The following is a 115,343-nucleotide window of genomic DNA, read 5'->3' as shown; positions in this document are numbered from 1 at the left end:
AAGACTTAGATGTGTCGTTATTTGAACAAATCGCTCATCATACACAAACCGTTGAAAAACCATCTATTGATGATCAAACAGCGAATCGGATATTAGATCGATTGCTGCAGGCAGACAAACCGCTCTTATATGTAGGGGGAGGCATTTTACTAGCCGATGCAGCAGAAGAGTTAAAGGCATTTTCTGACCATTTGAGCATCCCTGTTGCCCATTCTTTGATGGGGAAAGGGGCGATGCCGGATGATCATCCAATGACCCTTGGCATGACAGGGTTTTGGGGGACGAAATTTATCAATGATCAGTGTAAAGCAGCGGACTATATATTGGCTTTAGGCACCCGTTTTGCTGAAGCAGATGCGAGTTCGTGGGAATCGGAGTATACGTTCAATTTCCAATCAACCAAGCTCATTCATATTGACATTGATCCGAATGAAATTGGCCGAAATTATCCTGTGGAAATTGGAGCGGTAGCAGATCTCAAGCAGGCGTTGACTGTACTTAATCGTGTGGCGAAAGAAAGACTGCCAGAAGGTCTGGATCGCCCTGAATTGAAAAAGGACATTGCGGCATATCGTGAGGAATTTCAGAAGAGCAATTTGACGAATATTCAAGACGAGTCTTTCCCAATGAAACCACAGCGTATTTTGCAGGAAGTGCGAGAAGTATTGCCGCCGGATGCTTTCATTACAACCGATGTTGGCTGGAATAAAAATGGGGTCGGACAGCAATTTCCTGTATACACGCCAGGCACTATTTTAACCCCAGGTGGTTTTGCGACGATGGGATTTGGCGCTCCCGCTGCACTTGGAGCAAAGATTGCCCAGCCTGACCGTGTCGTTGTATCACTTGTTGGGGACGGCGGATTCGGTCAAAATCCATCTGTTCTCGCAACAGCCATGGAAGAAAACATTCCTGTCGTGTGGATTGTGATGAACAATAGTGCGTTTGGGACGATCGCCGGCTTGCAAATGGCACACTATGAAACGACATACGGCACTGTTTTTAGAAAAGATGGAGAAAGCTATTCGCCTGATTTTGCAGCCATTGCGAGAGGTTATGGGATGAAGGGGATCAAAATTACAGCGGCTTCTGAATTCAAAGAAGCTTTGGCTGAAGCGATTGCTTCTCAGGAACCATGTGTCATTGATGTAGCGATGAAAAATGATCCAGTGCCTACTGATGGACATTGGAACATTAATGATATTTATTCACCAAATACAAAACGTTCACATGTCAGTGTGAACTAAACATGACTAGGGAGGAATAAACAATGAAAATTAAAGTATTAAATCCATTTCAAGACGGTCATCCATTATGGTTAGGTTTAGATCATCCAGAAGAGAAAATGATTCGGAAAGTGTTTCAAACGATCACACCAGATACCGTAGGGTCAGAGCATATGATGGCAGGACTCACTATTTTTGAGCCGGGCGAAGCAAGCTCGGTACACAATCACCCGGGTTCAGAGGAATTTGATTATGTGATTAAAGGGTCCGGCGAAGTCATTTGCGATGGAGAAAGACAATCATTTAAGCAAAATGACTTTATGTTTATTCCTGATGGTGTCCCGCATCAGCATGTAAACACAGGGGACGAACCTTTATGGCTGATTTGGCTCTATACACCGCAAGGGCAGCTTCCGAAGGACTAAAAAACCTTGCACGAGAGAAAGAAGAAAAGGGGCTAAAATAGAAAGCATTTTAGCCCTTTATCAATTGAACGAAAGGGAGTCAAGCAATGAATAAGAATACACCGCTTGAAGGAATCAAAATATTAGATGTTTCTACGATGATTGCTGCACCATACGGCGCGGTGCTTCTAGGGGATTTCGGTGCAGAGGTCATTAAAGTCGAGATTCCTGGAAAAGGGGATACACTGCGGCATGTTGGTCCTTTTGCAGATGGTGAACCTTTGAGGTGGTCAGGGCTTTCAAGGAATAAGAAATCTCTTACACTCGATTTGCACAAAGAAGAAGCAAAAGACATTTTTAAAAAGCTGGCAGCGCAGGTTGATGTGATCATTGAAAATTTTCGTCCAGGAACACTTGAAAAATGGGACGTTGGGTACGATGTATTAAAAGAAATCAACCCTCGTTTAATTATGATTCGTGTTTCGGGTTATGGGCAAACCGGTCCATTTAAGGACAAGGCGGGGTTTGGTACACCTGCGACGGCGTTTAGCGGCTTTACATATATTCAAGGGTTTCCAGATCGGCATCCAGTCAGCCCGTCCTTTTCCCTTACGGATTATATCGCAGGAATCTATGTGGCGTTTGCCACTGTGACAGCGATGTATTACCGTGACACTCATTCAGAAGGAACTGGGCAAATGGTGGATTTGGCTCTCTATGAATCTGTGTTCCGCATGTTAGAGTTTTTGGTTGCTGAATATGACAAGCTAGGGAAGGTGCGTGAGCGTTCACCAGGGTTAAGCGGTCATTCAAGCCCTGCCGGCACCTATGAGACAAAGGATGGGCATTATTTGGTTCTTGTGACGAGTACAGATTCGACCTTTAATCGATTGGCAGAGGCGATGAATCGCTTAGATTTACTAGAGAACGAGAAATTCTCTGTGAATGCAGCTAGGCTGAAGCATAACGATGAAATGGATGCGATCGTCTCGCAGTGGATTGCGTCCAGAACAAGAGATGACGTCCTAGACATTCTAGATACACATGGTGTGCCTGTGAGTCCGATTCTAAGCATTCGGGATATCTTTGAGCATCCGCAATTTAAAGCACGAGAAAATATTGTCGAGGTGCATCATCCGCGTCTTGGAAAAGTGAAGGTGCCTGGGATCATTCCGAAGTTTGAAAAAACCCCCGGCCGTATTCGCCATATTGCGCCTGATTTAGGTGAACATAATTATGACATTTTAACGAAAATGCTTGGCTTCACAGAAGAAGAGTGTAAACAGTTAGAAGAAAAAGGGGTCATTTAAGACACTCAACCGATCCGCACGCTGCGGAAACAAAGGAGGATGGTTATGAAAGTGCATTCAGAACTGAAGGGGAACGACTTGCGGCCTGCTTATGTGAAACCAACAAAAGCTCGTTTCGGCATCTTGATTCTGTTGTTTTTTATTACCGCTATTAACTATATTGATCGAGCCAGTGTATCCATTGTTGCACCTGCGATTCAGTCTTCATTGCAATTAAACCCTGCCTTATTAGGCCTCATCTTTTCAGCATTTAGCTGGACCTATACAGCCATGCAGATCCCTGGCGGCTTTATTCTTGATAAGTTTGGATCAAAGGTAACGTATGGAATATCACTTGTGACTTGGTCTATTTTCACCGGTTTACAGGCGTTTGCGAACAGCTTTGCCTTCTTATTTGGCTGCCGTTTGTTTATCGGAATTACAGAATCTCCCGCATTTCCTGCGAATAATCGCATTGTGACCACATGGTTTCCAAGGCGGGAACGCGCATTTGCAACAGGGGTTTATACCGCTGGAGAGTATGTGGGGCTTGCATTTGCGACACCTCTTCTTTTTTGGATCATGACAACTTTCGATTGGAGAACCGTCTTTATCACTGCTGGTGCGCTCGGTATTATATTTGCTTTCTTTTGGTACAAGTTTTATCACGAACCGAAAGAGCATCCGAAGATCAATGAAGATGAGTTAGAATTGATCCGTCAAGGCGAAGGACTGACTGTGGCATCACAGGAGAAATTGAAATGGGCAGACTTTGCCGCACTTTTAAAATATCGTAAATTGATTGGACTCTATATTGGTCAATTTTCTGTTGCGTCTACCCTCTTTTTCTTTTTAACATGGTTTCCGACCTATTTAGCAGAGGCGAAAAATATGGCCTTTCTCAAAGTGGGTTTTGCGGCATCCCTGCCATACATTGCTGCATTCTTTGGGGTGCTGTTTGGAGGCTATGTGTCTGACTGGCTGCTTAAAAAGGGTGTATCGGTCAATGTAGCAAGAAAGCTGCCGGTTGTGGTCGGTCTGCTTCTGACAAGTACCATTGTTTTAGCGAATTTTACAACGAATATCCCGCTTGTGCTGACTATTTTATCCATCGCGTCCTTTGCGCAAGGACTGTCTAATATCTCCTGGACCATGCTGTCTGAGGTGGCACCAAGAGAAATGGTCGGGCTGGCTGGCGGCGTATTCAACTTTTTTGCTAACTTATCCGGCATCATCACCCCGCTGATCATCGGATTCATTGTATCGGCGACAGGCTCTTACAACGGCGGTATTTTATTCGTCAGCCTAGTGGCATTAGGCGGAGCGTTGTCGTATATCTTTATTGTAGGTAAGATTGAACGGATTCAATTAAAATAATAGAGAGTAAGAAAAAGAGAACTCATTGGGTTCTCTTTCAGCGTGTAGACAAACCCTCGCATTCAGTGTCAGTCCTGTGTGCCGGTGCTCACGAATGTCAAAATCGCTCCGCGTCGGTACTCGTCCTTCCTAGGGCTGAAAAGGTTTTCTATCACACTGAAAAAAAGACAAAGGGCTAAAATCAAGTTCATTTTAGCCCTTTGTCAACAATCTTGAAAGAGAACTCATTGGGTTCTCTTTTTCTATGAATAAAAGATGACGGTGATGATCGTTGCACATGCGATCCCCATGCTGATATAAAAACCAGCAAACCAGATATTCCATCGAGTGATTCGGTAAGGATTGACCTTCATCAAATCTGCTAATAGGGAGACAGATACATTATATGGGCTAAACATGACCGTTGAGGTTCCAGCGATAATGAACATGATGGCGATGGGAAGGGCAGGCAGTTCATGAATGACAGGTGCCATCAAGCTCACTAAGAGAGCAAGCGAAACGAGCGGGTGAAAACCGCAAAGAGCGGTGATGAGAAAATACAGCCCGATGACCCCATAAACCCAAATGGCATGATCTGATATACTGACGATAAATGCTTGAATCGGCTGCAGGCTGTTTGTGACAAGTAGCATATCGACAAAGAAGCCCGCGCTTAAAAATAGACACATATAATTGGAGAGCTGACGGGTTCGTTCTTTCCAATGGGGAATAGAGACAGCTACATATTGTTTTCGTTTTTTGATGATAGACGAGAATAATAGAGCGAAAGGAATAATCGTCAGCACAACAGCGAACAGATAACCTTTTCCAATCCAGGCGTCAACAAGCGAAACGACTGTCATAAAATTGAGCAGCATGAAAGCAAGCTGAAGGGTTTTTCTCTTGATGCGATGAGGGTTGGAGTGAACTTCTGCCGGCTGGATGATATGCGGCAATCGTTTGCTTTGACGAGAAAACAGCAACCAATCCGTCAACAGCACAAGCACCATTAAACAAAACGTAACGGGTGCAATCTGATAATATTTCAATTTGGTTGCATCAATGGTGACACTCACCAGTACTTCGACAGGACTCCAGCTAAGACATAGCGCATATGACCTTAAAAGATTGCGCGTATAAAGGTGCTGTTTGACTTGTTCCTGAAGGGCGTTCAGCGATGGTTTCAAGGATGTATATAATAAGGGAATCGTTGCGATATTTAAAAACATACCAAGAACATGAGTGACAAATGAACTCTTGCGATAAAGCTGATTTGTGCTCGTTGTATGTAAGGTAAGCAGTTTATTTAATTGAGTATCGAAATGTCCAACGTGTATGAGAGAATGAATAAATGGCAGCATGAAAAATAAAGAAAGCAAGCCTAACATGGAATGAAAATGAAGAAAAAGCGTATGCAAAGGCTGTTCTGACCAGAAAAATAACACCAATCCAATCAAGAGAAACATAGCACCCGTTTTCAAATAAAGCCCACTTGCCTTCTTAAAGGAAATGGTGAGCGAAGCAGTCGCCAGCAGACCAACCAAATAGGAGAGAATGGGAGCAGGGAATAGTTGATGAACGATGTATAAGCTAATAAGAAGTGTGAAAAGTAGCAGGTAGATCATGATATCTCCTCCATCAAAACATCTATTGGTTTTATTCCGTACAGTGGAATTTGTTTTCTTTTAATGGAACATTTAAAATGGATTATAGCAAAATTGGTCAATCATGTCGATAAGAAATCAAAGGGGAAAAGGAGAAAGTGAACATGGCTGATAAGAAGTCAAAAGAAGAATCAGGATTGCGTACCGTTCAGCGCGCTTTGGATATTCTTTCTTGCTTTAGCGAAGAACGTCAAGAGTTGACGCTAACGGACATTTCAAAAGAGATGAACTTAGCAATGTCTACCACAACGAGACTGCTCAAGGCACTTGAAATGAATCATTTTGTGGAAAAGAACCAAGAGACAATGAAGTACCGGCTCGGTCAAAGACTTTATCTTCTCGGTTATATTGCTGGGAAGTCCATCAAATTGAGGGAACTGGCAAAACCGCTCATGTACACACTTCGTGATGAAACAAAGGAAACCGTCAACCTGTATGTGCTCGATCACAAAAGCAGGGTATGTATTGAACAAGCCGAAGGGCTGCAATCGATTCGGCATCTTGTGAAAATCGGTGAGAAGTTGCCGTTATACGCTGGTGCTGGTGGAAAGGTGCTGCTTGCTTTCCAAACCGAAGAGTTTCAACAGCAAGTTTTCGCATCTGAGGCTGATCACATGACGATGGAGGAATGGCAAAAAGAATGTCGTCATATTCTTGAAACGCATACCGCTTGCAGTATTGATGAACGGGAAGTCGGATCGGCGGCAGTGGCGGCACCGATCTTTAACATTCATGGGGAAGTGCAGGCATGTTTATCCATATCTGGACCGACCCAACGATTTACTGAAGATGTCATCCCTCAGCTGCAGCAAAAAGTGAAAGAGCATGCCGAGAAGCTCTCCGAACAGCTCGGTTACGTCGTCAAACACAATTTTTAAGAATGCCTATCTTTTCTCAGTCCATTTATCATATAATAGAAACATTATGTAGCATTCCTTGTCGTAAGGAGGACGTGTCACGAACATGAAAAACAATAGAGAGATTCCTGTGAGACAGCGAAATATTGTCCTCATTGGCTTTATGGGCGTTGGGAAAACAACCATTGGGCAGCTGGTTGCCAAAAAGTTATATAGAGATTTTATTGATGTTGATCAGGAGATTGAGAAAAAGTACAACATGACGATTCCAGAAATGTTTCAGCAAAAAGGAGAAGCGTTCTTCAGACAGGCTGAAAAGGACTATATCGTCGATTTATGTGAACATACTCAGCTAAAGATCGTGTCTCTTGGAGGCGGTGCGTTTAAACAGGAAGAAATCAAACGATCTTGCTTAAAGCATTGTACGGTTCTTTTCCTTGACCTATCTTGGGAGAATTGGAAACAACGGCTGGATATTTTAATTGAAAACCGTCCTGTTCTTCATAACCGCACGCTTGACGAGATGAAAGAGCTGTTTGAAGAGCGCCGGGAAATTTATTCCCTTCATAACTCAAGAGTGGAAACAGATCATCTAGAAGCTGAAGAAGTCGCCAATTATATTGTCGACACACTCAAGCTCGGCTGGGATCTATATTCGAAATAAAAAAGTCTATCCTAAGGGGTAGACTTTTTCTATTAGATCTAGAGTAGTCAAAGAAATGACAGTATAAGTTGGATGATGGATGAAAAAAAGAAGAAAAGATGTTTTTTTCTTCGTCATTATATCAAAATGCATGCATCCTTTATGTGGTGTGTCTAGCCATTTGAAAAAAGTGGTGATTAGACTACAACTAAGTCAAGATGATGAGGTTTTTGATTGATGCGGGAAACGACATATATCTCTCATTTTCTTTTTTTGAAAAAATAAAATAGTATCTAAATTCCAATAATAGTTTTTTGAATTATTATAATTTTTAAAAATCTGGTTGACACCTTCGGTTATATCATTCTATGATTATTAACGTAAACGCTTACCGTAAACGTTTACTATAACGGATGGGGAGGAATTTGTTGATGAAAAATAAAGAAAAATGGAGCGGTGTATTCCCGGCAGTCTTAATTCCTTTTAAAGATGACTATTCAATTGATGAACCTGCTTTTCGTAAGCTTGTTCGCTGGGTGGCGGGGCACGAAGGGATTAATGGGATCGTTGTCAATGGACATACTGGCGAGATTATGACTTTGCTGCCACATGAACGAGCTGAAGCTGTGCGTATTGCAGCCGACGAATTAAAGGGAGAAATTCCTGTCATTTCTGGGGTTTCTGCTGAAGGGACAATTGAAGCGATCCAGCATGCAAAAGCAGTGGAGGAAGCTGGTGGAGAAGGTATTCTTCTTATGCCGCCACATTCATGGCTGAGATTCGGTATGCAGCCTGAGTCACCTGTCCAATTCTTTAAAGATGTTGCAGAAGCAATTGACATTTCAATCATCGTTCATCAGTATCCAACATGGACAAAAACCTCTTATACAACCAGTCAATTATTAGAAATGTCGGAGATTCCAAACGTTGTCTCATTTAAAATCGGTCAAAGAGACATGGCGCAATATGAAGTCGATGTGCGCGCACTGAAAAAGCATGCACCAGATGTATCGTTGCTCACATGTCACGATGAATATTTATTGCCAACATTAGTTCAAGGAATTGATGGGGCGCTTGTAGGTTTCGGCTGTTTTGTACCAGATTTGATTGCTGAGCTTGTGAAATGTGTGGAAGAACAAGACCTTGTAGCGGCTAATAAAGTGTACGATAGAATCTTTGAATTAAAGCATGCTGTGTATAAAATGGATGAACCTTCCTCTACCTCTCATCTGCGAATGAAGGAAGCGATGTTCCAGCGAGGTTTGATCAGCAGTTCGCTTGCGAGGAAGCCAGTATTACCTTTAACTCAAAAGGAAAAAGAAGAGATTCGTCAGGGCCTTCAAAGTGTTGGTTTACTTAAGGAAAACGTTAGTAAATAACAGACCATTGATTTCATGATGAAGGTGAGTCGGGTTATAATAGAGTATAAAACAACAGACTCCCGGAGGTATGAAATGTGTCAGTAAGTATTAAAGATGTCGCATTGAAAGCTGGAGTATCTATCGCCTCTGTTTCCCGAGTATTAAGTGGCAAACCAGGAGTAGGTGCTCAAACGGCTGAAAGAATTAAACAAGTGATTGATGAATTAGGCTATCGTCCTAATTTAGGAGCTAGAGGGCTCGTTAAAAGAAAGACTGGCAATATTGCTGTCGTGGTTCCTCGTGGTTCATATATTTTGAATAATCCATTTTTTTCGACGATTTTAGATGGGATAGCGAAGGAATTAGATGAGACTGAATTCAATATGTTGATGTCATTTACATCTGTACAGCAGCAGCGATTACTTGAAACGCAGGCTGTAGATGGTGCCATTTTATTTTCTCCAAGAAATGAAGAATTGAGTATGGATTGGTTAAAAAGTTTAGCTATTCCCATTATCGTTGTCGGAAGTTACTTAGAGGATTCTCCATTTCCATGTGTCAGGCCTGATGATGAGGAAGGTGTGTGTCAATCTGTCACGGCCTTATTTGATAAAGGTCATCGAACCATTGGACTGGTCAATGGTCCAATGAGTTCGATGCATAGTGTGAGGTATTACAAGGGGTATGAGCGTACACTGAAAAATTTAGGATTAACAATGAACAAAGAGCTTGTGTTTGAGTTAGATGAATTTGATGGGGGAAAAGTAGTAGAAGTGGTTTCTCAATTTCTCCAAGGAAACCAGCACATGACTGGAGTTGTTTGCTCTTCAGATTTTTTGGCGATAGGGGTCATGAAAGCGGCAGATATCGCAAATGTGTTAATACCTCATGATTTGTCTGTCGTTGGTGCTGATGATGTGCCCATTGCAAGTTTTCTAACCCCTTCTTTATCTTCTGTTCATGTTGATTTAGTTGGAATGGGAAGAAAAGCGGTTTCTTTACTAACGCAGTTAGTAGAAGGAGAACAGTTAGAGAAGATGGAACATATCTTCCCGATGTACTATGTAGATCGTGGCACCACGGGAACGCCAAAAAAGAAATGATAGATGCTGAAAACTCATATGATCGCTTTAGAATGTCTCTTCATTTAAAATGTAAGCGATTTCTTTTGTGCTCATCAGCATGTACTTTTGCATCATTTCCTCTATTAAGGAGGAGATATCATGACGTTAGAACTCAGCGGAAATTCAAATTCTCATGATGAGCAAGTTGTTGATAGAGCTTCGCAACTATTGACTAGGATGGAAAGTGTACCTTTTTCGAGATGGCATTTAAAACCTCGTATCATTATGGGATCTGCTACCTTTTTTGATGCTTTTGATGCACTATCTTTAGCGTTTGTTCTCCCAGTTCTCATCGGCATGTGGAATTTATCACCTGCTCAAATTGGTCTTCTTATTGGGTCTGGTTATATCGGACAAGCGATTGGTGCTATTTTCTTTGGATGGTTAGCAGAAAGACGTGGCCGTGTATTTAGTGCAAAGTGGACTGTATTTCTCATGTCTATTATGAGTATCGCATGTGTATTTTCAGGTAACTTTATGGCCCTTTTTATTTTTCGTTTTATACAGGGGATTGGAGTAGGAGGAGAAGTGCCAGTAGCGGCCTCATATATCAATGAGTTGTCCCGGGCCCAAGGGAGAGGGAGATTTTTTATGCTCTATGAGATGATTTTTCCATTAGGATTAATGATCTCAGCTCAAATTGGTGCATTTGTTGTACCTAGCTTTGGGTGGAAATGGATGTTCTTGATTGGTGGAATTGGCGGTTTAATCGTCTTTGTCTTCTTTTTCATGTTACGCGAGTCTCCAAGATGGCTTATTTCAAAAGGCAGGTTAGATGAAGCCGAAGGAATCATTGAAGAGATTGAAGCTAGTACAGACAAACGAATGCCTGTTGCAAAGCAAGTGTCCAGCAGCACTGAAAAAGGCGACTGGAAAGAGCTCTTTTCTACTTTTTATCGTAAAAGAACATTGATCGTATGGGGACTATGGTTTTCTGCCTACTTTGTATCGAATGGATTAAATAACTGGTTACCGAGTCTTTATAATACGGTTTATAATTTGCCAGTTGGAGATTCATTAAGGGCAGCCTCTCTCACAAATATTTTACAGACCATAGGGGTATTCGCTTGTGCATTTTTAATCGATAAAGTAGGACGGAAGCGTTGGGCAACCATTGCATTTATCGTAACAGGTGCTTTATTAACGGCTTTATGGATCAGCGGAGCAAATTCTCCAGAAAGCGTTATTTATTTAGGGTCCGCTGCCTACGGAATGATGGGGACAATTACAGTTCTTCTCTATTTATATACACCTGAAATCTATCCAACCCGTATGAGGGTAATTGGTACGGCATTTGCTACAGCGTGGCTTAGGCTGGCCTCAGCGATTGCTCCTATTATGATAGGTTTTATTTTAGAGGTGAGCGGTGTTTCAACTATTTTTATTCTTTTTGCAAGTGTGACTGTAGTGGGAGCAATTCTTGCTTTTAAAATGATCGAAACGAGAGAGAAAGTATTAGAGGATATTGCACCGTAAGTGATGCATGCAGTGAAGAACTTATTCTAAAGAGGGTAGGTTCTTTTTTTATTCAGAGGATTTACGTACACTTTTGAAAAAGCCTAACCTACCTCAGTTCAATTATCTTATAATAGAAACATTATCAGCACTCCTTGTCACGAACATGAAAAGTATATCTATCAGATAGTGGAAATGTATATTCATAATATAAAAGTCTACCGGCTAGGGTAGACTTTTTCGATCAGTTTAATGTTTGATCCCTTGAAGCAGTGTGGCTTTTAGGCAAAAGGATGTTGGCTGACGATGTTCGTCGAATTGCAGTTGAAACAGCTGTTTCGTTTCATCGTCTGCAGCATGAAGGTGGGCAACGATTTCCTTTTGAACATTCTCTGGTGTACGTCCTCGTATGATCCAGTCCTGATAATCAATATGCAGATCCCAGTAACGGATTTCTTCTTTCGTCAGATGGTTGTCAGCGAAAAGCTCTTTCCATTCTGATAACGAGCTTTCTCGCACATGGGAGGGATCTCTCAGTCTATTTAAATGATTAATAAAGTCATCCTGTGCTTGGTTTTCAGGTGCATAATGATCGACAAGTAGAAATTTGCCGCCTTTCTTTAAGCCTCGGCTGATTTCAGACATGGCTGCCGGGAGATGTGGGAAGTGATGAGCAGCAAATCGGCATGTGACCAGATCAAATGATGCATCAGAAAAGGGCAATGCGTCTGCGGATGCCTGCTCAAACGTAATGTGGTTCAGCTGGCGCTCATCCGCAAGTGCTGTAGCAACCTCGATCATTTTGTGTGTGACATCAATCCCGATTCCTTTAGAGATGACGTCTGAAAAGGAAAAAACGGTATGACCTGCCGCGCAGCCGATATCAAGTAGATGCTCATCGCCCTTTGCCTTCGCCGCCGTTTTCATCCATTCAAGTTCTTTTCCAGCTGCAAAGATAGGTGAATCTCGGTAGTTCTCTGCATTTTGTGAGAATTGTTTCTCGGCTTTTGAATATGGATTCATTCCTTTACCCCCTTTTTGTTGTTTCTTTATCGTAGGGTTCTTCCCGTGATTTGTCTAAGACATAAAAGATATGATATGAATAGTTAAAACCTATGAGGTGAGAGAAGTGGATATACGAATGATGGAATATGTCATGGAAGTGTACCGGCAGCAAAGCTTTACAAAAGCAGCGGAAAAACTTCACATTGCACAGCCCTCGTTAAGTCAGCAAATTAAAAAACTTGAGGAGGAATTAGATACTCCTCTGTTTATTCGGAAGTATGGACAAGTCACTCCTACACCTCAAGGAAACCGATTGATCAAAAGAGCAGAAACCATTTTGAAGGAACGAGATGATTTGTTGCGTGAGATGGGGGAAGCTGCTTATGAGGTGGGGAAAGAACTGTTGATCGGTGCGCCAGCTGTCACAGGGGGATATGTCCTGCCAAGTTTATTAAAAACCTATTGTCAAACGTATCCGCACGTTCACGTTCATTTGATAGAAGAATCGCCTCGTGAGCTAGAAAGACGTTTACTCGCTGGGAAACTGGATCTGGCGATTCTTTCTCTGCCTGTCGAGCATGAATCATTGAAAACAAAACAAATGCTGACAGAGCCGCTTCTCCTCGCCATTCCGCAAACGGCTCAACCGTGGTTGACGGATGAACTCAATGAAATCATCAATCAAGCGGATCAAGAAGGGTCTATCCCGTTTCATCTTCTGGAAGATGCCCCGTTTATTATGCTGAAAGAGGGATATGGCTTTCGGCAAGTGGTCACGGAACTGTGCCGTCATCATGGCTTTCGGCCGAGGATTGCATTTGAAACAAGTCATATTCAAACAGCTCAGGCATTGGTTGAAAATGAGCTAGGTGTGACGGTGGTGCCGAAAATGGTGGCACAAGAGGAAAGGAAAGCAGTCACTTATTTACACATTGATTCATGCCCAACCCGCACACTTGTGTTTGCATATGTGGAAGAAAGATATTTAACGAAAGCCGCGCAAGCCTTCATGGACCTTCAACAGAATCAAGGAAAAGCTTAAACAAACGTTTAATTAAACGTAAAAAGCAGGGGAGTCCCCTGCTTTCTAATATAAATCCAGCCGCTGATCTGTCATGACGGGGATTTGTTGTCTCACTTCATCTACGAGCTGAAGATCAATGTTTGCATAATAAATGTCTTCTTCATCATTTGTCTCAAGTAGAATGCGTCCGAGCGGGTCAATCACCATGGAGTGACCAGGGAATTCAGTGTCTCTGCTTGTGCCCGTCCGGTTCACCGCAATCACAAATGACTGATTCTCAATGGCTCTTGCGATGAGCAGACTGCGCCAATGGTCCACTCTTGCTGACGGCCATTGAGCGGTATTAACAAGCACCTTCGCCCCTTTGTTCACGAGCGTCCTAGAAAGCTGAGGGAAGCGGAGGTCATAGCAGATCATGGTGCCAATCTTGACATCTTCATCATAGTTAAATAAACCAAGCTGATGACCGGCGGTTAAATAGTTGTGTTCATCCATTAAGCGGAATAAATGAATTTTATCATAATCTAACAAAAGCTCACCTTGACGGTTAAAGACATACATTGTATTGGTGATGTTTTCATCTTCTGTCCTCTTATTTAAAACACTGCCTGCGATGAGATACACTTGGTGCTTGCGGGCAAAGGAAGAGAAGAGTTGTTTTGTTCGCTCGCCATCTGCATCGGCAAGCTCATCCGCTTGTTCCAGCGCATAGCCGGTATTCCACATTTCAGGTAGAATAATCAAATCAGGCTGTTGGCGGATGGCTTCTTCTAAACATTCTTCTGCTTTCTGAAAGTTTACATCAGGTTCTCCTATTTGTACGTCCATTTGAATCAGGGCGATGTTCATGTCGGTCTGCCTCCTTTATTCGTTTCATGCAATGAATGGTTCGGGTGATATTGCCTGAAGCATCTAGTCTTCAAGCCAGTTTCTTTATCATAAAGCTTTCCGCCATCTTTGCCAATAGAAATGTCAGAAGGTTTTGTTAAATGACTTTCTAAGTCGAGAAATCAATGATATGATACATATAACTAACAAAACAAAGGGGAATAGTAGGGTATGCAATTGTTCGATTTACCACTAGAAGATCTAAAAGAATATAAACCCAAAAAAACAGCACGTCCTGATTTTGCTCACTTTTGGAAATCATCTCTGGAAGAACTGAATCAAGTGAAGGCCAAACCAACGTTAGACCCTTTTGATTATCCAGTGAAAGGGGTCAACGTATACCGCCTGACGTATCAGAGCTTTGGGCAATCGCGTATTGAAGGCTGGTATGCCGTACCTGATCAAACAGGTCCGCATCCTGCTCTTGTTCGATTTCATGGCTATAACGGAAGCTATGACGGTGGTATTCATGATATTGTCAATTGGGCGCTGCATGGCTATGCGACGTTTGGAATGCTTGTCCGTGGTCAAGGTGGCAGTGAAGACACATCAGTGACGCCAGGCGGGCATGCATTAGGGTGGATGACAAAAGGCATTTTGTCGAAGGATACGTACTATTATCGAGGTGTTTATCTAGATGCTGTTCGTGCACTCGAAGTCATTCAGTCTTTCCCCGAAGTAGATGAACACCGTATCGGCGTGATCGGTGGAAGTCAGGGGGGTGCGTTAGCGATTGCGGCCGCAGCCCTTTCAGATATTCCAAAAGTCGTTGTGGCAGACTATCCTTACTTATCAAATTTTGAGCGTGCGGTTGATGTAGCCTTGGAGCAGCCTTATTTAGAAATCAATTCATACTTTCGAAGAAACAGTGATCCGAAAGTGGAGGAAAAGGCATTTGAGACATTAAGCTATTTTGATTTAATCAATTTAGCCGGCTGGGTGAAACAGCCAACATTGATGGCGATCGGTCTGATTGATCAAGTGACACCGCCATCCACCGTGTTTGCGGCATACAATCATTTAGAAACAGATAAAGAGCTGAAAGTGTACCGATATTTTGGGCACGAGTTTATTCCTGCTTTTCAAACAGAGAAGCTGTCCTTTTTACAAAAGCATTTGCTTCTATCAACATAAGAGCATGACAAAGAGCTAAAATGACATTCATTTTAGCTCTTTGTCTTTTTCAGCTATTGGAGCGATCAGCTTAATAACTGGTGTTCTGTCTTGTTTTTTCATCAGGTACTAATGCTGTAACGATCAGGGCAAGGGCTGTGATGATGTGAAGGATGAATCCGAGAATCGGAATCCATGCCAGGCAGGATGTGACAATTCCAATGATACTTCCGATCATTGGTCCCTGGTCTCGCTTCGATAAGACGAGTGTGATAATATGCAGAATAAGCATGACCATGAGCGGTGAATAGCCATTGCTGATAACGAATAGACCTCCGATCACAGGGATAGCAAGGCAAGCTTCAAAAATCCCAGTGATCCATTTCATAATGCGAGATATAGACATCAGATCCAACTCCTTTTTCATATATGTCTTATTCGTATTTTCCCAAAAGGTGAAGAAGTCATGCAGAATTCTATAGAAAGAGTTGATGGACACTTGAGAGAAAGAATTAAGGAAGAGCTGAAAATCATCGAAGAAACGTATGACATCAAGATTTGTCTCGCCGTTGAATCGGGCAGCAGGGCATGGGGATTTCCTTCAACTGACAGTGATTATGATGTTCGCTTTTTATACGTTCCCCGGAAAGAATGGTATTGGGCGATGGAAGAGCATCGTGATGTCATTGAACGGCCGATTGATGACATGCTTGATATCAGCGGCTGGGAGCTGCGAAAGGCGCTGCGTTTATTCAATAAATCGAATCCGTCCATTATGGAATGGCTGTCTTCTGATATCATTTATGCTGAATCCTTCTCTCTAGCCAAGCAGCTGAGAGAATTAAAGGATCGAGCGTTTTATCCCGCAGCATTGATGTATCATTACCTCAATATGGCGAAACGGAATGAGAGCCGGCATTTACGAGGAGAGCAGGTGCGAATCAAGAAGTATTTCTATGTGCTTCGTCCGCTGCTTGCCTGCCAGTGGATTGAACGTTACCGGACGGTTCCACCCATGGACTTTCATGAATTACTCAAGGAGCTAGTGGAGGAAGGCCCGCTGTTAGCAGAAATTCACGAACTGCTCAAACGTAAAATGGACGGAGAAGAAATGGATTTAGAGGACCGCCTTGTACATGTCCATCCATTTATCGACAAAGAGCTGGCTCGTTTTGATGAATTGGTGAAAAGCTACAATCAGCCGAAGGACAATCTCACTGAAGAATTAAATAAGCTTTTGCAGTCTACCCTTGATGAGGTGTGGGCGTAGGAGGGGAGAGTCAGCCGGATAGCGGCAGACTCTTTTTTTATCTCTTATTGTGATAAAACCACAAAAAAAGTCAGAATTTTTGTCATCTTCAAATATTGTAGCGGACAGCTCATGAGCCTTACAATAAAGACATAGCTTACAAAGAGTGGGAGGTGCCCTTTATGGAGTCGGTCACAAGAAATTTCTTCTTGTTTTTGTCAAAGAGCAGTCTCTTGAACCATATTGCTCGTAATTGGGGAAGTGCTGTTGCATCAAAGAAAATCATCGGTGGGAAGGATTTTGAGAGCGCTATCCCTGTCATCAAACGATTAAACGATCAAGGTATGGCCGTAACGGTTGATCACCTCGGTGAGTTTGTCACAAAGGCAGAGATTGCAAATGAGCGGACGAATGAGTGTATTCAAACCATTCAGCGAATTGCAGAGGCGGGACTCAATTCCCACGTCTCACTTAAAATGACATCGCTTGGCTTAGATATTGACGATGACCTTGTGTATCGCAATATGAAAAGCATTTTAGATACGGCAGAGAAACACCGTATTATGGTGACAATTGATATGGAGGATGAACAGCGCTGTCAAAAAACGCTGGACATTTTTAAAGAAATGAAATCTCAATATGAGTATGTCAGTACGGTTTTGCAGGCGTATTTGTACAGAACAGAACAAGATCTTGATGACCTAAATGAGTTGCAGCCATTTTTAAGACTTGTAAAGGGTGCCTATAAGGAATCCGCCGAAGTGGCGTATCCAAGCAAAAAAGACGTCGATCAGAATTACAAGAAGCTGATCGAAAAGCAGTTACTCTCAGGGAATTATACAGCCATTGCGACACATGACGATCAAATGATCGAATTTACGAAACATATTGTGAAAAAACACAATATACAGACAGATCAGTTCGAATTTCAAATGCTGTATGGCATGAGATCAGAAACGCAGCAAGCACTCGTGAAGGAAGGCTATCAAATGAGGGTCTACACCCCGTATGGACGAGAGTGGTATGGCTACTACATGAGACGTCTTGCAGAACGACCGGCAAACATTGCATTTGCTTTAAAAGGGATGACGAGAAAATAATTTGAAACGGGAGCGTGACAAAGATGACAACACCTTACAAGCATGAACCATTCACGGATTTTAGCCAGGAAGAAAATCGCCAAGCGTTTGAACAAGCATTAGCCAAAGTAACAGAATCACTTGGGCAAACCTATCCGCTTGTGATTAATGGAGAAAGAATCGAAACAACAGACAAGATTGTCTCGATCAATCCAGCGAAGAAGGAAGAAGTCGTGGGTACAGTATCAAAAGCTGGGAAAGAAGAGGCAGAGCAAGCGATTCAAGCTGCGGCAAAAGCGTTTGAAACATGGCGCTACACGTCTCCAGAAGAAAGAGCCGGCGTTTTATTCCGCGCTGCGGCAAGCATTCGCCGTAAAAAGCATGAGTATTCAGCCCTTCTCGTAAAAGAAGCAGGGAAGCCTTGGAATGAAGCGGATGCAGATACAGCAGAAGCCATTGACTTCCTAGAGTATTATGCCCGTCAAATGCTAGAGCTTGCGAAAGGCAAACCGGTGAACAGCCGCGAAGGGGAACGCAATCAATATGTGTACACACCAACTGGCGTGACGCTTGTCATTCCACCATGGAACTTCTTGTTTGCGATCATGGCAGGAACAACCGTTGCACCAATCGTCACAGGGAATACAGTTGTTTTAAAACCAGCAAGTGCGACGCCTGTCATTGCAGCCCGCTTTGTAGAAGAACTGGAGCAAGCAGGTCTTCCGAAAGGTGTTGTCAACTTCGTGCCAGGTAGCGGAGCAGAAGTAGGAGATTACTTAGTAGATCATCCGAAAACAAGCCTTATTACATTCACTGGATCAAGAGAAGTGGGCACACGTATTTTTGAACGTGCGGCAAAAGTACAGCCAGGACAACAGCATTTAAAGCGTGTCATTGCTGAAATGGGCGGTAAGGATACAGTCGTTGTAGATGAGGATGCAGATGTTGAATTAGCGGCTAACGCCATTTTCACATCAGCCTTCGGTTTTTCAGGTCAGAAATGTTCGGCTGGATCTCGTGCTGTCGTCCACGAGAAGCTGTATGACCAAGTCGTTGAGCGAGTGAAGGAAATCACAGAAACGAAAACAACAGCGAATCCGTTATCAGCTGATGTGTACATGGGACCTGTCATTGATCAAGCTTCCTTTGACAAGATCACGGAATATATCGAAATTGGCAAGCAAGAAGGCCGTCTAGTCACTGGCGGAACAAGTGATGATTCAGAAGGGTACTTCATTCATCCAACCGTGTTTGCAGATCTAGAGCCAACATCTCGTTTAATGCAAGAAGAAATCTTTGGACCTGTCCTAGCTTTCTCAAAAGTCTCAAGCTTTGATGAGGCGCTTGAAGTAGCCAACAACACAGAATATGGGCTAACCGGTGCGGTCATTACAAATAATCGTGATCACATCAACCGTGCGAAGCAGGAGTTCCATGTCGGGAACCTTTACTTTAACCGTAACTGTACGGGAGCGATTGTGGGTTACCACCCATTTGGCGGCTTTAAAATGTCAGGAACTGATTCAAAAGCAGGCGGTCCAGATTACCTTGCTCTGCACATGCAGGCCAAAACGATCAGCGAAATGTTTTAATATGGAAAAGCATGAACTCGTGCAGGCGAGTTCATGCTTTTTTTACCTGTCTACGACTTGTTTCTATACAAATCTGACTGGAAAGAAGTATGATAAATGTATCACTTATTCAGGGAGCAATCGGGATGGAAGAGATATTAGAAAAGCTTCATACATTTTTTGATGTCGATAAATTAATTGCATTTATTAGTGGTTATTTAAAAAAACCAGTCATTTTAGAAAGTACTGAATGTCAGCTGCTTGCTTATAATTCTTACAGCATCCAGCAGTTCGACCCAGTCAATCAGCAAACCATTTTCTCAAAGGAATGTCCGGGAGCTGTGGTGGATTGGTTAAAAAAAACAGGGGTCATTGAGCAGCTATATACAGATTCAAATCCTTTTTATGTGAATGGTCATGAGGAGCTCGGGTTTAATCGTCGGGTGGCTGTGAGCGCCAAGCACAAACAAGAGGTTGTCGGCTTTATTTGGGTGCAGGACATTGAGGATTCTCTCTCTCAAGAGGAGCTGCAATTTTTACACGAGGCATCGTTTCAGGTTGGAAAAGTTATTTATAAAAATAAGAAACAGTTGGAGAAAAAGGAAGGCAAGATTGAAGAGTTCTTCAAAAAGGTCATGGATGATCATTTTTATACAGAAGAAGAGCTGAAATGGGAAGCTGAGAATTTAAGCATTCCACTGCCAGCTGTCTTTACTGTGATGGTTGTTCATGCCGCCGATAACAAAAGTGAGACGGCAGAAGATGTGAAGGATGTGATTAGAACCTATTTACAGCTAGAAGACAAGGTCAATCACGTCTACTCTGTGCAAGCAGACATCGTCGTGATATTAGGCAGTTTGTCAGATCGCCACTCACCAAAAGCGACCGCTGCGGATGTCGTCGCCCATCTTCAATCGAAAACGCATACACACCCATCTCCTTTATATATTGGGATGGGAAGAGAATATCGAGATGTCATGAAAATGAGCACAAGTCGATTTGAAGCGATAGAAGTCGTGAAAGCAGTGAAGATTGTCGGCGGACAGGAATTGATTCCATACGATTACGAGCATTTGGGGGTCTTCCGGTTCTTAGACTCGATTTACAGTCACCAAAAAAAGAAAAACGACTTTAATCCAGATTTGTTGCGCCTAAAGGAAAAAGACCGTGACAGCCAAACATCATTTTTAAAAACCTTAGAGGTCTACTTATTGAATAATTGCAAGCTAAAACCAGCTGCAGAGCAGTTGTTTATTCATCAAAATACACTAAACTATCGAATGAAACAAATTTTTGAAATGACGTCTATTGATTTAAGTCATTTTAGCCAGCGATGTGAGTTATTTATTGAATTGATGCTGATGAAAAAAGATCAATAGGCGTGGACTCCGCAGGTGCAAAGGATGACCTGCGGATTTTTATGCGAGATCATAAAATGGCATACAATTGCCTTATTTCGTTGTATGATAGATAAAGATTTTATGAGGAAAGTGAAAGGAGGGCCACCTTTGGGATCAGTCACCTTGGCCATTTTGATTTTCATCATGACCCTCGTCCTTGTCATTTGGCAGCCAGGACGTTTAACCATTGGATGGTCAGCGTGCGGGGGAGCGATTCTTGCTCTTGCTTTTGGGGTCGTTCATTTGGGCGATGTATGGGAAGTTACCCAAATTGTCTGGAACGCCACCTTTGCATTTATTGGAATTATCATCATTTCATTGATTTTAGATGAAATTGGTTTTTTTGAATGGGCGGCACTTCATATGGCAAAAGCCGCAAGAGGGAACGGGGTCCGCATGTTTATTTATTTAACATTGCTCGGCGCTGTGGTAGCAGCTTTTTTTGCCAATGATGGAGCGGCACTTATCTTAACCCCGATCGTTTTATCTGTGGTCAGAGCGCTGAAGCTGGATGAGCGTATGATCCTGCCATTTGTCATGGCAAGCGGCTTTATTGCAGATACGACGTCTCTGCCATTTGTCATTAGTAACTTGGTCAATATCGTATCAGCCGATTATTTTCATATTGGCTTTCTTGAATATACAGCAAACATGTTCGTCCCAAACCTTGTATCGCTTGGCGCTAGTATGCTTGTGCTGTATGTGTTTTATCGGAAACTCATCCCGAAAACGTACGATGTTTCGCAGGCGAAGGAACCAGCTTCGGCCATTCGTGATCTGCGCATGTTCCGGTTATCTTGGTATGTGTTAGGATGCTTGCTTGTTGGATATTTTGCTGGGGAATTGGCAGGCATTCCGGTGTCAATCATTGTAGGCGGCATTGCCATTGCTTTCTTATGGCTGGCGAAACGGAGTCCACAAGTGGCGACAAAACGAGTCGTCAAAGAAGCACCTTGGTCGATTGTGTTTTTCTCTATCGGCATGTATGTCGTGGTGTATGGGCTGAAAAATGTCGGCCTGACAGAAATTTTAGCGGCGTGGATTGAACAGGGGGCGTCACACGGTTTACTTGCGGGAACGATGTTTATGGGGGTCCTGGCAGCAGTGCTATCTTCTGTCATGAACAATCTCCCAACCGTTTTAATTGATGCGATTGCCATCGGTCACACAGATACAGCAGGTGTGATGAGAGATGCACTGATTTATGCCAACGTCATCGGCTCAAACCTTGGCCCGAAAATGACCCCAATCGGTTCATTGGCGACATTGCTGTGGCTTCATGTCTTGAAGAAAAAAGGTGTGCATATTTCTTGGGGGGCATACATGAAAGCTGGAATCATTCTAACCATACCGACTCTGATCATCACGTTATTGGGGTTGTATGTGTGGTTATGGCTGATACATTAAAAAGCAGATCCCATGGATCTCAGCGCATAGACAAACCCTCGCATTCTTTGTCAGTCCTGCGTGCTGGTGCTCACGAATGTCAAATTCGCTCCGTGCCAGTACTCGTCCTTCCTAGACTGCAAAGGTTTTCTATCACGCTGAAAAGAAAACAAAGGGCTAAAATCAAGTTCATTTTAGCCCTTTGTTAACAATCTGAGCAGATCCCATGGATCTGTTTTTTGTTGTTATAGATATTTTGCATAGCGTTTTTCCAAAAAGTCTTGGAGCAATGAGACCACACTGCATATGCCCCAGTAAATCAAGGCAACCAATATATACATGGTCATATAATCGAATTCTCTTCCGCCCACAATTTTTGCTTGCTGGAAGAGTTCGGGCACAGTAATCATTGCCGCTAGTGAGGAAGCTTTGATTAAATCAAGCATGACGTTGGTCAGGGGCGGTAGTGCAATGCGCACGGATTGAGGCAAAATGACTCCGCGCATCGTTTGCCAATAGCTGAGACCAAGTGATTTGGCGGCTTCCACTTGACCACTTGGAACAGAGGAGAGGGCCGCCCGGTTAATTTCGGCAATGTATGCAGCACTATTGAAGCTGAATCCAATAATAGCAGCAGTGACAGCTGTAAATTCAATGCCGATGTAAGGGAATCCGAAATAAAGGATAAACAAAATGACCAGAATGGGAACCCCTCGCATGAATGAAATATACAGCCGTGCAGGCAGCCGAAGGAACCATGTATTTGCCATTCTAGCAAGGGCAATAAAAAAGCCAAGAATCGTACCAAAAAACATGCTCACAAAAGAAATGAGCAGCGTCAGCCAGATGCCTTTCATCACAAACGGAAATGACGCTTTTGCCAGTGCAGGATTAAAGATATATTCTAAATGAATATCTCCCACGGCTGCGGCTCCTTATTTAGAAATGTCGACATCTTCGACATCAACATCAATTTTCTTTGAGACGTCAGCATGATTAAAGAATTTCTCCGAAATCTTTTTCATGGTTCCGTCTTTTTTCATCTCTTTTAATACACGATTTAATTCTTTTTGAAGCTCTGTATTGTCTTTTTTCATCACAAACCCTTGTTCATTCGGCATGTATTTTAAGTCTGGATGGATCGTAATATTTAGCTTAGGGAATGCAGCAAGCGCCAGTGTTTGCAAGTAGTAGTCATTTAAAATGACATCTGTACGGCCGTTTGCAACATCCTTTAAATATTGCTCGTTTGTGGCATTATCATAGATGACTTCTTTTGCACCATACTTACGGGCAACATCCATATAAATGGTCGTTGCAGCACCTGCTGCTTTCTTTCCTTTTAAATCCTTTAGCGTTTTAATACCTGACAGATCATCTTTTCTGACGATAGCGGTTCCATATGAGTATTTATAAGGTGTTGAAAAGGCGAACTTATCTTTCCTGTCATCTGTGATGTCGATATCGTTTGCAGCGGCATCCACCTGACCTGAATTAATGGCACTGAGCATACCGTCATAACCCATTTCTTTAAATTCTACTTTTACGTCAAGGCGCTTAAATGCTTCTTTGACGACTTCCACTTCATAGCCAGTCAATTGATCCTTGCCGTTCGATGTATCATGGTAAGACGTAGGATACAAGGTGCCTGAAGTAGCGACAACGATTTTCCCTTTCTTTTGAATCTGATCCCACTTTGATTCTCCAGACTGAGATGAGCCTGATTGATTGCAAGCAGACATGACAAGCATGAGAGCAGACACAACAAGCAGCACCCATATAGGTTTTCTATGATAAAAACGACTCATTTAAGAATCCTCCTCTATTTTTTATACAAAACAAAACATAGCACGCTTTTTCAGTTAGGACAACGTTTTCAGATGAAAAGCGAAAAAGTAAGAATATTATGTGCAATTTGATGGGGTGAATAATGTATAAAAAAGGAAAGAGTGCGCAAATTAAAATCGAATAAAGGAGGGAACGACAGAGATGAAAAAAACAAGTGGTTTGATCATACTAACGATGGTGCTATTATTTGGTTTTCAGGTGAATACGGCTCATGGAGAAACACCCCAAATGGAAAAGCGCCCCGTCACGCATCAAGTAAAATTAACGACAGAGCAACAAAAACAAATTGAAGTACTTGAACAGCAAATTTTGTCTAAACGAAAAGAAGTGATCGAAAAATACGTTCAGTATGGTGTGTTAACGAAGGAACAAGGCACGCACATCACAAAACGAATGGATGAACATTACAATCACTTAAAAAATAACGGGTTTGTTCCATTACTAAAAAAACCACAGCACCATCGACCATAAGTTTAAGAAAACCGGCAGCAAGGGGCCGGTTTTTATTGTTTATGTGTTAAAAAGTCAGCGTCTCACCATCTTGAGGGACAAAAATGGCCTGATCTGCATGATTCTCTTGAATGTAAGATGTTAATGCTGCTCTTGTTAATAAACAATGATTCACGGCTTCAAGGTGACAGGCGATGATTTGAGCTTGTGGTTGAGAATGGTGAATGTCTACAATCTCTTCCTTTGTCATCGTAATGGGGTCTCCCTCTAAAAATTGGGCAGCCCCACTATTGACCACAATAATATCTGGCTGGCATGTATTCACAACCTCTTTCGGCTCATCACACCAAATGGTATCTCCTGCAATATAAAGAGTAGGCTCATCAGGATGAGAGAAAACAAAACCGCTCACTTGTCCCATCCGTTTAGCGGTTTCTCCTGTCCCGTGCTGCCCGCCAGTTCGTTTGATATGAACACCGCAAACATCCATTTCATCTTCAATGCATGTGACATGCTGAAATCCAGCTTCTTTTACTTCCATGCGATCTTTCTCTGATTGAGTATAGATCGGCAAAGTTTGAGCTAATCTCTTTTTTGCCTCGTCGTCAAAGTGATCTACATGTAAATGAGTGAGCAGGACAGCATCCGGCTGTAATATCTTGTCCAAATCAATGTTTGCAGGCAGCTCAACAATTGGATTGTTTACATGTTGATTGGCAGTATGCGGGAACGGTGGATAGGTTCCTTTTGCTGCTAAAAAGGGATCGATTAAAAATGTTGACGGACCATATTGAAGGTATAAAGTAGCATTACGAATGAGTGTTATTTTCATTAGAAGGCCTCCTTTTTTTCTCATTAAGTTTACAGTATATTAAAAGAGCCTCATGTGACAGAGGATCATGCAAGTCTTTCAGCGGATCGACTTGATTTTTGAAAGAGGTGAGCCAATGCTAGACAAAACAGATATGGATATATTAAAAGAACTCTCAAAGAATAGCCGATTGACGATGAAAGCACTTGGTGAAAAAGTCCATTTAACCGGTCAAGCTGCTAAAAATAGAGTTTTAAAGCTTGAAGAAGAGGGGATTATTGAAGCCTATACCATTTCAATTAACTGGCGGACACAGCAGAACATCCAAACATTTTTGCAGCTCTTTACCCGAAGTTATGATCATGAACCGCTTTTATCGTTTCTCCATCAAAAGGAAGAAATCAAAAACCTGTTTAAAATAAGTGGAGAGGGCTGTTATATGGCTGAAGGACATTTCTCCAGTCATGATGAGCTTGATCAATTTTTAACGGAGCTAACAAAGCATGCAAATTATAAATTGTCTATCGCTGTGAAACGTCTCACTCATCAAGAATAGATGAGGCGCAGGAGGAAATAACCGATGAAAAGATTAATTGAACATCAGGCTGAACCAATCACAAAGGAAAGAATCAAAGCGGATTTGGTTCAACTTGGTGTACGGAAGGGCATGATCTTATGTGTCCACTCATCCTTGTCATCTATTGGCTGGGTGAATGGAGGAGCTATAGCCGTTATACAAGCTATGATGGATATTTTAACAGATGAAGGAACACTGATTATGCCGGCACAAACATTAGAGCTGTCTGATCCTGCTGATTGGATCAATCCGCCTGTTCCTTATTCTTGGTGGAAACCGATCAAAGACACGATGCCTGCATTTGATCCAGCTTACACAGCTCCAACAGCAATGGGAAAGGTAGCGGAGACCTTTTGGAAATACCCAGGCGTAGAAAGAAGCAATCATCCTCATTTCTCATTCACCGCCTGGGGGAAAAGGAAACATGAAGTGTTGAACCACCATGCGCTTCCTTATGGTTTAGGAGAAAATTCACCTCTTGGACGTATGTACGATCTTGATGCAAAAGTGCTGCTAATTGGCACGTCATTCGAAAGTGTGACAGCTTTTCACTTAGCTGAATATCGAATCCCACAGCAAGACCTCATGACACGAGGGGCCCCCATTTTAGAGAATGGTTGGAGGGTGTGGAAAGAGTATCAAGATATCATCACAAGAGAAGAACTATTTGAACAGATTGGTCGTGACTTTTTACAATCAGAATGTAGTTATAGCCACAGTCAAATCGGGCTAGCCAATTCGTATTTATTGCCGATGAGAGAATCAGTCGATTTTGCAGAAAAATGGCTTGAGCAGTACGACCAGGCGTGATCTAAGCAGTCTGAAAATCAAAATAATAGAGATCTTGATCAGGGTGCTCAGATATATAGCAGGTGAGCTGATAGTCTCCTTTTGGAATGGAGAAAGACAGTACCTGTGCCATGACGCTTGTTAGATAAACATGATCACTTGAATGAGTAAATGGCACTGTGATGACTCTATCAACGGATGATGGAGGCTCATGGCTGTTTAATGTCACGATAATAGAAGCCTTTCCGTTATTGATGCCTTCAAAAGAAATACCTCGATCCCCAGTTGCGAATCCTTGAAGAATATCGTCATCTGTCCAATCAATCACAGGTGGCGTCGTGCTTCCAGTGTATACGGTGATTTGGTGATAGGAGATAGATAGGGGATACATTTGATTTAAATCATTCATATAGATTAACTCCTTTATTCATAAAATTTGTCCAGCTGGCGATCATGTTGAAAAGTGAATGTTTGAAAGTATGATAATTGAAGAGAATGTTAGGCAGCAAGACGATTGTCGCCGTCTTGCGCTACTGTTTGAGGGATCTAGATGTGAAATTGCGAAACCATTTCTTTTAGGTCTCCTGCTAAATGGGCAAGAGCCTCTGATGAAGCTGTTACTTCTTCCATTGCTGCAAATTGTTCTTCTGTTAAACCTGCTACTTGTTGTGAATGTTCACTCGTCAGTTTAACGCCTTCTGTGATAGAGGCAAAGGTCTGCTTCGCATCATTTGTATAAGCTGCGATTTTTTGGGATGCATCTGATAAATGTTGAATGCCATCTGCCATTTCCTTCATTGACTGCTGAATGTCAATAAATGAATCCTCTGTATGAGAAATAAGAACAGCCCCTTGAGCCGCTTCCTCTCGTACTCGTTTAATGGCACTCGTCGAATGATTCATCTCTTTTTGTATTTCGGAAATGAGATGTGAAATCATGTTGGATGATGTTTGCGATTCTTCTGCGAGTTTCCTCACTTCGTCTGCCACAACGGCAAAACCTTTTCCATGTTCACCTGCGCGTGCTGCCTCAATGGCCGCATTAAGAGCAAGTAGATTAGTTTGGTTAGCGATATCTGTAATCACTTTGGAAATTTGATCAATCTCGGCTGAACGTGTTTCTAGCGCTTGAATTGCTGTACCGTTCTCTTCAATTGATTTTGCAATAGATGTCATTTGTGAATTGACTTCACCGATATTTTGTACACCTTTTTGGGCCATTTCTTGTGCGGATTGGCTTCTTGTTGCCATTTGTCCCGCATTTTCAGTGATGTTTACTAGCTCGTTAGATACTTGTCTCATCGTGTGCTCACTAGCTGTCATTTGGGCTGATTGCTGTTCAGACGATTGAGCGACTTCTTGAATGGTATGGGTAATTTTTTCTGATGCTGCACTCGTTTCTTCTGCGCTAGCTGACAGCTCCTCAGAAGAGGTGGCTACTAATTCAGATGTTTTGATCACATTTAAAATGGTTTGATTTAATTTCTCACGCATCTTATTAAAGTGACCTGCCAGCTCAGAAAGTTCATCGCCTGTGTGATCTGTCACGTTGATGGTTAAATTTCCTTCGCCTGCACTCTTAATAGCAGATGCCATATGTTTGAGACGTGTCTGAATCCGCTTTGTGAAAATAGAAATAATGATAACAGAAACAATTAAACTTAACAGTAGAACCGTGACAAATTGAATAAAGAAAGACTGAAGCATTTGTGAAATCATGCTTTGATTTGCACCGGTATAGAAAATACCAATCGTTTCCCCTGTATCATTTTTGATGGGCATATAAGCCGTTTGGTAGTCTTTCCCGGCAACATTGGCTGTTCCGTAATAATTCTCGTCTTTATCCAAAACAGCGGCCTTTACTTCAGGTGAGACTTCGGTTCCTACAGCTCGTTTCCCGTTTAACATGACATTTGTGGCAACACGGGTATTTCCTTGGAAAATCGTGATTGTATCACCAGTATATTCGGCTAATTGATCAACCAATGTGTCATGGTTATTGATTTGAGTATTTCCTTTGTAAAGCTTGCCATCTTTTATCTGCCACGAGCCAGCAACCTTTTCAGTTAGGTAAGCGTATCCTAGCTTTAGATCGCCTTTTGCTTTTTCGGTGGCCATTTGCTTAATGTTCTCTGTCATTTCGCGGTTCACTACATAACCAACCACTGCTGAAAATACGATGAGGACACTTAAAAAGATCAGCATTATTTTGGCGCCAAGCCTCAGTTTTCCTTTTTTCTTCATGCTTTTTACTCCTTTAGGTATAAGGTAGGGTATCCCTCCTTAAAGATTATCGGCATGAAAAAAATGTTTGATATACGTGAATGCACTTACACAGAAATTTTTGTTATGAAAAAAGGAAAGTTAGTGCTACTCGATAATAAATTGGATTCTTGTGCCATCAGGATCATCTGATAATTGATGACTTACCCAAGAGCCTGCCCCCCTATTATCCGAAGGACGTACATATTTGACAGAAGCCCCTGCTCCACCTTCTTTACACATTGCCATTGGCCATTCATCACGATCATAACCACGCTTTGTTGGAATGCCATGAAGTGATTTGTCTCTTTGCTCATCACTATTTTTTCGATCAATGGTGCAAATGGAAGAATGACCTTCGTCAATAGCTTCTTCTATGTGCTTCGCGGTTTCTGGATATCGATCTGATGGAAAGTGAATGGTTTTGTCATAAGAAGAGTTTGTCGTCTCTTGTTTATGTTGCCCTAGTTGGACATAGCCTGTCGCTATACCAATGACAATCAATAAAAGCAAGAGAATGGTTTTAAGAAGTTTCATAGATGCTAGCTCTCTTTCTCTTTAGCGTATTTTGTAAACAGAAGTATAGCAGAATTACTTACCAATTTCTCCTCGTTTTGAAAAAACGTCTTTTAAAGTTCGAAAAACGTTTTTTACCTGTTTATGCTCTTTTCCTCGTTGTACAAACTCATAAAAATTTAATTTTGCTGCTCAAAAAACATATATGCTGATGCAAAATGGCTTTATGATTGGTTTTTAGGCTAATTTCAAGATTTTAACACACAGAAATTTCAAAAAAATAAAATTGACTAGACCGATATGCTTTAATAATATGGAGTCAAATATCAAAAAATGTCGTAATTTATCAAAATATGATTCCAATTACATTGCAGGAGGGAAGTACAAATGGCGGATGTCTCTTATCGGCTCGGAATAGACATAGGTGGAACATTTACTGATTTATCGCTGATGAATGAAGCGACAGGGGAGCTGACTGAACTCAAGACACCTACAGTGACAGATGACCCAGCTCAAGGAATTATCAATGGGCTGAAACTTCTAAAAGAAAGAGGTGTCGATTTATCCAAAATACAATATCTCGTACACGGGATGACAATCGGTCTTAATACATTATTGCAGAGAAAGGGAGCAGATTTAGCCCTTTTTGTAACGGAAGGTTTTCAAGACATTTTGTCATTACAGCGTTTACGTCTACCCATTCCTTATGACTTCAATTCTCAATTGCCAGAACCATTGATACCACGAAAACATGTATATCCAATCTCTGAAAGGCTCATACACGATGGTTCGATCAAAAAACCTCTCCAACTGCAGCAATTAGATGATGCTGTCCAGCAGGTCATCTCTAAAAAACTAGCAGGCATTGTCATTTCTTTTTTACATAGCTATCAGAATCCAGTTCATGAATTACAGGCAAAAGCCTATATTCATCATCATTACCCACAGTTAGAAGTCCTGACGTCTTCTGAGTTATGGCCCCAAATGAGGGAATATGAGCGGACAGTGATGTCTGTTGTCAATTTGTACATTCAACCAAAGGTGAAACAATATTTACAAACGTTGAAAAACCGTTTGAAAGAAGAAGGTGTACCAATTTCTCCATACATTACCCAATCAAATGGTGGTTTAATGGATGCAGAAAGTGCAGCCACTTCACCCGTTAAAACACTTTTTTCTGGCCCGGCAGCTGGTGTAATTGGTGCGGCAAGAATTGCAACATCTGCAAATGAACCCAATTTAATTACGTTTGATGTTGGTGGCACAAGTGCAGATATCTCGATCATTCAAAATGGGCAGCCTACAATGGCTCAATCGAATCAGCTTTCAGGATTTCCGATCATTCTTCCATCTGTTGCAATGTATTCGATAGGGGCTGGCGGAGGTTCTGTCGCATGGCTTGATCAAGGCGGGCTTCTTAAAGCAGGACCGGAATCAGTTGGCTCGCAGCCTGGACCGGCTTCGTATGGAAAGGGAAAAAAAGCTGCTTTAACCGATGCATTTCTCATATGCGGTTACCTCAATCAAGATCGGTTTGCCGGAGGACATTTACAATTGAAGCGGTCTGCAGCGGAAATAGCCTTTCAGCCAATTGCTGATCAACTTCATAAAACGGTCGAACAGGCGGCTGACCAGTTGATTCAAGTGGCTGTTGCCAATATGTACACAGAACTAAGCAATGTCATGGAGCAGCAAGGGTTTGATCCTAGAGATTTTAGTTTGCTAGCATTTGGCGGGGCAGGGCCTGTTGTCGCGAATTTCCTTGCGAGAGAAATTCATGCGAAAAATGTGGTCGTCCCTCCAAGTCCAGGGACATTATGTGCGCTAGGTGCACTTACAGCCGATTTTATCCATGATGCTGTGTTGTCTAAGAAAATCTGCTTACAAGACTATACGCTTGACGAATTAAAACAAGATTATGAAATGCTTTCTCGCAAAGCAACGGGTTGGTTCAGCCAGCAAAACATTCAACATATCAAACAAACGTCCATTTTGTTATTAGCAGATGCCCGCTATCAAGGACAGGCATTTGAGATTGAATTGCCATTATCGGTGGATTGGCTAAAGCAGGAACAAGACGTCTATCATCTGATTGAAGCTTTCCACAGCCTACATGAGCGTCAATATGGCCATAGAGATGATCAGGCGAACATTGAATTTACTCATTTGCGAGTTCGGGTTATAGGTGAAACGCCTCCACTGCCTTTCTCTTCTGTTGATGAAAGCAGCGGACAGCCTTTAATACCACAATCATACAGACGAATCTTTATAGAAGAAAAAGAGTACGAAGCATCTGTTTACAATCGGAGTACTTTGTCATTAGGCGCTGTTGTGAAAGGACCTGCCATCATTGAGCAAGATGATACGACAACATTGATTTTGCCAAACTGGGCAGGCAGCATAGACCATTCAGGAAACTTGGTGATTTCAAGGGAGGCGGCTTTACATGGGAACTGATCCAGCAAAGCTTGAGATGATGAGGAGTTATTTTAATGCAATTGCATCAGGCATGGGACATGTCATTGAGCGGACATCCTTTACAACATTCGTAAAAGAATCGGCGGATTTTGCTACAGCATTAGCCACGCCTTCTGGAGATTTCTTTGTTTACCCAAAAACAGTCGGTGTCACGATCTTTTTAGGGCTGAGTCTCAAAAAAGCGATTGAAGAAAGCGGACCGATGCAGCCGGGTGACATTATCATCACAAATGATCCTTATACGACAAACGGTTTAGCGACTCATTTGCCAGATGTCCATATCATCAAACCCATTTTTATAGAAGATGAAATTGTCAGCTATGCCTGGTCTTTTGTTCATGTAAGTGATGTGGGAGGTCTTGTCCCTTCAAGCATTTCTCCAACTGCAACAGATGTTCATCAGGAAGGATTAAGAATTCCACCAGTGAAAATCTATGAAGGTGGAAAAGAGAATCAGGTTGTTCGTACCTTTTTAAGAGCTAATAGCCGGGCGAGTCATTTAAATGATGGCGATATTAATGCGATGATTGCCGCTGTTAATACAGCAGAAATCAGACTAAAAGAAATGATCGAGAAATTCGGAAAAAACGAAGTGAAGCAAGGAATGATTGATCTGCTGAAGCAAGCAGAGGATCGCGCAGGAAAAGTCATTGAAGCCATCCCTGATGGAACGAGTGAATTCGCTGATTACTTGGATGATGATATGATTTCGGACGTGCCGATCCGATTAAAGATCAAGCTGACGGTCAAAGGGAAACAGCTGACACTGGACTTCTCTGAGTGTGACCCGCAAGTTAAGACAGCTTTTAATCTTGTCACCAATGGTCAAAAGCACTCCTTTTTATATCAAGGGTTGATCAATTACATTATTAGTAAAGATCCTTTTATTCCGATTAATGGTGGGATTACGTATCCGATAGACGTGATTTCACCTAAAGGAACGCTTGTCCATCCAGAATATCCGGCTTCTGTCGGTATTCGGCATTCCATTACAATGAGACTGTATAATGTCGTGCTAGGTGCTATTGGTAAGCTGTTGCCTGAAGCAGTGCCGGCGGCAGGTGCAGGTCAATCCGCTATCGTCGTTCTCTCTGTTCCTGATGATCAAACAGGAGGCAGAAAAATGTCTGTGGTCGAACCGTTAGGCGGAGGCGGCGGTGCTCAAAAAGGGACTGATGGAGTAGATGGAATTGATCATTCGTCAGGATTTTTAAAAAATACACCCATTGAGAGCTTGGAACAGCATATTGATATTCATGTACACCGATATGAACTGTTGCCAAACACAGGTGGAGCAGGGGAACATAGAGGGGGACATGCGATTGGTTTAGAATTTGAAATGATCAAGCCAGAATCGATGGTGACGGCACGAGGAATGGAACGAATGAAGTTTCAACCTTGGGGGTTAATGGGCGGACGTGCAGGAGCAATTGGTGAGGTGAAATTGACCAAACCAAATGGGGAGACACAAAACCAGCCGAAAATTGATGTCATGCGTCTTGAAAAAGGCGATATTGTTCAATTGGTTTCACCAAGTGGAGGAGGATGGGGGAATCCATTTGCTAGAACGAAAGAAAAAGTCCTTCATGAAGTGGAAGCAGGGCTATTAAGTGAAGAAAGAGCACTTCAGCAATATGGCGTCAAAGTCTATCGAGATCATAATGAATGGAAAATTGATGACGAACAGACGAGCAGGCTTCGTGAAAAGATGAATGATGCTGATGCTGTCGCTTGGGATTTTGGAAAACAAAGAGCAGCTTATGAGAAAGTGTGGACAGACGAAGCCAGCAGTGAGCTTGCTGTGCAGCTTCGTTCATACCCAGCAAATGAGCGTACGCACTATAAACATGCGGTTCATTCTCATTTTAGTCATAGACAAGAACCGTTAACAAAGATGGATATTATTCAAGCACTTCATCAGTTGAATCAACAAAAAGGGGGAAACGAATTATGAAAAGAAGATTAATGACCATATTTGCAGGTGTCCTATCCATCATGATACTGCTGTCTGCATGCGGTGGAAATGGGCAGGACCAAAGTAAACAGCAGCAGACTGTGGTCGTTGGTGTCTACGGAGGGGATTGGGAAAAGAATATTAAGCCAATCCTCGAAAAGTTTGAAAAGGATACAGGCATTAAAGTACAAACGGTCTCTGGGGCAGATTCTGAATGGTTTACAAAATTAAAAGCATCTAATGGTAAAAATCCACCGTATGATTTGCTTATTTTACAGCCTGATACGATTCAAAGAGGTATTGCGGCAAACGTTCTTGCGCCTATTGATGAAGATCAAGCACCGAATGTGAAAAAGCTTTATCGTTCTGTTCAAAAGAAACTCACTGTTGATGGAAAACAATATGCAGCAGGCTTTAGTATGGGACAGCTTGGAATTGCTTATAGAAAAGATCTTGTCAAACAGGAGCCAAACAGCTGGACAGATTTATGGAGCGATCAGCTGAAAGGGAAAGTGGCGATTTCTTCCCCAACTTATTCAGCGGGCTTACAATTTTTCTCTGCACTTGTCCATGCTCAAGGAGGGACAGAATCAAATCCTAAGGATATTGATAAAGCATTTAAAAGCCTAGCACAATTAAAAGGGCGTGTAGCTGCTTTTCCTGATAACCCAGGGTCTATTCAAACGCTGTTAGAACGTGGTGACGTGACGGCAGTTCCATATTGGGATGGCCGAGCATTTGCACTTGAAGAAGAAGGGATGGATATTGGATTCTCATATCCGAAAGAAGGCGCTGTGGCAGCAGTTGCGAGCTGGGCGTTAACAAAGGGAAGTCAGCATGAGGAAGCGGCTTATAAGCTATTAAACTACCTTAGCGGGAAAGAAGCTCAAGAAGCCTTCTCAGAAAAATCTTACTATGGCATGTCGAATTCTGATGTGAAATACGGAGACAAAATTAAGGGGAAAGTGAAGGTTGGCGAAAATTATTATAGCAAGCTGACTTGGGTAGATTACGAAACAGCGACCTCGGAGCTCGGTCAATGGACAAATCGATGGAATGAAGTATTAGGCGGAGGAAAATAGGTGATCGCATGAGTGGAATCAATTTAGAACATATCAGCCAGCATTTTGGCGAGCAGATTGCTCTTGATGATGTCAGTCTTACGGTAAAAGAGGGAGAGTTTTTCTCCCTTCTTGGCCCTAGTGGCTGCGGAAAATCAACTTTACTCAATATCATTGGTGGTTTTTTAGAACCGACAAAAGGAGTCGTCTATATTGGTGATCAGGATGTGACGACTTTACCTCCTTATCAAAGAAAAACGGGGATGGTCTTTCAAAGCTATGCACTTTTCCCACATCTCACCGTATTTGATAATGTTGCATATGGGTTGAAGGTTCAAAAGAAAAAGAAGGCGGAAATCAAGCAAAAGGTGATGGAGAGTTTGGCTCTTGTTCAATTAGAGTCATTTGCCAAACGTATGCCGCACCAATTAAGTGGTGGTCAGCAGCAACGGGTCGCAATTGCACGTGCACTTGCTATCCAGCCGGCTGTTCTCCTTCTGGATGAACCACTCAGTAACCTAGATGCAAAGCTAAGAAAAAATATGCAGACGGAGCTGCGAAATATTCAACGGAATGTCGGAATTACGACTATTCTTGTGACGCATGATCAGGAGGAAGCCCTAAGTCTTTCTGACCGAATTGGGATATTAGGTGAGGGGAAAATTCAGCAGATTGGGACACCTTTAGAAGTATATCGTCAGCCAAATAATCGTTTTGTTGCTGAATTTATCGGACAGGTCAATCTATTTGAAGCGAAGTATGATGAAGTTACTTCCACATACACTGTTCCACATTTCATTCAATCAAACGGGAAGCAAGTTCAGCTAAAAGCCGCATTTAAAGAGAAGAGCGAGAAGCATTTACTCATGCTGCGTCCTGAGAGAATCAAGTTATCTTCTGGCGGGGAGGAAGTTCAGCCAAATCATGTCACAGGCGTGTTGGCAGATGTCAGTTATATTGGGCACTCTTTACGTTTGGTCGTTGGGCTTAATCAAGGTGAAATCATTGTCCATGCATCAGACGCAGCATTTCCCGAGCTGCCTCGAGTTGGAGAAACTGTGCATATTCATTGGCAACCTGAAGATATTGTGTTCTTAGATTCGAAGGTGCATACGTGATGAGAATCAAAAAAAAGAATCAGCGCTTTCATTGGTTTATGCTGCTGCCAGCTTGTTTGTTTCTAGTTGTATTCCTTCTTGCTCCGCTTGTGATGATGTTTGTCCTCAGTTTGCGTGATGTGGATTCGATGATGAATACGTTACAATCCTATAGTTTGTCTCAATATTTACATGTATTTACGACAGATGCATATGTGAAAGCAATTGGAAGTACTGTGTGGGTGGCCTTACAGACAACGGTGATTTGTTTATTGATGGCATATCCAGCAGCTTATGTGCTAGTGAAAGCACCTCACCCAAGATTGCGGGCTTTTTTCTATATCTTACTTGTATCGCCGCTTTTGACGAGTGTCGTCATTCGGACATTTGCATGGATCGTTCTTCTTTCGCAAAATGGCTTGATCAATGGCATGCTGATCGATTTACATCTGATTGAGAAACCGCTATCGATGCTGTGGAATATGAATGCGGTCATTATTGCTTATGTTCAAGTGATGCTGCCTTTTGCAGTGCTGCCTATTGCAACGAGCTTAACGGATATGGACCGTCACTTAAGACCGGCTTCTATGAGTCTTGGTGCTGGTCGTATTCGGACATTTTTTCATGTGACCTTGCCGCTTACGATTCCAGGCATGATCACCGGAGCAATTATTGTCTTCTCACTTGCAGCAGGAAGCTATATTACCCCTCTGCTAGTCGGCGGACGGATGCAGCCGCTCTTGCCACTGTCCATTTATCAGCAGGTCATGCAGGTGTATAATTTGCCTCTTGCCGCTGCGATGTCCTTTACTTTATTGATTTGTGTGCTAGCGGTCGTCAGTCTATTAAGCTATCTATTGAAGCGTTGGGAGGCGAGGATGCATGCGTAAAAAATCAATAAGTGACCGTTTGCTTTCGGTTCTGATATGGACCGCAGGCTCACTCGTTTATCTCTTTTTAACCGTACCTGTTCTTGTCATTGTTCTTTCTGCTTTTAGTCCGAATGCCTTTCCTGAATTCCCGCCGACTTCGTTTTCCGTTCGCTGGTTTCATGAGGTCGTGTCGAATCCAGAATGGATGGAATCTTTGCGTATCAGCGTAATTCTGTTATTGATTGTGACGCCTCTTACTGTTCTTTTAGGAACGATGGCTTCTTATGCTTTAGCAAGGCTTTCCTTTAAGGGAAAGGAAGCTGTTCAAGCCTTTATTTTGTCACCTCTTATGATTCCTCAGGTGGTATTAGGGATTGCGATGCTGTATTTGTTTACGGCTATGGGTTTTACAGGGTCTTTGTGGGCATTAGTCATTGGGCATGTCATCATTGGTTTTCCTTATGTTGTACGAACCGTGGGTGTCAGTGTTTCAAATCTTGATCCACGTCTTGAGCTAGCTTCCATGAATCTTGGTGCAGGGCCCATACGTACTTTCTTTCGTGTGACACTGCCCTTGATTAAGCCTGGTATTATCGCAGGTGGGGTGTTTTCTGCTGTGACATCATTTGGTGAAATCTCGATTAGTTTGTTCGTTTCTTCACCTCAAACCATTACGATTCCCGTGAGGACGTTTAATTACATTGAGCAAACTTTTGATCCGAGTGTCAATGCGATATCTGTCATATTTATTATCATTTCTATCATTGCGTTGCTCATTATTGAGAAAACGATTGGTCTGTCTAAGGTGATGTAAATATAATGAAGAAACAAGGAGCTGTCATTTGAAATGACAGCTCTTTTTGTATTGTTTTTTATGGTAAAAATATTCAAAGTTTTATGGAATGTAGTTCTTAAGGTTTAAGAAAATGCGAGGCGTGATAGGAGACCTCTCTCCTACATTTTCGGTCATATTTGCAAAATTTAAGGAAAAACATGAAATTTTTGCGGTAATTGGTCATTTATTTTCGGTGGAACGCAACTATTATTAGTTATTTTCGGTAAATATCGTAAATTATGATGTGATCCCTTCGGCATAACGCATGAATCTTTACACCCATTTTTCGGTGAAAAAAACAATAATTTCATATAAAGTGGACGTAAATAGAAAATATCTAAAAGAAAAGAAGAAAAAGGCAAATCTATGGAAACATAGAGACGCAAAGCCATGTCCTAAGGTAAAAGTTGCTTTTTTACTATGGTCGGCAGGTTACCGAATCAAAATGGGAGTCCCTCCGTTTTATTCGGGGTGGGCTCCTTTTTTGTTATTCCGTCTATTTTAATGAAATAGACTTGGTTCTTTTGATATAGAGGGTGCAGGGTATCACAGTTGGTGGAGAAAACATAGAAGAGCGGAGGATGAGAATGAGTACAGTTTATTACCCCTTAACACATGCGCAAAAGCGAGTATTCTACACGGAAAGATTTTATCCAGGCACAAGTATTTCTAATTTGGGTGGGTTTGCCAAGTTAAGATCGGTATCAGGTCTAAATCCTTCTTTGATCGTGGATGTGCTTCAAGCGTACATTCGTGAAACTGATTCTCTTCGTTTAAGGCTGGTGTATCGACATGAGCAGGAGGAGCCCGTTCAATATATCAAGCCATATGAAAAACAGCCGATTCGTTTGGTGAAAGGCTGGAGTGAAAAGGAAGTCAGAGCGTGGGCGAACGAGGAGATTCGTGAGCCGATGGAACTGATTGATCGTTCCTTAATTGAATTTACGGTCTTTCAAATCAGTGATCAAGAGTGCTGGCTGTTCTGTAAAGCACATCATATTGTGGCTGATGGTATTTCAATTATCTTGATGGGAAATCGAATCATTGATCTATACCATGACATGCTGCAGGGGACAGACATCTCCCCAATTGAAGACATTTCCTTCGTTGATCACATCATGAGTGAGCAAACGTATGAATCTTCTAAACGTTTTCAGAAAGACCAAGCTTTTTGGAACGAGCAATTTTCCAATATTCCAGATTTCGCTTCTTTAACACCGCATAAAGGTTACGAGATGAGCTTACATGCGGAGAGATTTTCAGGGGATATTCCTGATTCTTTAAAGGAGAAGCTTCGAGTCTTTTGTGAAGAAGAGAAAGTCAGTATGCTTTCTATGTTTATGTCCGCTGTCTATATTTACTTGCACCGATTTAGCGGCATGGAGGATGTGGTCCTTGGAACTTTTATGGGCAATCGGACAAATGCAAAGGAAAAAAAGATGATTGGGATGTTTGTGTCGACCATTCCGATGCGCGCATCTGTGCAAGGATCCCTCACGTTTCTTGATTTCGTGAAGCAGGTCATGGCGGATCAGATGAAGATCTTGCGTCATCAAAAATATCCTTACAATGTGCTCATGAATGATTTAAGGGAAAGAGATGGATTTACAGGACGCCTGTTTGATATTTCTTTAGAGTATCAGGTCATGCAGTGGCAGAAAAAAGAGAATCTTTCGTTCATTACGGAGCCGATTTTTAGTGGAAGCGGGATGAATGATATATCGATTCATGTGAAAGACCGCTGGGATACAGATACATTGACCATTGATTTGGATTACCGTACAGACCTATTTAGTGAAGATGATATGAGTAAGCTGTTTGATCGATTGATCATTTTGCTGGAGGCGGCAGTCTCTCAGCCAGATCAGCTAATTGGGGCTTTCTCTTTACTGCCAGCAGATGAACAAAAGCAGCTGCTTCAATTATCTAAGGGAGAAGCATTTGATTTACCAGGAGCGAAACCAGTTCACCACTTATTTGATGAGGCAGCTAAAAAGTATTCAGAACGGGCAGCTGTGGTTGCGGAAAATGGAACGTTCACTTATGGAGAGCTGTATCAAAAAGCGGACAAACTGGCACGATTTTTACAGATGAAAGGTGTCTCGGGTGATGTGCCAGTTGCCGTTTTAATGGAACGGACGGCAGATGCGATGGCTGCCATTTTTGGGATATTAAAAGCTGGTGGTGCATATGTACCGATCGATCCGGCATTACCTGAGGAACGCATTCAATTTATTGTAGAAGATTCCGGTGCTTCTATCGTTTTAACAGAAGAATCGTTTGTTCAGCGATATTCATCTATTGCGGAAAAAATGATTGTCCAGCAGCATATGGAATTAGAAGATCGTCCGCTGCCTGAGCTGATCGATCAGACGACATCACAGGATTTGGCTTATCTCATTTATACATCGGGTACGACTGGAAAGCCGAAGGGAGTGATGATCGAGCATCTTCAGCTGCATCATTTGGTTTATGCCCTGCATCACGAAGTGTATGAGGGGGCAAATCAGCTTCAAGTGGCGCTTCTTGCACCATTCCATTTCGATGCATCTGTTAAACAAATCTTTGCTGCTCTTTTATTTGGACATACGCTTCATATTGTGCCAAGAGAAACGACACGAAACGGTGTACAGCTAGCGGCTTATTACAAAGAACATCAAATCAAAGCAACAGATGGAACGCCAGCACATGTGCAGCTTTTACTTGCAGCTGATTTGGACGGGCTTGCACTGACTCATATGCTGATTGGGGGAGAAGCACTCCCTGCGAAAGCAGCGCAGGCGCTGATTGAAGCTGTGCGTGTTAGCCAGCCGGATTTTGCCTTGTGGAATGTGTATGGTCCGACAGAAACGTGTGTGGATGCGGCGGTTCACCGTCTAGATCTCAGTGAGCTGCAGAAGTCACCAGAACAGCGCTATGTGCCAATTGGAAAGCCACTGGGCCATCACCGGATTTATATTTTAAATGAACATGAACAACTACAGGTGCAGGGAGCTGTGGGAGAACTATGCATTGCGGGAATAGGAGTTGGACGGGGCTATGTGAATCAGCCTGAATTGACGGAGAAGGCATTCAGAACAGATCCATTTTTCCCTGAAGATCGAATGTATCGCACAGGTGATGTAGTGAGATGGCTTCCAGACGGCACAATTGATTATCTTGGAAGAATAGATGACCAAGTAAAAATAAGAGGTTACCGCATCGAAATAGGTGAAATTGAGGCAGTCATGGAGCAGGTAGACGGAGTCGATCAGGCTGTCGTCCTTGTCGTGGATGAACCGGACGGTGGAAAGGCTTTAAGTGCTTACTATCAAGCACGACAAGAATTTCTTTCCGTGGACACCCTGCAAGCCGCTATCAAACATCAGCTGCCAGCTTATATGATGCCGCTTTATTTCAAGCAGCTTGAGGCATTTCCACTAACAGTTAGCGGGAAAGTCGACCGGCGTGCGCTTGCTGCATTAAAAGGGGATAAGGCTGTCAGTGCTGTTTATGTAGCGCCTAGAAACGATGTAGAAACGAAGCTTGTTCGTTTGTGGGAAGACGTTCTTCATCAAGAGAGCATAGGTGTGTACGACTCATTCTTTGACCTAGGCGGGCATTCACTCAAAGCGATGAAAGTTCTTACACTCGTTCAGCGGGCTTTTCAAGTGGAGGTCCCTTTATCTGTTTTATTTGAACAGCAAACGATTGCAGCACTTGCTGTTTATATTGAACAAGCGGAAAAGTCTTCACAAGTGGTCATACCGAAAGCACCGACTGCCGCCGATTATCCACTGTCACCAGCGCAGCAGCGTGTTTATATGGTGACTCAGCTGGAGCAGAGCATCGCCTATCATATGCCTGCCGTTGTGAAATTAAGAGGAACGCTGCAACGAGAGAAGTTGGAGGGAGCTTTTGAAAAACTGATCGCACGTCATGATGTGCTGCGCACTTCTTTTCATACAGTCAAAGGAGTCCCTCGTCAGCGGGTAGCTTCATCCGTCCCATTTCAAATAGAACAGGTGACAGGCAGCACGATGGAAGAGAACATGCGTCAATTCGTCCGACCTTTTTATCTTGAGCAGGCTCCGCTTTTGCGTGTTGGGCTACAGTCTTTACATGACCAGGAGCATCTTCTCTATTTCGATATGCATCATCTGATTTCAGATGGTCTTTCAATTGATTTGATGCTACGTGAGTTGTCTGACGCATATGAGGGATTAGTGAAAGCGCCATTGAAGCTTCAATATCAAGATTATGCTGTTTGGCAAGAACAACAGGCAGAGCAAGGCGGTCAAATCGATGAAGCATTCTGGCTGAAAGAATTTTCAGGAGATATCCCTGCTTTGCAGCTGCTAACGGATTATCAGCGTCCGGCTGTCCAGTCTTTCACTGGAGACCGCGTTCTCAGAAACATCGATGAGACGTTAACAGGCCGTTTGCAGGAACTTGCAGCGAATCATCATACGACGCTGTATACCGTGTTGCTTTCTGCTTACTATACATTGCTTGCGAAATACACAGGTCAAAAGGAGTTTGTGGTGGGGACGCCAACAGCAGGCAGGGTGCATGCAGATTTGAATGACATGATCGGCATGTTTGTCCAAACACTTGCTTTACGTTCAGAGGTAGATCCGAACGGTTCAATGACGCAGTTGATTGAGCAAGTAAAGGAAAAGACGATGAGGGCGTTTGAGCATCAGCAATATCCATTCGAGCGGCTGCTTGAAAAGCTAAATGTGCAAAGAGATTTTAGCCGCCATCCATTATTTGATACGGTCTTTACTCTAACGCCAGATCATTCAACAGCCCAGCATATTGGAGAGATGAAAGTCGAAGTCGAGGAAACCAATTTCCATATTGCAAAGTTTGATCTCACACTTCAAGCGATGGAGTCAAGTCATGGTCTTTCCTTTGTTCTCGATTACAGTACGGCGTTATTTAAACGAAGTACAGCCGAGCAGCTGCTCAAGCATTATGTTTATCTTCTGGAGCAGATGGTCGAAATGCCGGAGCAAGCGATTCAATCATACCGCTTACTCTCTGAACAAGAAGCAGCGGCTCAATTGAAGATGTGGAACCCGTTACCTACGCCTTATCCTGTGGAAGAAACCATTGTGACGCAATTTGAATCGCAAGTACAGCAGCACGGTCATCAACCTGCTTTGCAATATAAAGACGTGGTTCTTTCTTATCAAGAGCTGAATCACAGAGCGAACCAGCTGGCTCATTATTTACGTGAACATGGTTTTGAAAAAGGGATGACAGCGGCTTTATTCTTTGAACGTTCCAATGAGATGGTGTTGTCGGTTTTAGCTGTGCTAAAGGCTGGCGGTGTCTATGTGCCAATCGATCCTGACTTCCCTGATGAGCGCATCAAGCACTTTTTGACAGATAGTGGTGCACAGTTTGTCCTGACCCATCAGGTGCTGCGTCATCGCTCTGTGCTTACTGCGTTTGAAGGGGAAATCATAGAAACAGAAGATCAAGCCGTTGATCAGCAGTCAGAGAGCAATCCAGTTGTATGTGTTTCGCCTTTGGACTTGGCGAATTTGACCTACACATCTGGTACGACAGGCAAACCTAAAGGGAACATGGTGACGCATCGGAACATTTTGAGAACAGTGAAGCAGTCGAATTATCTCACCATTCATCATGAAGACACGGTGATGAGCCTTTCAAACTATGTATTTGATGCATTTATGTTTGATGTGTTTGGCGCTTTATTGAACGGAGCGAAACTCATTGTTTTGCCAAAGGATCACATTTTAAATATGAATGAGCTTTCTGGCGCGATTGAGAAGGAAAAAGTCAGTATTTTAATGATCACGACCGCTCTATTTCACTTACTGATTGATATGAAAAAAGGCAGCCTAAAAAACGTCAGAAAAGTGCTGTTTGGCGGGGAACGTGCTTCTGTGCCGCATGTTGTGGCAGCCCTTGAAACGGTTGGAGAAGACAAACTTATTCATATGTATGGACCTTCTGAAAGCACAATTTTCACAACGTATTATCCGGTGAATCACATTGAAGAACAAGCACTGTCGATTCCGATCGGAAAGCCGGTGAGTCAAACGGCTGTTTATATTGTCGATGAGTTTGGACATGTGCAGCCGCCGGGAGTAGCTGGAGAGCTTTGTGTCGCAGGTGACGGACTGGTCAAGGGGTATTATCACCAGCCAGAACTAACGAGCGAAAAGTTTGTTGAAAATCCTTTCCGATCTGGTGAAGTCATGTACAAAACGGGCGATCTCGCACGATGGCTGTCAAATGGAGATATTGAATTCATTGGGCGAATCGATCATCAAGTCAAGATTCGAGGTCAGCGTATCGAGCTTGGCGAAATTGAACACCAGCTATTGCAGCATCTGCAAGTGAAGGAAGCCGTTGTCATTGCGTTATCAAATGATACATTGTGTGCATATTTCACAGCAGAAGGTGCTGTTCCGCTGTCGGATTTACGTGAGCAAGCAGGACGAGAACTCCCTGTTTATATGATGCCAGCTTTCTTCATGCAATTAGACGAGCTGCCACTAACGGGGAATGGCAAGGTAGATAGACGAGCATTACCGGTACCTGATGTAAGTGAGCAGGCTTCAAATGAATACGTCCCTCCTCAATCAGATACAGAGCGTATATTGGCACACATTTGGGAGGAAGTTCTTGAAGTTCCGAAAATCGGCAGACGTGATCATTTCTTTGAATGCGGTGGTCATTCACTGCGCGGCATGAAAATGCTGAACAGGCTCTATGAAGAGATGCATGTGGAATGTACTTTGAAAACATTATTTGAATCACCCACTTTAGAGGCGTTTGCCCTTGCGGTGGATCAAACAGATCGAACTGAAATCAGGCGAGTGGAAAAAGCGGAAGAAGCGGCTTTTTATCCTGTGACATCTGCTCAGAAAAGATTGTTTGTTCTGCAAAAAATGACAGATGCCGAGCAGAGCTATCATATGCCAGCTGCTTTAAAGCTTGAAGGTGTATTTGATGAAAAACGATTTAAAAAAGCCATTGACCAGCTTGTTCATCGTCATGAAGCATTCCGTACGAGCTTTGACTTCGTTCAGGGTGAACCTGTTCAGCGAATTGAAACGAATGTTTCTGTGAACATTGAAAACATCGAAGGGGAAGGCCGAGACATTCAGCAATTAATGAATGATTTTATCCGTCCATTTGATATAGAAAAAGCGCCGCTGCTTAGAGTGGGGCTTGTGTCTGAATCGGAGAGTGTTCATTATTTGTTGATTGATATGCACCACATCATTTCAGATGGTGCGTCTGTCGGTATTTTAATTGATGAGCTATCGATCTTGTATCGAGGAGACGAACTTGATGAATTGCCTATTCAATATAAGGACTATGCGGTTTGGTCAAACAGTGAAGAATCTCTTGTGAAAAAAGCGGAAGAAGCGGCGTTTTGGTTGGCACAATTACAAGGAGAACTGCCTGTTTTGGCGCTGCCTGAGGATCTTCCGAGACCAAAGGTTCAGACGTTTGAAGGGGACCGCGTCGAATTCTCTATAGACGGTGCGCTTAAAGCGCAATTGGATGAGTTGGTTAGATCACTCAACAGTACAACGTATACAGTGCTGCTTGCTTGCTACAGTACACTTTTAAGCAAGCTTTCGAGACAAGAAGACATCATGATCGGTTCTCCAGTGGTGGGCAGAACTCATCCTGATATTCAATCAGTCATCGGCATGTTTGTGAATACGCTGGCACTCAGAACAAAACCAGAAGGACATCAGACATTTTCTCAATTTGCGTCAACAGTTCATGAGCTTGTGTTAGCGGCAAATGAACATCAACTTTACCCATTTGAAGAATTGGTGGACCAAGTGCAAACGGTTCGCGACACAAGCCGCCATCCAATCTTTGATGTGGTGTTCTCGATGGAAAATGCAGATATTCGTGACTTGTCGATGGATGGACTTCACATTGTTCCACAATCATTCAATGAGAATATAGCCAAATTTGACTTAACCTTAACTGGAAACGAATCTGACGATCAAATCGAGCTTGTGTTTGATTTTAATTCTTCTATCTTTGAACGGTCGTCGATTGAGAAGTGGAAGGAGTATTTCCTTTACTTGATCGAACAAATGGTGTCAGCACCAGATCAATTATTAGATCAGATGCAATTATTATCACCAGCGCAACAGCAAAAACTGCTTGATGAATGGTCAGGCCCTATCCTAAATGTCCCGACAGATCAAACGGTTCATGCATTGATTGAGGCGAAGTCGCAGGAAGTATCTCATCAAAAAGCCGCTGCCTTCTGCGGCACAAGCTGGACGTATGAAGAACTGAACAACCGGGCGAATACAGTCGCCGCAAGACTCATTTCCAGCGGCACAAAACCGGGAGACCGCATCGGCATTCTCACGCGTCCATCGCTCGAGATGACAGCCGCTGTTCTCGGTGTGCTCAAGGCAGGTGCGGCATTCGTGCCGATTGATGCCGATTATCCAGCGCAGCGCATTGCCTACATGTTGGAAGATTGCGGGGCAGAGGTCCTTCTGATTCAGAAAGAGCTCACTGCACCACCTTCTTTCACAGGTCATACCCTCTTCATAGAAGAGGCGGTAGAAGGAGAAGCGCACGAGATTCAGGTTCCTGTCAAACCAACGGATCTCGCCTATATGATTTACACATCTGGAACGACTGGACAGCCGAAGGGTGTCATGGTCGAGCACCAGTCCCTTGTCAATCTCGCCTACTGGCACAATGATGCCTTCCAGGTGACGAAACAAGACCGAACCGCCAAATATGCCGGCTTTGGCTTTGATGCCTCCATTTGGGAGATGTTCCCGACGTGGATCGCCGGCGCAGAGCTCCATATCATCGACGAAGCGATTCGCCTCGATATGATCAAGCTCAATACGTATTTCAATGACGAAGGCATTACCATTGCGTTCCTGCCAACACAGCTATGTGAGCAGTTTATGTCGATGGACAATCATTCTCTCCGTTACTTACTGACAGGCGGGGACAAGCTGAAACAGGTGAAGCCCGTTCCATACAAACTCGTCAATAACTACGGCCCAACAGAAAATACGGTCGTGGCGACAAGCGGGATCATTGATCCAGATCAAGGCACGCTTCCTATCGGAACAGCGATTGCCAATACTCGTTTTTACATTATGGGTTCGTTATATGACCTCTCGCCGCAAGGCGTACCGGGTGAACTTGTGATTGCGGGGAAAGGACTGGCAAGAGGCTATTGGAATCTACCAGAGGAAACGGACAAACGGTTTGTCCCAGATCCGTTTTATCGTGGAGAGCGCATGTACCGTACAGGCGACTTGGTGAAATGGACAGAGGATGGCGAGCTGATCTATCTCGGTAGAAAAGACCATCAAGTGAGCATCCGCGGATTCCGTATTGAGCTGTCAGAAATTGAAGCGCAGCTCCTTGCGCTGGATTCAGTCCAAGAAGCCGTCGTGACAACGGTCAAAGACGCAAGTGATCAAGACGCTCTTGTCGCTTACGTCATCACAGATAACGAAACGGGCACTTTGAAAGAAAGCCTAAAGCGCACCTTACCTGAATATATGGTGCCATCATGGATCATCAAGCTAGACCAACTGCCGATGACGGCAAATGGCAAAGTCGATCTCAAAGCACTGCCAGCACCTGATGTGGATGCGAATCAAACAGCATACGAAGCGCCAAGAGATGAAGTGGAAACACTGCTTTGCGGCATTTGGGAAGATGTACTTGGCGTCAGCCAAGTTGGTATTCACGACCACTTTTTCTTCCTTGGCGGAGATTCGATTAAAGGCATCCAAATGGCAAGCAGACTCACGCAAGAGGGCTGGAGGCTCGATATGAAGCTGCTTTTCCAATACCCAACGATTGCGGAGCTTCGCCCATATATCGAAGAAGCGGACCTTCTCACAGCCGATCAGTCAGCTGTCGAAGGAGAGGTTATTTTAACACCGATACAGCGCTGGTTCTTTGAACGGAACTTCAGCAGCCAGCATCATTGGAATCAGTCCGTTATGCTCCATGCGGCAAATGGTTTGGATGAAGCGCTTGTCAAGCAAGTGCTCGAGCAGATGATGACCCATCATGATGCTTTGCGATTGGTTTATCCGATAGAAGAAGGACGCATCATCCAGCGTCATCGTGGAGTAGACGAAAACGATGTAGCGGTGGACGTGATAGAAGTACAAGGAGAACGATCACAGCAAATCGAGCAGGTAGAAAAGCTGGCAAATGAAGTGCAGGCGAGTATTTCTTTAACAGAGGGACCATTAGTCAAACCTGCGATTTTCCGTACGGATCATGGAGATCACTTATTGCTCGTTGTACATCATCTTGTCATTGATGGTGTGTCATGGCGTATTTTCCTTGAAGACTTCATGGCTCTTTATGAGCAGGCGAAGCGTGGGGAAGAGCTGACCCTTCCTGAAAAAACACATTCATTCCAAGCATATGCCCAGAAGTTGACGGAATATGCAGTGTCAGATGAGCTGCTGGCAGAAAGGGACTATTGGAAAAAGGTACTTGGGCATTTAACTGCACCTCTGCAAAAGGATCATGTTACAGAGGATCAAAGAATGCTGCATACAAAAACCATTCGCTTTACGCTGTCTGAGGAAGAAACACGCAGTCTACTGACAGAAGTACATGAGGCGTACCATACGGAAATCAATGACATTTTGCTAACCGCTTTAGGATTGACCCTGAAAGAGTGGACAGGAGAAGACAGACACTTAATTCACCTTGAAGGACATGGAAGGGAAGACATCCTTCCGGCGGTCAATGTGTCGCGGACCATCGGCTGGTTTACGAGCATGTATCCTGTGCTACTTGATTTGTCGCATGCGGAGGATCTTTCGTATCAAATCAAGCTTTTGAAAGAAGAGCTCAGACACATTCCGAACAAGGGAATCGGCTATGGCGTTTTAAAATACTTAACGCCTGACAAAATGAAGGACGGTATCGCATTTGATGTCACGCCAGATATCAGCTTTAACTATCTTGGTCAGTTTGATGAACAGATTGGCGGGGGTGAACTAAGTCGATCCACTTGGCAGGCAGGTCAATCATTAAGTCCAGAATCAGAGAAACCTCATGCATTAGATATTGTTGGTTTCGTAGAACAGGGCTTGTTCCATATGACGATTTCCTATCACCAGCTTGAATTCGAAGAGCAAACGATGGAACAGTTTAAGGACCTTTTAGAAAAGAACGTGAAGGCACTCATCTCACATTGTGTATCACAAGATGAAGCGCAAATTACACCTAGTGATGTAGGAGACGATGACCTGACCATGGATGAACTTGAAAAGCTAATGGATATATTTTAAGCAAACGAAGAGGTGGACTATGAGCAAACAGAAGATTCAAAAGGTATATCCTTTAACACCAATGCAAGAAGGCATGTTATATCATGCCATGCTAGACCCTAATTCGTCCTCTTATTTCACACAGCTGGAGCTTGGAATAAGAGGGGAGTTTGATCTCGATCTTTTTGAAAAAAGTCTCAATGAGCTCATCGGCACATATGACATTCTCCGTACAGCCTTTGTCTATCAGCAATTACAGAAGCCTCGTCAGGTTGTACTGGCAGAGCGCAATCTAGATGTGTATAGAGAGAATCTATCTCACCTGAATCATCAGGAACAGCAAAAGGTACTAGATCAATATAAAAAGCAAGTGAGAAAGCAAGGCTTCCATTTAACGAATGATTTGTTATTGAAGGTCGCTGTTTTTCAACTGAATGAAACAAACTGGCATCTCATTTGGAGCAACCATCACATCATTATGGATGGTTGGTCCATGGGAGTTTTGATGAAAAAATTGTTTCATTACTACGAATCTTATCGGAACGGCAAAACGCCGGATCGCTCACAAGGAAAACCTTATGCAGATTATATCCAGTGGCTTGGCAAGCAAAATCAACAAGCAGCGGAAGGCTATTGGAAGGATCGCTTAGACGGTGCGATTCAGCATCAAGGGCTTTTGCAACAGAAAGAAGCGAACGGGCAATATGACCATCAGGAATGGACGTTCACATGGGATGCTGAAATGGTCAGCAGCATTCAAGAGATCGCAAGGAATTGCCAAGTGACAGCACCAAATCTATTCCAGGCTGTTTGGTCGGTTCTTTTAGGCACTTACCATGCGGCAAATGATGTCACTTTCGGAACAGTCGTGTCTGGCAGGCCGCCAAGTGTGGCTGGTATTGAACAGATGGCAGGGCTTTTTATCAATACAATACCGGTCAGGGTAGAAATGAATCACGAAGACACCTTCAAACAGCTGTTTCAAAAAGTTCAGCAGCATGCGCTGGAAGCGGAAAACTATGATTTTATGCCGCTTTATGACATTCAGCAACAGACAGCTGCAGGAGGACAACTCTTCGATCACTTGGTCGGGTTTGAGAACTATCCTTTAGATCAAGAGCTATCTGGTGACACCATGTCGGAACGTCTAGGGTTTTCCATTGATGTAAAAGACGGATTTGAACAAACGAATTTCGATCTAAATGTCCTCGTATATCCAGGTGAAACATGGACATTGAAAATCAAATACAATGCGGTGGCTTTTGAAGAAGAGGTCATTGAAAAAATATCGAAACACCTGACCAACCTCATGAAGCAGATCATCGAAAATCCGGAAGTTCGCCTTCATGACGTGACGTGTATCACTGAAGAAGAAAAACAGCAGATTGAAGCATGGAACAAGACAGAACGAGATTATCCAAAGCATCTGTCTATTCCTGAGCTTCTGAAAGAACGCATTCAAACGCAGCCAGACCATCTGGCGTTAGTCGAAGGAGAGCGGGCATTCACCTATGAAGAACTCGGCCAAGAAATCCATCGTGTTGCGGGACATTTGATTGATAGCGGAGTGAAACAAGAAGATGCCGTCGCAGTGTATATGAATCGATCTGCTGAAGCAGTGATCGCCATTTTAGCGGTTCTTCAAGCAGGGGCTGCTTATGTACCAATTGATCCAGCCCAGCCAGAGGATAGAATCCGCTTTATGCTTGAAGACAGCGGCGCATCCGTTTTGCTCTATGCGGACAGCCAGCCGCCAGTTCATGAAAGCATCCAAGCCGTTCATGTGTCGGATATATCGAATCATTCCAACGGACCATTCGAAGTCGAGACCTCTCCTTCGCAATTGGCGTATATCATGTACACGTCGGGGTCAACCGGCCAGCCAAAAGGTGTTCAAATTGAGCATCAACATATTGTCAGATTGGCATGTTCACAGGAGACACTGGGCTTGAACAAGTCGGATCGTATGGCACATACAGGAGCAGTCAGCTTTGATGCCATTACTTTTGAAATTTTCACCACACTGCTGAACGGTGCAACGCTTTATCCTGTTGACCGTGACACGTTATTGGACATCAACCGGTTTGAACGCTTTATCCAAACGAATCAAATCTCGGCGCTCTTTTTAACGACAGGTTTGTTTAATCAACTCGCTCAGCAGCGACCGCATATGTTTAAGGGACTGTCCAAATTGATCACAGGCGGTGATGTGATCAATGTGAAAAGTGCAGAGCTTGTGAAGAAACATCATCCATCACTTGTTTTACTGAATGCGTATGGCCCAACAGAAAACACCACCATCTCGACCATTTATGAGGTGAGAGGGGATGAAACGGGCACGATTCCAATTGGTCAGCCGATCAATCATTCGTCCGCTTACATTTTAGATGACAATCAAAGACTTCAGCCAATTGGTGCGCCAGGAGAGCTGTATGTTGGCGGAGACGGTGTCTCAAGAGGATATCTCCATCGTCCAGAATTAACAAAGCAAGTATTTATCGCTGATCCTTTCAAGGCAGAAGGGCGTTTATATCGAACAGGAGATTTGGCTAGGTACGGTTCAAATGGTCAAATCGAATTCCTCGGACGGACAGATGATCAAGTGAAAATCCGTGGTTTCCGTATTGAGCTCGGTGAAATTGAAACGGTTCTTCAACAAGAGGCGGGGATCGATGAGGCGGTTGTGCTCATCCATGCGTCTCCTTCAGAAGAAAAAGAAATGACCGCTTACTATACGGGAACGATCAGAGAAGAAGAGGTGCGGGCTTTATTTCATCAAGCACTGCCAGCATATATGGTACCTCATCACGTCATGAAGCTAGATGCTTTCCCGCTTACAGCAAACGGAAAGGTCGATCGAAAAGCTTTACCAACGCCTGACGAAGCTCATCGTGAAGAAGTCAGGATCATTCCGCCTGAAACTGAGACGGAAAAGGCGCTTGCTCAAATTTGGGAGGAACTGCTTGGGAAAGCGGTGGGAATAGATGAGCATTTCTTCATGACTGGCGGACATTCACTCAAAGCAATGATGATGTCAGCCAAAATCCAAGAAGTGTTCCAAAAGGAAGTTCCGATTCAAGTGATATTCGAAAAGCCAACGGTTCGATCGCTTGCGTCATACATTGACCAGGACGGTCAAGAAGAACAAGGACATCCGATCTTACCCGCAGCGAAGGCGGAGGACTATCCAGTGTCACCAGCTCAGCGGCGCTTATACATTTTACAAACACTTGAACCTAAGAGTACGAACTATCATATTCCGATCGTCTTAACGCTTGAAGGTACGCTCGATCATCAGCGGCTCACCTCAGCATTTGATGAATTGATTCAAACGCATGAAATCTTAAGAACGAGTTTTCATATGAAAGGCGAGAACATCGTCCAAAGGGTACATGAAAGAGCGGCATTTGACCTCCCTGTCCATGATGTAAAGGAAGAAGAGGCCGAGGCATTTCTTGCTGAACGTCAGGCGCCGTTTGATTTGACAGCCGCTCCCCTCCTGCGGGCACAGTTGCTCAAAGTGAGTCATGATCGTCATCTATTAGTCTTGGAAGCACATCACCTCATTACAGATGGCAGCTCCATGAAGACGTTCATTCAGGATTTGGCGAAAGCCTATGATGGAGAGGCACTTGCAGAAAGAGCCATTCATTATAAAGATTACGCTGTCTGGCAGTTAAGTGAAGAAGAAACAGAGAAACAGCGTGCGCATGAAGCGTATTGGCTGAAGCAATACGAAGGAGATGTACCGGTTTTAGATTTGCCGACAGACTACCCACGTCCAGTGGAACGTGATTTTTCTGGAGAACGGGTGATGTTTGGCTGTGATCAAGCGACAACTCAGCGTATTCATGAGCTGCTCAAGAAAACAGATACGACGCTGTACATGTTCTTGTTATCTGCATTTCAAGTGCTGCTCGCTTCCTACAGCGGACAGGAAGATATCATTGTCGGATCTCCTGTTGCGGGGCGAACACATCCAGATATTCAGGACATGCCGGGGATGTTCATCAATACCATTGCGATGCGCGGGAAACCGGAACAAACAAAGTCATTTTTACAGCTGCTTGAAGAAATAAAAGAAACGAGTGTAGATGCTTTTGCACATCAAAGCTATCCGCTCGAAGAGTTAATCGCGCGTCTGCCGCTTGATCGTGATACAACCCGAAGCCCGCTCTTTAGTGTTTCGTTTAATATGCAGAACATGGATGTTCCTGCACTAAAGCTCGGCGATCTGAACATTTCGCCTTATGCGATGCAGCACCGATCCGTCAAATTTGATCTGTCTCTAGAAGCATTTGAACGTGAGGGAGAAATAAAACTAAGCCTAGACTATGCAACGGCATTATTTAAAGAGGAAACCATCCGCCGGTTCGGAACACATCTTCTTGCGATTATTCGTGAGGCGGTCCAGCATCCGAATGAACGAATTGGCTTGTTCAATCTCTTGGATCAGCATGAGCAAATGGAGCGGCTGGAGAAAAGGGATGGAGAACAAACAGGTCAACATGAGCCGTACCATGTGCAATTTTCACGTCAAGCCATGGAAACGCCTGATGCCATTGCGGTGATGGATGGTGAAAGGAAGCTGACCTACCGTGAACTGGATCGCATGTCCAATGCTCTTTGCAGTGAGCTGAAGATGCAAGGCGTAGAGAAAGAAAGCACAGTCGCACTTATTCTTGATCGCTCTGTCTATGTCATTGTCTCGATGCTAGGTGTAATGAAAGCGGGCGGTGCATTTGTACCAATTGATCCAGCTTTTCCTGCGGAACGTATTCGTTACACATTAAAAGATTCAGGGGCAAAAGTCATTGTGGCTAATGAGTCTCTTGGCGATTCGTATCAGCATCTCAAGTCGATTCAGGTCGTACATGTGGAGAAAGCCGTCCAACGAAACGATTCTCTAGACCTCCCGGACGTATCGGTTGATCAACTGGCTTATGTGATTTACACATCTGGAACAACAGGGAAGCCAAAGGGTGTACAGCTCACGCATCGTAATCTATCACACTACGTCAATTGGTTGATACATGAAGTGACTTTACAAGAATGCGATCGAACGGCACTCCTGTCTTCTTATGCATACGACCTTGGTTACACAAGCATTTTCCCGGTTCTAAAAGCAGGCGGGACACTCTATATTCCTCGTGAAGACGTGTATACAGACCCTGTACGTCTCATGCGTTTTATTGATGAACAAGAGCTGACTTATATCAAAATGACACCATCCTTATTTCATATGATGGCAGATTCAAAGGGTTATACATTTGACGCTTTACGGCTTGTGGTATTGGGAGGAGAATCGATTGTCTCTGAAGATGTTGAGACATTTATGAAGCAGCATCCATGCGTCGCAGTGATGAACCATTACGGTCCGACAGAAACAACGATTGGTACAGTGAGCAAGCTAATGACACCGCATGAGCTGGACGCTTTAAAGGAGCGTTCTATCATCGGAAAGCCTATTGCTCATACAAGAGCGCTCGTATGCAATCGCGAGCAGCGCCTTGTCCCTTATGGCGCACCGGGTGAGCTCTACATTTCAGGTGATGGTGTTTCAAAAGGTTATTTGAATCAGCCTGAATTAACAGCAGAGCGTTTTCTTGAAAATCCTTATTTCCCTCAAGAGCGGATGTATCGGACTGGAGATTTGGTCAGACAGCATGCAAATGGGGAGATTGAATTCCTTGGAAGAGTAGACGATCAAGTGAAAATTCGCGGTTATCGAATTGAGAAACAAGAAATTGAGCATGCCGCACGTGCCCTTTCAACCATTCAAAAAGTGTATGTCAAAGTGATCAACACATCTCGTTTACCGGAGCTGGCGTTATATTATACAGCACCTGATCACATTGGAACGCTGACATTTAGAGAAAAGCTTTCAGAGACACTGCCGGATTACATGATTCCTACTTATTTTGTCAAAGTGGATCATATGCCGCTGACGCAAAACGGAAAAGTAGATGCAAAATCTCTGCCGCTTCCTCATGAGGCACATATGAACCGCACGGCACACGCAGCACCAGAAACGGCGCTTGAGCAGACGCTTTGTGATATTTGGTCAGATGTTCTTGGAATGGAGGAAGTTGGCATTGATGACCATTTCTTTGAATTAGGCGGGCATTCTCTGAAAGGCATGGTGCTCATTTCGAACATGCAAGCCAAACTGAATCAGCATGTACCACTCAAGGTTCTTTTTGAAAAGCCAACGATACGGGCGATAGCTGCCTATTTGGAAGAAGCTGATTCTTCGCTCGTCACATCCATTCAGCCAGCGGAAAAGCAAGATTTCTATCCAGTCTCTTCCGCACAAAAGCGAATGTACGTATTACAGCAGTTGCATCCAGAATCCGTCACCTACCATATGCCAGCCGTTTTCATGATGGAAGGAAACCTTGATCTGAAGCAGCTAGAAGGAGCGATTCAAGCTTTAATTGATAGACATGAGTCATTGCGGACAGCCTTTGTTGAAATTGACGGCAGTCCCGTCCAAAAAATCTATCGCCGTGTGCCGTTTACGTTACAGATGGTTGAAGTAGAAAGCGATCAGGTACAATCCGTCGTAGACAACTTCATGACACCATTCTCATTACATCAAGCACCTCTAATGAGGGCAAAAGTGGCAAAGTTGTCTGATGATAAATATGTGTTCATGATGGATATGCACCATATCATCGCAGATGGGGTGACACGCAGTCTGCTCATTCAAGAATTAGCGGAGTTGTATGAGCATAAGACGTTACTGCCAGTTCAGTTGCACTACAAGGATTATGCGGTATGGCAGCAAGAAGAAGAGCAGCAAGCAGCACTTGAAAAACAGCGGCAGTATTGGCTGGAGCAATATGCACAGCCGCCAGAAGACTTAGCACTTCCGCTTGATTTTCCTCGGCCTAGTGTGCAGTCATTTGCAGGAGACCGGGTGGATAGATGGCTGTCTGCTGAAAAGGCGCAGCATATCAAAGCGCTCATGGCTGAAAAAAATGTGAGTTTGAACATGGTGATGCAAACGGCCTTTGCCATTCTCCTTCATAAATTGACTGGGCAGCATGACATCGTCATAGGGGCTGTAACGGCTGGACGTACACATGCGTCAATCGAACGGATTCCGGGCATGTTTGTGAATACACTGGCCCTTCGACATGACGTTCAGTTAGAAGAAACTGCAGAGCATCTGCTAGAAAAAATAAAAGATCACAATCTATCAGCTTATGAACATCAAGGATTCCCGTTTGAGGATTTGGTCGCGCAGTTAGACCTTCCGAAAGACACGAGCCGCAACCCGTTGTTTAGTGTCATGATGACAACGGATGAGCGTGATCTGACGTTACCGAATTTGAACGGACTTACGCTTTCACACAAACAGCAAGAAGCCGTTCAGGCAAAGTTTGATTTAACGCTCGGCATCTTTGAGGAACAAGATCAAGTGGGCTTGCGCTTTGAATATGCAGAGGCACTATTTAAAAAGAGTACCATTCAGCGATGGAGTCAATATTTTGAGCGGATCATAGACGAAATGATCGCGAAATTGAATCAGCCGATCTCAACCATCTCCATCTTAACCAAAGAAGAAGAGCGACATCTGCTTGATGAATGGTCAGGCCCTATCCTAAATGTCCCGACAGATCAAACGGTTCATGCATTGATTGAGGCGAGGTCACAAGAAGTACCTGATCAAAAAGCTGCAACTTTCTGCGGCACAAGCTGGACGTATGAAGAACTGAACAACCGGGCGAATACAGTCGCCGCAAGACTCATTTCCACCGGCACAAAACCGGGAGACCGCATCGGCATTCTCACGCGTCCATCGCTCGAGATGACAGCCGCTGTTCTCGGAGTTCTCAAGGCAGGTGCGGCATTTGTGCCGATTGATGCCGATTATCCAGCACAGCGCATTGCCTACATGCTGGAAGACTGCCGGGCAGAGGTCCTTCTGATTCAGAAAGAGCTCACTGCACCACGTTCTTTCACAGGTCATACCCTCTTCATAGAAGAGGCAGTAGAAGGAGAAGCACACGAGATTCAGGTTCCTATCAAACCAACGGATCTCGCTTATATGATTTACACATCTGGAACGACTGGACAGCCGAAGGGTGTCATGGTCGAGCACCAGTCCCTTGTCAATCTGGCTTACTGGCACAATGATGCCTTCCAGGTGACGAAACAAGACCGAACCGCCAAATATGCCGGCTTTGGCTTTGATGCCTCCATTTGGGAGATGTTCCCGACGTGGATCGCCGGCGCAGAGCTCCATATCATCGACGAAGCGATTCGCCTCGATATGATCAAGCTCAATTCGTATTTTAATCACGAAGGTATCACCATTGCGTTCCTGCCAACACAGCTATGTGAGCAGTTTATGTCGATGGACAATCATTCTCTCCGTTACTTACTGACAGGCGGGGACAAGCTGAAACAGGTGAAGCCCGTTCCATACAAACTCGTCAATAACTACGGCCCAACAGAAAATACGGTCGTGGCGACAAGCGGGATCATTGATCCAGATCAAGGCACGCTTCCTATCGGAACAGCGATTGCCAATACTCGTTTTTACATTATGGGTTCGTTATATGACCTCTCGCCGCAAGGCGTACCGGGTGAACTTGTGATTGCGGGGAAAGGACTGGCAAGAGGCTACTGGAATCTCCCAGAGGAAACGGACAAACGGTTTGTCCCAGATCCGTTTTATCCTGGAGAGCGCATGTACCGTACAGGCGACTTGGTGAAATGGACAGAGGATGGCGAGCTGATCTACCTCGGCAGAAAAGACCATCAAGTGAGCATCCGCGGATTCCGTATTGAGCTGTCAGAAATTGAAGCGCAGCTCCTTGCGCTGGATTCAGTCCAAGAAGCCGTCGTGACAACGGTCAAAGACGCAAGTGATCAAGACGCTCTTGTCGCTTACGCCATCACAGATGAAGAAACGGGCACTTTGAAAGAAAGCTTAAAGCGCACCTTGCCAGAATATATGGTGCCATCATGGATCATCGAGCTAGACCAGCTGCCGATGACGGCAAATGGCAAAGTGGATCTCAAAGCACTGCCAGCACCTGATGTGGAAGCGAATCAAACAGCATACGAAGCGCCAAGAGATGAAGTGGAAGCACTGCTTTGCGGCATTTGGGAAGATGTGCTTGGCGTCAGCCAAGTCGGTATTCACGACCATTTCTTCTTCCTTGGCGGAGATTCGATTAAAGGCATCCAAATGGCAAGCAGACTCACGCAAGAAGGCTGGAAGCTCGATATGAAACTGCTTTTCCAATACCCAACGATTGCGGAGCTTCGCCCATATATCGAAGAAGCGGACCTTCTCACAGCTGATCAGTCAGCTGTGGAAGGAGAGGTCATTTTAACACCGATTCAGCGCTGGTTCTTTGAACGGAACTTTGATCACCAGCACCACTGGAATCTCTCAATGATGCTTCATGCACCAAAAGGGTTTGACTTGGCTGTCACAGAACAAGTTCTGCAAAAACTGCTCTCACATCATGATGCACTGCGCATGGTGTTCAGACAGGAGCATGATGACATGCTGCAATACAATCAGCGGGAGCTGACAGAACCATTTTCAATTATTTCTTGTGATGTTTCAAAAGCGCAAGATGTGAAACAGGCGATTTCCACATACGCCAATGAGTATCAGCGTCAACTGAATCTTGAAAAAGGTCCGTTGATGAAAGTGATTTGTTTCCATACAGAAAACGGTGATCACTTACTCATGATCACACATCATCTAGTGATTGACGGCGTTTCATGCCGGATTTTACTAGAAGACTTTATGTCTCTTTATCATCAGGCAGAAAAAGGAGAAACGATGGTTCTGCCGCCAAAAACGCACTCTTTCAAAGAATGGGCAGAAGCGATTGAACGATATGCGCAGTCACAGCTGCTAAAAAACCAGAAGGAGTATTGGGCAGCGATTGAAAATAGACCGTTTACGACTTTACCTGTTGACCATGAAGTAAAAGAAAGAAAAGTCGCGGATACGAAAGCGGTCAAAATGCAGCTGACAGAAGCAGAAACCGAGCATCTGTTAACGAATATCCATCTTCCGTACACAACAGAAATGAATGATATTCTTCTATGTGCGCTTGGGCTGGCCGTTCAGGAATGGACAGGTCAATCTCATGTACATGTACAGCTTGAAGGTCATGGAAGAGAGGACATTTTATCAGGATTAGATATATCCCGCACAGTTGGCTGGTTTACGAGCATGTATCCAGTCGTTCTTGAAGCGAAACCGAATCAGACCATTGCAGACGCTATCAAAGGAACGAAAGAGATGCTACGGCGTGTACCGAATAAAGGGATTGGTTACGGTATTTTAAGATACATGACACCATCCGAACCGTCAGTCAAACACGTGCAGCCTGAAATCAGCTTGAACTATCTTGGGCAGATTGATCAGGAAGTGACGACAGAACTCTTTGGGCCCTCAACCTATGATATGGGCCGTCAAGCAAGCCCTGAATCTGAAGCTGTTTATAAGCTGAACCTCAGCGGTCTTGTTCAGCACAATCAATTCATTCTGTCGTGCTCATATTGTGCAAGTGAATATGAAGAACAAACGATACAGCAGTTCATCGCATTGTTGAAGGAGAAGATCAGATCCATCATCACCCATTGCTTAGCGCATCAAGAGCGAGAATTTACACCAAGTGACTTCTCGGCTGCAGACCTTGAAATGGATGAAATGGACGATATCTTTGACATGCTTGAGGAGAAATTGACCTAACACCACTAGATCAGTCATGAAAAAGGGGAAGGAGGAATGAAATAGATGAGTCAATTTAAAAGGGATCAAGTTCAAGATATGTACTATCTGTCACCGATGCAAGAAGGAATGCTGTTTCATACCCTCCATCATCAAGAAAAAGGCTTTTATGTAGAACAAATGGATATGAACGTGAAGGGCACACTTCGGCATGATTTGCTTGAGAAAAGCATGAATATCATTGTGGAACGGTACGATATTTTTCGTACCGTGTTCCTCCACGAAAAAGTGAAGCGTCCTGTCCAAGTTGTATTAAAAAATCGACCTTTCCAGCTTGATGTTGTGGACATACAGGATCTTTCTGAAAGTGAACAGCTTGAACGTATTGATCGTTTTAAACAAAAGGATCAGCTGAGAGGATTTGATCTCTCGAAGGATCTGCTCATGCGGGCCTCTGTTTTTCAAACGGGTCCTTCAAGCTATCGCTGGATATGGAGCTATCACCATATCCTTCTAGATGGCTGGTGTTTTGGCCTAGTTGTGCAGGAATTGTTTGCGATTTATCATGCACTTTTGCATGACATCCCTTATAGGCTGGAGCCAGTCAAGCCATATAAAGAATATATTCAATGGCTGGAAAAACAAGATAAACAAGCCTCACTTGAATATTGGACGCAATCTTTGGCTGGTTTTGAGGGGCAGTCGACTTTTAAAGAACAGCGAAAGCAAACAAATGAGCATGAATTAGGCGAAATCGAATGGGCCATGAGTAAAGAAGAAACTGCTGCTTTATCAGAGTTAGCCTTGCAGCAGAATGCCACGTTAAGCAGTGCGCTTCAATCGGCTTGGTCCATTTTACTAAGCAGGTATCAGCGCTCAAACGATGTGTTGTTTGGAACGGTTGTGTCAGGACGTCCGGCAGATTTAGCTGGTGTGGACCGGATGGTGGGGTTGTTCATCAATGTCATTCCAAGACGAATTCAGCTGACAGACCAAATGACGTTCCGTTCTCTATTATCAGAGACGCAGCAGCAGTCTTTAGCGGCTGAACCGCACCAATATATCCCGATTTATGATATTCAGGCTAAGGCAGGTCAGCAGCAGCTCATTGATCATATTGTGGTGTTTGAGAATGTCCCTGCTGCAAAGAAAGACGAGCAGGAGTCACTGCTTGGCTTTACAGTAGAAGACATGAATGTCTATGAGAAATCGAACTATGATCTCAATTTACTGGCGTCGCCCGGGGAACAATTGCAGCTGAAGCTGGCCTTTAATCAGCGTGCATTTGATCCTGCATTTGTCCATAAATTAAAGGATCAGCTGACCCTTTTGATCAAAGGGGCCATCAAACATCCAGATCAGTTAGTTCATATACTGACACTTGTGACAAAGCAGGAAAAACAGCGAATGTTAGAGGAATGGAATGCACCTGAGCTGGAGCATGATCAGCTTTATTTGACAAAGTGGTTTGAGCATAATGTCCGAAAACAGCCGAATGCAGTGGCATTATCAGCAGGTGATCACACGATGACATATGCGGAGCTGAACGAACAAGCCAATCGACTGGCAAGGCATTTGCAAAAAAATGGGGTGGGTCATCAAACGGTGACCGCCATTTTAGCAGAGCGGACACCTGAACTCATTGTCAGTTTACTCGCTGTCTTAAAAGCAGGTGCCACCTATGTGTCGATTGATCCAGATTATCCAGAAAGCCGTATCCAATATATGCTGAGAGACAGCGGAGCGACGCATCTTCTGACTCATTCATCCTTTATCAGTCAGACGAGGTCACTCGCATTTGATGGCACGTATCTTTTTGCAGATGATCAAGAAATTTTACTGATGAGCTCAGAGAATCTGCCACTTGAAGCTGGTTTAGATGATACGGCATACATCATGTATACATCTGGAACAACCGGACAGCCAAAAGGCATCATGACGACCCATTCCAATATTGCCCGGGTGGTCAAAAATACGAATTATTTAACCATTTTAGAAACAGATACATTGCTGTCGTTATCAAATAGCGTATTTGATGGCTTTACATTTGATGTATATGGTGCGCTTTTAAACGGAGCAAAGCTTGTCCTGCCGCAAAAAGAAACCATTTTAGATATGGGGAAGCTCACTGAGTTGATAAAAGGAGAGCATATTTCTGTCATGTTTGTTCCAACCGCTTTATTCCATCTTCTCGTTGATGAAGGAACAGACTGGATGCGCGGTGTGCGTAAGGTGCTGTTTGGGGGAGAGAGGGCATCGGTTCAGCATGTGAGAAAAGCCTTTGATGTGATGGGAAAAGGCAGATTGTTGAATGTATACGGACCAACCGAATCAACGGTTTTTGCCACATATTATCCGATAGATGAAGCGATCCCTTTAGAGGCACGTTCTATTCCAATTGGGAAGCCGCTCAACCAGACGGGCGCTTATATATTGAGTGAGCACAGACAGCTTCAGCCGATTGGAATGGTTGGAGAGCTTTGTCTGAGCGGCAAAGGACTGGCAAAAGGGTATTTGAATCGTCCTGATCTGACAAAACAAGTCTTTATCGCCCATCCATTCGCTGCGGGTGAGCGCCTGTATCGCACGGGGGATTTAGCTTACTTTCGAGAAGACGGTCTGATTGAGTATGCAGGCAGAGTTGATGATCAGGTAAAAATTCGAGGACACCGAATTGAACTGACAGAAATTGAAGCCAACCTTCTCATGCACCCAGGTGTAAAACAAGCTGTACTCCTAGCGGATCATGATGAAACCAATCATACAAGGCTGCTTGCCTATATCACGTGTGATGATGCATGGAAAGGCAAACTCGATGACATCAAATCAGGGCTGAAAGAGCGTCTTCCAGCTTATATGCTGCCTCATGAGCTGATTGAACTGGAGAACCTCCCACTTACGCCAAACGGGAAGGTTGATAAACGCCAGCTACCAAAACCAGAGGCACCGCAAGGAAACCGCCGTGTGAAACTGCCCGCAAATGAAGTGGAACAAAAGCTGCTGGTAATGTGGCGGGAAGTACTTGAACGAGAGGATATTAGCACAGATGACCATTTCTTTGAGCTTGGCGGACATTCTTTAAAAGCAATGTCTCTTTTGTCCAAAGTATCAAAAGAGTTTGAGGTTCAGGTGCCGATCCATTTGTTGTTTGAGACCCCGACGATTGAAGCACTTAGTCGTTATATTCAGCATCAGGACGGGGAAACCGCTGGCTATCTTGTATTCAATGAATCTCAAACATCAACAGTCTTTGCTCTTCCGCCATTACCAGGCTACGGCTTTATCTATCAGGAAGCAGCAAAAACGCTTGATGATGTTCGGCTAGTCGCCTTTGATTTTATTGAAACGAATAACCGAATGGCGCAGTACGTTCAGCATATTCAGTACCTTCAGCCAAAAGGGCCGCTGACGTTGATGGGGTACTCAGGCGGATGTTACCTCGCCTTTGAGCTTGTTCAAGCGCTTGAACAAGTAGGGCGGACAGTCGAGAAGGTCATCATGATCGATTCCTATAAGAAAATTGGAGAAAGTGATTTAGAAGGACGATCCATTGATGATGATATTGAAGCGATTGTTCATCAAACGGAACAAAGCGAACTTGCTCAAGGGGAGATCGTTCAAGAAGCGCTTGCCCAAAAGACGCGCGCCTACTATGAAACGTTTGTTAAGGGGGTGAATCAAGGCAAAATACAGGCAGATATTACGTTCATCCAATCTGAAGAACAAATAGCGATCCCGGACTGGATGGAAGAGTGGACACAGGCAACGGCCGGATCTTTTACCCAATACCAAGGCTATGGCCGGCATGCTGATATGTTCAAACAGAAAGAATGTGCAGCTCAAAATGCAAAGCTGATCAAACATATTGTCAATCAAACAAATAGAGAACGAGTCTTGTAAACTTTAGATTAGGCAGGATGCAGCCTTGCAGTCCTGCCTAACAAAAAAGGAAAGGAACTCATATGAAACCATCAACCATTAACCAAACGAGTAGACATGAATCAATGGATGCGATTTTACAAGATGTAAAGACAACCATTTTACAAACCAACGAAATCGAACGCTTCGCTGTTTTTTCACGTGAAAAAACCATTCGACCGCGGCCGTATCACCTCTCTCATTTATTTCTCGACAAGCACATTGAGCAGGAGGCCGCAGCGGAAGCGATACAGACGCAAAAGGCTGTACCTGCTTTGGCCGATATGCCGCCCGCTCTTTCCTATGGAGGGGATCTCGACGTCACACAAGGCGCACAGACCTTACAGGAAGTCTTAACAGAGGCTGCAAAAACGACAAATGGGCTTACGTATATCGTGAATAGCAAGAACGAACTCACACAATCTTATGCGCAGTTACAAGGGGACGCCGAGAGGGTTCTGACTGGTTTAAGGGCACTGGGGCTTAAGGCAGGCGATCCTGTTTTCTTTCAATTCTCATCGAATCATGCCATGGTCACTGCCTTTTGGGCATGTGTATTAGGCGGATTTGTTCCAACGCTTGTGTCGGCTGCCCCAACCTATCGGGAGATGAATGCTGCAGTGAAGAAGCTTCATCACGCTTGGAAGCTGCTCGAGCATCCGCTCATCCTAACAGATGACTCACTGATCGAGGAGGTGCAAGGGTTAGCCTTACTGTGGCATACAGACCAATTACGTGTCGCAGCAGTTGAGCCGATGCTGACATTAGAAAGAGATACAGCCGCTCATCCTGCCGCGCCGGATGATTCCGTCTTCTTTATCTTAACGTCTGGAAGTACAGGGATGCCAAAGTGTGTAGAGCATTCCCATAGAAGTGTGCTGGCGAACGTCAAAGGAACAGTGGCAGCAAATCAATTTACACAAGAGGATGTCTCATTAGACTGGATGCCTTTAGATCATATTGGTGGCATCGTGATGTTCCACCTTGTCAATGTGTACACAGGCTGCGAGCAGATTCGGGCAAGAACGGATGACTTTATCGCTCAGCCGTTGCGGTGGCTTGACTGGATGGATCGCTACCGTGCAACGAAGACGTGGGCACCTAACTTTGCATTTGCGATGATCAATGATTATGAGAAAGAGATTTCATCAGGGTCTTGGGATCTGTCGGCGATGACCTGTATGATCAATGGGGCAGAGGCGGTCGTGCCAAAAACCATCCACCGATTTCTACACCTGCTTGCTCCGCACGGCTTAAAGGGAGATGTGATCAGACCGGCTTTCGGCATGTCTGAAATCTCATCAGCGGTTGTGTTTTCCTTTGCGATTGAGCGTGGAGATGAAAACAGCGGGGTTCTGACTTTTGAGGAAACGTCGCTGACAGAGCAGCTAAGACCAGCAGAAGCACGTGAGACGGGAACCGTCAGCTTTACAGAGCTAGGCAAACCGATTCCAGGTATCACGATACGCATCGTCAATCATCAGCATGAGCTTCTTCCAGAAGATCATATTGGCCGTGTGCAAATAAAAGGTCCAACCACCATGAAGGGCTATTACCGGAATGACGAAGCGAATCAAGAAGTATTTCAAGCGGATGGCTGGTTTCACACGGGTGATTTAGGTTTCCTGCACGAAGGAAGGCTGACACTAACCGGTAGAGAAAAAGACATGATTATCATCAACGGGAAAAACTATCACAACTATGAAATTGAAGCCATAGCAGAGGAAGTACCGGGAGTAGAAACGAGCTTTGTGGCTGCTTGTTCTGTCCGAATGGAGGCTTCTGCATCCGATGAACTGATTCTCTTTTTTACACCGAAGCTGTATGAGCCGGCTTATATTATGAGGGCAAGTCAGCACATTAAATCCCATATTGCAACAAAAATGGGCTTGTCTGCATCTCGCATCATTCCTGTCCAGAAGCATGCATTTCCCAAAACAAGCTCTGGAAAAATAGAAAGGGCACAGCTCAAGACAAGATGGCAAGAAGGCGAATTTGATGAAATGATCATGGAAATGGACATGAGACTTGAAAATGAACATACCTTGCCTGATTGGAGTTATCAAAAGAAGTGGATACCTGCTCCACTTGATGCAGCTGACAAGCAGATCATAGGGGACGTTGTGATCTTTGCAGATCCATTAGGACTGGCAGATCAATTGAAATCTTTTGCAAACAGTGAACAAACATACATTACGGTTGAACCGGGTCAAGCGTTCAAACAACTCACACACACTCACTTCATCATCCACCCGAATCGGCCGTCTGACTACGAACAACTCTTTGAGACGCTCCGTTCGTATGGCGTTTCGGTGAAACACATCATTCACCTTTGGAACTATACAAACCAAGAAGACAAGCTTTATGTGGCCAAGGCAAAACAAGCGCAGAAAACGGGCAGCATGAGTGCATTATTTTTAACAAAAGCCATTTCCGTCTATGAGGAGCAGGTGGCCATCACTTTTGTCTCAGCCCATGCGATGAATGTGCCGGGGGATCATATCCACGATGTAGAAAAAGCAACGACAGCCGGACTGATGACAGCAGTTCAGCATGAATGGCCGTTTATCAAGGTGCAATGTCTTGATTTTTCTCTAGTAGAATCGGTATCTAGTCATTCCCATGCAATGGCGATGATGGCAGAACTCACACATGACCAAGACTGTCATGTTGTTGCTTATCGTCAAGGTGTTCGTTATATTCCCTTTTTAGCACCTCTTCATTTGGAAAAGGAACAGAAAAGGAAAGAGCTTCCATTTGAATCATCTGGGCTTTATGTCATAACAGGCGGGCTAGGCGGAATTGGCCGTTTAGTCAGTGAACACCTACTGACATCTTATCAAGCACATCTCGTGTTGCTTGGAAGGAAAGAGAGAGAGGCACTTTCTAGTGACCAGCAAGAGACATTGTCTTTGCTAGAAAAGCAGGCAAAAGTGCATGGCGGCAAGGTTCTTTATGAGAAAGCAGACATCACGGCTGAAAAAGAGGTGGAAGCAATCATCTCTAGACATGAGGTCGACGGAAATCGAAGGCTGGATGGCATCATTCATTTCGCAGGTATTATTCAAGAAGAACTGCTTGCTGATATGACATCTGTGTCTCTGAATGACATGTACGAAGCAAAGGTATATGGAACGATTGCGCTTCATGAAGCTGCCTCCAAACGCAGGAATGTTCTATTTCTTTCCAGCTCGTCAGCCCGAACGCTAAAGGGCGGTATGACTGTCGGCGCCTATTGCGCTGCCAATGAGTTCGTGGAACAGTTTGCTCATTATCAGAAGCTGACATCTACAGTGAAGCCATATTGCTTTAGTTTCAGCATGTGGGACGAGATTGGCATGAGTGAAGGCTCCATGATAAAAGGCATGTTAAAAGAAAGAGGTTATCTACCAATTTCAAAGCAGGCAGGCTTCCAAACGATGCTCGCATGTCTGATGACAGATGCTCCGCTCATTTATACGGGATTGGATCGATCGAAGAAAGAGATTCACGAGATGATCCATGCGGATGCGGAGATGCAAACAGAGCAGACCTTTTACGTCTTTTTCAAAACTGATCAAACAAAGGCGGTGGAAGAGCGGCTGTATCAATCGATTCATACATGTTTACAGTCCCGTCTATCTGGTGAATATGCCGTGCATTTGTTTCCTGAGGAATATTGGAAAGAAACAGAAGATGGATCGCCAGACGAGGCATATTTTCATGAATTAATAGATGAAAGCGGAATGGATGCAGACAACAGGGCACCTCACACAGAAACGGAGAAACTGCTCGCACACATTTGGTCAGAGCTGCTCGGTGTCTCAGATGTCAACTGCGGCGATCATTTCTTTCTACTAGGAGGTCATTCGCTGAAGGCGACGCAAATGCTGTCTGCGGTTAGACAAAAAACAGGGTTTGACGTGCCACTTGCTGTGTTGTTTGAACATACGAGACTCGGAGAATTAGCAGACTGGATCGATTCAAATGCCAAAGCAGATGAAGTGATTCCGATGAGAAAAATGGAGAAGGGTCAGGACATTCCGATGTCTTATGCCCAGCAAAGACAGTGGTTCCTCTATCAATTAGAGCCGGATTTGCCATTATACAATAATACGATTTCGTTTCGGATGAATGGGCCTTTAGATATCAAGGTGCTTCAGGAAAGTCTGCATCATATGGTGGAAAGACATGAATCGCTCAGAACGTCCTTTACGATGAGCGGGGATGAACCGGTACAGGTCATTCATGAACAGATGGCCCTTCCAGAGCTTGAGGTGATGGACCTTTCAGGCATAGCGTCACAGGAAGAGAAAGAACAAAAAGCGGCTGAATGGGCGAAAGAAGAGGCATCCACACCTTTTCAATTAGAACACGAAGCGCTCTTTCGAGTGAAGCTGATTCGACTTTCACCCGCAGAGCATATCTTGCTGATGTCCATTCACCACATCGTGTCAGATGGCTGGTCGATCGGCATTGTTGCAAGAGAATTATCCGAGTGGTATACAGCGGCGATCGAAGGGCGGGAGCCTCACTTGCCGGCATTACCTATTCAATATGCGGATTACGCACTGTGGCAGAAGGAGTATTTGACAGGAGAACCACTAGGTAAGCAGCTTGCCTATTGGAAGGAGCAATTTGCGGCACCTGTTGAAGATTTGGTATTGCCATATGATCATCCGCGGCCGGCCGTTCAATCCTACAAAGGGAAGACGAAAACATATCAGCTGTCGAAGTCACTGTCTAAAAAGATTGCTGAGCTATCCAAGAAAACAGACAGCACACTTTATATGACCTTGCTGTCGGCTTTTTCTACTCTATTACATCGATTGTCTTCACAGGATGAGTTTGTCATTGGCTCGGTCATTGCTGGGAGAAATCGAACGGAAATGGAGCATTTAATCGGCTTTTTCGTGAATACATTGGCGCTTCGGATCGACCATAGCGGGAATCCAGCCTTTACGGAATTATTAGAGCGAGTGAAGGAGACAACTGTCGGTGCTTATGCACACCAGGATGTGCCGTTTGAGATGGTGGTCGATGAATTGAATATTGTGCGTGATGCCAGTAAGCAGCCGCTGTTTCAGGTCATGTTCGTTCTGCAAAACCTACCGCTTGAAGCATCTCCAATGGGGGAGGCGACGTCGGTTTTAGCCATTGAAGATAATGATACAGCGAAATTTGATCTCTCCCTGTTTGTGTTTGAAGGAGCTGAAGGTCTTCAGTTAAAACTTGAGTATCAAGCGGATTTATTTTCTGATGACACGATGGAGCGATTCCTCGCATACTACGAGCACCTGCTTGAAAGCATTTGTGAAAATCCAGCGCAGCCGATCAGACAAGTGAATTTTCTGCCAGAGAAAGAAAAGCATCAATTGCTCTATGAATGGAGCGGCAAGACTGATCAACCAAAAGGTCCGCTACTCATGACGGAACGATTTGAAGCGCAAGTGAAAAAGACACCTCATGCAGTGGCGCTCGAGTTCCAGGGAGATGAGTGGACGTACCAAGAGTTACATGAGAAAGTCGATCGTCTAGCAGCCTATTTGCAGCAGCGAGGCGTGACGCCGCATGAACCAGTTGGACTGCTCATCGACAGATCGCCTGAAATGATTCTTGGGGTGCTGGCCATTGTGAAAGCAGGAGGGGCTTATGTGCCCATTGATCCTGAATATCCAGATGCCCGCATTGATTATATGCTGAGAGATACAGGGATTCAGCTTTTACTGACAAAAAATGAATGGCTGAAAAAAGTATCCATCCATCAAACGGAACTCATTTGTCTTGATCAAGGGTATGAAGAATTTTTACCAGAAGCAGAGGTCATGCCCGCTGCACTAAGACCTGATGGACTTGCTTATATCAATTACACATCGGGGTCAACTGGACAGCCAAAAGGAGTACTGATCCCGCATCAAGCGGTCGTCCGGCTTGTGTGTGACACAGACTATGTCACCCTTGATGAACAAACGCGCATTTTACAAATCGCCAGCTTCTCTTTTGATGCATTTACGTATGAAATATGGGGAGCCCTTTTAAACGGGGGAAGGCTCATACTGACGGATCGAAATACCATTTTATCAATGGATACATTAGCGGAAGCACTAAAAACTCATCAGATTACAACAGGGTTCTTGACTGTGCCGCTGTTCAACCGTTTAACAGAAGAGCATCCAGAAGCTTTATCTGGACTTCATGCATTATTGGTCGGCGGAGATGCCTTATCAGCCGCTCATATCCGAAAAGCACTACCGTATTTGCCTGAAGGGCTTTTAAATGGTTATGGACCAACAGAGAATACAACATTCTCCTGTGTGCATCACATTCGGGCACTGGAAGAAGATCAGGCGACGGTCCCGATTGGACAGCCTATTGCTTATTCACAAGCTTATGTATTAGATGACCAAATGCAGCCAGTTCCGCAAGGCGTCATCGGCGAAATTTATGTTGGCGGCACAGGGCTAGCACTTGGTTACCTTGGAGATGAAGAAAAAACAGCATCATCATTTATCCCGCATCCTTTCCAAGAAGGAGCGCGTTTATATAAAACAGGCGATATGGGCCGTTGGCTGTCAAATGGCATCATTGACTGTCTTGGAAGAATCGATCATCAAGTGAAAATTCGTGGACACCGCGTGGAATGTGGAGAAATTGAAGCCGCTATGCTGACATTTGATGACATCACAGAATGTGCCGTTATCCCGCATCAGCATGAGAGTGGTCATAAGCGATTGATCGGTTATTTTGTCCAAAAAGGCGGCATGACCACGCAAGACATTCGCCATAACTTAAAAGACATTCTGCCAGATTATATGGTGCCAAGCCTATTAATAGAGCTGAATGAATTACCGCTCACGCCAAATGGCAAGGTAGACCAAAAGCGTCTTCCGCTGCCAGAGTGGAGACAAGAAGAAGTAGAAACAGCCATTGACAAAGCAGCTACTGAGGAAGAACGTGTGTTAGAAAAAGTGTGGTCTCAGCTGCTAGGCGTTCCTTCTATTGGCGTCCATGATAACTACTTTGAGCTTGGCGGAGATTCCATTATTGTCATACAAATGGTGGCACGCTTAGCACAGGAAGGCTACGTCATCCAGCCGAGAGATGTATTTGAAAAACAGACCATCTCACAACTCGCACAAGCGATGAGAAAGTCAGAGGTCTCTAAGATCTATGATCAATCACCTGTGACAGGAGAGGTTCGTCTTCTCCCGATTCAATCTTGGTTCTTTGAGCAATCGATGACCAATCAAGATTATTGGAATCTATCGGCGCATATTGAAATGAAGCGATCTGTTCCACATGAACAGTTAACACAGGTTCTTTCAAAACTGGTCGATCATCACGATATGCTGAGAGCTATATATACAAAAGAGGCAGATGGCACATGGATTCAAACCATTCGTGAGCCTGGTGTCACACCATGTGTCACATTCTTTGATGTGACGGATGTATCTCAGGAGGAAGCACGGAAACAAATCCGCTTGGAGACAAGTGCCTGTCAAGGAACATTGTCATTAGAGCGAGGAGAAGTGATCAAAGCGATTCTTTTTCATACAGGTGAAGACACGTCTGAGCTCTTTATTGCTGCACACCATCTCGTCATGGATGGCATATCATGGCGCATGATACAAGAAGATATACTAAATGGATTGAAACAGCTTGCTACGGGGCAGGACATCATATTTGCGAAAAAAACCGCCTCCTACAAGCAGTGGGCAGATGCCTTATATGAATATGCACAAACAGATCAATTACAAGCGCAGGCCTCTTTTTGGCAAAAAATCAAGGATCAAGAGGAAGAAGGTTCTCCTTTCCAACTGCCTGCGCTTTCTAATATAGAAGAACATGCAGAGATCTTGTCGGTTCAGCTCACAAAGGAACAAACTGATATGTTACTTAGACAGGCCTCACAAGCATACCGAACAGAGATTAACGATTTACTGTTATCAGGACTCACGCAAGCCATTGGAAAGCCAATGCTCATCACGTTAGAAGGGCATGGACGCGAGGATTTATTTGAACAGATGGATTTGTCACGGACAGTCGGCTGGTTTACAAGCTCTTATCCTATTTTTATTCCTTTTATACAAACCGATGTTGCAAGACAAATCAAAGACGTCAAAGAAACCTTACGAGCTGTGCCGCAAAAGGGAATCGGCTATGGTTTGCTTCAATACATGACAGAATCTCGTTTACTCAAAACGGTAGCGCCGCAGATGAGCTTTAATTACCTCGGTCAGTTAGATCAGGCAGATGGCGAAGCCAAGCTTTATATCGCAGACGAACGAAATGGACATGTTCACGATCCGAAAGCAGAAAGACAGCATTTGATCGATGTGTATGGATATGTTACAGATGGTCAATTGCAGATGAACTTTATGATCAATCGGGAACTGCTGCAAGATCAAGAGGTGCGGTTGTTACCTGAACGTTTTAAAGAAAAAATGGAGATCATCTTGACGCATTGTGTTGAAACGAGCGGCGGCTTTACACCATCTGATTTTCCGATGGTTCAGCTTACGCAAAAGCAAATAGATGAACTTCCAGACAATGTAGTCGATGTGTATCCGCTGTCTCCAATGCAGCAAGGAATGCTGTTTCATGCACTGCTAGATCAAGCTTCACAAGCTTATTTTGGTCAGGTGCATATGACGCTCCAAGGCTTAACAAACGGCAATGCCTATGAACAAGCTTGGAATCTTCTTGTAGAACGTCATTCGATTTTGAGAACAAAATTCGCTTGGGAAGGGCTGAAGGAGCCAGTTCAGTTCATTCAATCAGAAGGAAGCATCCACCTCACTCAGCACGATGTGCGCCACCTGAGTGACGCGGAGCAAGAAGAGACAATCGAACAATTTTTAGTATCTGATCGTTCAAAGGATTTCAATTTAGACCATATAGATGAACCGCTGATTCGGATTGCTTTATTCCGTTGTGATGAGGAAAGATGCACGTTTGTCTTTAGTTTTCATCACATTTTAATCGATGGCTGGAGTTTGTTCAGTTTTATTCAGGAATCTTTTGCGCTGTATCGCTCTCTTGTGGACGAACGGGAGATCAGTCTTTCTACAGTCCGTCCATATAAAGATTTTATCGAATGGCTGCAAAAGCAGGATCAAGAGAAGGCGCAAGAATTCTGGCAGCGTTATATGTCAGGCGTAGAGGAAGCGACACCGCTTCCAGGAGACGGCGAAGAACATGCTTCAGACCAAGAAGCAAGCATGGCGCAGTCCAGCGTCAAACTGACGCCAGAGATGCAGCAGAAGCTGGAGAAGATGACTGGCAAGCAGAAGGTCACGATGAGCACACTGATTCAATCAGCGTGGGGACTGCTTTTGCACCTTCATTCGGGCGCAGAGGATGTCATATTTGGGGTGACCGTATCTGGCCGGCCAGCCGACTTACCAGAAGTGGAAAGCATGACAGGGCTCTTTATTAACACATTGCCGCTTCGTCTACCGATCCATTCGGACTGGACGATTGCGCGATTGCTCGCCTATACACAGGAAACCGTTTTTCAGATGAGAGAATACGAGTATACCGTATTGCCAGATATTCAGCAGATGACGGAAATTCCAAATGGAGAGGCATTGTTTCACAGCATTGTCGTGTTTGAAAACTATCCGATTGAGTCCATTGAGCCGTATGGCGTACGCATTTTAGACATCGCCAGTCATGAAGAAACAAATTATGACTTAACCCTTGTCGCAGTGCCGGGAGATACGCTGGAGCTTCGGATCACATACAACTTACATCAATATACAGAAAAGCAAATACAAACGCTGATGGAGCAGCTGATTCACACACTTGAAGCCATGACAGAACAAGTGGATACGCCGCTATCTTCCTTCACCATTGTGACAAGTGAGGAAAAAGAGCGGATGATCAGTGATTGGGCGAAAAACGCACATGTCAGCGTGCTATACCCAGACCAAGAAGAAGTCTATGCAGGCGTACATGATCCTGCCTATGAAACGGAAATATATGTCCTGAATGAAGAACATCAGCTCATGCCGGTTGGATTTCCTGGAGATATTTTTATCGGCGCAAAAGAGATCAAAGCACTTTTTGGAGAGCTAGCCGATTGGATGGAGGCGCATAAAATTCCGCATCCATTCAAACATCAAACAGGCGAATACCTTTATCCGACAGGGGATGTCGGCGTTTGGACGGAAGAAAGCAAGATTCAGATTTTGGATTGGATGTAGGAGGAGAAGAAGAATGCTAGTTAGTAGACGAAAAGGAAATGCAGCAAATCATATTGTCAGGATCAATGGAAAACGAATCGATCTCAAAGCATTAGAGAAAGTCTTCATGCTTCACTTTCCACTAAAGGAATGTGCGCTCATCCCGAAGAAAAATCAAGAAGGAGGCCTATCGCTTGTGCTTTTTGCACAAGCGAAGGACCCTTCGCTGACAAGAGAGGATTTGATGAAAGGCCCGCTTCATCCTGATGAAGTGCCAGCCGCACTCGTCCTAGTCCCTTCCTTGCCGCGAAAAGAAAGTGGAGCGGTCGATACCGAGGCGCTGCTTGCCATTGATGTACTAGATGAAGAGGAACGAAGAAAGATAGAAGAGCGCACGAAAGCCATAGATGGAGTAGAGGAAGCAGCCGTTTTGATAGAGAGTCAGACAGAAAAACAAACACCCTATCATTTAGATGACCTCTTCCCAGATAGACAGCGTACAAATGGAAACGAATCGTTTTCAAAAGATGAAGTCAGCCAAACCATACAATCCTCCGCACAAGAAAAACCACCAGCTCTTGTTTATGGAGGTGATGTGATCAGAAAGCCAGGTACACCAGTCACATTGACAGAGGTACTGATCCGAGCCGCCTTTATGTCACCAAATCGCGGAGTCACGTATCTCAAAGAAGGCGGTCATGAGGTGATCCAGACTTACCCGGAATTACTCACAGGAGCGGAACGTGTCCTATCTGGATTAAGGGCAGCCGGACTTTCAAACGGCGATCAAGTGCTGCTTCAATTGAAGGACCATCAAGATTTTATCACGGTATTCTGGGGCTGTATTCTCGGTGGAATCATTCCAACCCCAGTCTCTGTACCGCCTGTGTATGATGAAATGAACCAAGGCGTGAACAAGCTCAAGGGCGTGTTTCAGCTGCAAAATGAGCCATTCATTATTACAAACGAAGCGAGTGCTGAGGACATTGCAGGACTGCGTGAAACATTTGAATCAAAAGCGATTCCGATTTTAACAATCGAAACATTACTTGCCTGTGATCCAGATGAACAGCATTATGAGCCAGAGCCGGATGAGCCTGTGCTTCAGTTGCTGTCCTCAGGAAGTACGGGTGTGCCAAAGTGTATCCGGCACAACCATCAAAGCATTTTATCTAGAATCATTTCCTTTGAGCAGGCAAATGGTTTCACGCATGAGGATGTATCCATGAACTGGATGCCGCTTGATCATGTAGGGGGCATTGTCATGTTTCATGTCCATGATGTGTACCTCGGCTGCCAGCAAATTAGTCCATCCATTGATCAATTTATCGAACGGCCGATGGTGTGGCTGGATTGGGTAGAAAGATACGGTGTCACAAGGACGTGGGCGCCAAACTTTGCCTTTGCGATGATGAATGAATATGAAGACGACATTCGCAAAGGGAGCTGGGATCTCTCCACCTTGACCTATATCATGAACGCCGCCGAAGCAGTTGTTCCAAAAGTGACGCAGCGTTTCATGCACATCATGGGTGAGCACGGATTAAGCCGCCATGCGATGGTGCCGGCTTATGGCATGTCAGAAACATCATCAGCCATTGTCCAGTCAAAAGAATTCATGCGTCATGATGATCAGGGTGGACAACTGACCATTGATCAGACCTCATTAACAAGTGAGATTCAATATGTGGCGCACGATCATCCGCACAAGATGACCTTTACAGAAGTTGGTGCACCCATCCCTTCTGTATGGATTCGGATTGTAGACGAGCATCACCATGTGCTGCCAGAAGATCAAGTCGGCCGCTTGCAGGTGAAGAGTCCAACGATTATGATGGGCTACTATCAAAATGAGGAAGCGAATGAAGAAGTATTTGCGGAAAACGGCTGGTTTCATACAGGAGATTTAGGATTTATTCATGAAGGGCGCCTAGTCCTCACAGGACGGGAAAAGGATATCATCGTCATCAACGGAGCGAACTATTTGAATTACGAAATTGAAGCCGTTGTGGAAGAGGTTGAGGGGGTTGAAGTCACCTTTGCCGCTGCGTACGGCATTTACAATCCCGAATCAAGTAATGACACACTCGCCGTCTTTTTTGTCACGCAGAAGGATTCGATAGAGGATCAAATCACAATGATTCAGCAGATTAGAGAGAGCATCATTCGCAAAATGGGAATCGAACCTGACCACATCATTCCGGTGAAAAAAGACCAATTTCCGAAAACAGAAAGCGGAAAAATCCAACGTGCTCAACTAGGTGCGGCACTGAAAGCTGGGGTGTTTCATGACATTGAACGTGCACTTGATCTTGCTTCGGAAAATGAACAAACCCTCCCAGATTGGTTCTTTAAACGTATTTGGGTAAAAGAGAATATCGGTCCATCTCAGCCAGTCTCCACTGATCATGTACTCGTATTTGAGGATGTAAAAGGGCTTTATCAATCGCTTTATACACAATTTGAACAAATGAACCTGCCTTATGTTTCTGTGAAAAAGGGTTATGAATTTTTACGCCTGTCAAAAGGGATGTATCAGATGAACCCTCGAATTAAGGGGGATTACGTCAGGCTTGTGGCGGCGCTTGAAGCCGATGAATTAAAAATTGACCGTATGCTCCACTTGTGGAATGTATCAGACAAGGAGATGATTGCGAGCCCTGCGCAGTTCAAAGAACTGAATGCAAGCATTAGCCAATCCATTTTGTATTTGTATCAAGCATTGAGACAAGAAAATAAAGAGCCAATGCGTCTCGTTGTTGTCACAAAAGGTGGTCAATTTGTAAAACCGCAAGATGAGCTTCATGTGGAGAAAACGTCTCTTGCCGGATTATTAAAAACCATCCCGCAAGAATGGGAAGGGGCAGAAGTGTCTCACCTTGATATTGAAGCGGAGAATGTGGAACAGGATGCCAAGCATATTGCGGACGAACTAGGTGCGATTCATTTAAAAGCAGAAGTATCTTACCGGTATGGCCAGCGCCTCGTACCAAAGCTGGAAAAAGTGAATATGATGACGGCACCTCAGACAGAAGGGTTTTTAGAATATGAAGGCTTGTACTTGCTGACTGGAGGGCTTGGCGGTATTGGATTTGAACTGTCTAAGCAAATGCTCCAATTTGGCTTGAAGCTCGTGTTAATTGGACGGACATCCCTTGAAGAAGACAGAGAAAAAGAGGCGTCATTCTCACAACTGAAAGATCTGGGAGACGTCCTTTATGTACAAGCCGATGTGACGAATTTATGTGACGTCGAGCGGGCGATTTATGAAGCAGAAAAGCATTTCGGACAGTCGATCCGAGGAGCGCTTCATTTAGCCGGTGCTGGCAATGTATCTGAGCACTTTCAGCATGTGGATACGTACACACTGGCTCATACAACAGAAGAAGATTTTGTCAAAGAACTTTCAGGGAAGGCAGATGGTGCTTGGGTGCTGCAAGAAGCCTTCAAGCATGATCCGTCAGTTCCACTCGTCTTTTTTGGATCAGTAAATGGCTTTTTTGGCGGCACCACATTTGGCGCATATTCTGCGGCGAACAGCTTTTTAGATGGACTCGCACATGCCCTTACCTATCATGAGGGAAGAAGAGCGATTTCGTTGAATTTCAGCATGTGGGATAATCTTGGTTTGTCTAAGGGACATACTGGGGCTGCGCTAACCGTTCGCAAGGGCTTTCAATTGATTGGAAAAAAACAAGGACTCCATTCATTATGTCTAGGTGTTCGGCTGAATGAAGCGCATCTATTTATTGGCCTAGATGGGGCGAATCAAGAAATCGCTGAACATCTTCAACCAGCACCAATCCCGCATTTTGAAAAGAAACTGTACTATACGGTGCAATCAGGCAAAGAAGTGGATACTGACAAGATCACAGGAATCATAGAGGAGAAATGGGACATCAGGCAAGTGGAAGATATACCGAAAAAACAAGATGGCTCTATTGATCATGAAGCCCTCAGACAGTTCCATCACAAACACGCACAGCCGTTTGAAAAGCAATTGCCAGAAACGAAGACAGAGCAGGTGCTTGCGGCCATATGGGAGGATATTTTAGAAGTCGATCGTGTGTACAAAGAGGATCAATTCTTTGACCTTGGTGGACATTCATTAAAGGCCACTCAAACGATTTCTCGTATTAATCATGAGTTTTCAATAAAGGCACCGCTAAAAATATTATTTGAAAGCAAGAATCTGGCACACTTGGCACAAATGGTCGATGACATCAATGGAGCACCAGCCATTCAGGAAGCCAGCATTCCAAAGCTGGAAAAACGAACAAGCTATGAGCTGTCACACGCTCAAAAGCGAATTTGGTTCTTATCTACATTAGAAAAGAGCCATCATTACAATATATTAGGTGCTTGGAAGCTGATGGGCCAATTACACATCCAAACGTTAACAAAGGCGATCGGTCTCTTAACAAAACGTCATGAAGCACTGCGCGCAACATTTCAAACCATTGGCGGCAAGCCGGTTCAAGTCATCCGTGAAGATCTTCCGCCATCAGTAACCGTTGCGAACTTCTCATTATTTAATGAAAAAACAAGAGCGAGAAGATTGGAACAGCTGATTCAGCAAGAGGCGAACCGCATCTATGACTTAGAACGGGGACCGCTTGCACAGTGGACAATTGTTGATATGGGGAAAGAGGAATATTACTTGCTTTGTGCGCAGCATCATATCATTTCCGATGCATGGTCGCTCAGCCTGCTTATTCAAGAATTAGAAGTCGTGTATGGTGCGCTATTATTAGAGAAAACGCCTGAGCTACCTGCACTTGAGATTGAATGGACCGATTATGTTCATTGGGAGAATGAGCAATTAAAGAACCACCATGAGGCTCAGAGCTATTGGCTAGAAACGTTACAAGGAGAGTTGCCGGTATTAGAGCTCCCGTTTGACCGTGCTCGTCCGCCGGTTCAAACATTTAATGGGGCTACAGAGCAAATCGTGATAGATGAACCGCTTGTTCGGCGTTTACATGCCTTGTCGAGGCAGCAGGGGACAACACTATTTATGACGATGTTGTCAGCCTATTATGTCCTACTTCACAAGTTGTCTGGACAAACAGATGTCATTGTTGGATCGCCGATCGCTGGCCGTGATGTCGAACAATCAGAGAAGCTCGTCGGCATGTTTGTCAATACATTGGCGCTGAGACAGGACGTTTCAAAAGCCGATACCTTTGCCGATTTACTGGCAAAGGTGAAAGAAATGACGTTAAAAGCCTTTGAGCATCAGCATTATCCATTCGACAAGCTTGTGGATGACCTTTCAATGGATAGAGACCTAAGTCGTTCACCGATCTTCCAAGTCGCCATGGGGTATGTCACTGATTCGCTGGATATCAACCTAAAAGGACTGACATCGGAACAAGTGATGGTCCATCATACCGTCTCTAAATTTGATCTCACCTTGCATGTATTTGAGCAGGAGGACAAGCTGTCTATCCATGTGGAATATAATACGGATTTATTTGAGCAAGAAACGATCCACCGGTTGATGAATTATTATCTTAATCTGTTAGATGGCATGACGGCTCAGCCTGAACGGACATTTGCTGACTTTTGCGTCATGGACAAAACAGAACAGAATGCCATGATCATAGGGAAAAATCAAACTGACACGCCTTATCCAAAGCGTACGCTGCAAGAATTATTTGAAGAACAAGTGCAGCGTGACCCGCACCGGATTGCTGTATCTTATATGGAAGAGCATATGACGTATCAAGATTTAGACGAGAAGGCGACAAAACTGGCTGCCTATTTACAATCAAAGGGCGTTGGACCAGGTTCACTTGTCCCGATGCTGTTTGATCGTTCGTTTGACATGATGGTCTCAGTTCTAGGGATCGTCAAGTCGGGTGCTGCTTATGTACCGATGTCACCTGAGTATCCAGATGCCCGCATCGGTCTGATCGTTCGCGATACACAAAGCGATATCATCTTAACCCAGTCGCATCTGATCAATCGTTTAGACGATCTGAGCGGCACAAAGATTGAAATGGACAAGCCGTTACCAGAAACAGGCGCAGTGTATCAAAGGGAAAAATCGATTGTAGGAGAAGACCAGATTGCCTATGTTAACTACACTTCAGGCTCAACAGGCACACCAAAAGGCGTGATGCTTCCTCATGCAGGAGTGGTCCGCTTAGTGAAAGAAACAAACTATATTGAGCTTGGTTCAGAAGATAAAATGCTTCAGCTGTCTAACTATGCATTTGATGCCTTTACCTTTGAATTATGGGGAATGCTGCTCAATGGCGGTCAGCTGGTTCTGATCCCGAAATATGCTGCTCTGAATATGGACGAATTAACTCGTTTAATCAAAACGCATCAAGTCACAGCCAACTGTTTGCCAACTGCATTATTCAACCGGTTGATTGAGCATGATCCAAAAAGTGTAGCTGGATACCGTACATTACTCGTTGGCGGAGAAGCCATGTCTAGTGAGCATGCACGAAAGGCATTGCCACATATGAAGGGTGTGCTGATCAATGCTTACGGTCCAACAGAAAACACAACATTAGCGACCACTTATCAAGTCACACACGTACCCGAGGATGCAAGATCAGTGCCAATCGGTGTGCCAGTCGCCAACTCAACGGTTGTCATACTAGATGATCATCTCAATCCAGTACCTACAGGCGTTAAAGGAGAAATCTATATCGGTGGAACAGGGCTGGCGAAGGGATATTTGCATGACCCAGAGCGTACGCAGGAGCGGTTTATTGACAATCCATTCCCGGAATTAAAAGGGGACAAACTGTATCGTTCCGGTGACCTGGGGAAATGGCGGTCTGATGGCAGTATTGAATACCTTGGCCGAAAAGACAACTTGGTCAAAATTAGAGGCTACCGAATTGAATGTGGAGAAATTGAGACAGCCCTGCTCAAACATCCACAAGTAAAAGAATGTACCGTCATTGCTAAAACGTACGGCAGCTCAAAACGGCTGGCAGCCTACCTTGTCACAGATGGGGGAGAGCCTGTTCCTGGATGGAAAGCATTTTTACAGGAAAGCCTGCCAGGCTATATGATTCCAAGTTACTTTATCGTACTTGACGCAATTCCTGTCACAACAAATGGGAAGGTCGATCAAAAAGCATTGCCGGAACCGACAGACGCAGTCTCTTCCTCACATGAAGACGATCAACCGGCAACAGAAACCCAGCAGCTGATTGTGACAGCTTTCAGTGAAGTGCTTGGTGTCAAACGAGTAGGAATTCATGATTCATTCTTTGATTTAGGCGGAGATTCCATTATGAGTATTCAAGCCGTTGCCAAATTAAAAGAAAAAGGTGTCCGTGTTGATCCGAAATGGATTTTCATGCACCCAGCGCCAGCGCAGTTAGCGGCATATTTGGACACAGTGCCAGAAACAGGCGAGCCTGTCGAAAGAGCGCCGAAAGACTATGTGATCGAGTTGAAAAAAGGGGATCAGACTGAACCGAGAATTTTCTTTGCACCGCCTGCTGGTGGAACGGTGATGGGGTATATCGATGTGGCCAAGCTCATGACACATGAAGGAGCTGTTTACGCCTTGCAGTCTCCAGGCTTGTATGAGGATGAAGAACCACAATTCCTTCATTATACAGAGCTTGTCACCATTTTTATTGAAGCCATTGAGACATTCTATCGACCAGGCATTGATTATTTGGCAGGGCATTCCATGGGCGGACATCTTGCTTACGGAATGAATCAGAGACTCTGTCATGCAGGAAAAGCGCCAAAAGGATTGATCATTTTAGATACGGTTCCTGTATTAAGAGATGAGGCAGATCAAGCGCTTCATGCCGATATGAACGAAGAAGAAGTGAAAATGCTGGCCCTCGTCCTGGGTATGGGGAACCTCGTCGGCATCAAACCAGAAGCATTACAAGGGCTCAGCTTCCAAGAAGTGAAGCAGAAAATCCTCAAAGAAGCAGAAAAGGATGAAGTCGTTCATCAATTTATGAATGATCACTATTTAGATAAATACTTGCAAATGCAGACTCATAATACCATCATGTCACAAGCCATTGAATTAGAAAAAGACCCATTCTCTGTGCCGTTTTATATTATACAAAGCAGCGATCACGCCACAGATTTTCAGAAAAAATTTGCCGATTGGGAAGCTTACACGAGAGAAACGTGCTCGTATTATCAAATAAAAGGCGACCATGTGACCATGATGAAAAGACCGCAGGCAGATCAACTTGCGCAGATTCTTGAAACGATCGTAAAGGGGTAAGGACGTATGAACCAATTATTTAAAACCTTTGAAAAAAAATCAGATCTCATTCAGCTTATTTGTTTTCCTTTTGCAGGCGGATATTCCGCCTCTTACCGTCCGCTCTTTGAACAGCTGAAGGACACGGCCGAAGTGACAGCAGCAGAGCCTCCGGGTCATGGAACGAACCTCATGCCGCTTGAAACAAGCATTGACCGGCTGGCTGAATTGTATAAAGAAGGGCTGACAGGCAAATTAAACCGTCCATTTATTTTGTTCGGACATTCCATGGGCGGGCTTGTGGTGTACAGGCTCACTCAGCTGCTAGAAAGGGAAGGCATCGATCCGGCAGCGGTTGTCATTTCTGCCATTCAGCCGCCGCAAACAAAAAGACAAATATTGACCCATTTATCGAATGAAGCATTTGTTCAGCATATCGCTGAAATGGGCGGGATTCCAAAAGAATTGTTAGAGAACAAGCCAATGATGGATTACTTTACACCATCCTTACGTGCCGACTATCAAGCATTAGAATCCTTCCAGCATACAGACAAAACAATCATTGAATCACCCGTTTATTTATTGAACGGAAAGCAAGATAAGAAATGCATGGAAGACGCAGACGGCTGGCTAACATGGGCAAACGCCATCGAACGTACTGATTTCGAAGGAGGGCACATGTATATCAACACACACCTCGAGCAGTTCGCAGAACATATGAGGCATGTCATTGAGCAGACAACAAAAAGGCAATTCATCAGCCAATAAAAGAAAACAACGGCCCCGTCAAACGAGGGCCGTTTTCTTTATGAATTCCCCTTCCTCACCACATTCCCGCCAATCACTCCGCCAATGACGAGCACAGCTCCGATGAGGTGAACCATATCAATCGTTTCATGTAAAATAAGGACGCCAGCGGCAATGGTAATGAAAGCAGAAAGATTGTTAAAGATACTCACCTTTGCTGCTTCAAGGTGGGAAAGAGCATAGTTTGATAAATACGCTGTGAGCAGTGAAGAGAGAATGCCTAAAAAGAGCATAGACCATACAAAGGATGGCTGCGTAAACGGACTGAAAAACTGCGGTAGTGTAGCATGTACCGAGTGCCGAATGAGAGCAGCAGCATTAAAGAAGACAAATCCAAAGAATGTCATCACGAAAGTCAGTTCAATGACATGGAATCGCCGTGTCATCACCCTGGCAAATACGCTATAGGCACTGGATGATAAGGCTGAAAGTAAGATCAGCACATAACCAATGAGATGAGAATGTTTCACATCAATTCCCTTCACCACAAAGAGGAGCATCACCCCGGACACAGAAAGAATGGTAAACAGCACCTGAATCGAGGTAGGACGTTCCTTTAAACACCATGCTGCAAGCACCATTGTCAAAATAGGGATGGTCGCCTGAATAATGCCGGCCTCTGATGAAGAGGTGAACATCAGCCCCCACACTTGAAATGCAAAAAACAACACAGGATAAAGCAAGGAAAATGGCACAATGTAAATGAGATCACGCCATTGAATGGAAAAACGGTACTTTTTTCGTAAAAATGGAAATAACAAAAGAGCGGCTGCGAAAGAAACAGTAAATCGGTGTGCCAATACATCAATTGGATTCGCTGATGCTAAGGCTACTTTGACAAACAAGAATGAAAAACCAATAATACAGGCGTATGCGATCGAAGCAGCATACGCTTTTTGTTTTGACATATCCATCAGAATTCTCCTTACACGAGCATGCATGCTTCAGTTGAATTGACCGGTTCTGTCTTTTTATCGTAAACGGATCAAGTAAAGTGTACAATAAGAGTTATTGATATCTGTACCGGTACAAGGAGGGTAGTACTGTGAGGAAATATGATCAGCTTGTGTTGAATATAAAAAACAAAATCGAGAGCGGTGAATACAATGCTGGAATGAAAATCCCATCCATTCGTCACTTAGCGGCTCAATATGCTGTGAGCAAAAGCACTGTCATAAAAGCACTAGACACATTAGAGCGTGAACACTTGCTGTACTCTGTAGAAAGAAGTGGCTATTTTGTCGTGAAAACCAATCAGTCAGCCGTTAAGAAGGGCAGCACATGGATTGATTTTGCTTCCTCTGCGCCTGATCCCATTGTGTTTCCATATGTCGATTTTCAGCACTGCATCAATCAAGCGATTGATCTGTATCAAAATGATTTATTTATCTATGGCACCACCAATGGATTACCATCTTTACTGCCAATCATTTCAAAGCGTTTAACGGATTATCAAGTGTTTGCCTCTCCAGAACAGATCGTCATGACTTCTGGTATTCAGCTGGCTTTATCAATTTTAAGCACCATCCCGTTTCCAAATGGAAAACAGACCATATTGGTCGAACAGCCAGGCTATCACCTATTCCTCCAATACTTAGAGAAAAACCAGCTACCTGTCCGGGGAATCCAGCGGACGGAAAAAGGACTCGATCTTCAGGAATTGGAGCGTATCTTCCGAGAGGAGGATATTCGCTTTTTCTATACGATGCCAAGATTTCAAAACCCGCTTGGAACGAGTCTGTCGAAACAAGAAAAAATAGCGATTGCAGCCCTTGCCGAAGCATATGATGTCTACATCGTTGAAGACGATTATTTGGCTGATTTAGAATTCGATACAAAAAGAGACCCGATCTATTCATATGATCAGGCGGGGAAGGTCATTTATTTAAAAAGCTTCTCAAAAATCATTTTTCCGGGGCTTAGAACAGGTGCTGTCGTCTTACCAAACGAGCTGATTGGCCCCTTTAGTGAACATAAACGGCTGATTGATATCGACAGCTCGATGCTCTCGCAGGCTGCTTTAGAAATTTATTTGAAAAGCGGGATGTTTGAGCGTCATAGAGAAAGGATGCAGGCGACCTATAGAGCTCGATCCAAACAACTTGTGGCCTGTTTGAAAAATGATCAAGGCGCTTATGAGCTGGGAGAAGAGGAGCCAGCTACTCATACCCACGTTCGTGTCGACCGGTCCATTCCGATGAATCAGCTCATTCAGCAGCTAAAAAAGGATTCTGTGATGGTTCAGCCGATCGACCGCCATTTCATTTCTACTTATCAAAAGGAGCCTATACTTCAGCTGAACATTTGGCATGTAAAAGAAGAGGAAATCGCACGAGGCGTCGATTTGCTAAAGTCATCACTTCAACAAATTACACGTTATTAAGGCGAGATAGCATGTTCTCACAAGTGAGTATCTCGACGTGCTCAGCCGCAGCGGGTTTTCTTGTACAAACCGCCATTTGGTAGGCAGGATCAAGCGAATATGTTTGGACAACGCAAGGGGCTTCGTGATCAGGTAATCTCAAAGTAGCCTGTCCATCCTCTGACAAGCGAGCGGTAAAGGATGAAAGACCATAGGATATTCCCTTCCCTGTCAGCTTGATAAAAGCCTCCTTCATGGACCATAAATGAAAGAAATAGGCTTCCTGCCGTTCTGCTGGCTGTGAGAGTAAATCTTGATATTCGTCAGCTGAAAAAAATCGTTTGGCAATGGCTAAATCAATCGGTTTAATCTCTTCAATATCAATGCCAACAGGCGCATCATCTACTGCGCCCACGACCCAATCACCAGAGTGAGAAAGATTAAAATGAAAAGAAGGAATTTGCCGGACAACAGGCTTTCCATTCCCTTCTGTTTCAAAAATGATCTGTTCCATAGGCAGTGCGTACATCTCATGAATGATGTGACGAATCAGTACCTCACCTAAAAGCGTTCTTCTTGCATCGATCAAAAAACGAAAGCGCTCAGCGGCGGCGCGTTTTTCAAGTGACACAAAAGGCTTCAGCTGTTCTATTTGTTTTCGTGCATTTTTATCATCTAAAGGTTGTAATTGAATAGCGAAAATCTTCATAACGGACCTCAATTTTTTACATTTATTGTACCATTGGATGAACCTCTGCAAAAGAGAAACAGACATCCTGTTCAATGAAAGCACAAAATGACAGGAAGGTGCGGGCGGTTCTCGATATAGTGGAAAAGGAAGGAGAGGGAAAAATGATTCACTTGATCATGGATAGTATCAATTATATGGAAGAGAGGCTGGATCAGCCTTTGCAGATCGAAGAAGTGGCAGAGGCCGCCTGTATGTCTAAATTTCATTATCAGCGGCTATTCCATATGCTGACGGGAATTGCAGTAGCAGAATATATTCGCAAAAGACGATTAACCCTTGCGGCAGAAGAATTCATGACCAAGCAAGTGAAAGTCATTGATGCGGCGGTGAAGTATGGCTATGAAACCCCAGAGTCGTTTGCGAAAGCCTTCAAGCGGCATCACGGATATACACCGGCAGCAGTGAAAACAGGCGAGTTTACAGTGAAAGCCTACCCCCGTCTCTCCTTCGAACTTCAAATAAAAGGAGTCGAACCGATGCATTATCGAATTGTGGAAAAGGATTCATTTTTAATCATGGGCAGAAGACTAAAGACAACAACAAAGAATAGCCAAAACAAACAGGATATTCCCGCCTTTTGGAAGCGTGTCAATCAAGAAGGATGGACGGATTCACTGGCTCATGCAGCTGGAGAACTCGGATATATCGGTGTATGTGCGCATTTTGATGAAACGCTTGAAACATTTGACTATATCATTGGAATTGAGCAAGGTGAGGAAGAACCAGATTCGACCATGACAGTCGAACAGATTCCGGCCAGTACGTGGGCTGTATTTCAGGCAAAAGGGCCTGTCGAAACCGCTGTGCATTCAACATGGACACGTATTTTCACAGAATGGTTTCCTGCCTCAGGATATGAGCATGCTGGGGGAATGGAGATGGAAACGTATCCTTTAGATGGAGAGATACATTCTCCAGATCATGTGACATTGATTTGGATTCCAATCCGTAAACAATCATAAAAAAGGCAGCGTATCTCGCTGCTTTTTATCCTTGTGTGAGGACGTGAACACCGTTTGGATCGGTCGTATTCATCCCATGAGAATCTATCATCTTCACTTCAAGTAAAGAGAGACGTTCTCCCTTTTTCCAATGAATAGGTTGTGTCAAACCGTCCAGCAACTGATCGACCGTAGGTGTATGAGTCAAATCAGGTACTGCGATCGTCATCTCGGCAATTGCTTCTTCACCAGTTTCAATCACATCTGTCCGCCGCTGCAATTCAAGCCTTAAGCGCATCGGTGTAGAAAGAAACGTTCTTCGCTCCCCAGTCTGGATTGCCCAGTTTCTCTTTTGCGCTTGTACCAGCAGCTGATCATATTCATCATCAGTCACTAGAAAGCCGATGTGATCAAAAAGGACTTTTTTACTATAACCAAATGTGATATTGATCTGTCCCTTTCTCATCTCAATGATTCGGAAAGAGGGCTTCTTCTCTCTAAAATCATCCCATGTCTGCGGAGGGGAAAGGAACCTTCCTTTGCGAAACGTCCCTTTACTTCAAAGCCTAATGAGGTGTACGCCTTCTCTGTCTCCTCAACAAATGGTGTCCAGTAATGATAATGGAAAAGCTGCATCAGAGGATCATCTCCTGTTTTAAGAATATTGCGTCTATTTAGTTTAGCACAAAACAAGCCATTCATTTAGTAGAATGGCTTGTTCTTATCGGGTAAGGGTCTGAACAGGTTTCTCCGCTGTTTTTGTAATGAGCAGTTGCAAGAGCCGTGTCGATTGTGGCAATGAAAAGCGAAGGACGAGTCCGGTAAAGATAGCCGTCAGAATCGTTCCAATGCCAATCGGGCCGCCGAGCATCCATGCAAATAGGAGCACGGTTAACTCAATACCATTTCGAACCCACTGCACGTTCAGCCCCGTTTTTGCTGAGATGAGCAACATTAATGAATCCCTTGGCCCAGCGCCAAGGTTGGCTGAGACATAAATGCCAACGCCATACCCAGACACAATCACGCCCGTAATAAACACATATAAAGCAGGTAAATACCCATGTGGTGCAGGTAATACTGCATTAAAGAAATCAATAAACACGCCGATCAGCACCATATTGAGCAGGGCGCCGATCTTTGGAAAAGATTTCGTGAAAACAGATGTCAGTGTCACAATCAGTGCACCAATAATGATCGACCATTGTCCAATGGTTAAACCAAAATGCTGAAACAGTCCATAATGAAAAGCGTCCCACGGACCAATGCCAAGGATCTTTCCCTTCACTGTCAGCGATAGTCCAAAAGCAAGTACAACCAATCCAACAAAATAAAAAAACCAACGTAAAAGATGTTCCCGCTTCAAAAGCTTTCCCTTCTTTCTTAAACACTCGATTTCAATCGTAACATACTCGCACGCCCCTTTAAATGGCTTTGCTTAATGTAATCGCTTACTTTGAAAGAGGTAAAAAAAGGCTGTTCTCACATGATGAGAACAGCCTTTTTGATCACACTGGATTCAAAATCCGGTTTAAGAATTGTTTTGTTCGTTCTTCCTTTGGTCGTTTGAAGATTTCTTCCGGAGGACCTTGTTCGACGATGACGCCGCCATCAATAAAAATCACTTCGTCCGCCACTTCTTGGGCAAACTTGATTTCATGTGTGACAACCGCCATCGTCCAGCCTTCTTTCGCTAAATCCTTCATGACCTTTAAGACTTCCCCGACAAGCTCAGGATCAAGCGCAGAGGTTGGTTCATCAAAAAGCATAAGCTCTGGCTGAATGGCAAGTGCACGGGCAATGCCGACACGCTGCTTTTGACCGCCTGACAGCTGGAAGGGATACAAATCTTTTTTATCCTCAAGTCCTACCTTTTGCAGAAGCTGAATCGCTTCTTTTCGCACCGCTTCTTTCGGACGGCGCTGGACTTGGACTGGACCTTCCATCACATTCTCAAGAACAGTGCGATGTGGGAACAGATGATAATCTTGAAACACCATGCCTGACTTCCGGCGAAGCTTGAGCAAATCAGCTTGTTTATTTTTTTTAGAAAAATCAATCGAGAAATCATCGAAGGTAAAGGAGCCGGCATTTGGAATTTCAAGTGCATTTAAACAGCGAAGCATCGTTGTTTTTCCTGAACCTGATGGACCAAGAATCGCCACAACCTGCCCTTTGTTGATCGTAAAATCAATCGACTTTAAAATCTCATTTTCACCAAAGGATTTGTTTAAGCCTTTGACTGTTAGCATGTCGTTCCCTCCTTACCTTGCGACATATCGATCAAGTCGTTTTTCAATTTGGTGTTGAACGAGCGATAGAATGAAGCAGAATACCCAATAGATCAGGGCTGCTTCCATATAAATAAATAAAATTTGATCCAAGTTCGCCGCAGCAATTTCCTGTGATTTACGGAACATCTCTGCCACGAGGATTTGGGAGGCAAGCGATGTATCTTTCACCAAACTAATGAATGAATTAGACAGCGGCGGAATCGATACACGCACTGCCTGCGGTAAAATCACGCGGACGAGCGTTTTGCGATGGGTCATCCCAATCGAATACCCCGCTTCCCATTGTCCTTTTGGAACAGATAGGACGGATGCACGGATAATTTCCGAAGCATACGCACCTACGTTTAAAGAAAAAGCGATGATAGCACTTGGATATGGATCAAGTGTGATATTAAATGTCGGAAAGAAATAGAAAATAATAAACAATTGCACAAAAAGCGGCGTTCCGCGAACGGCCGACACATAGATGGAGAAAATCCATCTGAGGGCTTTAATTTTAGACATTCTAGCAAGAGCTGTCACAAGCGCGATAAAAAGACCAATAATGAAGGCAATGATGGCAAGGGGGATTGTATAATAAATCCCCTGCATCACCATTGGCCAAAAAGATTGCTGAAGAAGATCCCAAGGAATGACGACTCCTAGGGTATTACTTTGTAACATCTTCACCAAACCATTTCTTAGAAATCTTAGCAAGTGTACCATCTTTTTTCATTTCTTTTAATGCGCCATTCACTTTGTCAACGACTTCGCCGCTGCCTTTTCTGAAGGCAAAATACGTTTCTTGTGGATCTCCTGTTTCAAATGCAACTTTTAGGTTTTTGTTACCGCTTGTTTTCAAGTAATTCAAGACAGCTAATTTATCATTGAACGTCAAATCAGCACGCCCTTGCTGAATCAATTGAATGGATTGTGCAAGACCTTCAACCCCTTCAATTTTAGCGCCAGCATCTGTAGCTAATTTGTTATAGTTACTTGTTAATGATTGTGCTGCTTTTTTGCCTTTCACATCAGAAAGTTTCTTGATGTCATTGTTATCTGATTTTGTCACAACAATGGCTTGAGATGTTGTGTATTTGTCAGAGAAATCATATTGATTTTCACGTCCAGTTTTACCAACTTGGTTCGCTACCACATCAAAACGTTTTGAATTCAGACCAGCAAACATGCTGTCCCATTGTGTTTCTTTGAATTCTGGTTTTAAGTCAAGACGTTTTGCGACTTCTGTGATGACCTCGACATCATAGCCAGTTAATTTATCTGTTTTTTTGTCATGGAAGGTGAAAGGAGCATATGTACCTTCTGTACCGATGGTTAATACGCCTTTATCCTGAATGGACTTCCAAAGGTCACCTGATTCCTTAGACCCAGATTGTTTATTTGCGCTGTCGTTTGCAGCTGATCCACATGCTGTGATCAATGCAACACAAGCGCCTAAAATAATGGCAAAGAACATTTTTTTCATTTTATTCCCCACTTTTCTTGTTGGTATTTACAACATATGATCTTACAGAGAAGCAACCTAAAAGTAAAGCATTTGAAACTAGCTTGAGCGAATCTCACCAACTTTATGCCCGCAAATGGTTGAACGGACAAACGTAGATCTATACCCAAATCAAAAAATGAATAAAACAAAACGCATGATCAAGAATGTTAGATAACCTATTTAATGGTAAAATTTGTTGTGATGAGCTCTCTAAGAAAATGAAGTGGTCCTACAGTGAACGAAAGGGAAGTGTGATCATTTGCATACATCGAAACAAAAACCTGTCATGATCTTAATACACGAAATATACGGAATAAATGATCATATGAAGAGTATGATCCATTATTTCGACAAAGCGGGTTTTGAGGTTTATTGTCCTCATTTATTAGGACAGGCGAAACAATTCTCCTATGTCGAAGAGAAAGAGGCATACGGCTATTTTATGAATAAAGTTGGTTTTGATGAGCCGATAATGAGCGTACTGAATGTGGCAAAAGAGTTAAAAACGAAGAATGCCGCGATAGACATATTTCTGTTAGGTTTTAGTGTGGGGGCAACCATTGCTTGGCGATGCAGTCAATATGAGCAGTTGTTTACCGGAGTCATTGGGTTTTATGGTTCAAGGATCAGAGATGACATTGATCTTGTGCCTGCCTGCAAAACGCTGTTATTTTTCCCGGAAGTCGAAGCATCCTTTAACCCCCAGGAGCTTGCGAGTGTTTTGGGGAAAAAGGAAAAACTTCGCGTGACAATAGTAGAGGGAGAGCATGGATTCGCGAATCCATATTCCACGGCTTTTCACGCTGAATCGAAAAATCACTGTTTTCAGGAAATAGATGATTTTATCAAAGGGTGTTTGTTAAAAGAATGAGGTGAAACCAGTGTGTGAAGATGAGGTGCCATGCTGGTTTTTTGTGCAAATATTTTGGGTTCGATTAAATGATCAAATCTACCTCATATTTGTGCGAACATTACTAAAATAAAGACTTTGAGACAGTGACCATAGAAGGAAGCATATTTATTATAAAAGATGTATAATTAGTAGGTTGTTTTGAAAATGGAATGAATCACATGGAGACATGTTTTGATAACAGAGCATCTTAGAAGAAGGAGGGCATCATTGTGGATGTTGGACAAAATCAGCCTGATCAATTGAAAAGGGCGATGACCTCCCGCCATTTATTTATGATTTCACTTGGCGGTGTCATTGGGACAGGCTTTTTCTTAGGAACGGGCTATACGATTGGACAAGCAGGGCCAGTCGGAGCTGTTCTTTCATATATTGTGGGCGGATTGATCATGTATTTAACCATGCTGTGTCTTGGGGAGCTGTCGGTTGCACTTCCTGTGTCGGGGTCGTTTCATACGTATGCGACGAAATTTGTCAGCCCGGCAGCGGGTTTTGCTGTCGGCTGGATTTATTGGCTCGGCTGGGCGGCAACGGTCGCCCTTGAGTTCTTATCAGCAGGACAGCTGATGAGGCGCTGGCTACCGCAAGTAGATGTGTGGATTTGGTGTCTCATATTCGGACTCTGTCTTTTCTTATTAAATGCCCGGTCAGCGAAAGCGTTCGGGGAGTCGGAGTTTTTCTTTTCTACCATTAAGATTATTGCAATTTTACTCTTTATTGGCGTAGGCGGAGCGGCGATGTTTGGGTTTATTGATACAACGAGCGGTGAACCCGCCCCTTACTTCAGCCATTTTGTGAATGATGGGCTGTTTCCAAATGGTCTGCTTGCTGTTGTGGTTACGATGATCACGGTGAATTTTTCGTTTCAGGGAACAGAGCTGATCGGGATTGCGGCAGGAGAAAGTGAAAACCCTGAGAAAACCGTTCCCCGTTCGATTCATCAAACCGTATGGCGTACACTTGTCTTTTTCGTCTTATCTATTTTCGTCTTAGCCGGTATGGTGCCTTGGAAGGAAGCCAGTGTGCTGCAAAGTCCATTTGTTACTGTGTTTGAGAGAACGGGCATTCCTTTTGCGGCAGACATCATGAACTTTGTCATTATTATTGCTTTATTATCTGTTGCGAACTCTGGCTTGTATGCATCGACGAGAATGCTGTATTCCTTATCGAAGGAAGGAATGGCAGGAAAAGCATTTAGACGCGTCAATCAGCGCGGTATTCCGATGAATGCCTTACTGCTCACTTTCCTGTTTACAGGGATTTCGCTGTTTTCCGGTTTTTTTGCAGAGAAAACGGTATTTGCCTGGATCGTGTCCATTGCCGGAATGAGTGCCCAGACAGGCTGGATCACGATTACATTATCACAGCTTCTTTTCCGTAGAAAATATTTGAAAGCAGGCGGAAAACTGGAAAACTTAAAATTTAAAACGCCTCTTTATCCGGTGCTGCCAATCATTGCGATTACACTGAATACCATCGTGTTGGTCAGCCTTGCCTTTGATCAAGAGCAGCGCATCGGGCTATATGTCGGCGTACCGCTCATGATCATTGGATATGTTGTCTACCATCGCTATGTGAAAAAGCATCAGGCACAAAGTGAGCCGCTGAAGCTGCAAATCCGCGGAGATGATGAGATCCGGTTTTAAGATCAAAAAAACACTAAATATGTGAGTATGAGATATTTTAAAACACCTCTGATATAAATCTGAAGGTGTTTTTTTCTTGTGATCAATTAGGAAAATGTCATATTCAAACAATCTATTGGACTTAATAATTATTGAAATAATGGATCGGGGAAATGGTGATCTTTAAGAATAATAGATTAAAATAACCTTAAAATTGTAAAATATTCTTGATTTTACCAAATAAAAAAATTAATATTATATTGTATTTTGAAGAACAGCAGTTAGGAGAGAATAAAGTGTTTGTCATTAGTAAAATTGAGAATAAATTAATGTCTGGCCTATATAAAATGGGATCTTATTTAAATGAAAAACATAAGAACGTTATTCAAAATAAATGGATAGTATGGGTTATTATTTTAATAGCATTACTTTCTGGTATTGCTTATGCATTTTATTGTACAAGTAAAGGCTACAGTTTCTCAGGTAAAGTTAAGTGGAACTGGCCAAAAGTTTGGGATATCGGGATAGGTTGTAACGCAAAATAAATTAGTCTTAGGCTGTTCTTCAAAATCTCTATTATTTAAATATAGGAATGATAAATATGATCACTATAAATAACTTAGAAAAAAACTATAATGGTAGCCCCGTTCTGAATAACTTAAGTATAACGTTTGATTCTAAAGGAATCGATATCATTGTTGGAGTAAATGGATCAGGGAAAACTACACTTCTAAATTGCATATGCGATATAACTTCCTTTCAAAAAGGAGATATAAAAATTAATTCTGTTAGCAGAAAGGAAAAAGAAGCAAAACTTAAAATGTTCTATATACCATCTGACTTTTATTTGCCTGAATATTTGTCAGGCAATGAATATGCTGATTTTATTTTTAGGAGATATAGGGATATAAATAAGAAATTATTTGAGTTTATTACTGAAATGTATCATCTGACACCATTTTTAGATGAAAAAATTAGTAATTATTCTTATGGTATGAAAAAGAAATTACAAATAGGGATTGCTTTGGCTTTAGAAGTTGAATATGTATTGGCGGATGAAGTATTTAATGGACTCGATTATGAAAGCTATTTATTGACAGAGTATTTAATAAAAAAATACTCTGCACTTAGAAAATTCATCTTAATTTCACATAACATGGATTTTATTATGCGTAACGAACAGGCCAATGTTTATTTACTGAGCAAAGGCACCTTGAGCACTATTAAGAATGTTGGAGAAATTGAAGGGATCGTAATAAATAATGGAGAATTACAAAAATACTATGAAAAAATTGATGGATTCGTTTCTCGTAACAAAAGTCTTACTTAATGAGATTTGTCATAATTTATTATCAAATAATATTTTCAAAAAAAGGCATAATAGATATCTGTTATTAGGTATTATCTTAGCTGTTTATATTATGTATTTCTATTTAAATATGTCTGAATTAAATAAAATTTTTATAAATAGGAATGAAGTTTCTAATGAATTGAGAAACTCGCTGTTCTCTAGTCTAACTAATATGATCATTATTATCACTGGTGTTATTTATTTAATTGTAACCCTATCCTTCTCCCTTACAAAAAAAATGCAATTTCTGCTAAAGATCCTTCCTTTTGAAAAAGGGAGTATATGGTTTGGTAGCGTTATTTTCAAACTATTATTAAGTTATTGGTCTTTTTTAATTGTTTTCGCAATAATGATCCCTATGTTGAGGTTATTCCACTATAGTATAGGATTAAATTTTTTAATCTTGATATATTGCCAGATTTTATTCGTTGCAAGTATCTGTTTTTATTATTTAATTTTTTATTCTTTAAGTAGCCTTGTTAGATTAAATTTTTTTAATATAAATAATGGGTTATTAGTGTTGTTTCTTTTCCTTTATTATTTCTCTTTTCGTTTTAGAATTGACATGAAATTTCAGACATTTAATATGATTGTTGACCATGCCTTAGTGGTTAAGTTCATGCTTATTTTGTGTATTTTAATTGCTTTATTTGTGCTATGTATCCATTATCTACACACAAAGATTGATAATGATATATATACTTCTAATGATTTTTATATTTTAAAACTGCCTTTTAATATGAAAATGAATAAATTAAATTTAATTATACTCGGAACTATTAGGAGTAAATTAACCATAAGGCTTTTAGGTGTAGTATTTCTGGTCTTTGTATTATCCCTTTTTGATACTAAAAATATTCTCATTTCATTGACTACACTTGCATACATATATCCTATTATTTCATTTTCATCTATTAGATATTTTAATACAACTGTATCATATCGCAAAATGAATTCATTTTTTGGGATAACTTCTTTAAAAGAATCTTTTATTACAACATTTATGAATTTCATAATCAATTTACCACTTGTAATCACATCATTGATATTATCAGGTGATTTCGTAAAAAGTCTCTATTACGGTGTCATTTTATTTGAAGCAGGGCTGATAATGAGTATTATATTTCCGAAAAATAAGAGTTCTTTAAATGAGTTCTCTGCTTCTGTACTATGTATTGTAATGGCTGTAGGACTTTACCTAATTTCAAATAGTGTGCTTATTTTTGTCTCTGTATACTTGTTGCTATTCTCAGTTAAATATTATTTGTTGGAAAGGAGTTATTTAGATGAGGCTGCCTAGGTGGATTTTTTTAGGTACAATTTTGTATTTAGTTGCTTTTTTAATTGATTATATAACGACTCTTTTTTCTATTGATGAGACTGGCGTATATATGTCAAAATTAGGACTGAAAATTGATATGACAATGAATGAAGAAGAATTGTATACGAATTTTTCATTTACATCTCAAATTTTAATTATATATGTTATATATATTCTCTTTATTGTTGCGCTATTTGCTATTATCAAGTCTAAAAAAACAACGAAATAAAGTATGGAAAACCTGATTTTATTTATAAAAGGGTTTATTCTTTTTTATCTTATATTGATGAGTGTGCTTATTATCCATGAAGCTATTCATTTGTTGTTGATAAAAAAATTTCGAAAGAAGATATTAGGGATGAAGCTTAATTTTTTTGGAGCTAGCGTTACATACCTAAATGATAAAGAATATCTTCATATTTTTATCATTTCAGTAGCACCTAATATTATTTTGCCGATTAGTGGAGGGATCTTATTATACTATGATATCAGCATATACTGGAATGCATTTGCATTTATTTGTATATTAAACCTTGTGAATTTGTTCCCTTTTACTGCCGATGGATCCATCATATTATATTCCATAATGAAGATGCTGAAAAAATGAAGGATTATTATAAAAAAAGCAAAAACTGGACATGATGTACTCATGTCCAGTTTTTTATTAATGAACGCCTTTCATCGCTTTCTTAATCACTGGTGTCAGTAATAGCATTACAACGCATAAAACGATGGCCAGCAATCCGATGATACCGAAATAGACGGTTTCTGGCACTTTATCAAACAGTTTGACTACTTGCGCATTGATCGCCTGTGCCATCGCATTTGAAAGGAACCAAAGGCTCATCGTTTGTGCTGAGAAGGCAGCAGGTGCCAGCTTTGTTGTCGCTGACAGTCCAACTGGTGATAAGCAGAGCTCTCCGATCACGACGAGGAAGAAGCTCAGAACGAGCCATAATGGGCTCACAAGTGTGTTCGGACCAGACATGTATGCAGGAATGATCATGATGATGAAGGATAATCCTGCAAACAGAAGGCCGAGTGAGAACTTAATCGGGGTAGACGGCTGTTTCTTGCCAAGTCTGACCCATAACCAAGCAAACACTGGAGACAGCAGCACAATAAAGATCGGGTTCAATGATTGGAACCACGAAGACGCTAGTGTCATCCCAAGGAAATTCAAGTTTGTTCGTTGATCTGCATATGTGGCTAAAATATTTGAGCCTTGTTCTTGAATGGCCCAGAACATCACCGCAGCTAGGAACAATGGAATATAAGCGAGTACCCTCGACTGCTCCACTGCACTCGTTTTTTGACTAAAATACATCACAATAAAATAAACAATTGGAATCAGCACACCAAGGACACTGACAAACCAAGTGAATAGATTAATCGTGAGCGCTCCTGTTTGAATACCGATGACAGCAAAAACAGCAAGTACAATCACGATCAATGTACCGAAAATTTTGAAGTTCTTGCGTTCAGCAGCTGATAGTGGATTTGTGACATAAGTGCCGGCAAGTCCAAGATTCGGCTTTTTCGTGATGACAAACGTAATAAGTCCAACAAGCATACCAACGGCAGCGAGTGAGAAACCAAGGTGGAAATTCACTTTTTGACCGAGTGTTCCGACAATTAATGGGGCGATAAAACCACCCATGTTGATCCCCATATAGAAAATACTGAATCCAGAATCCCTGCGAGGGTCTGTTTTTGTATATAGGTCACCGACTATGTTTGAGACGTTCGGCTTTAGGAGACCTGTCCCAATAATAATCAGCCCCATACTAATAAAGAGCGCTGTTGCACCGCTAGGTAGTGCCAAAATGACATGACCAAGCATAATGAATACCCCGCCATAAAAGACCGTACTGGATGAACCAAATACCCGGTCGGCGAGCCATCCGCCAATAACTCCTGACATATAGACAAGCGCACCATAGACAGACATGATCGAATTAGCGGTTGTCTGGTCGAAGCCAAGACCGCCTTTTGTCACCTCTGTGTACATATAATAAATAAGCAGTGCACGCATGCCATAATAAGAAAAACGCTCCCAAAATTCAGTGAAAAACAGTGTGTAAAGTCCTTTAGGATGTCCAAAAAAACCTTTTTGAGGAACACTTTTAACAATTTTATCGTGGTCAATTGTAGACATGGCATAGATCCTTTCTTAAAAAAAGAGATATGAGAAAAATGATATTCTTGTATAGTTCTTGTGTCAATATAAAACTATTCTAAAACAGGAAAATGTTAGTTCAATAGGCGTAAAGACTCAAAAAAATGAAAAATTCGCTCAAGTGAAAATCATCGGAAAGTTATTCCAGAAGAATTTATATAAAATTTGAAATATCGTACAAGCAAACCTTTTCCACATGCATAGGATGACAAGAGGACATGTGTAAAAAGGAGGGGTTTTCATTGGGGGATGTAAATGAATCTGATCTGAAGAAACCCATTGTCAATGTATTAGACTTTGGCGTGATTGCTGACGGGAAAACGGACTGTACAGCGAAACTGAACGAATGCCTGGAATGGACAAAAGCACAGGGCTACTCCCACGTCTGGCTGCCGAGTGGAACGTATCTAATAGATGCGGTGTACAGGGGGGATCAATTTTTTCCTTTTCGTAATGCCGGTATACGAGTACCAAGTCATATTTGTATTGAAATGGCATCAGATGCCGTTATCAAAGTGAAACCAAATGATTCGTGGGGATATGCAGCCTTTTATATTGGAGAGGTAGAGCATGTGACCATTCGGGGCGGGCGGATTGAAGGCGATCGTGATGAGCATGTGTACAAGGTACTCCCGCCAGAAAGAAAAACACATGAATGGGGCTTCGGTGTGTGTATTGAAGGTGCTTCCCATGTGAATATCGATCGTGTTCAAATCAACAATTGTACGGGAGACGGCATCATTGTCAGTCCGCACGGTTTATTGACCCATATCGAATCGTACTCGCCTGCTTCGTCTATTCATATTTCTGGCTGCACCATCACTGACTCAAGGCGAAACAATATGTCTATTACAGGCTGTGATGGTGTCATTGTGGAAGACTGTTTGCTTGAAAGGGCAGGGGTAAATGGTGTCGAGCCAAAAATGGGCATTGATATTGAAGGATACGGAGAAAATGCGACCAACTTGGAGGAACCGCTGAATATTCAGATTCGAAACAACATAGTCAGAGGCGGCGCAGCCAGCTCTATCTATAATTTCAATGGCTATGGTGTGATCATTGAAGGTAATCAAACGGACAGCAGTATCTCCTATGGCTTCGCCACTGAAATGATCATTGCGAATAATTTGATTCGTGCAGCGGGTGGGGGCGTGACAAAAGCAGGGATTACGAGCTTAGGCGTGCCGCTTGATCAATCGGAAAACAATGTGATCATTATTGGCAATATGATTGAAGGGTTTGAAAAGGGGATTGATGTGAGGGGAGACAGCGTGCACATCACAGGTAATAAAATCAGTCTTTTTGAAGATGCGGCTGTGTCTGTCTATATGGCCAATCGTATTTTAATAGAAGGAAATCATATTGAGTCAGGGACAAACACACGGCTTAGAAGTACATCGCTGCGTATTTATCAATCAGACAGCATTGTCTTTTCAAACAATACCGTCTACTCTGTCATCGATGCGGCGATGGTCAGAGGAACGAATATTCTCATTCAGCATAATCAATTCAAGGAATTCAGCCGAGGGATATGGGTGCAGGAGGGAGAAGCGGGGATCAACGGCAATCACTTTATTCAAGAAGGACATTCACAGCTCGCATCTTCGTATACAATCAGCGTGACAGGAAATGCAAAGGCTTTCATATGGCAGAATCGTTTTAAGCACTATCAAAACTATGCCGTCTACAGCAATACGACCGCTCCTTTAGAGATTAAAGACAATTCCTTTGAAGAAACGTCCTTATATGTGGTGATGTATATTAAAAATGGCTCACCTCAAATTGGAGATAACCGCTTTTATTTAAATCGTTCGATCGGACAGCCGACAGCCGTTTTTCTTGATGAGGTTGTCTCAGCACGTGTGCTGCGGAATAACATCATTAATCTCTCTCCTCAAAAAGCGATTGCCGTCCGCACCGTATCTTCCACTCATTCGGTGATTGCCCATAACGTACTAGAGCGCAGTCAATTGATGACACACTCCACGGACCGGCTCATCGGAAATATTGAAATTGATCCGCCGTAAACGCCTGTAAATCCCTTTTTTTGGAGGTTCAGAAGGCGGTTGACAATCATGTAAAAAGGGCATATAGTAATAATTATTTTTCATTTTTCACAACATTTGCCCTTTTTTTATGGATAAAACCGATTAATTCAATCAGAAAAATGTATCTTGTAAAATAATAACTTGATACAAGGAAGATATAGAAAGGATGAAGAACAAGTGTCACAGCCGAAACGGAAGCTCAAGCTAGGCGTATTCATCGCGGGAACTGGACATCATGTCGCCTCTTGGAGACATCCGAAAGCAGTACCAGACGCAGCGATGAATCTTGATTACTTTAAACAATTAGCGAAAAAGGCCGAGGAAGGGAAGCTGGATTTGCTCTTTTTAGCCGACAGCTTATCAATTAATCATACATCTCATCCAAATGTATTAACGAGATTTGAACCGCTCACCCTGCTTTCTTCGATTGCAGAGTCTACCTCAACAATTGGTTTAGCAGCAACAGCATCAACTACATACAGTGAGCCATTCCATATTGCGAGACAGTTTGCCTCACTCGATCATTTATCAGGCGGACGAGCAGCATGGAATGTGGTCACATCTTCTATTGAAGAAACAGCGAAAAATTTTAGCGGAGAAGAGCATTTAGCGCACCACAAACGATACGAACGAGCTGAAGAATTCGTCGATGTCGTCAAAGGTCTGTGGGATTCTTGGGAAGAGGACGCACTTATCAGAAACCAAGAAACAGGAGAATTCTTTGAGTCTAGTAAGCTTCATGAGCTGCAGCACAAAGGTGAATTCTTCTCCGTACGGGGTCCGCTTAACGTATCACGCACCCCTCAAGGACAGCCGGTGATCATTCAAGCAGGGTCTTCTGAAGATGGTCAAAAGCTTGCGGCTAAAACGGCTGAGCTCATTTTCACGGCACAAAACGATCTCGACAAAGCGAAGGAATTTTACCAAAGCTTGAAGGGAAAAGTAGAGGCTGCTGGACGAGCGAGAGAGGATGTCAGCATCATGCCGGGCATCTTCCCAATCATTGCCGATACAGTAGAAGAGGCAAAAGCGAAGTATGAAGAATTACAAGAGCTGATTGTTCCAGAGATCGGCCTTAGCATTTTACAAAACTACTTAGGGGGTATTGATCTTTCGCAGTATCCACTAGACGGACCGCTTCCAGAGATTGATCCAAGCGCGTCAAATGCCGTGAAAAGCCGCTTTGACCTTGTGATGAATATGGCGAGAAAGGACAACCTGACCATTCGCCAGCTCTACCAATCTGTTGCAGGGTCCCGTGGGCACCATATCTTCATTGGAACACCTGAGCAACTAGCAGATGTGATGGAGACATGGCTCGTTGAGGAAGCAGCCGATGGTTTTAACGTGATGCCGCCATTATTGCCAGAAGGACTTGATGCCTTCGTAGACCGCGTCGTTCCGATCCTTCAGGAAAGAGGCCTGTTCAAAACAGAATACACAGGACAAACTTTACGAGAAAATCTCGGATTAAAACAGCCAAAAAATCGCTACACGACATAAAGGTGAGGTGACTAACGTTGGGATATACGTTTCGTCTGGCAACTGAGGATGATATAGAAGCGTTGCTTGAACTGACAACAAGAGCCTATGAACCGATTCGTGAGCTCGGCATCCAGTTCCAAGCAGCACATGCAGATATCGCCCTCGTTCAGAAAAATGTACAAAAGAACCTTTGCTATGTAATGGAAGAAAACGGAGAGCTTCTCTCCACCTTATCACTCCGTATGCCTTGGGGAGAACAGCCAGGACCATTCGGCGTTCCGCATATATGGTGGTTTGCTTCAGAACCAGCGGCAAAAAAAGGCACAGGCTCAGCCTTGCTTGAGTGGGTTGAAACGGAAGTGCTAAGGGACACACTAAAGGTACCGTATGTCTCTCTCGGTACAGCTGATAAGCATCCGTGGCTCATGGACATGTATGAGCGTAAAGGCTATGTCAGAGCAGGTGAAAAGGATCTAGGCAAAGGCCATATCACCATTTATTTTAAAAAACAATTACGATCAGATATTACACAACCATAAGAGGAAAGAAGGGTGTACAAACATGAAAAACAAAAAGTGGCTAGTTGTTTTATTTGCGGCAATGCTTGCGGTGTTAGCGGCATGCGGCGGGGGTAATCAGAGTGAAGGAAAAGACGAGAAAGTGCTTAAAGTGGGCGCTACAGGCCAAAGCTATCCATTTGCTTATAAAGAAAACGGCAAACTAGTAGGATTTGATGTCGAAGTCACAGAAGCCATTGCGAAAAAGCTAGGCTACAAACTAGACTGGCAGCTGAGTGAATTCAGCGGACTGATGGGCCAGCTGACATCTGGGAAGCTGGATACTGTATCAAACCAAGTTGCGATTACAGATGAGCGTAAACAAACGTTCAACTTTACAGATACGTATGCATACGCAGGAACACAAATCATTGTCAAGAAGGACAACAAGGACATTAAAGGACTTGACGACTTAAAAGGAAAAACGGTGGCGGCTGTTCTTGGCTCAAACCATGCCAAAAACCTAGAGAGCAAAGACCCAGACAAGAAAATCAACATCAAAACATATGAAACACAAGACGGTGTCTTAAATGAAGTTGCAAATGGCCGTGTAGATGCTTACGTCAACGGACGCAGTGTCTTGTTAGCTCAAATTGAAAAAACAGGACTTCCACTCAAAATCGTCGGCAACCCAATCGTATATGAAGAAGTCGGCTACCCATTTGCCAAAGATGAAAAGCACGACAAGCTAAGAGAAGAATTCAATCAAGCGATCAAAGAATTAAGAGAAGACGGAACACTGAAGAAATTGTCTGAGAAATATTTCAAAGACGATGTCACAGTGCCGATTAAAAAATAACAACAGCGGCGGTGAAAAGCAGACATGAATCACATTGATTGGCAGTATATGGTGACGGTTTTTCCAACCTTGATTCAATACTTGCCGATAACGATCTTCATGGCGATTGTCTCCATGGTATTTGCCATTATCATTGGTGTGGTATTCGCGCTTATAACGAAAAACCGGATACCTGTCTTATACCAATTTGCCAAGCTGTATATTTCTTTTTTCAGAGCGGTTCCAACTTTGGTTCAGCTCTTTCTCATTTATTTTGGTCTTCCGCAGCTATTCCCTGCGATGACCTCAATGGATGCTCTAACAGCGGTCATTATCGGTTTAAGTATTAAAAACTCAGCGTACTTAGCAGAAATTTTTAGAGCGGCTCTTAATTCAGTGGATGAAGGGCAGCTTGAGGCCTGTTTATCTGTCGGCATGACAAGATGGCAGTCTTACGTCAGAATTATTTTCCCGCAGGCCGTCAGAAATGCCATTCCAGCGACGGGGAATACCTTTATTGGTCTTTTAAAAGAAACATCGCTTGCCTTTACCATTGGGGTGGCAGAAATGTTTGCGCAAGGGAAAATGATTGCATCGGCCAACTATAAGTACTTTGAAACGTATTTAGCGGTTGGCATTGTGTATTGGGTGCTCACCATCATTTATAGTTTCCTGCAAGACCTATTTGAACGAAAAATCAGCAAACCTTACCGGAATTAAGGAGGTGTGGACATGATCAAGCTCACCAATTTGAAAAAATCATTCGGCGACCTTGTCGTCTTAGACGGAATTAATCTTGACGTGCAAAAAGGGCAGGTTGTGGCCATTATCGGACCTTCTGGCTCCGGTAAATCAACATTGCTGCGCTGTCTAAATCTATTAGAAACGCCAGATGAAGGTACGATTGAAATTGGCGATGCGAAGCTGAATGCGTCTAAATATACACGTAAAGAAGCCCATCACCTGCGTCAGCAAACGGCCATGGTGTTTCAAAACTATAATTTATTCAAAAACAAAACAGCCCTGCAAAACATTACAGAGTCACTGCTTGTGACGAAAAAAATGACAAAACAGCAGGCAAATGAAATTGGTATGAAGCTATTGAAACAAGTAGGGCTAGAACAAAAAGCTGACAGCTATCCGGTCACACTATCCGGCGGTCAGCAGCAGCGAATCGGGATTGCCCGTGCGTTAGCGGTCGATCCACATGCGATTTTGCTGGATGAACCAACGTCAGCACTAGATCCAGAGCTTGTTTCAGGTGTGCTTCAAGTGATTAAATCCATTGCCATTCAAGAAACGACGATGATCATCGTGACACATGAAATGGCGTTTGCAAGAGAAGTAGCAGATCATGTGATTTTTATGGCAGATGGTCATATCATTGAGCAGGGAACGCCAACCGAACTATTTGACGAAACGAAGAATGAACGAACAAAACGATTTATCCAAAAAGAAGCAGCGGCTGAAGAAGCATAAGCTGCTTTTTACTCTTTAGAGGGGTGAGTATCAGTGAAATCATTAGGAAATCAAGCTTTAAACAAACGTTTAATTAACATACGCCGAGCGCTTCATGAGCATCCAGAGCTGGCATTTGAAGAATATGAAACGACCAAAAAACTACGAGGCTGGTTAGAAGAGGAAGGGATCACTGTACTCGATTTTCCAGATCTTCAAACAGGGGTCGTTTGTGAAATCAAAGGAGAACAAGAGGGACCAACGATTGCTCTGAGAGCCGATATTGACGCACTTCCAATTGAAGAAGCATCTGGCGAACCATTTTCTTCAAAGATACAAGGAAAAATGCATGCATGCGGTCATGATTTCCATACCGCTTCGATTTTTGGTGCGGCCGTCCTATTAAACGAACGGAAACATGAGCTCAAGGGAACAGTGCGCATTTTGTTCCAGCCGGCTGAGGAAGTGGCGCAAGGAGCGAAACACGTCATAGAGGCAGGCGTCTTAAATGGAGTGGATGCGATATTTGGTATGCACAATAAACCTAACCTGCCAGTTGGCACCATCGGGATAAGAGAAAAAGCATTAATGGCGAGCGTCGATCGCTTTGAAATTGACATTCAAGGAACGGGTGGTCATGCTGGAATTCCAAATCACACAATTGATCCGATTGCCATCAGCGGTCAGATCACAAGCGCCCTACAGCAAATTGTCAGCCGCCGCATTAGTTCTTTGCATCATGCGGTTGTCAGCATCACACGTATTCAAGGTGGCACATCATGGAATGTGATACCTGATCGCGTCGAGATGGAAGGGACCGTTCGGACGTTTGAACCTGAAGTGAGAGCGATGATTCCAGATCTCATGAAACAAATCGTGAGCGGTATCGCAGAAGGGTTTGGCGCAAAGGCAGATGTGAAATGGCATCCGTATTTGCCTTCTGTGATGAATGACGAGCGTTTGACAAAGGTTGTGGAAGAAACGGCAGGAGCGCTTGATCTCGCAGTAGTAGAGGCAGAGCAGTCACCAGGCGGAGAAGACTTTGCCCTTTACCAAGAGCGCATTCCAGGCTTTTTTGTCTGGATGGGGACGAGCGGTACCGAGGAATGGCATCACCCTGCCTTTACGTTAAATGAAGAGGCAATCCCAGTCGCTGCTGCTTTCTTCTCCGAGCTTGCGGTTCGGGCGTTGGAGTCAAGAACATGGAACTAACGAAACAGCTCGCAGAGGAAGTGCTCTCTGCTGATCCGTTGCAAGATCAACAGGCCATTCAAATGGCTCGAAACGGTTTGTTAGACGCTGCGGCAGCAGCGCTTGCTGCAAAAGAGGATGAAGGGATTCAGAAGCTCATGGCGCTGGTGGAACAAGAAGGCGGCGCGGCTCAAATTCCCGTCATTGGACAAGGGAAGAAGGTCAGCCGTCAATCCGCAGCCATGCTAAATGGCTATCTGATTCACGCCCTTGATTATGATGATGTGCATTCTGATGTGAGAGGACACCCAAGTGCAGTGATCATTCCGGCCTTGCTTTCCCAGCTGACCAACGGGGAGGCGTACGGTGATCGATTTCTAGCAGCCTACATTACTGGCGTCGAAGTGATGGCAAGGCTAGGTGAATCCATCGGTAAGTCGCATTATGAGCGGGGCTGGCATAATACCGGAACGCTCGGAGCCATTGCAGCGGTCTGTGCGATTGGTTATTTGAAACAAGTTTCACAGAAAGAGCTGGCGAAAGCGATCGGCTTTGCTGGTGCGCAATCAGCTGGAATGCGAAAGCAGTTTGGGACTGATATGAAACCATTACAAGCTGGACTCGCCGCTCAAACCGCCGTATGGTCCATGGATTTAGCTTGCTCAGGTTTTGGCGGGAGTGAATCGCTTCTAGATGGGGAGCTGGGCTTCTTTTCTCTCTATGGGGATCAGAAACTGGCGGAAAGACGTCTGCTAGAGGACTATGGCACTGCATGGCGTATCGTGTCGCCAGGTCTATGGTTTAAAGTGTATCCGTTCTGTTCAGCGGCGCATCATGCAGCCGATGCGATCGAGTCATTAGTACAAGAACACTCTTCCTTACAGGAGAAGATCGTACAGGTCGACGTCATGTTTCCGCCTGGCGGAGATGCCGCACTCACGGAGCGGACACCTTTGACGGGAGAAGAGGGACGATTTAGTGTCGAGTATGTCATCGCACTAGCAGTGTTTGGACAACCTTTATCACTGGATGCTTTTACGAAAAAAACCATTTCACCAGAGCTGCGGACATGGATGAAGCGGGTGAATAGAGTATATGATCAAACGATAGAACCCCATCCAGACGCAGTGCCAAAAGGACGTTTTACGATTGTAAAGCTCACCTTATCTGACGGCACCACCATCAGCAAACGAGTCGATATCCCTCGGGGAGCACCAGGCTGTGCGTTATCGACAGAAGACATCATACAAAAGCTAAGCAGCGTCACCAGCACATCACAGGCAAAGCAGCTTTTACAGGCGGTTGAAGAGGGGAATGACGCTGCTTACTTGCAACTGCTGGCATGACAAGGAAAAGGGCTCATCAATCAGATGAGCTCAGCGTGTAGACAAACCCTCGCATTCTTTGTCAGTTCTGCGTGCTGGTGCTCACGAATGTCAAATTCGCTCCGCGCCAGTACTCGTCCTTCCTAGACTGCAAAGATTTTCTATCACGCTGAAAAGAAGACAAAGGACTAAAATCAAGTTCATTTTAGCCCTTTGTCAACAATTTGGGCTCATCAATCAGATGAGCTTTTTTTCATAACAAAAATCAATGCGGGTCACCTCGACACCCAGCTCCATCAAAAAGTATGAATAAAAGATGACCAAAGCATGATAAGTTCATGAAATCGTATCAATCCAATTGAGATTTGAGAAGGAACATGTAAAATAAAGCTACATAAAGAAAAACAAAGGCAACAGCGGAGGCTGATGATGAAAATATTAATGATTGAAGATAACCAGAGTGTTTGTACAATGACGGATATGTTTTTTCAACGAGAAGGGTTTCAAGCGGAATTCGTCCATGATGGATTAGAAGGATTGAATCGATTTAAGCAAGAGGAGGATTGGGATCTGCTCATCTTAGATGTCATGCTTCCTTCAATGGATGGACTGACCATTTGTCAAAAAGTACGCCAGATTAGTGATGTTCCGATTATTATGCTGACAGCAAAGGAAACGGAATCTGATCAGGTGCTGGGCTTCGATCTTGGGGCAGATGATTATGTGACAAAACCCTTTAGTCCGCTCACCTTAATGGCAAGAATCAAAGCAGTGAAACGACGTTTTGCTCAAACAACATCTACTGAAGAAGGAGCGAAAGAGGACGAACGGCTGGAGACTGAACATTTTCAGTTAGATAAAAAAACGAGAGAAGTGTTTCTAGAGGGGAAACGGATCGAAAATTTAACGCCAAAGGAATACGATCTGCTGTGCTTTTTTATACAGCATCCTCGGCAAGTATTTTCACGAGAACAATTGCTTGAGCAAATTTGGGGATACCAATTTTATGGTGATGAACGAACAGTTGATGTTCATATTAAACGGTTGCGCCAAAAAATCGGAGACGGACCTAAGCCCTTTCTGTATACGGTATGGGGCGTAGGGTATAAGTTCGATGAAGATTAAATATTTTTACCAGTTGCTGATTAGTCACCTTGGGTTATTGCTCATTGCCATCATTATTATCAGCACCTTGATGTCTCATTTTGTGAAAGATATTGCTTATCAAAATAGGGTAGACGAAATGAGTTCGTATGGGAATGAAATTTTGGAGAATTTTAAACAATTGTCGAAAGCCGAGATGAACTTCCGTTTGCGTCCATTTGAAGACATTCTTTCGACGAGACAAATCCGTTTTTTCGTCTTTGATGAAAAAGGGACTGTGCTATCTCAGCAGCAAGAGATGCCGCCGCATGAAGCGTTACTCACAAAAGATTTGTGGGCCAAGCTCGCAAAAGGAGAAGAAATTATTGTCAAGCGAAGTGATTCACGCCGGCTTGATCAAGAAGCATCACTTGTGGCACTTCCTGTCATGGAAGACGGAAAGCTGAAGGGCGGGGTGGTGCTCATAGCTCCTATTCAAGGAGCAGAAGAGCTGATTGCTCAAATGAATCGGTATTTATATATCATCGTGTTTGTGGCATTGACGATTACCTTTATTCTCAGTCTGTTTCTGTCGAAGTTCCATGTGAATCGTATCAAAAAACTGAGAGAGGCAACTGAGAAAATTGCGCATGGTGACTACAACATTCATCTTGAAAACAAACACCTTGATGAAATTGGTACACTAGGTGAGGATTTTAATATGATGGCCAATCGTCTTCAACGGTCAAGAGAGGAAATTGACCGGCTCGAAAAGCGTAGGCGACAATTCATTGCGGATGTGTCTCACGAATTGAAAACACCGCTGACGACCATTCGAGGATTGGTCGAATGGCTGAATACTGCGGATGTGCCGGCAGAAGAGAAAGAGAAATGCTATGCGCTCATCACTGATGAAACAAAACGAATGCTTCGTCTCGTCAATGAAAATATGGATTATGAGAAAATCAGGTCGAATCAAATCACCCTTCAAAAATTTCACTATCCACTCATTGATACGTTTGAAGTGATTAAGGAGCAGCTGAGCCGAATGGCTGAAGAGAAAAACAATCAGCTCATGGTAGAGGTTCACCCTGAACAAAAGGTATACGCAGATTATGACCGGCTCATTCAAATTCTCGTCAACATCACAAAGAACGCCATTCAATTTACAGAAGGCGGCCGTATTTCTTTGAGAGGGAAAGAAGAGAATGGGGAAACGATCATTGAAGTAGAAGACACGGGAATCGGCATTGCACCTGAAGAAGTCAAACACATTTGGGAACGTTTTTATAAAGCGGATATTTCGAGAACGAATACACCATATGGAGAATACGGACTTGGATTGTCGATTGTCAAGCAGCTTGTGGACTTGCATGACGGACAGATTGATTTAAAAAGCGAAAAACATAAGGGAACAACATTTATCATTCGTTTACCGCTACCACAAGAAAAGGGCTAAACTCCGTTTAGCCTCAGCGTGTAGACAAACCCTCGCATTCGGTGTCAGTCCTGCGTGCCGGTGCTCACGAATGTGAAATTCGCTCCGCGCCGGTACTCGTCTTTCCTAGGGCTGCAAAGGTTTTCTATCACGCTGAAAAGAAGAAAAAGGGCTAAACTCGGTTTAGCCCTTTTTGGTGTATCATCACTTATTCTGTTTTGGAAAACGTTAGGCCGATATGAGCAAGTGCCTGCGGTAAATCCTTACGAATGGTGATGTCTTTAAATGAAATATTCGATTGAATCGCATTTAGCGCAAGGTCTTGCTTTATTCCTGTTAAAACAGCTGAAATGCCTAAAAGTCTTAACGTTTGCGCATAGCTGACCAAGTATTGAATGCTTTGTTCATTGAGTCGTTTTGTCCCTGAAACATCAATGACCAAATGAGAGAGCGACAGCCTGTAGCTTTCCTGTAAAATGGTTTCTAAAATATGCTGCGCACGTGTCTCTTCGATATCACCAAGAAGAGGGAGCACGGCGACACCGTCAACAACAGGTACGATCGGTACAGATAATTGCTGAATCTGCCGATTGGCCTGGTCGAGTTCTAAGACGTAACTCAACAAAGATGCCATCGTTTCAAACATATGAACATGCTCTTCTGTAAATTGCTGCGGCCTTAGATCAAGTCCACAAATGGTTCCATAGTTCGTACCATCAGTAAAATCGATGGGAACCCCAATAAATGATCCGCCTTGCAGCTGTTTCGTGACGTCTAAGTTTTTTGAACGCTCGTCCAAGCGGATATCAGGGATCAACAGCGTATCGCGATGATCGACCGCCAGCTTGCAAAATGTCTTCTCGTAAGGATTTTCTTCCCCTTCTTCAAGAAGCTGCTCGTCGTGATTTAGCACCTTCACAATCTGATTGGTGTTTTGATCATTTTTAGCAATAAACAGTGTATTCACATGAATGAATTGACTCATCATGTTTAAAATACTTGTAGAAGCATCATGAAAATTGCGAAACTGTTTTAATAGTTGTTGACGAGGCATGGATTAGGACTCCTTGTAGCTCCGATCAATGGCCGGAACAATAGTTGATTTGTCTCTATCATACAAAATCAAACGAGAAATAGATATACTTTAATGCGCAAATCGTGCGAGATCAAAAAGACTGCCGATCCGGAGATCTGACAGTCTGCTGATTAAATGGAGACAGGCACCGTGGACATAGAGAAAAATTCCTCATATAAGGCTTGAACGGCTTCTTTTTCTTGAGCCGCTTTGACGCCAAACATCATGCTCACCTCTGAAGAGCCTTGGTTGATCATTTCAATATTCACTTTGGCTTTTGACAGCGCTTTTGCCGCTCTTGCTGTTGTACCAACATTATGACGCATCGCTTCTCCTACGACCATAATAAGCGAGAGGTTCCGCTCTAGAACGACTTCATCTGCATCAAGTACAAGCTTTAATCGGTCTAAAAGCTCTTGTTCAATCTGCTGCTCCTCCAGCTGATCCTGTCTTAAAATAATGGTCATATCATCAATGCCAGAAGGCACGTGTTCATACGTAAGTCCATATTCCTCTAACGTTTGCAACACCTTACGTCCAAAGCCCACTTCTCGGTTCATCAAATACTTAGAGATATAAATACTGCAAAATCCATTGTCTGATGCGATTCCCACAACAGGGCCATTCGTATGATCCCGTTGATTTACAATTTTCGTGCCTTTGGCCGTTGGATTATTGGTGTTCTTAATCTGAACAGGAATGCCTGCCCGAAAGGCTGGAATAAGTGCCTCATCATGAAATACAGAAAAACCCGCATAGGACAATTCACGCATTTCACGATATGTCAGCTCTGTGATTTCCTTTGGTTCATGAACGATCGTTGGATTGACGGCGTAGACTGCATCCACATCCGTAAAGTTTTCATACACATCTGCCTTCAGTCCATTTGCCAAAATGGAACCGGTAATGTCTGATCCACTGCGGGAAAAAGTGACGATATCACCCGCTAGACTAAAACCGAAAAAGCCAGGGAACACAATGATGCCAGAGCGTTCTCTTAATTTGTACAAATGATCATACGATTCTGGAAGGACTTGCGCTTGACCAGGCTCGTCGCTGACAAATAGACCGGCTTCTTTTGGATTCACATAGTGCGCTTCGACGCCTTGATGCTGAAAGTAGGCTGCAATCAGCTTTGCGTTATTATCTTCACCGCTTGCTTTAATCGCATCAAGATAACGCTCAGGCTGAGAAGAATCAGCCTGTAATAACGTGTTTACATCTTGCCGGATGGTGTCAATAATGTCATGACCTAACCCCAGCTCATCCGCAATCGAGGCATATCGCTCGATGACAGCTTCTTGTAAATCGTGTGCTTCACCTAAACGTAAATATTGTTCACCGCAACTAATTAATAGATCGGTGACCTTCGTATCCGTTGAATGCCGTTTTCCTGGTGCGGAAACAACGACTGCTTTTCGAGCTGGATCTGCTGTGACAATGTCAAATACCTTTTGCAGCTGCTTGCCAGAAGCAAGAGAACTGCCACCAAATTTAACGACCTTCAATGCATACATCTCCTATAGTAAAAATTTTCTCACAAATTGAATAGTTTCTATTATCAACTCTTTTCTTCAAATTATCAAGGTTTTTCTTCTCTATATGAACAAATGTGTTTTCTGAGAGGACGATGTGTGTAAATATATGAAAAAAGAGCCGGCGATATGCCGAGCTCTTTGTCTTTATGAAGAAGAGGAGGAAGAAGATAACTCCTGCTTCATCACTTTGTTTTTACGTTTTTCTTTTAAGAAGAATGAAAGGACAAGTCCAATGACCGCAATAGCACCAGATACGATAAATGACGTATTCATGCCATGAACGGCTGACTTCATTGGATCGGATAATGCTGCATTGGCAGCAGAGCTGCTCATAATGGAGACAAGCACAGCCGTCCCGATAGAGCCGCCCATTTGTCTCATCGTATTATTCATTGCTGTCCCGTGCGGAATCAAATGCGGTGGTAACGAGTTAATACCTGCTGTTGTCAGCGGCATCATGATCATCCCAACCCCGATTAAGCGAAGCGTGTAGGCCACTGTAATGAGGGTAATCGATGAATCAAGGCTCAGCATCATAAATGGCAGGGAAGTGACAGCTAATATCGTAAACCCGCCTAGAGCCAGCCCTTTACCGCCGACTTTGTCAAAAATTCGTCCGATAATCGGTGATAGGAATCCCATAAAGAGAGCCCCTGGCAATAAGATCAGCCCTGTATCAAGGGCAGATAACCCTCTGACATTCTGCGTATAGAGCGGCAGAATCGTCTCTGTTCCAATCAGTAAAGCAAAGACGAGCATACCGAGGAAGGTCGTTAAGCTAAAGATCGCAAACTTAAAGACGCCAAACTCAAGCATCGGTCTTTTCAAATTCGACTGACGCAGGATAAAGAAGAACAAGCTCACAGCGCCGACAATGAGTGAAATAAGAACGGTCGCACTCGTCCAACCATACGTTCCGACACTTGAAAATCCGTACAGCAGTCCACCAAATCCGAAGGAAGACAGGATCACCGATAAGACATCGATACGAGTGTCTCTTTGCTGGGTGACATTTTTCATTAAGAAGAAAGCAAGAATGAGATCAATAATACCGATTGGAAGAACAATATAGAATAAGAACTTCCAGCTAAAGGAATCGACAATCCAGCCGCCAAGTGTTGGTCCAAGCGCCGGTGCGAATGAAATCACAAGTCCGACCATACCCATGGCTTGCCCGCGTTTTTCTTTTGGGAAAATGGTTAAAAAGATCGTTTGCATGAGCGGCATCAAAATCCCTGCACCAGCTGCCTGCACGATACGTGCTGCAAGTAGCACTGGGAAATTCGTGGCGAACGAAGCAAGAATAGTACCTGCTGTAAAAATGCTAAGAGCCGTTAAGACTAAGGAACGGCTTGAAAATTTCTCAATTAAAAAGGCCGTAATTGGGATGAGAATCCCGTTTGTCAGCATAAAGGCTGTGGTCAGCCATTGGCCTTTACTGACATCAATATTGAACTCTTCCATGATATGCGGGATCGCTGGAATGAGAAGCGTTTGGTTTAAGATCGCAACGAACGCCCCAACGAGGAAAATCCCAACAATCACAGACCGGTTATACGATGTTGTTGATTGGTTCATATTATCCCTTCTTTATCTATAAAATAATGCTTTTCAGCTGTGACACGTTTTGAGATAAGACGCTGTGTTTGCCTAAATAATCAAGCAATGAGCTAATTAAAAAGGTTCTCGGTTGGTCCTTTGACAGTTCTTGACTCAGCAGCTCAAACGCAGAGAGGAGATCGTCCTTTTCTTCTCCGTTTGATAGTGTGTGAAGCTCTTGTTTCATCTTTGTTAAGTACGAGATGACAAGCTTTTCTTCATCATATTCTTCCTGTGTGGAAAGCAAATAAGAGTCCATCAGCTGATCTGTTAGCACAGGCTCAATGGAGCAAGGCTTTATTGATACACGGTCCATCACACCGATGATCATTTCGGCGGCATTTTCTAATTGGATGTTCTTGTGCTCAATCGCCAACATCAAGATGAATTCTCTCATTAATCCGTTGAGGACAATCACAAGATCCCACACATAAGGCGCAACAGATTCACCATATGTGCTTAAAATCATGTCTCTGTGCCGCTGCATGATAATGGAGCGTGTCTCACGTAAATGCTTAATGACGATGGGCGAATGCTGTGAAAAAGCTTCAAAGGACAGCATATTCAAAAATTTATGATTCTCTTTAAACTCTTCAAGCTCAAGCTTAATCTTTTTTGTGAATTTTTCCTTTTTGGACAGCGTCGTTTCGGAATGAATGATCTGAGAAATCTCTCTCATTTTGCGCTGATTGTATTTAATCAGTTCCAATAGAAGAGCTTCCTTTGAATCAAACAGTTTATAAATAGACGCTTTTGATATTTTACAGGCATCAGCAATTGACTGCATGGAGACACTCATATAGCCTTTTTGAGAAAATAATTTCTTCGATACCCGCAAAATCTCTTCTTGCTTTTCGTTCATCTTCATAAGTCCTTTCCGAATCGGCAAAACCATATGGTCACAATGGAAACCGAGTGGTCACTTTTGCTATGATAACAAAACCAATGGCACATGACAAGAAAATGAACTTAAAAAAATACCTGCCCCAATGACAGGTATTTATCCTTCCGCATGTGCGGCATATATGTGGATTTGTCCGTTACGTTCGATGATCAAAAGGTCTTTCCGCTCCTTGACAGAGTAAATAGGTGTTCCTTTTTTCAACCGAGAAGCTGTTCCATGTTCAAAATGTTTGGCAGCTGTTTTCTGAATGACACCTACTTGCTGGTGTTTTGTTACATTTAATGATTTTGTCCAATCTATGTTTGTTTCATAGATCGTTTCTTCCCATTGAAATAAATCTGCCTGTGGATCGAGAGTTAATAACTCTTCTGCACTAGGTGGTTTTGACTCAAATTGCTGAACAGATTGGCAGGCGCATAAGCTCGTTGCCAATAAGAGCATGAATAAGCAAGTCCATATTGTCCGTGTCAAATAAGGTTCTTCCCTTCAAAATAGTGTCTATGAGTCATAGTCGTTTCCATAGGTTGTCGCGTTACAATGTCATAGGCGAGTAACGAGATTGTATGTTAGAACAAAATACGATACATTTATCGTATGAATAATCCAAATCATCCAACCCAAGAAAACATGAGACTCATTTCTGTGCTGCAAGCATTGGCTGACCCTGTTCGGCTGGAGATTGTCCGCTGCTTAGCAGAAGCGGGTGAGAGAACATGCGGTACGTATCATATGAACATTGCCAAGTCCACGCTGTCGCATCACTTTAAAGTACTAAGAGAGGCAGGCATCGTGAAAGTGAGAATTGACGGGAAGCACCGTTACTACTCTCTCAGAAAGGATGACATTGATACCGCTTTTCCAGGCCTCTTGTCATCCGTTTTAGCTGTAGACAAGGAGCGGT

72 protein-coding genes and 1 riboswitch (2 of these 73 only partly in view) are annotated in these 115,343 nt (G+C 43.4%); of the genes, 49 read left to right on the top strand and 23 right to left on the bottom strand.

The genetic code is table 11. The annotated features are described in order from the left end of the window. The 4 genes from KFQ09_RS07795 to KFQ09_RS07780 form a co-directional block, all read left to right on the top strand. Positions 1–1,247: the 3' portion of a thiamine pyrophosphate-binding protein gene (locus KFQ09_RS07795; protein WP_060832057.1), read on the top strand. Its footprint begins 514 nt before the window's first position; only the last 1,247 of its 1,761 coding nucleotides appear in the window; its start codon lies beyond the left edge, outside the window; the stop codon is at positions 1,245–1,247. 23 nt (positions 1,248–1,270) lie between these two features. Next, complete coding sequence (locus KFQ09_RS07790; protein ID WP_017366575.1) at positions 1,271–1,651, top strand: cupin domain-containing protein; 381 nt, start codon at positions 1,271–1,273, stop codon at positions 1,649–1,651. 86 nt (positions 1,652–1,737) lie between these two features. Further along, the gene (locus KFQ09_RS07785; RefSeq protein ID WP_046342582.1) at positions 1,738–2,940 is read left to right on the top strand and encodes a CaiB/BaiF CoA transferase family protein; all 1,203 of its coding nucleotides are present in this window, start codon (positions 1,738–1,740) and stop codon (positions 2,938–2,940) included. A gap of 45 nt (positions 2,941–2,985) precedes the next feature. After that, positions 2,986–4,296: an MFS transporter gene (locus KFQ09_RS07780; protein WP_046342583.1), complete on the top strand. Its 1,311-nt coding sequence runs from the start codon at positions 2,986–2,988 to the stop codon at positions 4,294–4,296. Positions 4,297–4,538: 242 nt separating this feature from the next. Here KFQ09_RS07780 and KFQ09_RS07775 read toward each other — a convergent pair whose 3' ends face one another. Beyond that, positions 4,539–5,900: a hypothetical protein gene (locus KFQ09_RS07775; RefSeq protein WP_255836189.1), complete on the bottom strand. Its 1,362-nt coding sequence runs from the start codon at positions 5,898–5,900 to the stop codon at positions 4,539–4,541. Between the two features lie 143 nt (positions 5,901–6,043). Between KFQ09_RS07775 and KFQ09_RS07770 the strand changes: the two genes are divergently transcribed. The 5 genes from KFQ09_RS07770 to KFQ09_RS07750 all read left to right on the top strand — a co-directional run bounded on the left by KFQ09_RS07770 (position 6,044) and on the right by KFQ09_RS07750 (position 11,400). Next, entirely contained in the window at positions 6,044–6,817 is a 774-nt protein-coding gene (locus KFQ09_RS07770) for an IclR family transcriptional regulator (RefSeq protein ID WP_113747516.1), read from the top strand. A gap of 85 nt (positions 6,818–6,902) precedes the next feature. Then, positions 6,903–7,460, top strand: coding sequence for a shikimate kinase (locus KFQ09_RS07765; RefSeq protein ID WP_007498270.1), 558 nt, complete (start codon positions 6,903–6,905; stop codon positions 7,458–7,460). 410 nt (positions 7,461–7,870) lie between these two features. Then, a complete protein-coding gene (locus KFQ09_RS07760) occupies positions 7,871–8,818 on the top strand; it encodes a dihydrodipicolinate synthase family protein (protein ID WP_060832059.1) in 948 nt (315 codons plus the stop codon). A gap of 77 nt (positions 8,819–8,895) precedes the next feature. Further along, positions 8,896–9,903, top strand: coding sequence for a LacI family DNA-binding transcriptional regulator (locus KFQ09_RS07755; protein WP_255836188.1), 1,008 nt, complete (start codon positions 8,896–8,898; stop codon positions 9,901–9,903). Positions 9,904–10,023: 120 nt separating this feature from the next. Next, on the top strand, positions 10,024–11,400 hold the full coding sequence (locus tag KFQ09_RS07750) for an MFS transporter (protein ID WP_058336338.1): 1,377 nt from the start codon (positions 10,024–10,026) through the stop codon (positions 11,398–11,400). Between the two features lie 228 nt (positions 11,401–11,628). On the opposite strand, the gene KFQ09_RS07745 is transcribed toward KFQ09_RS07750, so the two are convergent. Further along, a complete protein-coding gene (locus KFQ09_RS07745) occupies positions 11,629–12,402 on the bottom strand; it encodes a class I SAM-dependent methyltransferase (protein ID WP_255836187.1) in 774 nt (257 codons plus the stop codon). A 118-nt stretch (positions 12,403–12,520) separates the two neighbouring features. Between KFQ09_RS07745 and KFQ09_RS07740 the strand changes: the two genes are divergently transcribed. Then, on the top strand, positions 12,521–13,426 hold the full coding sequence (locus KFQ09_RS07740; RefSeq protein WP_216895645.1) for a LysR family transcriptional regulator: 906 nt from the start codon (positions 12,521–12,523) through the stop codon (positions 13,424–13,426). Between the two features lie 45 nt (positions 13,427–13,471). On the opposite strand, the gene KFQ09_RS07735 is transcribed toward KFQ09_RS07740, so the two are convergent. Next, positions 13,472–14,257, bottom strand: a complete 786-nt coding sequence (locus KFQ09_RS07735; protein WP_060832063.1) for a carbon-nitrogen family hydrolase — start codon at positions 14,255–14,257, stop codon at positions 13,472–13,474. A gap of 210 nt (positions 14,258–14,467) precedes the next feature. On the opposite strand from KFQ09_RS07735, the gene KFQ09_RS07730 reads away from it, so the two are divergent. Next, positions 14,468–15,430, top strand: coding sequence for an acetylxylan esterase (locus KFQ09_RS07730; RefSeq protein WP_060832064.1), 963 nt, complete (start codon positions 14,468–14,470; stop codon positions 15,428–15,430). A gap of 70 nt (positions 15,431–15,500) precedes the next feature. On the opposite strand, the gene KFQ09_RS07725 is transcribed toward KFQ09_RS07730, so the two are convergent. Further along, complete coding sequence (locus KFQ09_RS07725; RefSeq protein WP_008342068.1) at positions 15,501–15,815, bottom strand: hypothetical protein; 315 nt, start codon at positions 15,813–15,815, stop codon at positions 15,501–15,503. Positions 15,816–15,875: 60 nt separating this feature from the next. Here KFQ09_RS07725 and KFQ09_RS07720 point away from each other — a divergent pair, with 60 nt between their 5' ends. The 5 genes from KFQ09_RS07720 (at position 15,876) to KFQ09_RS07700 (ending at position 22,115) form a co-directional block, all read left to right on the top strand. Further along, complete coding sequence (locus KFQ09_RS07720; protein ID WP_080688145.1) at positions 15,876–16,679, top strand: nucleotidyltransferase domain-containing protein; 804 nt, start codon at positions 15,876–15,878, stop codon at positions 16,677–16,679. Positions 16,680–16,840: 161 nt separating this feature from the next. Continuing rightward, entirely contained in the window at positions 16,841–17,758 is a 918-nt protein-coding gene (locus KFQ09_RS07715) for a proline dehydrogenase family protein (RefSeq protein WP_074041710.1), read from the top strand. Positions 17,759–17,781: 23 nt separating this feature from the next. Then, positions 17,782–19,329, top strand: coding sequence for an L-glutamate gamma-semialdehyde dehydrogenase (gene pruA / locus KFQ09_RS07710; RefSeq protein ID WP_007498254.1), 1,548 nt, complete (start codon positions 17,782–17,784; stop codon positions 19,327–19,329). A 125-nt stretch (positions 19,330–19,454) separates the two neighbouring features. Next, entirely contained in the window at positions 19,455–20,687 is a 1,233-nt protein-coding gene (locus KFQ09_RS07705; RefSeq protein ID WP_017358555.1) for a PucR family transcriptional regulator, read from the top strand. Between the two features lie 129 nt (positions 20,688–20,816). Then, a complete protein-coding gene (locus KFQ09_RS07700) occupies positions 20,817–22,115 on the top strand; it encodes an arsenic transporter (RefSeq protein ID WP_008342056.1) in 1,299 nt (432 codons plus the stop codon). Between the two features lie 224 nt (positions 22,116–22,339). On the opposite strand, the gene KFQ09_RS07695 is transcribed toward KFQ09_RS07700, so the two are convergent. Both KFQ09_RS07695 and KFQ09_RS07690 read right to left on the bottom strand, forming a co-directional pair. After that, positions 22,340–23,017, bottom strand: a complete 678-nt coding sequence (locus KFQ09_RS07695; protein WP_008347854.1) for an amino acid ABC transporter permease — start codon at positions 23,015–23,017, stop codon at positions 22,340–22,342. Positions 23,018–23,029: 12 nt separating this feature from the next. Further along, entirely contained in the window at positions 23,030–23,845 is an 816-nt protein-coding gene (locus tag KFQ09_RS07690; protein WP_370529221.1) for a transporter substrate-binding domain-containing protein, read from the bottom strand. Positions 23,846–24,083: 238 nt separating this feature from the next. Between KFQ09_RS07690 and KFQ09_RS07685 the strand changes: the two genes are divergently transcribed. Further along, on the top strand, positions 24,084–24,413 hold the full coding sequence (locus tag KFQ09_RS07685) for a YckD family protein (protein ID WP_017366586.1): 330 nt from the start codon (positions 24,084–24,086) through the stop codon (positions 24,411–24,413). Between the two features lie 46 nt (positions 24,414–24,459). On the opposite strand, the gene KFQ09_RS07680 is transcribed toward KFQ09_RS07685, so the two are convergent. After that, complete coding sequence (locus tag KFQ09_RS07680) at positions 24,460–25,224, bottom strand: MBL fold metallo-hydrolase (RefSeq protein ID WP_046342598.1); 765 nt, start codon at positions 25,222–25,224, stop codon at positions 24,460–24,462. Positions 25,225–25,339: 115 nt separating this feature from the next. Here KFQ09_RS07680 and KFQ09_RS07675 point away from each other — a divergent pair, with 115 nt between their 5' ends. Both KFQ09_RS07675 and KFQ09_RS07670 read left to right on the top strand, forming a co-directional pair. Next, entirely contained in the window at positions 25,340–25,759 is a 420-nt protein-coding gene (locus KFQ09_RS07675; RefSeq protein WP_008347846.1) for an Lrp/AsnC family transcriptional regulator, read from the top strand. A 24-nt stretch (positions 25,760–25,783) separates the two neighbouring features. After that, positions 25,784–26,590 carry an AAC(3) family N-acetyltransferase gene (locus KFQ09_RS07670; protein ID WP_110487710.1) on the top strand — a complete coding sequence of 269 codons (807 nt, stop codon included), beginning with the start codon at positions 25,784–25,786 and terminating at the stop codon, positions 26,588–26,590. Between the two features lies 1 nt (position 26,591). On the opposite strand, the gene comJ is transcribed toward KFQ09_RS07670, so the two are convergent. From comJ to KFQ09_RS07655, 3 genes are all read right to left on the bottom strand, one after another. Next, positions 26,592–26,978 carry a competence protein ComJ gene (gene comJ / locus KFQ09_RS07665; protein ID WP_050826928.1) on the bottom strand — a complete coding sequence of 129 codons (387 nt, stop codon included), beginning with the start codon at positions 26,976–26,978 and terminating at the stop codon, positions 26,592–26,594. 137 nt (positions 26,979–27,115) lie between these two features. Further along, on the bottom strand, positions 27,116–28,813 hold the full coding sequence (locus KFQ09_RS07660) for a methyl-accepting chemotaxis protein (RefSeq protein WP_048002413.1): 1,698 nt from the start codon (positions 28,811–28,813) through the stop codon (positions 27,116–27,118). A gap of 126 nt (positions 28,814–28,939) precedes the next feature. After that, entirely contained in the window at positions 28,940–29,368 is a 429-nt protein-coding gene (locus tag KFQ09_RS07655; protein WP_007498233.1) for a NucA/NucB deoxyribonuclease domain-containing protein, read from the bottom strand. Positions 29,369–29,734: 366 nt separating this feature from the next. Here KFQ09_RS07655 and KFQ09_RS07650 point away from each other — a divergent pair, with 366 nt between their 5' ends. From KFQ09_RS07650 to KFQ09_RS07595, 12 genes are all read left to right on the top strand, one after another. Then, on the top strand, positions 29,735–31,804 hold the full coding sequence (locus KFQ09_RS07650) for a hydantoinase/oxoprolinase family protein (RefSeq protein ID WP_255836186.1): 2,070 nt from the start codon (positions 29,735–29,737) through the stop codon (positions 31,802–31,804). Further along, positions 31,794–33,779, top strand: coding sequence for a hydantoinase B/oxoprolinase family protein (locus tag KFQ09_RS07645; RefSeq protein WP_035390499.1), 1,986 nt, complete (start codon positions 31,794–31,796; stop codon positions 33,777–33,779). The genes KFQ09_RS07650 and KFQ09_RS07645 overlap by 11 nt, the downstream gene beginning before the upstream one ends. Continuing rightward, positions 33,776–34,861 (top strand): ABC transporter substrate-binding protein, encoded by a 1,086-nt coding sequence (locus KFQ09_RS07640; RefSeq protein WP_255836185.1) that lies wholly within the window; start codon positions 33,776–33,778, stop codon positions 34,859–34,861. Before KFQ09_RS07645 ends, KFQ09_RS07640 begins: the two co-directional genes overlap by 4 nt. Positions 34,862–34,869: 8 nt before the next feature. Next, positions 34,870–35,958: an ABC transporter ATP-binding protein gene (locus KFQ09_RS07635; RefSeq protein WP_255836184.1), complete on the top strand. Its 1,089-nt coding sequence runs from the start codon at positions 34,870–34,872 to the stop codon at positions 35,956–35,958. Then, positions 35,958–36,827: an ABC transporter permease gene (locus tag KFQ09_RS07630; RefSeq protein WP_255836183.1), complete on the top strand. Its 870-nt coding sequence runs from the start codon at positions 35,958–35,960 to the stop codon at positions 36,825–36,827. Before KFQ09_RS07635 ends, KFQ09_RS07630 begins: the two co-directional genes overlap by 1 nt. After that, positions 36,820–37,623, top strand: a complete 804-nt coding sequence (locus tag KFQ09_RS07625) for an ABC transporter permease (RefSeq protein WP_008347828.1) — start codon at positions 36,820–36,822, stop codon at positions 37,621–37,623. The genes KFQ09_RS07630 and KFQ09_RS07625 overlap by 8 nt, the downstream gene beginning before the upstream one ends. A gap of 368 nt (positions 37,624–37,991) precedes the next feature. Further along, a riboswitch (cyclic di-GMP riboswitch) is annotated at positions 37,992–38,084 on the top strand. A gap of 147 nt (positions 38,085–38,231) precedes the next feature. Then, the gene (locus KFQ09_RS07620; protein WP_255836182.1) at positions 38,232–48,947 is read left to right on the top strand and encodes a non-ribosomal peptide synthetase; all 10,716 of its coding nucleotides are present in this window, start codon (positions 38,232–38,234) and stop codon (positions 48,945–48,947) included. A 19-nt stretch (positions 48,948–48,966) separates the two neighbouring features. Next, a complete protein-coding gene (locus KFQ09_RS07615; protein WP_255836181.1) occupies positions 48,967–59,661 on the top strand; it encodes a non-ribosomal peptide synthetase in 10,695 nt (3,564 codons plus the stop codon). A gap of 45 nt (positions 59,662–59,706) precedes the next feature. Beyond that, a complete protein-coding gene (locus KFQ09_RS07610) occupies positions 59,707–63,540 on the top strand; it encodes a non-ribosomal peptide synthetase (protein WP_181891216.1) in 3,834 nt (1,277 codons plus the stop codon). A 62-nt stretch (positions 63,541–63,602) separates the two neighbouring features. Beyond that, on the top strand, positions 63,603–73,745 hold the full coding sequence (locus tag KFQ09_RS07605) for a non-ribosomal peptide synthetase (protein WP_255836180.1): 10,143 nt from the start codon (positions 63,603–63,605) through the stop codon (positions 73,743–73,745). 13 nt (positions 73,746–73,758) lie between these two features. Then, positions 73,759–81,957 carry a non-ribosomal peptide synthetase gene (locus tag KFQ09_RS07600; RefSeq protein WP_255836179.1) on the top strand — a complete coding sequence of 2,733 codons (8,199 nt, stop codon included), beginning with the start codon at positions 73,759–73,761 and terminating at the stop codon, positions 81,955–81,957. Between the two features lie 6 nt (positions 81,958–81,963). Continuing rightward, the gene (locus tag KFQ09_RS07595) at positions 81,964–82,704 is read left to right on the top strand and encodes a thioesterase II family protein (protein WP_100325552.1); all 741 of its coding nucleotides are present in this window, start codon (positions 81,964–81,966) and stop codon (positions 82,702–82,704) included. 38 nt (positions 82,705–82,742) lie between these two features. Here KFQ09_RS07595 and KFQ09_RS07590 read toward each other — a convergent pair whose 3' ends face one another. Next, positions 82,743–83,657 (bottom strand): DMT family transporter, encoded by a 915-nt coding sequence (locus KFQ09_RS07590; RefSeq protein ID WP_008347299.1) that lies wholly within the window; start codon positions 83,655–83,657, stop codon positions 82,743–82,745. Between the two features lie 131 nt (positions 83,658–83,788). Here KFQ09_RS07590 and KFQ09_RS07585 point away from each other — a divergent pair, with 131 nt between their 5' ends. Beyond that, a complete protein-coding gene (locus tag KFQ09_RS07585; protein ID WP_255836178.1) occupies positions 83,789–85,126 on the top strand; it encodes an aminotransferase-like domain-containing protein in 1,338 nt (445 codons plus the stop codon). On the opposite strand, the gene KFQ09_RS07580 is transcribed toward KFQ09_RS07585, so the two are convergent. Next, on the bottom strand, positions 85,113–85,814 hold the full coding sequence (locus KFQ09_RS07580) for a 4'-phosphopantetheinyl transferase family protein (RefSeq protein WP_024720180.1): 702 nt from the start codon (positions 85,812–85,814) through the stop codon (positions 85,113–85,115). The two genes, KFQ09_RS07585 and KFQ09_RS07580, sit on opposite strands and share 14 nt — an antisense overlap. A gap of 143 nt (positions 85,815–85,957) precedes the next feature. Here KFQ09_RS07580 and KFQ09_RS07575 point away from each other — a divergent pair, with 143 nt between their 5' ends. After that, on the top strand, positions 85,958–86,818 hold the full coding sequence (locus KFQ09_RS07575) for an effector binding domain-containing protein (protein WP_255836177.1): 861 nt from the start codon (positions 85,958–85,960) through the stop codon (positions 86,816–86,818). Between the two features lie 25 nt (positions 86,819–86,843). Here the strand turns inward: KFQ09_RS07575 and KFQ09_RS07570 are convergent, their stop codons facing one another. The 5 genes from KFQ09_RS07570 to tcyA all read right to left on the bottom strand — a co-directional run bounded on the left by KFQ09_RS07570 (position 86,844) and on the right by tcyA (position 90,556). Further along, a complete protein-coding gene (locus KFQ09_RS07570; RefSeq protein ID WP_255836176.1) occupies positions 86,844–87,263 on the bottom strand; it encodes a hypothetical protein in 420 nt (139 codons plus the stop codon). 255 nt (positions 87,264–87,518) lie between these two features. Continuing rightward, complete coding sequence (locus KFQ09_RS07565) at positions 87,519–88,163, bottom strand: YczE/YyaS/YitT family protein (RefSeq protein WP_048001285.1); 645 nt, start codon at positions 88,161–88,163, stop codon at positions 87,519–87,521. A 142-nt stretch (positions 88,164–88,305) separates the two neighbouring features. Further along, entirely contained in the window at positions 88,306–89,049 is a 744-nt protein-coding gene (locus KFQ09_RS07560; protein WP_007498183.1) for an amino acid ABC transporter ATP-binding protein, read from the bottom strand. A 12-nt stretch (positions 89,050–89,061) separates the two neighbouring features. Next, positions 89,062–89,754 (bottom strand): amino acid ABC transporter permease, encoded by a 693-nt coding sequence (locus KFQ09_RS07555; protein WP_017366604.1) that lies wholly within the window; start codon positions 89,752–89,754, stop codon positions 89,062–89,064. Beyond that, complete coding sequence (gene tcyA, locus KFQ09_RS07550) at positions 89,741–90,556, bottom strand: cystine ABC transporter substrate-binding lipoprotein TcyA (protein WP_007498178.1); 816 nt, start codon at positions 90,554–90,556, stop codon at positions 89,741–89,743. The genes KFQ09_RS07555 and tcyA overlap by 14 nt, the downstream gene beginning before the upstream one ends. Positions 90,557–90,836: 280 nt before the next feature. On the opposite strand from tcyA, the gene KFQ09_RS07545 reads away from it, so the two are divergent. From KFQ09_RS07545 to KFQ09_RS19525, 5 genes are all read left to right on the top strand, one after another. Then, on the top strand, positions 90,837–91,448 hold the full coding sequence (locus KFQ09_RS07545) for a dienelactone hydrolase family protein (RefSeq protein WP_047202711.1): 612 nt from the start codon (positions 90,837–90,839) through the stop codon (positions 91,446–91,448). Between the two features lie 293 nt (positions 91,449–91,741). After that, positions 91,742–93,133 carry an amino acid permease gene (locus KFQ09_RS07540; RefSeq protein ID WP_370648323.1) on the top strand — a complete coding sequence of 464 codons (1,392 nt, stop codon included), beginning with the start codon at positions 91,742–91,744 and terminating at the stop codon, positions 93,131–93,133. Positions 93,134–93,408: 275 nt separating this feature from the next. Beyond that, positions 93,409–93,657 (top strand): hypothetical protein, encoded by a 249-nt coding sequence (locus tag KFQ09_RS07535; protein WP_125590129.1) that lies wholly within the window; start codon positions 93,409–93,411, stop codon positions 93,655–93,657. A gap of 56 nt (positions 93,658–93,713) precedes the next feature. Next, the gene (locus KFQ09_RS07530) at positions 93,714–94,442 is read left to right on the top strand and encodes an ATP-binding cassette domain-containing protein (protein ID WP_164511650.1); all 729 of its coding nucleotides are present in this window, start codon (positions 93,714–93,716) and stop codon (positions 94,440–94,442) included. 1,574 nt (positions 94,443–96,016) lie between these two features. Continuing rightward, a complete protein-coding gene (locus tag KFQ09_RS19525; protein ID WP_125590137.1) occupies positions 96,017–96,391 on the top strand; it encodes a metalloprotease family protein in 375 nt (124 codons plus the stop codon). Positions 96,392–96,448: 57 nt separating this feature from the next. On the opposite strand, the gene KFQ09_RS07525 is transcribed toward KFQ09_RS19525, so the two are convergent. After that, complete coding sequence (locus tag KFQ09_RS07525; protein ID WP_255836174.1) at positions 96,449–97,942, bottom strand: peptide MFS transporter; 1,494 nt, start codon at positions 97,940–97,942, stop codon at positions 96,449–96,451. 263 nt (positions 97,943–98,205) lie between these two features. Between KFQ09_RS07525 and KFQ09_RS07520 the strand changes: the two genes are divergently transcribed. The 10 genes from KFQ09_RS07520 to KFQ09_RS07475 all read left to right on the top strand — a co-directional run bounded on the left by KFQ09_RS07520 (position 98,206) and on the right by KFQ09_RS07475 (position 109,347). Next, the gene (locus KFQ09_RS07520) at positions 98,206–99,990 is read left to right on the top strand and encodes a right-handed parallel beta-helix repeat-containing protein (RefSeq protein WP_255836173.1); all 1,785 of its coding nucleotides are present in this window, start codon (positions 98,206–98,208) and stop codon (positions 99,988–99,990) included. 198 nt (positions 99,991–100,188) lie between these two features. Then, a complete protein-coding gene (locus tag KFQ09_RS07515; RefSeq protein ID WP_017358528.1) occupies positions 100,189–101,514 on the top strand; it encodes an LLM class flavin-dependent oxidoreductase in 1,326 nt (441 codons plus the stop codon). A 17-nt stretch (positions 101,515–101,531) separates the two neighbouring features. Then, a complete protein-coding gene (locus KFQ09_RS07510; protein WP_007498165.1) occupies positions 101,532–102,035 on the top strand; it encodes a GNAT family N-acetyltransferase in 504 nt (167 codons plus the stop codon). Between the two features lie 22 nt (positions 102,036–102,057). Continuing rightward, a complete protein-coding gene (locus KFQ09_RS07505; RefSeq protein WP_007498164.1) occupies positions 102,058–102,852 on the top strand; it encodes an amino acid ABC transporter substrate-binding protein in 795 nt (264 codons plus the stop codon). A 24-nt stretch (positions 102,853–102,876) separates the two neighbouring features. Further along, positions 102,877–103,551 carry an amino acid ABC transporter permease gene (locus KFQ09_RS07500; protein WP_007498163.1) on the top strand — a complete coding sequence of 225 codons (675 nt, stop codon included), beginning with the start codon at positions 102,877–102,879 and terminating at the stop codon, positions 103,549–103,551. A gap of 12 nt (positions 103,552–103,563) precedes the next feature. Beyond that, positions 103,564–104,310 carry an amino acid ABC transporter ATP-binding protein gene (locus KFQ09_RS07495; RefSeq protein ID WP_007498162.1) on the top strand — a complete coding sequence of 249 codons (747 nt, stop codon included), beginning with the start codon at positions 103,564–103,566 and terminating at the stop codon, positions 104,308–104,310. 33 nt (positions 104,311–104,343) lie between these two features. Beyond that, a complete protein-coding gene (locus KFQ09_RS07490; RefSeq protein WP_060780763.1) occupies positions 104,344–105,501 on the top strand; it encodes an amidohydrolase in 1,158 nt (385 codons plus the stop codon). Further along, positions 105,492–106,826 carry an MmgE/PrpD family protein gene (locus KFQ09_RS07485; protein WP_255836172.1) on the top strand — a complete coding sequence of 445 codons (1,335 nt, stop codon included), beginning with the start codon at positions 105,492–105,494 and terminating at the stop codon, positions 106,824–106,826. Before KFQ09_RS07490 ends, KFQ09_RS07485 begins: the two co-directional genes overlap by 10 nt. Before the next feature lie 408 nt (positions 106,827–107,234). Beyond that, positions 107,235–107,930 carry a response regulator transcription factor gene (locus tag KFQ09_RS07480; RefSeq protein ID WP_046527591.1) on the top strand — a complete coding sequence of 232 codons (696 nt, stop codon included), beginning with the start codon at positions 107,235–107,237 and terminating at the stop codon, positions 107,928–107,930. Beyond that, on the top strand, positions 107,920–109,347 hold the full coding sequence (locus KFQ09_RS07475) for a sensor histidine kinase (protein ID WP_007498154.1): 1,428 nt from the start codon (positions 107,920–107,922) through the stop codon (positions 109,345–109,347). The genes KFQ09_RS07480 and KFQ09_RS07475 overlap by 11 nt, the downstream gene beginning before the upstream one ends. A gap of 187 nt (positions 109,348–109,534) precedes the next feature. On the opposite strand, the gene KFQ09_RS07470 is transcribed toward KFQ09_RS07475, so the two are convergent. From KFQ09_RS07470 to KFQ09_RS07450, 5 genes are all read right to left on the bottom strand, one after another. Further along, the gene (locus KFQ09_RS07470; protein WP_007498153.1) at positions 109,535–110,380 is read right to left on the bottom strand and encodes a GAF domain-containing protein; all 846 of its coding nucleotides are present in this window, start codon (positions 110,378–110,380) and stop codon (positions 109,535–109,537) included. Positions 110,381–110,532: 152 nt separating this feature from the next. Next, positions 110,533–111,909 (bottom strand): aspartate kinase, encoded by a 1,377-nt coding sequence (locus tag KFQ09_RS07465; protein WP_255836171.1) that lies wholly within the window; start codon positions 111,907–111,909, stop codon positions 110,533–110,535. A gap of 174 nt (positions 111,910–112,083) precedes the next feature. Beyond that, on the bottom strand, positions 112,084–113,517 hold the full coding sequence (locus KFQ09_RS07460) for an MDR family MFS transporter (RefSeq protein ID WP_007498149.1): 1,434 nt from the start codon (positions 113,515–113,517) through the stop codon (positions 112,084–112,086). A 16-nt stretch (positions 113,518–113,533) separates the two neighbouring features. Next, on the bottom strand, positions 113,534–114,400 hold the full coding sequence (locus KFQ09_RS07455; RefSeq protein WP_255836170.1) for a TetR/AcrR family transcriptional regulator: 867 nt from the start codon (positions 114,398–114,400) through the stop codon (positions 113,534–113,536). Positions 114,401–114,538: 138 nt separating this feature from the next. Next, positions 114,539–114,913, bottom strand: a complete 375-nt coding sequence (locus KFQ09_RS07450; protein ID WP_019743157.1) for a hypothetical protein — start codon at positions 114,911–114,913, stop codon at positions 114,539–114,541. Between the two features lie 123 nt (positions 114,914–115,036). Between KFQ09_RS07450 and KFQ09_RS07445 the strand changes: the two genes are divergently transcribed. Then, positions 115,037–115,343 carry the 5' portion of an ArsR/SmtB family transcription factor gene (locus tag KFQ09_RS07445; protein ID WP_007498144.1) on the top strand. 5 nt of this gene lie beyond the right edge of the window, so only the first 307 of its 312 coding nucleotides appear in the window; it begins with the start codon at positions 115,037–115,039; its stop codon lies beyond the right edge, outside the window.

It is taken from the genome of Bacillus sp. FS02 (genome assembly GCF_024398395.1).
In the GTDB taxonomy this organism is placed as follows: domain Bacteria; phylum Bacillota; class Bacilli; order Bacillales; family Bacillaceae; genus Bacillus; species Bacillus altitudinis.
The sequence above is the reverse complement of the archived record's forward strand: the minus strand, read 5'-3'. Positions and strand labels throughout refer to the sequence as shown.

Bases quoted from the DNA above. Each gene is read 5' to 3' on its own strand.
- KFQ09_RS07790 (WP_017366575.1), top strand. From the start codon at position 1,271: ATGAAAATTAAAGTATTAAATCCATTTCAAGACGGTCATCCATTATGG.
- KFQ09_RS07785 (WP_046342582.1), top strand. From the start codon at position 1,738: ATGAATAAGAATACACCGCTTGAAGGAATCAAAATATTAGATGTTTCT.
- KFQ09_RS07780 (WP_046342583.1), top strand. From the start codon at position 2,986: ATGAAAGTGCATTCAGAACTGAAGGGGAACGACTTGCGGCCTGCTTAT.
- KFQ09_RS07775 (WP_255836189.1), bottom strand. From the start codon at position 5,900: ATGATCTACCTGCTACTTTTCACACTTCTTATTAGCTTATACATCGTT.
- KFQ09_RS07770 (WP_113747516.1), top strand. From the start codon at position 6,044: ATGGCTGATAAGAAGTCAAAAGAAGAATCAGGATTGCGTACCGTTCAG.
- KFQ09_RS07765 (WP_007498270.1), top strand. From the start codon at position 6,903: ATGAAAAACAATAGAGAGATTCCTGTGAGACAGCGAAATATTGTCCTC.
- KFQ09_RS07760 (WP_060832059.1), top strand. From the start codon at position 7,871: ATGAAAAATAAAGAAAAATGGAGCGGTGTATTCCCGGCAGTCTTAATT.
- KFQ09_RS07750 (WP_058336338.1), top strand. From the start codon at position 10,024: ATGACGTTAGAACTCAGCGGAAATTCAAATTCTCATGATGAGCAAGTT.
- KFQ09_RS07745 (WP_255836187.1), bottom strand. From the start codon at position 12,402: ATGAATCCATATTCAAAAGCCGAGAAACAATTCTCACAAAATGCAGAG.
- KFQ09_RS07740 (WP_216895645.1), top strand. From the start codon at position 12,521: ATGATGGAATATGTCATGGAAGTGTACCGGCAGCAAAGCTTTACAAAA.
- KFQ09_RS07735 (WP_060832063.1), bottom strand. From the start codon at position 14,257: ATGAACATCGCCCTGATTCAAATGGACGTACAAATAGGAGAACCTGAT.
- KFQ09_RS07730 (WP_060832064.1), top strand. From the start codon at position 14,468: ATGCAATTGTTCGATTTACCACTAGAAGATCTAAAAGAATATAAACCC.
- KFQ09_RS07725 (WP_008342068.1), bottom strand. From the start codon at position 15,815: ATGTCTATATCTCGCATTATGAAATGGATCACTGGGATTTTTGAAGCT.
- KFQ09_RS07720 (WP_080688145.1), top strand. From the start codon at position 15,876: ATGCAGAATTCTATAGAAAGAGTTGATGGACACTTGAGAGAAAGAATT.
- KFQ09_RS07715 (WP_074041710.1), top strand. From the start codon at position 16,841: ATGGAGTCGGTCACAAGAAATTTCTTCTTGTTTTTGTCAAAGAGCAGT.
- pruA (WP_007498254.1), top strand. From the start codon at position 17,782: ATGACAACACCTTACAAGCATGAACCATTCACGGATTTTAGCCAGGAA.
- KFQ09_RS07705 (WP_017358555.1), top strand. From the start codon at position 19,455: ATGGAAGAGATATTAGAAAAGCTTCATACATTTTTTGATGTCGATAAA.
- KFQ09_RS07690 (WP_370529221.1), bottom strand. From the start codon at position 23,845: ATGCTTGTCATGTCTGCTTGCAATCAATCAGGCTCATCTCAGTCTGGA.
- KFQ09_RS07685 (WP_017366586.1), top strand. From the start codon at position 24,084: ATGAAAAAAACAAGTGGTTTGATCATACTAACGATGGTGCTATTATTT.
- KFQ09_RS07680 (WP_046342598.1), bottom strand. From the start codon at position 25,224: ATGAAAATAACACTCATTCGTAATGCTACTTTATACCTTCAATATGGT.
- KFQ09_RS07675 (WP_008347846.1), top strand. From the start codon at position 25,340: ATGCTAGACAAAACAGATATGGATATATTAAAAGAACTCTCAAAGAAT.
- KFQ09_RS07670 (WP_110487710.1), top strand. From the start codon at position 25,784: ATGAAAAGATTAATTGAACATCAGGCTGAACCAATCACAAAGGAAAGA.
- comJ (WP_050826928.1), bottom strand. From the start codon at position 26,978: ATGAATGATTTAAATCAAATGTATCCCCTATCTATCTCCTATCACCAA.
- KFQ09_RS07660 (WP_048002413.1), bottom strand. From the start codon at position 28,813: ATGAAGAAAAAAGGAAAACTGAGGCTTGGCGCCAAAATAATGCTGATC.
- KFQ09_RS07655 (WP_007498233.1), bottom strand. From the start codon at position 29,368: ATGAAACTTCTTAAAACCATTCTCTTGCTTTTATTGATTGTCATTGGT.
- KFQ09_RS07650 (WP_255836186.1), top strand. From the start codon at position 29,735: ATGGCGGATGTCTCTTATCGGCTCGGAATAGACATAGGTGGAACATTT.
- KFQ09_RS07645 (WP_035390499.1), top strand. From the start codon at position 31,794: ATGGGAACTGATCCAGCAAAGCTTGAGATGATGAGGAGTTATTTTAAT.
- KFQ09_RS07640 (WP_255836185.1), top strand. From the start codon at position 33,776: ATGAAAAGAAGATTAATGACCATATTTGCAGGTGTCCTATCCATCATG.
- KFQ09_RS07635 (WP_255836184.1), top strand. From the start codon at position 34,870: ATGAGTGGAATCAATTTAGAACATATCAGCCAGCATTTTGGCGAGCAG.
- KFQ09_RS07630 (WP_255836183.1), top strand. From the start codon at position 35,958: ATGAGAATCAAAAAAAAGAATCAGCGCTTTCATTGGTTTATGCTGCTG.
- KFQ09_RS07625 (WP_008347828.1), top strand. From the start codon at position 36,820: ATGCGTAAAAAATCAATAAGTGACCGTTTGCTTTCGGTTCTGATATGG.
- KFQ09_RS07620 (WP_255836182.1), top strand. From the start codon at position 38,232: ATGAGTACAGTTTATTACCCCTTAACACATGCGCAAAAGCGAGTATTC.
- KFQ09_RS07615 (WP_255836181.1), top strand. From the start codon at position 48,967: ATGAGCAAACAGAAGATTCAAAAGGTATATCCTTTAACACCAATGCAA.
- KFQ09_RS07610 (WP_181891216.1), top strand. From the start codon at position 59,707: ATGAGTCAATTTAAAAGGGATCAAGTTCAAGATATGTACTATCTGTCA.
- KFQ09_RS07605 (WP_255836180.1), top strand. From the start codon at position 63,603: ATGAAACCATCAACCATTAACCAAACGAGTAGACATGAATCAATGGAT.
- KFQ09_RS07600 (WP_255836179.1), top strand. From the start codon at position 73,759: ATGCTAGTTAGTAGACGAAAAGGAAATGCAGCAAATCATATTGTCAGG.
- KFQ09_RS07595 (WP_100325552.1), top strand. From the start codon at position 81,964: ATGAACCAATTATTTAAAACCTTTGAAAAAAAATCAGATCTCATTCAG.
- KFQ09_RS07590 (WP_008347299.1), bottom strand. From the start codon at position 83,657: ATGGATATGTCAAAACAAAAAGCGTATGCTGCTTCGATCGCATACGCC.
- KFQ09_RS07580 (WP_024720180.1), bottom strand. From the start codon at position 85,814: ATGAAGATTTTCGCTATTCAATTACAACCTTTAGATGATAAAAATGCA.
- KFQ09_RS07575 (WP_255836177.1), top strand. From the start codon at position 85,958: ATGATTCACTTGATCATGGATAGTATCAATTATATGGAAGAGAGGCTG.
- KFQ09_RS07570 (WP_255836176.1), bottom strand. From the start codon at position 87,263: ATGAGAAAGGGACAGATCAATATCACATTTGGTTATAGTAAAAAAGTC.
- KFQ09_RS07560 (WP_007498183.1), bottom strand. From the start codon at position 89,049: ATGCTAACAGTCAAAGGCTTAAACAAATCCTTTGGTGAAAATGAGATT.
- KFQ09_RS07555 (WP_017366604.1), bottom strand. From the start codon at position 89,754: ATGTTACAAAGTAATACCCTAGGAGTCGTCATTCCTTGGGATCTTCTT.
- tcyA (WP_007498178.1), bottom strand. From the start codon at position 90,556: ATGAAAAAAATGTTCTTTGCCATTATTTTAGGCGCTTGTGTTGCATTG.
- KFQ09_RS07540 (WP_370648323.1), top strand. From the start codon at position 91,742: ATGACCTCCCGCCATTTATTTATGATTTCACTTGGCGGTGTCATTGGG.
- KFQ09_RS07530 (WP_164511650.1), top strand. From the start codon at position 93,714: ATGATCACTATAAATAACTTAGAAAAAAACTATAATGGTAGCCCCGTT.
- KFQ09_RS19525 (WP_125590137.1), top strand. From the start codon at position 96,017: ATGGAAAACCTGATTTTATTTATAAAAGGGTTTATTCTTTTTTATCTT.
- KFQ09_RS07525 (WP_255836174.1), bottom strand. From the start codon at position 97,942: ATGTCTACAATTGACCACGATAAAATTGTTAAAAGTGTTCCTCAAAAA.
- KFQ09_RS07505 (WP_007498164.1), top strand. From the start codon at position 102,058: ATGAAAAACAAAAAGTGGCTAGTTGTTTTATTTGCGGCAATGCTTGCG.
- KFQ09_RS07500 (WP_007498163.1), top strand. From the start codon at position 102,877: ATGAATCACATTGATTGGCAGTATATGGTGACGGTTTTTCCAACCTTG.
- KFQ09_RS07495 (WP_007498162.1), top strand. From the start codon at position 103,564: ATGATCAAGCTCACCAATTTGAAAAAATCATTCGGCGACCTTGTCGTC.
- KFQ09_RS07485 (WP_255836172.1), top strand. From the start codon at position 105,492: ATGGAACTAACGAAACAGCTCGCAGAGGAAGTGCTCTCTGCTGATCCG.
- KFQ09_RS07480 (WP_046527591.1), top strand. From the start codon at position 107,235: ATGAAAATATTAATGATTGAAGATAACCAGAGTGTTTGTACAATGACG.
- KFQ09_RS07475 (WP_007498154.1), top strand. From the start codon at position 107,920: ATGAAGATTAAATATTTTTACCAGTTGCTGATTAGTCACCTTGGGTTA.
- KFQ09_RS07470 (WP_007498153.1), bottom strand. From the start codon at position 110,380: ATGCCTCGTCAACAACTATTAAAACAGTTTCGCAATTTTCATGATGCT.
- KFQ09_RS07460 (WP_007498149.1), bottom strand. From the start codon at position 113,517: ATGAACCAATCAACAACATCGTATAACCGGTCTGTGATTGTTGGGATT.
- KFQ09_RS07455 (WP_255836170.1), bottom strand. From the start codon at position 114,400: ATGAACGAAAAGCAAGAAGAGATTTTGCGGGTATCGAAGAAATTATTT.